110 protein-coding genes, 4 tRNA genes and 1 pseudogene (1 of these 115 only partly in view) are annotated in these 114,777 nt (G+C 65.3%); 75 read left to right on the top strand and 40 right to left on the bottom strand.

Annotated features, from left to right (window positions below):
- The coding region (locus tag CH306_RS13860) for an Hsp70 family protein (protein WP_143546918.1) at positions 1-1,075 on the bottom strand (1,075 nt) is incomplete at its 3' end.
- A gap of 159 nt (positions 1,076-1,234) precedes the next feature.
- Here CH306_RS13860 and CH306_RS13865 point away from each other — a divergent pair.
- Positions 1,235-4,480, top strand: coding sequence for a BTAD domain-containing putative transcriptional regulator (locus CH306_RS13865; protein ID WP_143544359.1), 3,246 nt, complete (start codon positions 1,235-1,237; stop codon positions 4,478-4,480).
- On the opposite strand, the gene CH306_RS13870 is transcribed toward CH306_RS13865, so the two are convergent.
- From CH306_RS13870 to CH306_RS13880, 3 genes are all read right to left on the bottom strand, one after another.
- Positions 4,477-5,310, bottom strand: a complete 834-nt coding sequence (locus CH306_RS13870) for an ABC transporter permease (protein ID WP_032393914.1) — start codon at positions 5,308-5,310, stop codon at positions 4,477-4,479. The genes CH306_RS13865 and CH306_RS13870 overlap by 4 nt on opposite strands.
- Complete coding sequence (locus tag CH306_RS13875) at positions 5,307-6,260, bottom strand: ATP-binding cassette domain-containing protein (RefSeq protein WP_235387000.1); 954 nt, start codon at positions 6,258-6,260, stop codon at positions 5,307-5,309. Before CH306_RS13875 ends, CH306_RS13870 begins: the two co-directional genes overlap by 4 nt.
- A gap of 68 nt (positions 6,261-6,328) precedes the next feature.
- Positions 6,329-7,108 carry a PIG-L family deacetylase gene (locus tag CH306_RS13880; protein WP_045198964.1) on the bottom strand — a complete coding sequence of 260 codons (780 nt, stop codon included), beginning with the start codon at positions 7,106-7,108 and terminating at the stop codon, positions 6,329-6,331.
- An 86-nt stretch (positions 7,109-7,194) separates the two neighbouring features.
- On the opposite strand from CH306_RS13880, the gene CH306_RS13885 reads away from it, so the two are divergent.
- Together CH306_RS13885 and CH306_RS13890 are read left to right on the top strand one after the other, a co-directional pair.
- Positions 7,195-8,847, top strand: a complete 1,653-nt coding sequence (locus CH306_RS13885; RefSeq protein WP_373453490.1) for an alpha/beta hydrolase — start codon at positions 7,195-7,197, stop codon at positions 8,845-8,847.
- Between the two features lie 145 nt (positions 8,848-8,992).
- Positions 8,993-9,367 carry a nuclear transport factor 2 family protein gene (locus tag CH306_RS13890; protein ID WP_045198965.1) on the top strand — a complete coding sequence of 125 codons (375 nt, stop codon included), beginning with the start codon at positions 8,993-8,995 and terminating at the stop codon, positions 9,365-9,367.
- Positions 9,368-9,544: 177 nt separating this feature from the next.
- Here CH306_RS13890 and menE read toward each other — a convergent pair whose 3' ends face one another.
- Positions 9,545-10,633, bottom strand: coding sequence for an o-succinylbenzoate--CoA ligase (gene menE, locus CH306_RS13895; RefSeq protein ID WP_045201009.1), 1,089 nt, complete (start codon positions 10,631-10,633; stop codon positions 9,545-9,547).
- Between the two features lie 147 nt (positions 10,634-10,780).
- On the opposite strand from menE, the gene CH306_RS13900 reads away from it, so the two are divergent.
- Both CH306_RS13900 and CH306_RS13905 read left to right on the top strand, forming a co-directional pair.
- Positions 10,781-12,130, top strand: coding sequence for a hypothetical protein (locus tag CH306_RS13900; protein ID WP_045201011.1), 1,350 nt, complete (start codon positions 10,781-10,783; stop codon positions 12,128-12,130).
- A 105-nt stretch (positions 12,131-12,235) separates the two neighbouring features.
- Positions 12,236-13,519 (top strand): sensor domain-containing phosphodiesterase, encoded by a 1,284-nt coding sequence (locus CH306_RS13905; protein ID WP_256981160.1) that lies wholly within the window; start codon positions 12,236-12,238, stop codon positions 13,517-13,519.
- On the opposite strand, the gene CH306_RS13910 is transcribed toward CH306_RS13905, so the two are convergent.
- From CH306_RS13910 to CH306_RS13920, 3 genes are read right to left on the bottom strand one after another with little or no spacing between them, the layout of a single operon-like run.
- Entirely contained in the window at positions 13,516-13,896 is a 381-nt protein-coding gene (locus CH306_RS13910) for a VOC family protein (protein WP_032393920.1), read from the bottom strand. The two genes, CH306_RS13905 and CH306_RS13910, sit on opposite strands and share 4 nt — an antisense overlap.
- A 48-nt stretch (positions 13,897-13,944) precedes the next feature.
- A complete protein-coding gene (locus tag CH306_RS13915; RefSeq protein ID WP_256981161.1) occupies positions 13,945-15,066 on the bottom strand; it encodes a GGDEF domain-containing protein in 1,122 nt (373 codons plus the stop codon).
- Between the two features lie 7 nt (positions 15,067-15,073).
- Entirely contained in the window at positions 15,074-15,967 is an 894-nt protein-coding gene (locus tag CH306_RS13920) for a 1,4-dihydroxy-2-naphthoyl-CoA synthase (RefSeq protein WP_032393921.1), read from the bottom strand.
- A 67-nt stretch (positions 15,968-16,034) separates the two neighbouring features.
- Between CH306_RS13920 and CH306_RS13925 the strand changes: the two genes are divergently transcribed.
- Genes CH306_RS13925 through CH306_RS13935 form a run of 3 tightly spaced genes read left to right on the top strand, consistent with a single transcriptional unit; the run spans position 16,035 to position 18,144 of the window.
- Positions 16,035-16,679, top strand: coding sequence for a PaaI family thioesterase (locus CH306_RS13925; protein WP_094646906.1), 645 nt, complete (start codon positions 16,035-16,037; stop codon positions 16,677-16,679).
- Positions 16,676-17,647 carry an o-succinylbenzoate synthase gene (locus tag CH306_RS13930; protein ID WP_094646907.1) on the top strand — a complete coding sequence of 324 codons (972 nt, stop codon included), beginning with the start codon at positions 16,676-16,678 and terminating at the stop codon, positions 17,645-17,647. Before CH306_RS13925 ends, CH306_RS13930 begins: the two co-directional genes overlap by 4 nt.
- A 53-nt stretch (positions 17,648-17,700) precedes the next feature.
- Positions 17,701-18,144: a DUF6918 family protein gene (locus CH306_RS13935; RefSeq protein WP_032393924.1), complete on the top strand. Its 444-nt coding sequence runs from the start codon at positions 17,701-17,703 to the stop codon at positions 18,142-18,144.
- Positions 18,145-18,228: 84 nt separating this feature from the next.
- Here the strand turns inward: CH306_RS13935 and CH306_RS13940 are convergent, their stop codons facing one another.
- The 4 genes from CH306_RS13940 to CH306_RS13955 are packed head-to-tail and all read right to left on the bottom strand — an operon-like array spanning position 18,229 to position 22,174.
- Complete coding sequence (locus CH306_RS13940; protein ID WP_032393925.1) at positions 18,229-19,626, bottom strand: DUF2252 domain-containing protein; 1,398 nt, start codon at positions 19,624-19,626, stop codon at positions 18,229-18,231.
- A 22-nt stretch (positions 19,627-19,648) separates the two neighbouring features.
- On the bottom strand, positions 19,649-20,479 hold the full coding sequence (locus CH306_RS13945) for a siderophore-interacting protein (RefSeq protein WP_094646908.1): 831 nt from the start codon (positions 20,477-20,479) through the stop codon (positions 19,649-19,651).
- 46 nt (positions 20,480-20,525) lie between these two features.
- The gene (locus CH306_RS13950) at positions 20,526-21,590 is read right to left on the bottom strand and encodes an AbrB family transcriptional regulator (RefSeq protein ID WP_094646909.1); all 1,065 of its coding nucleotides are present in this window, start codon (positions 21,588-21,590) and stop codon (positions 20,526-20,528) included.
- Entirely contained in the window at positions 21,587-22,174 is a 588-nt protein-coding gene (locus CH306_RS13955; RefSeq protein ID WP_032393928.1) for a flavin reductase family protein, read from the bottom strand. The genes CH306_RS13950 and CH306_RS13955 overlap by 4 nt, the downstream gene beginning before the upstream one ends.
- A 62-nt stretch (positions 22,175-22,236) precedes the next feature.
- Between CH306_RS13955 and menD the strand changes: the two genes are divergently transcribed.
- Positions 22,237-23,847 (top strand): 2-succinyl-5-enolpyruvyl-6-hydroxy-3-cyclohexene-1-carboxylic-acid synthase, encoded by a 1,611-nt coding sequence (gene menD, locus CH306_RS13960; RefSeq protein ID WP_094646910.1) that lies wholly within the window; start codon positions 22,237-22,239, stop codon positions 23,845-23,847.
- 14 nt (positions 23,848-23,861) lie between these two features.
- Here the strand turns inward: menD and CH306_RS13965 are convergent, their stop codons facing one another.
- Positions 23,862-24,365, bottom strand: coding sequence for a DUF2505 domain-containing protein (locus CH306_RS13965; RefSeq protein WP_094646911.1), 504 nt, complete (start codon positions 24,363-24,365; stop codon positions 23,862-23,864).
- A gap of 55 nt (positions 24,366-24,420) precedes the next feature.
- Between CH306_RS13965 and CH306_RS13970 the strand changes: the two genes are divergently transcribed.
- The 4 genes from CH306_RS13970 to CH306_RS13985 all read left to right on the top strand — a co-directional run bounded on the left by CH306_RS13970 (position 24,421) and on the right by CH306_RS13985 (position 27,225).
- Positions 24,421-24,861 (top strand): hypothetical protein, encoded by a 441-nt coding sequence (locus tag CH306_RS13970; protein WP_045201015.1) that lies wholly within the window; start codon positions 24,421-24,423, stop codon positions 24,859-24,861.
- Entirely contained in the window at positions 24,854-25,312 is a 459-nt protein-coding gene (locus tag CH306_RS13975; protein WP_094646912.1) for a glutaredoxin domain-containing protein, read from the top strand. Before CH306_RS13970 ends, CH306_RS13975 begins: the two co-directional genes overlap by 8 nt.
- A gap of 63 nt (positions 25,313-25,375) precedes the next feature.
- Positions 25,376-26,515 (top strand): glycosyltransferase family 4 protein, encoded by a 1,140-nt coding sequence (locus tag CH306_RS13980; RefSeq protein WP_179272897.1) that lies wholly within the window; start codon positions 25,376-25,378, stop codon positions 26,513-26,515.
- A gap of 14 nt (positions 26,516-26,529) precedes the next feature.
- Positions 26,530-27,225, top strand: coding sequence for a demethylmenaquinone methyltransferase (locus tag CH306_RS13985; RefSeq protein WP_082073920.1), 696 nt, complete (start codon positions 26,530-26,532; stop codon positions 27,223-27,225).
- Between the two features lie 6 nt (positions 27,226-27,231).
- Here the strand turns inward: CH306_RS13985 and CH306_RS13990 are convergent, their stop codons facing one another.
- Entirely contained in the window at positions 27,232-28,479 is a 1,248-nt protein-coding gene (locus CH306_RS13990; protein ID WP_094646913.1) for a geranylgeranyl reductase family protein, read from the bottom strand.
- 128 nt (positions 28,480-28,607) lie between these two features.
- On the opposite strand from CH306_RS13990, the gene CH306_RS13995 reads away from it, so the two are divergent.
- The 8 genes from CH306_RS13995 to htpX all read left to right on the top strand — a co-directional run bounded on the left by CH306_RS13995 (position 28,608) and on the right by htpX (position 35,675).
- A complete protein-coding gene (locus CH306_RS13995) occupies positions 28,608-29,294 on the top strand; it encodes an HAD family hydrolase (RefSeq protein WP_045198988.1) in 687 nt (228 codons plus the stop codon).
- Positions 29,291-30,304, top strand: a complete 1,014-nt coding sequence (gene phnD, locus CH306_RS14000) for a phosphate/phosphite/phosphonate ABC transporter substrate-binding protein (RefSeq protein WP_045198991.1) — start codon at positions 29,291-29,293, stop codon at positions 30,302-30,304. Before CH306_RS13995 ends, phnD begins: the two co-directional genes overlap by 4 nt.
- 4 nt (positions 30,305-30,308) lie before the next feature.
- Complete coding sequence (gene phnC / locus CH306_RS14005) at positions 30,309-31,097, top strand: phosphonate ABC transporter ATP-binding protein (RefSeq protein ID WP_045198993.1); 789 nt, start codon at positions 30,309-30,311, stop codon at positions 31,095-31,097.
- Positions 31,094-31,888: a phosphonate ABC transporter, permease protein PhnE gene (gene phnE, locus CH306_RS14010; RefSeq protein WP_045198995.1), complete on the top strand. Its 795-nt coding sequence runs from the start codon at positions 31,094-31,096 to the stop codon at positions 31,886-31,888. Before phnC ends, phnE (CH306_RS14010) begins: the two co-directional genes overlap by 4 nt.
- Positions 31,885-32,721, top strand: coding sequence for a phosphonate ABC transporter, permease protein PhnE (gene phnE, locus CH306_RS14015; protein ID WP_045198997.1), 837 nt, complete (start codon positions 31,885-31,887; stop codon positions 32,719-32,721). The genes phnE (CH306_RS14010) and phnE (CH306_RS14015) overlap by 4 nt, the downstream gene beginning before the upstream one ends.
- A 7-nt stretch (positions 32,722-32,728) precedes the next feature.
- Positions 32,729-33,586: a MurR/RpiR family transcriptional regulator gene (locus tag CH306_RS14020; RefSeq protein ID WP_045198998.1), complete on the top strand. Its 858-nt coding sequence runs from the start codon at positions 32,729-32,731 to the stop codon at positions 33,584-33,586.
- A gap of 126 nt (positions 33,587-33,712) precedes the next feature.
- On the top strand, positions 33,713-34,732 hold the full coding sequence (locus CH306_RS14025) for a polyprenyl synthetase family protein (RefSeq protein ID WP_032393941.1): 1,020 nt from the start codon (positions 33,713-33,715) through the stop codon (positions 34,730-34,732).
- A gap of 73 nt (positions 34,733-34,805) precedes the next feature.
- Positions 34,806-35,675 (top strand): zinc metalloprotease HtpX, encoded by an 870-nt coding sequence (htpX, locus tag CH306_RS14030; protein WP_045199000.1) that lies wholly within the window; start codon positions 34,806-34,808, stop codon positions 35,673-35,675.
- Between the two features lie 79 nt (positions 35,676-35,754).
- Here the strand turns inward: htpX and CH306_RS14035 are convergent, their stop codons facing one another.
- A complete protein-coding gene (locus tag CH306_RS14035) occupies positions 35,755-36,255 on the bottom strand; it encodes a YajQ family cyclic di-GMP-binding protein (protein ID WP_045199002.1) in 501 nt (166 codons plus the stop codon).
- 174 nt (positions 36,256-36,429) lie between these two features.
- Between CH306_RS14035 and CH306_RS14040 the strand changes: the two genes are divergently transcribed.
- From CH306_RS14040 to rplA, 11 genes are all read left to right on the top strand, one after another.
- Positions 36,430-36,512 (top strand) — tRNA-Tyr (locus tag CH306_RS14040).
- 149 nt (positions 36,513-36,661) lie between these two features.
- A tRNA-Thr gene (locus CH306_RS14045) sits at positions 36,662-36,734 on the top strand.
- 62 nt (positions 36,735-36,796) lie between these two features.
- Positions 36,797-36,869: transfer RNA gene (locus tag CH306_RS14050), tRNA-Met, on the top strand.
- A gap of 81 nt (positions 36,870-36,950) precedes the next feature.
- Positions 36,951-37,118, top strand: a complete 168-nt coding sequence (gene rpmG, locus CH306_RS14055; RefSeq protein ID WP_027498281.1) for a 50S ribosomal protein L33 — start codon at positions 36,951-36,953, stop codon at positions 37,116-37,118.
- Positions 37,119-37,258: 140 nt separating this feature from the next.
- On the top strand, positions 37,259-37,771 hold the full coding sequence (hadA, locus tag CH306_RS14060; RefSeq protein WP_045199004.1) for a (3R)-hydroxyacyl-ACP dehydratase subunit HadA: 513 nt from the start codon (positions 37,259-37,261) through the stop codon (positions 37,769-37,771).
- The gene (gene hadB / locus CH306_RS14065; RefSeq protein ID WP_032393945.1) at positions 37,758-38,183 is read left to right on the top strand and encodes a (3R)-hydroxyacyl-ACP dehydratase subunit HadB; all 426 of its coding nucleotides are present in this window, start codon (positions 37,758-37,760) and stop codon (positions 38,181-38,183) included. The genes hadA and hadB overlap by 14 nt, the downstream gene beginning before the upstream one ends.
- A 186-nt stretch (positions 38,184-38,369) precedes the next feature.
- Positions 38,370-38,442, top strand: a tRNA-Trp gene (locus CH306_RS14070).
- A 30-nt stretch (positions 38,443-38,472) separates the two neighbouring features.
- Positions 38,473-38,949, top strand: a complete 477-nt coding sequence (secE, locus tag CH306_RS14075; protein WP_045201020.1) for a preprotein translocase subunit SecE — start codon at positions 38,473-38,475, stop codon at positions 38,947-38,949.
- Between the two features lie 65 nt (positions 38,950-39,014).
- Complete coding sequence (gene nusG, locus CH306_RS14080; protein ID WP_045199006.1) at positions 39,015-39,839, top strand: transcription termination/antitermination protein NusG; 825 nt, start codon at positions 39,015-39,017, stop codon at positions 39,837-39,839.
- Between the two features lie 64 nt (positions 39,840-39,903).
- A complete protein-coding gene (gene rplK, locus CH306_RS14085) occupies positions 39,904-40,338 on the top strand; it encodes a 50S ribosomal protein L11 (RefSeq protein WP_008713829.1) in 435 nt (144 codons plus the stop codon).
- 81 nt (positions 40,339-40,419) lie between these two features.
- Positions 40,420-41,139 (top strand): 50S ribosomal protein L1, encoded by a 720-nt coding sequence (gene rplA, locus CH306_RS14090; RefSeq protein WP_027498276.1) that lies wholly within the window; start codon positions 40,420-40,422, stop codon positions 41,137-41,139.
- Positions 41,140-41,216: 77 nt separating this feature from the next.
- Here rplA and CH306_RS14095 read toward each other — a convergent pair whose 3' ends face one another.
- Positions 41,217-42,122, bottom strand: a complete 906-nt coding sequence (locus tag CH306_RS14095; protein ID WP_045199008.1) for an alpha/beta fold hydrolase — start codon at positions 42,120-42,122, stop codon at positions 41,217-41,219.
- A 10-nt stretch (positions 42,123-42,132) separates the two neighbouring features.
- Positions 42,133-44,079, bottom strand: coding sequence for a CocE/NonD family hydrolase (locus tag CH306_RS14100; protein WP_045199010.1), 1,947 nt, complete (start codon positions 44,077-44,079; stop codon positions 42,133-42,135).
- Between the two features lie 236 nt (positions 44,080-44,315).
- On the opposite strand from CH306_RS14100, the gene CH306_RS14105 reads away from it, so the two are divergent.
- Genes CH306_RS14105 through CH306_RS14125 form a run of 5 tightly spaced genes read left to right on the top strand, consistent with a single transcriptional unit; the run spans position 44,316 to position 49,885 of the window.
- Positions 44,316-45,554 carry an SDR family oxidoreductase gene (locus CH306_RS14105; protein WP_094646914.1) on the top strand — a complete coding sequence of 413 codons (1,239 nt, stop codon included), beginning with the start codon at positions 44,316-44,318 and terminating at the stop codon, positions 45,552-45,554.
- 1 nt (position 45,555) lies between these two features.
- Entirely contained in the window at positions 45,556-45,753 is a 198-nt protein-coding gene (locus CH306_RS14110) for a hypothetical protein (RefSeq protein WP_032393950.1), read from the top strand.
- Complete coding sequence (locus CH306_RS14115; protein ID WP_094646915.1) at positions 45,753-46,493, top strand: phosphatidylserine decarboxylase; 741 nt, start codon at positions 45,753-45,755, stop codon at positions 46,491-46,493. Before CH306_RS14110 ends, CH306_RS14115 begins: the two co-directional genes overlap by 1 nt.
- Positions 46,490-47,644 carry a hypothetical protein gene (locus CH306_RS14120; RefSeq protein ID WP_094646916.1) on the top strand — a complete coding sequence of 385 codons (1,155 nt, stop codon included), beginning with the start codon at positions 46,490-46,492 and terminating at the stop codon, positions 47,642-47,644. Before CH306_RS14115 ends, CH306_RS14120 begins: the two co-directional genes overlap by 4 nt.
- Positions 47,645-49,885, top strand: coding sequence for an MMPL family transporter (locus tag CH306_RS14125; protein ID WP_094646917.1), 2,241 nt, complete (start codon positions 47,645-47,647; stop codon positions 49,883-49,885).
- On the opposite strand, the gene CH306_RS14130 is transcribed toward CH306_RS14125, so the two are convergent.
- Together CH306_RS14130 and CH306_RS14135 are read right to left on the bottom strand one after the other, a co-directional pair.
- Positions 49,864-50,604, bottom strand: a complete 741-nt coding sequence (locus CH306_RS14130; RefSeq protein WP_094646918.1) for a hypothetical protein — start codon at positions 50,602-50,604, stop codon at positions 49,864-49,866. The genes CH306_RS14125 and CH306_RS14130 overlap by 22 nt on opposite strands.
- On the bottom strand, positions 50,601-51,134 hold the full coding sequence (locus tag CH306_RS14135; protein ID WP_256981162.1) for an RNA polymerase sigma factor: 534 nt from the start codon (positions 51,132-51,134) through the stop codon (positions 50,601-50,603). Before CH306_RS14135 ends, CH306_RS14130 begins: the two co-directional genes overlap by 4 nt.
- 144 nt (positions 51,135-51,278) lie before the next feature.
- Here CH306_RS14135 and CH306_RS14140 point away from each other — a divergent pair, with 144 nt between their 5' ends.
- The 18 genes from CH306_RS14140 to CH306_RS14225 all read left to right on the top strand — a co-directional run bounded on the left by CH306_RS14140 (position 51,279) and on the right by CH306_RS14225 (position 77,082).
- On the top strand, positions 51,279-52,028 hold the full coding sequence (locus CH306_RS14140) for a CHRD domain-containing protein (RefSeq protein ID WP_094646920.1): 750 nt from the start codon (positions 51,279-51,281) through the stop codon (positions 52,026-52,028).
- 95 nt (positions 52,029-52,123) lie between these two features.
- Positions 52,124-52,624 carry a class F sortase gene (locus CH306_RS14145; RefSeq protein ID WP_235387007.1) on the top strand — a complete coding sequence of 167 codons (501 nt, stop codon included), beginning with the start codon at positions 52,124-52,126 and terminating at the stop codon, positions 52,622-52,624.
- A 339-nt stretch (positions 52,625-52,963) separates the two neighbouring features.
- Positions 52,964-53,545 (top strand): 50S ribosomal protein L10, encoded by a 582-nt coding sequence (gene rplJ, locus CH306_RS14150; protein ID WP_032380459.1) that lies wholly within the window; start codon positions 52,964-52,966, stop codon positions 53,543-53,545.
- Positions 53,546-53,638: 93 nt separating this feature from the next.
- Entirely contained in the window at positions 53,639-54,028 is a 390-nt protein-coding gene (gene rplL / locus CH306_RS14155; RefSeq protein ID WP_032393957.1) for a 50S ribosomal protein L7/L12, read from the top strand.
- 446 nt (positions 54,029-54,474) lie between these two features.
- Positions 54,475-55,659 (top strand): ABC transporter ATP-binding protein, encoded by a 1,185-nt coding sequence (locus CH306_RS14160; RefSeq protein ID WP_176459366.1) that lies wholly within the window; start codon positions 54,475-54,477, stop codon positions 55,657-55,659.
- A gap of 5 nt (positions 55,660-55,664) precedes the next feature.
- Positions 55,665-56,459 (top strand): MlaE family ABC transporter permease, encoded by a 795-nt coding sequence (locus CH306_RS14165; protein ID WP_032393959.1) that lies wholly within the window; start codon positions 55,665-55,667, stop codon positions 56,457-56,459.
- A 5-nt stretch (positions 56,460-56,464) separates the two neighbouring features.
- A complete protein-coding gene (locus CH306_RS14170; protein WP_027498223.1) occupies positions 56,465-57,325 on the top strand; it encodes an MlaE family ABC transporter permease in 861 nt (286 codons plus the stop codon).
- Positions 57,322-58,677 carry an MCE family protein gene (locus CH306_RS14175; protein ID WP_032393960.1) on the top strand — a complete coding sequence of 452 codons (1,356 nt, stop codon included), beginning with the start codon at positions 57,322-57,324 and terminating at the stop codon, positions 58,675-58,677. The genes CH306_RS14170 and CH306_RS14175 overlap by 4 nt, the downstream gene beginning before the upstream one ends.
- Complete coding sequence (locus tag CH306_RS14180; RefSeq protein WP_032393961.1) at positions 58,674-59,741, top strand: MCE family protein; 1,068 nt, start codon at positions 58,674-58,676, stop codon at positions 59,739-59,741. The genes CH306_RS14175 and CH306_RS14180 overlap by 4 nt, the downstream gene beginning before the upstream one ends.
- Positions 59,738-60,736, top strand: a complete 999-nt coding sequence (locus tag CH306_RS14185; RefSeq protein ID WP_032393962.1) for an MCE family protein — start codon at positions 59,738-59,740, stop codon at positions 60,734-60,736. Before CH306_RS14180 ends, CH306_RS14185 begins: the two co-directional genes overlap by 4 nt.
- Entirely contained in the window at positions 60,736-62,019 is a 1,284-nt protein-coding gene (locus tag CH306_RS14190) for an MCE family protein (protein ID WP_032393963.1), read from the top strand. Before CH306_RS14185 ends, CH306_RS14190 begins: the two co-directional genes overlap by 1 nt.
- 29 nt (positions 62,020-62,048) lie before the next feature.
- Positions 62,049-63,317 carry an MCE family protein gene (locus CH306_RS14195; RefSeq protein ID WP_032393964.1) on the top strand — a complete coding sequence of 423 codons (1,269 nt, stop codon included), beginning with the start codon at positions 62,049-62,051 and terminating at the stop codon, positions 63,315-63,317.
- Positions 63,314-64,561 (top strand): MCE family protein, encoded by a 1,248-nt coding sequence (locus tag CH306_RS14200; RefSeq protein ID WP_032393965.1) that lies wholly within the window; start codon positions 63,314-63,316, stop codon positions 64,559-64,561. The genes CH306_RS14195 and CH306_RS14200 overlap by 4 nt, the downstream gene beginning before the upstream one ends.
- Positions 64,562-64,645: 84 nt before the next feature.
- Positions 64,646-65,323, top strand: coding sequence for a hypothetical protein (locus tag CH306_RS14205; protein WP_256978877.1), 678 nt, complete (start codon positions 64,646-64,648; stop codon positions 65,321-65,323).
- A 57-nt stretch (positions 65,324-65,380) separates the two neighbouring features.
- Positions 65,381-66,241 carry a hypothetical protein gene (locus CH306_RS14210; RefSeq protein WP_094646921.1) on the top strand — a complete coding sequence of 287 codons (861 nt, stop codon included), beginning with the start codon at positions 65,381-65,383 and terminating at the stop codon, positions 66,239-66,241.
- Positions 66,242-66,453: 212 nt separating this feature from the next.
- Entirely contained in the window at positions 66,454-69,030 is a 2,577-nt protein-coding gene (locus tag CH306_RS14215; protein WP_094647038.1) for an aminotransferase class III-fold pyridoxal phosphate-dependent enzyme, read from the top strand.
- A 491-nt stretch (positions 69,031-69,521) separates the two neighbouring features.
- Positions 69,522-73,028, top strand: a complete 3,507-nt coding sequence (gene rpoB / locus CH306_RS14220) for a DNA-directed RNA polymerase subunit beta (protein WP_032393968.1) — start codon at positions 69,522-69,524, stop codon at positions 73,026-73,028.
- Positions 73,029-73,125: 97 nt separating this feature from the next.
- A complete protein-coding gene (locus CH306_RS14225; RefSeq protein ID WP_094646922.1) occupies positions 73,126-77,082 on the top strand; it encodes a DNA-directed RNA polymerase subunit beta' in 3,957 nt (1,318 codons plus the stop codon).
- A 135-nt stretch (positions 77,083-77,217) separates the two neighbouring features.
- On the opposite strand, the gene CH306_RS14230 is transcribed toward CH306_RS14225, so the two are convergent.
- Both CH306_RS14230 and CH306_RS14235 read right to left on the bottom strand, forming a co-directional pair.
- Complete coding sequence (locus CH306_RS14230; RefSeq protein ID WP_045199036.1) at positions 77,218-78,042, bottom strand: alpha/beta fold hydrolase; 825 nt, start codon at positions 78,040-78,042, stop codon at positions 77,218-77,220.
- A gap of 22 nt (positions 78,043-78,064) precedes the next feature.
- Positions 78,065-79,093, bottom strand: a complete 1,029-nt coding sequence (locus CH306_RS14235; protein WP_082073923.1) for a GlxA family transcriptional regulator — start codon at positions 79,091-79,093, stop codon at positions 78,065-78,067.
- Between the two features lie 59 nt (positions 79,094-79,152).
- Here CH306_RS14235 and CH306_RS14240 point away from each other — a divergent pair, with 59 nt between their 5' ends.
- On the top strand, positions 79,153-79,542 hold the full coding sequence (locus CH306_RS14240; RefSeq protein ID WP_045199038.1) for a VOC family protein: 390 nt from the start codon (positions 79,153-79,155) through the stop codon (positions 79,540-79,542).
- 12 nt (positions 79,543-79,554) lie between these two features.
- Here the strand turns inward: CH306_RS14240 and CH306_RS14245 are convergent, their stop codons facing one another.
- Positions 79,555-79,752: a hypothetical protein gene (locus CH306_RS14245; protein WP_094629506.1), complete on the bottom strand. Its 198-nt coding sequence runs from the start codon at positions 79,750-79,752 to the stop codon at positions 79,555-79,557.
- Positions 79,753-80,004: 252 nt separating this feature from the next.
- Positions 80,005-80,427 (bottom strand): VOC family protein, encoded by a 423-nt coding sequence (locus tag CH306_RS14250; RefSeq protein WP_045199043.1) that lies wholly within the window; start codon positions 80,425-80,427, stop codon positions 80,005-80,007.
- Between the two features lie 121 nt (positions 80,428-80,548).
- On the opposite strand from CH306_RS14250, the gene CH306_RS14255 reads away from it, so the two are divergent.
- Complete coding sequence (locus tag CH306_RS14255; RefSeq protein ID WP_094646923.1) at positions 80,549-82,168, top strand: alkaline phosphatase D family protein; 1,620 nt, start codon at positions 80,549-80,551, stop codon at positions 82,166-82,168.
- Positions 82,169-82,174: 6 nt separating this feature from the next.
- On the opposite strand, the gene CH306_RS14260 is transcribed toward CH306_RS14255, so the two are convergent.
- A complete protein-coding gene (locus tag CH306_RS14260) occupies positions 82,175-82,516 on the bottom strand; it encodes a hypothetical protein (RefSeq protein WP_094646924.1) in 342 nt (113 codons plus the stop codon).
- Between the two features lie 47 nt (positions 82,517-82,563).
- Complete coding sequence (locus tag CH306_RS14265) at positions 82,564-84,204, bottom strand: GMC oxidoreductase (protein ID WP_094646925.1); 1,641 nt, start codon at positions 84,202-84,204, stop codon at positions 82,564-82,566.
- 132 nt (positions 84,205-84,336) lie between these two features.
- On the opposite strand from CH306_RS14265, the gene CH306_RS14270 reads away from it, so the two are divergent.
- Positions 84,337-85,275 (top strand): endonuclease/exonuclease/phosphatase family protein, encoded by a 939-nt coding sequence (locus CH306_RS14270; protein ID WP_094646926.1) that lies wholly within the window; start codon positions 84,337-84,339, stop codon positions 85,273-85,275.
- On the opposite strand, the pseudogene CH306_RS29765 reads toward CH306_RS14270, so the two are convergent.
- Positions 85,276-85,652: pseudogene (locus tag CH306_RS29765) on the bottom strand (VOC family protein).
- 93 nt (positions 85,653-85,745) lie between these two features.
- Between CH306_RS29765 and CH306_RS14280 the strand changes: the two are divergent.
- Entirely contained in the window at positions 85,746-86,708 is a 963-nt protein-coding gene (locus CH306_RS14280; protein ID WP_179272893.1) for an MsnO8 family LLM class oxidoreductase, read from the top strand.
- Here CH306_RS14280 and CH306_RS14285 read toward each other — a convergent pair.
- Positions 86,684-87,583 carry a LysR family transcriptional regulator gene (locus tag CH306_RS14285; RefSeq protein ID WP_032393977.1) on the bottom strand — a complete coding sequence of 300 codons (900 nt, stop codon included), beginning with the start codon at positions 87,581-87,583 and terminating at the stop codon, positions 86,684-86,686. The two genes, CH306_RS14280 and CH306_RS14285, sit on opposite strands and share 25 nt — an antisense overlap.
- 130 nt (positions 87,584-87,713) lie before the next feature.
- On the opposite strand from CH306_RS14285, the gene CH306_RS14290 reads away from it, so the two are divergent.
- Positions 87,714-89,036 carry an NAD(P)/FAD-dependent oxidoreductase gene (locus CH306_RS14290; protein ID WP_094629511.1) on the top strand — a complete coding sequence of 441 codons (1,323 nt, stop codon included), beginning with the start codon at positions 87,714-87,716 and terminating at the stop codon, positions 89,034-89,036.
- A 10-nt stretch (positions 89,037-89,046) separates the two neighbouring features.
- Here CH306_RS14290 and CH306_RS14295 read toward each other — a convergent pair whose 3' ends face one another.
- From CH306_RS14295 to CH306_RS14305, 3 genes are read right to left on the bottom strand one after another with little or no spacing between them, the layout of a single operon-like run.
- The gene (locus CH306_RS14295; RefSeq protein WP_094646929.1) at positions 89,047-89,697 is read right to left on the bottom strand and encodes a response regulator transcription factor; all 651 of its coding nucleotides are present in this window, start codon (positions 89,695-89,697) and stop codon (positions 89,047-89,049) included.
- The gene (locus tag CH306_RS14300) at positions 89,694-90,956 is read right to left on the bottom strand and encodes a sensor histidine kinase (RefSeq protein WP_179272892.1); all 1,263 of its coding nucleotides are present in this window, start codon (positions 90,954-90,956) and stop codon (positions 89,694-89,696) included. The genes CH306_RS14295 and CH306_RS14300 overlap by 4 nt, the downstream gene beginning before the upstream one ends.
- A 35-nt stretch (positions 90,957-90,991) precedes the next feature.
- On the bottom strand, positions 90,992-91,582 hold the full coding sequence (locus CH306_RS14305) for a hypothetical protein (RefSeq protein ID WP_256981163.1): 591 nt from the start codon (positions 91,580-91,582) through the stop codon (positions 90,992-90,994).
- 163 nt (positions 91,583-91,745) lie between these two features.
- On the opposite strand from CH306_RS14305, the gene CH306_RS14310 reads away from it, so the two are divergent.
- Complete coding sequence (locus CH306_RS14310) at positions 91,746-91,946, top strand: hypothetical protein (protein ID WP_032393980.1); 201 nt, start codon at positions 91,746-91,748, stop codon at positions 91,944-91,946.
- A gap of 17 nt (positions 91,947-91,963) precedes the next feature.
- Here CH306_RS14310 and CH306_RS14315 read toward each other — a convergent pair whose 3' ends face one another.
- From CH306_RS14315 to CH306_RS14325, 3 genes are read right to left on the bottom strand one after another with little or no spacing between them, the layout of a single operon-like run.
- Positions 91,964-92,488 (bottom strand): SixA phosphatase family protein, encoded by a 525-nt coding sequence (locus tag CH306_RS14315; RefSeq protein WP_032394193.1) that lies wholly within the window; start codon positions 92,486-92,488, stop codon positions 91,964-91,966.
- Positions 92,475-93,017 (bottom strand): GtrA family protein, encoded by a 543-nt coding sequence (locus tag CH306_RS14320; RefSeq protein ID WP_032393981.1) that lies wholly within the window; start codon positions 93,015-93,017, stop codon positions 92,475-92,477. Before CH306_RS14320 ends, CH306_RS14315 begins: the two co-directional genes overlap by 14 nt.
- A 60-nt stretch (positions 93,018-93,077) precedes the next feature.
- Positions 93,078-93,683, bottom strand: coding sequence for a TetR/AcrR family transcriptional regulator (locus tag CH306_RS14325; RefSeq protein ID WP_094646932.1), 606 nt, complete (start codon positions 93,681-93,683; stop codon positions 93,078-93,080).
- A 66-nt stretch (positions 93,684-93,749) separates the two neighbouring features.
- On the opposite strand from CH306_RS14325, the gene CH306_RS14330 reads away from it, so the two are divergent.
- The 3 genes from CH306_RS14330 (at position 93,750) to CH306_RS14340 (ending at position 95,769) form a co-directional block, all read left to right on the top strand.
- On the top strand, positions 93,750-94,406 hold the full coding sequence (locus CH306_RS14330; RefSeq protein WP_179272891.1) for a GAP family protein: 657 nt from the start codon (positions 93,750-93,752) through the stop codon (positions 94,404-94,406).
- Between the two features lie 35 nt (positions 94,407-94,441).
- Positions 94,442-94,708, top strand: coding sequence for a hypothetical protein (locus CH306_RS14335; RefSeq protein ID WP_045201033.1), 267 nt, complete (start codon positions 94,442-94,444; stop codon positions 94,706-94,708).
- 140 nt (positions 94,709-94,848) lie between these two features.
- The gene (locus CH306_RS14340; RefSeq protein ID WP_094647039.1) at positions 94,849-95,769 is read left to right on the top strand and encodes a CPBP family intramembrane glutamic endopeptidase; all 921 of its coding nucleotides are present in this window, start codon (positions 94,849-94,851) and stop codon (positions 95,767-95,769) included.
- Here the strand turns inward: CH306_RS14340 and CH306_RS14345 are convergent.
- Complete coding sequence (locus CH306_RS14345; protein ID WP_094646934.1) at positions 95,759-96,268, bottom strand: GNAT family N-acetyltransferase; 510 nt, start codon at positions 96,266-96,268, stop codon at positions 95,759-95,761. The genes CH306_RS14340 and CH306_RS14345 overlap by 11 nt on opposite strands.
- Before the next feature lie 75 nt (positions 96,269-96,343).
- Between CH306_RS14345 and CH306_RS14350 the strand changes: the two genes are divergently transcribed.
- From CH306_RS14350 to CH306_RS14380, 7 genes are all read left to right on the top strand, one after another.
- Positions 96,344-98,416 carry an HNH endonuclease signature motif containing protein gene (locus CH306_RS14350; RefSeq protein ID WP_143545393.1) on the top strand — a complete coding sequence of 691 codons (2,073 nt, stop codon included), beginning with the start codon at positions 96,344-96,346 and terminating at the stop codon, positions 98,414-98,416.
- A 151-nt stretch (positions 98,417-98,567) separates the two neighbouring features.
- Positions 98,568-99,119: a biotin transporter BioY gene (locus CH306_RS14355; protein ID WP_179272889.1), complete on the top strand. Its 552-nt coding sequence runs from the start codon at positions 98,568-98,570 to the stop codon at positions 99,117-99,119.
- A complete protein-coding gene (locus CH306_RS14360; RefSeq protein ID WP_094646936.1) occupies positions 99,116-100,237 on the top strand; it encodes an AMP-binding protein in 1,122 nt (373 codons plus the stop codon). The genes CH306_RS14355 and CH306_RS14360 overlap by 4 nt, the downstream gene beginning before the upstream one ends.
- On the top strand, positions 100,234-101,367 hold the full coding sequence (locus CH306_RS14365; protein ID WP_094646937.1) for a thiolase family protein: 1,134 nt from the start codon (positions 100,234-100,236) through the stop codon (positions 101,365-101,367). Before CH306_RS14360 ends, CH306_RS14365 begins: the two co-directional genes overlap by 4 nt.
- A 10-nt stretch (positions 101,368-101,377) precedes the next feature.
- Positions 101,378-102,058, top strand: a complete 681-nt coding sequence (locus CH306_RS14370) for an energy-coupling factor ABC transporter ATP-binding protein (protein WP_032393986.1) — start codon at positions 101,378-101,380, stop codon at positions 102,056-102,058.
- Positions 102,055-102,681: an energy-coupling factor transporter transmembrane component T family protein gene (locus CH306_RS14375; protein WP_094646938.1), complete on the top strand. Its 627-nt coding sequence runs from the start codon at positions 102,055-102,057 to the stop codon at positions 102,679-102,681. The genes CH306_RS14370 and CH306_RS14375 overlap by 4 nt, the downstream gene beginning before the upstream one ends.
- A complete protein-coding gene (locus CH306_RS14380) occupies positions 102,671-104,086 on the top strand; it encodes an AMP-binding protein (protein WP_256981164.1) in 1,416 nt (471 codons plus the stop codon). Before CH306_RS14375 ends, CH306_RS14380 begins: the two co-directional genes overlap by 11 nt.
- On the opposite strand, the gene CH306_RS14385 is transcribed toward CH306_RS14380, so the two are convergent.
- The 5 genes from CH306_RS14385 to aroQ all read right to left on the bottom strand — a co-directional run bounded on the left by CH306_RS14385 (position 104,025) and on the right by aroQ (position 108,396).
- Positions 104,025-104,816, bottom strand: coding sequence for an acyl-[acyl-carrier-protein] thioesterase (locus CH306_RS14385; protein ID WP_371828352.1), 792 nt, complete (start codon positions 104,814-104,816; stop codon positions 104,025-104,027). The two genes, CH306_RS14380 and CH306_RS14385, sit on opposite strands and share 62 nt — an antisense overlap.
- Positions 104,817-104,852: 36 nt before the next feature.
- Positions 104,853-106,391, bottom strand: coding sequence for a C40 family peptidase (locus tag CH306_RS14390; protein ID WP_094646939.1), 1,539 nt, complete (start codon positions 106,389-106,391; stop codon positions 104,853-104,855).
- A gap of 119 nt (positions 106,392-106,510) precedes the next feature.
- Entirely contained in the window at positions 106,511-107,083 is a 573-nt protein-coding gene (locus tag CH306_RS14395) for a vitamin K epoxide reductase family protein (RefSeq protein ID WP_094646940.1), read from the bottom strand.
- A 19-nt stretch (positions 107,084-107,102) separates the two neighbouring features.
- Complete coding sequence (locus CH306_RS14400) at positions 107,103-107,852, bottom strand: DsbA family protein (protein ID WP_235387009.1); 750 nt, start codon at positions 107,850-107,852, stop codon at positions 107,103-107,105.
- 64 nt (positions 107,853-107,916) lie between these two features.
- The gene (aroQ, locus tag CH306_RS14405; protein WP_045199075.1) at positions 107,917-108,396 is read right to left on the bottom strand and encodes a type II 3-dehydroquinate dehydratase; all 480 of its coding nucleotides are present in this window, start codon (positions 108,394-108,396) and stop codon (positions 107,917-107,919) included.
- 78 nt (positions 108,397-108,474) lie between these two features.
- On the opposite strand from aroQ, the gene CH306_RS14410 reads away from it, so the two are divergent.
- Together CH306_RS14410 and CH306_RS14415 are read left to right on the top strand one after the other, a co-directional pair.
- Positions 108,475-109,755 (top strand): MFS transporter, encoded by a 1,281-nt coding sequence (locus tag CH306_RS14410; RefSeq protein ID WP_094646941.1) that lies wholly within the window; start codon positions 108,475-108,477, stop codon positions 109,753-109,755.
- 91 nt (positions 109,756-109,846) lie between these two features.
- Positions 109,847-111,541: an MDR family MFS transporter gene (locus CH306_RS14415; protein ID WP_032393994.1), complete on the top strand. Its 1,695-nt coding sequence runs from the start codon at positions 109,847-109,849 to the stop codon at positions 111,539-111,541.
- A gap of 77 nt (positions 111,542-111,618) precedes the next feature.
- On the opposite strand, the gene CH306_RS14420 is transcribed toward CH306_RS14415, so the two are convergent.
- A complete protein-coding gene (locus CH306_RS14420) occupies positions 111,619-112,299 on the bottom strand; it encodes a TetR/AcrR family transcriptional regulator C-terminal domain-containing protein (RefSeq protein ID WP_032393995.1) in 681 nt (226 codons plus the stop codon).
- Between the two features lie 390 nt (positions 112,300-112,689).
- Here CH306_RS14420 and CH306_RS29085 point away from each other — a divergent pair, with 390 nt between their 5' ends.
- The gene (locus CH306_RS29085; RefSeq protein ID WP_256981165.1) at positions 112,690-114,111 is read left to right on the top strand and encodes an ice-binding family protein; all 1,422 of its coding nucleotides are present in this window, start codon (positions 112,690-112,692) and stop codon (positions 114,109-114,111) included.
- A 3-nt stretch (positions 114,112-114,114) separates the two neighbouring features.
- Positions 114,115-114,777: the 5' portion of a class F sortase gene (locus CH306_RS14430; RefSeq protein WP_256981166.1), read on the top strand. 15 nt of this gene lie beyond the right edge of the window; the window shows 663 of its 678 coding nt (coding positions 1-663); it begins with the start codon at positions 114,115-114,117; the stop codon falls past the right edge of the window.

Genomic DNA, 114,777 nt, shown 5'->3' on the forward strand with positions numbered 1-114,777 from the left:
GAGGTGGGATGTCGGGGGGCGGCGACGATGTGGGCGTCGTGGTCCTGGTGGCAGCGGGCGTCGTGGTCTGTGGAACCGATTCGCCGACGCTGGCGGGGGTGCTCAGTTGTTGATTCTCGTCGCTGGATCCGAGTGCGGTGAACAGTCCGATTGCGGCGATGACGCCCGCGATCGGCAGCGCGATCATGCCCAGTCGAGTCAGGGCGGGACGGTGCGAGACGACGGGCGGCACGTGGGTCGCGTCGACGTGGGTGGCGTGTACCGCGGCACCGCCGGCGATGACCAGTTCGGGCCGGTCCGGGACGACGACCGGCAGTTGCAGGAATCGTTCGAGGGTGGCCCGGACCAACGGGACGTTGGACGTGCCGCCGATGGCGATGACGGCGTCGGGATAGAACTCGGCCTCCAGGCCGAGCCTGCGCACCGTCTCGGCGGCCTGTTCGGTGGAGCGTGCGATGGACAACTCGAAGATGTGCCGTTCGAGGAGAATGTGCTCGCCATCGGGTGTGCTGGTGGTCAGGTGCGAGGACAGAGCTTCCTTGATTCCGCGGCAGAAGGCCGTCAGCGCGCTGTCCTCGTCGGGAGAGTGGGGCGGACGCACTATGCCGAGTCCGAGTATGTGTTCACGGACCACTGAGTCGAAGGAGGCACCGCTCATGGCGGTGGTCCGCGCCGAACCGTAGGAGCGGCCGGTTTCGACGTCAACGATGTCGACGTCGACTCCGGACTCGCCTGCGTCGAACAGCGCGATCGTTCTATGGTGGGAGGGAAGCCCTGGGCGCAGGTACTCCATTGCCGCGCCGGTTCTGTCGATGAGATGGACGTCGGAGACGTACTCCTCGGCCAGCGCGTCGGCGATCCCGGTACGTTCCGCGGGGGTGCGATAGGCGACGCCCAGGGATTGGGGCGCGTCCGGGCTGTCGACGATGCCGCGCACGACGCGGGCGACGTCCGCGGCGGTGGGGGAGAGCTGCCAGTCGTCGAACGGGGTGCCGTCGGTCCATGCGCCGTCTTCGGTGGTCCGAGCCGTGCGAATGCCGCACGTGCCGAGGGACACACCCACTGACGAACGCATCGCTTCTCCGGCCTCTCCATTTCGGTGACGGTGTCCAGGTCTGACGTACTCGCCCTCGTGACAGGCGACGTGGACACTGTACCGTCTCACGGTTTGGTTAGAGGCTCGAAACAATCCGAACGTCAGGTCGAAGGGGTCGCGTCATCGGCCTACGATCTGGTGGCAGTGCCCATCGATATCGCGCATCCTCGGACGAAGGACCTCACGACCGACCTCCCGGTGGTGGGGATCCTCGGCGTCGTCGCGACCCGAATCGACAGCGAACTGGTTCCGGTACCGGGTGTGCGGGCGCAGGCCCTGTTGGTGGCCTTGGCGCTGTCACCGGGGCGGATACGGTCGGCACAGGCCCTCATCGACGAGGTGTGGCCGGGCGAGCCTCCCCGTTCGCCGAAGAACGCTCTGCAGACGCAGATCTCTCGGCTGCGGTCGGTGTTGCCCGCAGGTGTTCTCGAGAGCTACCGCGGTGGCTATCGGTTGGCGCTGGGCAGCGACGACACCGACCTCGGACGCGCCCGCGTCCTCACGCGGGCCGCGGAGGGTCGACTCGCAGCTTCGCAGTGGCAGGACGCCCTCGACGGTGTGCTCGACGCCTCTGGCCTGTGGCGAGGGGAGCCGGCGGAACCGGTCCGGGCGCAGGCCGAACTGCTCGAGGTCACGCTGAGGTCCGTCCAGATCTCGGCGTTGCTCGGGTTGCGCCGTTTCGACGACGCCATTCCGTTCGCGCGGGCGCGAGTCGCCGCGGACCCGACCGACGAGCTCGCCACCGCCGACCTGATGCGTGCACTGCACGGCGCGGGCAGATCCAACGATGCCCTCTCGGTGTTCGCGGCACTGCGATCCGAACTCGCCGACCGTCTGGGAACGGACCCCTCGCCGGCCGTGACCGCGTTGAACACCGAGATTCTGGGGCACACCGCGCCGAAGATGCTGCAGACCATCGGTCTGCGCGCCGCACCGAACGCACTGATCGGACGAGGCGAGGACCTCGACGCGATCGAGGTACTGCTCGGCAGTTCTCGCGTCACCACTGTCCTCGGACCCGGCGGCGCGGGTAAGACGCGGATCGCACACGAACTCGGTCGCCGCGCCGGTGCCCACATGTCGGTGGCTTTCGTCGAACTGGCATCGCTGCGCAGCGAAGAGGACGTCGCGTCGGCGATCGGAGCGACCCTGGGGCTCACCGAGGCCGACATCAAGGTCGGTGGCCTCCCGGTCACCCGGGTCCATTCGATTCGGGAACGACTGGTCGACGTCTTCTCGTCGCGGCGGGGATTGCTGATTCTCGACAATTGCGAGCACGTGATCGACGAGGTCGCGGTGGTGGTCGACGCCCTGGTGGCGTCGTCCGACGCGGTGACGGTGCTGGCGACGTCACGTTCCCCGATGGGGATCACGGCCGAGTCGGTCTTCCCGCTACCGTCGTTGGGTGTCGTCGGCTCGAATTCGCCTGCGACGGAACTGTTCTGCGTCAGGGCCCGGGCGGTCCGGCCGTCGGCGCGCCTCGAACCCGACGCGGTGAACCGATTGTGCCGCACCTTGGACGGACTGCCGTTGGCGATCGAACTGGCTGCGGCGCGGGTCAAGTCGATGAGCGTCGAGGAGATCGACGCGAGGCTCGATCATCGCTTCACGCTTCTGAAATCGGCGGATCGAACCAGGCCGGAACGGCATCGGACGTTGCACGCCGTCATCGACTGGAGTTGGAATCTGCTCGACGCCTCCGAACAAGCGGCCTTGCGTCGATTGTGCCGGTTCCCGGCGGGATTCGATCTCGACGCGGCGAGGCAGGTGGCGCAATGGGCTGCGGTGGAGGATATTTCGGCTGCGCTCGACGGTCTGGTCGATCAGTCCATGCTCAGCGTGGTCGAATCGCCGACCGGAATTCGGTACCACATGCTCGAGACCGTCCGCGAGTACGGCGAGGAGCAGCTCGACGCCAGTGGCGAGGCCGAAACCGTCGCAGCTCGACTGCGGGAGTGGTCTGCGTCCGTCGCCGTTCGGGTGTCCGCGGGCTACTCGGGTGGGCGTCCGGCCGAGATGGTCGCCCTGATGGAGGCCGAACACGACAACCTGCTGTCGGTGATGAGACATTCTTTTGCGCAACAGTTTTCGGACCACGTGTGTACCTTGTTCTCGGTACTGGGCTACTTCTGGGCCATGCGTGGGGCGCATTCGGAGGTGCTCAACTGGGCAGACAGAGTGATGAGCAGCATGCGTGGCGGGATGGGCGGCACGCCCGACGACAATGCCGTGATGGCTCTGCTGGTGCTGGCAGCCCACTTCGCCTACGGCGGGAATCTACGTCGGGTAGCGCGCATTCGCACAGATCTCCGGCACTTGCTGAACAGTCGGTCAGCGGTGTCGCCGGGGTTGCGCTTCGACTCGGAGGTTGTGGTCCACCACGCCGGGGGTCGAGGCCTGGCCCGAAAACTGGCCCGTGCCGTCCGATCCGAGCACGACGACGTTCGCTGCAACGCGTACGTCGTTCGCTCGATGATGGCGCAGAACTCGGGTCGCCTGTACGAGTCGATCCGAGACGCGGAGCAGGCGCTCGCCATCGCGCGCCGTCGAGGCGATCTGTGGGCCGTCGGCTCGACGTCGCAGACGCTGGCGAGCTCGTACGGGCTCTCGGGTGACTACTCCCGGGCTGTGGAGTACTACCGAACCTCGGCCGACGTCATGTGGGAGCTGCACGCGTTCGAGGAGAGTATGCAGACGCGCGCTTTTCTGGCGATGGCGTTGATCGGAGCCGGTCGCGTGGACGAGGGACGCGAACTGATCGACGAGTTGGAGGCCGCGGCGCAGGGACAGGAGTTCACCCTCGATCCACCCTCGGGCGACGACGTCGGTGCCCGCTGGGATCACGCTCAGCAGCGGTCGAATTCAGCGTCGCTGACGGCGGTGCGGGCGGCGGCGGATCTCGAGGACGGTGCCGTCGAGCAGGGTCTCGGGGGTCTTCGTGCGGCGTTGGCGTTGGGCGGGTGGCCGTCCGAGGATCCGAGCGATCCGTTCATGACGATTCTGGTGTGTGCGGCTGTCGGTGCGCACGTTCTGCACGGGCGCGCCGAGGACATGGACGACGCGGTGGCTGCGTTGACACGCAAGCCGTGGAATATGTTGGTACCGGGCGGTTTCTACGACGTTCCGATGCTCGGCGCAGTGGCGTGTGCGGTGGGTTCGTTCGAGATTCACCGCGGAAACCGGGCCGTGGGGGTGGAGTTGCTGGCGGTGTCGAGCAGGGCGGTGGGTCGGCAGGACTTTCCGTCGATGCGGATCGATCGACATGTGCGTGCGGCCCGAGCGGTTGCCGGTGACCGTGCGGTCGATGCCGGGCTCGCTCGGGCCGCTGTATTCACCAGAAACGGTGCGCTGCGCGAGATTCTGCGGTTGCTTCCACTCGTCTAGGCCTTGCGCATGTACATGCGGACGGTCAGTGGGGCGAAGATCGCGACGATGACGGCACCGCCGACGAGGGAGTACACGACGTGAATTCCGAAGTGCCCGTTGTTCGCCAGCTCACGAACGGCCGTCACCAGGTGCGAGACGGGGTTGACGTCGGCGAAGGCGCGCAACCAGCTCGGCATGGTGCTGGTGTCGACGAAGGCGTTGGACAGGAACGTCAGTGGGAACAACACCAGCATCGAGATGCCCTGAACCGATGAGGCTTTGCTCATCAGGGTGCCCAGCAGTGCGAAGATCCAACTGATCGCCCATGCACAGAACATCACCAGCAGCACGGCTCCGAGGAGACCGAGTGCTCCGCCCGCCGGGTGGTAGCCCATCGCGAAGCCGGTGGCGAAGCAGACCACGGCGGCGATCAGGTAGCGGATGACATCGGCCATCAATGCTCCTGCGAGCGGGGAGATTCGAGCGATCGGGAGTGATCGGAAGCGGTCGAAGACGCCCTTGTCCATGTCTTCTCGCAGCTGGGTGCCGGTGACGACGGACCCGGTGATGACCGTCTGGACCAGGATTCCCGGCACGATCATCGGCAGGTACGAGGTGACGTCGCCCGCAACCGCACCGCCGAAGATGTAGCTGAACATCAGGGTGAAGATGACCGGCAGCAGCACCACGTCGGTGAGCTGTTCCGGATTGTGGCGGAGTTTGAGCAGCCCGCGGTATCCCATGGTGATCGACTGGGTGACGGTGCGGGCCAGACCGATGTGGCGCACGACCGGTCGGTCGGCGGGGTCGATGTATGTCGAAGACCGTCGGGTGAGTGTGGTGGTCATGCTGCGTCCTCGTCTGCGCTCTTGCCGGTGAGAGTCAGGAAGACCTCGTCCAGGCTGGGTTTGGTGACGGTGATCTCGCCGACCTCGATGCCGAAGTCGCGCAAGCGAATCAAGATGTCCGGGGTCATCGACGTGTCCGTCATCGGTGCGGTCAGTCGAGCGGACTCGGGGCTGACCGACACATCTGTGCCCAGTTGCGTCGCGACGAGCGCTCGGGCGTCGTCGATCCGGTGTCGGTCCGTGAGGGTCAGAGACAGTGCGGAGGTGCCTACCGACGACTTGAGCCCGTCGGCGGTGTTCTCGGCGATGACACGACCGTGGTCGATCACCGCGATTCGATCGCACAGTTGGTCGGCCTCGTCGAGGTACTGGGTGGTGAGCAGGACGGTCGAGCCCTCGGCGACGAGTCGACGGATGGTGTCCCACATCTGCGCTCGCGTGCGGGGGTCGAGGCCGGTGGTCGGCTCGTCGAGGAACAGCAGCGGCGGAGCCGAGATCAGGCTCGCGGCCAGATCGAGGCGTCGACGCATCCCACCGGAGAACATCTTCAACGGTCGGTGTGCCGCTTCGGTCAGCCCGAATTCCTCGAGGAGTTCGACGGCTTTGGCTTTGCTCTCGCGGCGGCCGAGTCCGAGCAGCCGGGAGAAGACGACGAGATTCTCGGTTGCGGTGAGGTCCTCGTCGACCGAGGCGTACTGGCCGGTGACACCGACGAGAGACCGGACGGCGGTGGCGTCGGCGACGACATCGTGGCCGAAGATGCGGGCCGAGCCGCCGTCGGGTCGCAGGAGGGTGGCGAGCATGCGGACCGTCGTGGTCTTGCCCGCGCCGTTGGGGCCGAGGACGCCGTAGACCGCCCCGGTGGGAACGGTCAGGCCGACGCCGTCGACGGCGCGTTGCTTACCGAATGTCTTGACGAGGTTCTGGGCCTCGATTGCTGGTGTGGTCATGGGGCCAACCATCGCCCCGGGCGCTTGCACGACGCGTACGTCGCGCTTGCGTCCGCTGTCCGGCCGGGTCAGAGCGGGAGCGAGGTCTCCGTGAGCCCGACGCCGCCGGTGCCGCGGAGCTTTCTGAACCATTCGGTGCCGAACGTGGTGGCGAGGTCTTCCGGAGACATCTGCAGAAACGGTCCGAAGTCGCCGATCTGTGTTTCGTGGGCTTCCATCGCTGCCCGTTTGGCGTCCATTGCGCCGGACACGTCGACCACCGTCGTGATCTCGGTTTCCGGCAGACCGAAGGTTTCCAGGTCCGGCGGTGACGCTTCCTCGCCCCAGTGCGGATTGGCCTCCATCAGTCTGCGCATGTGATCGCGGTTGGTGGTGGTCTCGTACACGAAGCGAGTCTCGGCGATCTCGGTGGCGCGCTTGCCGACGACGTGAACCTGGATGTGGTCCGGGTGACCGTAGCCACCGTTCGGGTCGTAGATGGTGACGACGTCGGCCTTCTCTTCGAGCAGCACCTCGGCCAATCGCTGGGCCGCGGTGTCGACATCGACGTTGCAGAACGCGTCGGGGTTCGCGTTCTCTGCAGTGCCTGCCATACCGGAATCGGCATAGTGCAGCCGCACGATGCGGGCGACACCGAGAGCGGCCGCCGAACGATCGAGCTCGATGCGCCTGCGCTCGGCCAACGTCTCGCCCTCGGCGAGGATGCCGTCGGGATATTCGCCGAGGGCACCGTCGGTGGCGGTGACCAGGACGACGCGATGGCCGGCGTCGGCGGCGAGGCGCATCACCCCGCCGGTCCCGAACACCTCGTCGTCGGGATGTGCATGGAAGCAAACCAGGACACTCATGTCCTGAATGCTTGCACGTCGAAGCAGGTGCAGCCCAGTCGGCCGAGAAATACGATCAGGACGTGACCACACGGCGGTTGGCCCGGATCGGCTCCTTCTGGCAGGACTCGCGAGCGGATCGGTACTGCCGCGCGCTCCATCCCGTCGGCCTGTTGTTCGCCGTGGTGTTCTTCGCGCTGTCGATGACGCCGTCCCTGTTGCCCCGCGTCTGGTACCTGCAGGCGGTGGCCACCGGTATCAGTGTCGCGATCGGTTACGGCGTCGGCTGCCTGATCGCGTGGGTGGTTCGAACCTGCGGGGTGTCGCCGGACTGGTCCGAGCAGTGGCGTCGACGCGGGTGGTGGGCGTTGGCTGTTGCCGCGGCGGTGGCCGTTCCGTTGTTTCTGATCCTGGGATCGTGGTGGCAGCAGATCGTTCGCAAGCTCGTCGGTGTGGAGGACCCCGGCAGGCCGCTGTACGTCGCGGTACTGGTCGTCTCCCTGGTGGTGGCCGTTGCTGTCTTGGCGTTGGGTCGTCTGCTGCGGCGGGCTTCTCAGGCCTTGACGCGGTGGGGCAAGCAATACGTGCCGAAGCCGGTCGCACGGATCGCCAGCGTGATCGTCGTGGCCCTGTTGGTGGTGTTCGCGGTCAACGGCGCACTCGTTCGCGGCATCGTTGCGGTCGCGGAGCAGTCGGCCTCGACTGCGGACCGCGGCAACCACGACGGCGTCGAGAAGCCCACCGCGGCCGAACTGTCGGGTTCGGACGACTCGAACGAGGAGTGGGAATCCCTGGGGCAGGAGGGGCGACGCTTCGTCGTGTCCGGGGTATCACCGGACGAGATCAGTGAGTTCACCGGAAGGCCTGCGGTGCAACCGATCCGTGCCTACGCGGGCGTGGAGTCCGCGGACACCGTCGAAGGCGTCGCCGATCGGGTGGTGGCCGAGCTCGAACGCACCGGCGCATTCTCCCGCGCTGTACTGGGCGTCGCGACGACGACCGGACGCGGGTGGGTGAACGAAAACGTCGCTCGCCCTCTGGAATACCTGTACGACGGCAACTCGGCTATCGCGTCGATGCAGTACTCGTTTCTGCCGAGCCCGATGGCATTTCTGGCCGATCGGCAGTCTCCGCAGGACGCCGGACGAGCCCTCTTCGAGGCGGTGTACGAGGTGTGGAGCGAACTCCCCGAGGATGCGCGACCCAAGCTGGTGTTGTTCGGTGAAAGCCTCGGTGCCTACGGCGGACAGGACGCGTTCAGCGGCGCACAGGACATGATCGCGCGCATCGACGGTGCCCTGTGGGTCGGCAACCCGAACTTCACCCCGCAATGGGCACGCATCACGGCCGGACGCGACGCCGGTTCTCGCGAGATACTGCCCGTCGTCGACGGCGGCGAACACGTGCGCTTCGCCAGTTCGTCCGGTGACCTCGACATCGACGGACCGTGGGAAGAGCCGCGAATCGTGTACTGGCAGCATGCATCCGACCCGATCGTGTGGTGGTCACCGGACCTGATCCTGAACCGGCCCGACTGGTTACGCGAACCCCGCGGCACCGACGTCGACCCAGGAGTGCAGTGGTTTCCGTTCGTGACCTTCTGGCAGTTGACGTTCGATCAGGTCTTCTCCACCGACGTCGACGACGGACACGGCCACAGTTACGGAGCCGACGCCGTGAACATGTGGGCCGACATCCTCGAGCCGCCCGGCTGGTCCGACGCCGATGTGACGCGGTTGTACGAGAAAATGGCGGGCTGAGGCGTCGGGTGTTCGGTTTACCGCCCACCTCTGCCGCAAACGCGCGCGCGTTTGCCGAACGCGCGCAGGTTCGCCACCTGTTCGGTCACTGTTTCGCGCGCACCTGGCAATTGCGCGCGCATTCGTGCGTGAGACAGTGCATCCCATGCCGCCTGCCTCCGCCGGTCGACCCAGCGCTGACAACGACGTGTCGACGGTTCTCGACCTCGAACGAGAGCTGCAGACTGCCGAATGTCGACGCGACCGCGAGCGGCTTGCCCGTCTGCTCGCCGACGACTTCACCGAGGTCGGAGCGTCGGGCACGGTGTGGGACAAGTCGTCGATACTCGACATGCTCGGTAGCGAAGGCTCCGTCGAGATCGAGATGATCGAACCCGTCGGACGGGTGATCGGTCCAGATTATGTTCTGCTGCAGTGGATTTCGCGAACGTCGAAGATGCACGCCCGTAGAACCTCGCTGTGGCGGCGTACGAACACCGGATGGGAACTGGTGCACCATCAAGGCACGCCGCTCGAATGACCACCCCGGCGCAAACGCGCGCGCGTTTGCCGAACGCGCGCAAGTTCGCCGCCTGTTCGCCCACTATTGCGCGCGCACCTGACAACTGCGCGCGCGTGTGCGGTCGACCCGACGCCCCAGCGGCCGATCGAAGACCACCGCGCACAATTACAGTGCTCGACGAGAGTGCGCCGCAACTCAGAGTTTCTGCAGCACGGTGCGCAGTTCGGCCCTGTTCAGTTTTCCCGGACCTCGTGTGGGTAGTGAGTCGAGTAGATACAACTCGCGTGGTGCGGCGGTGATGTCGAGCGAGGCAGCAACGTGGGTGCGTAGGTCCGCCAATGTCACCGGAGCAGAGGCGACGACTGCGACCACCACTTTCTGGCCCAGTCGCTCGTCGGGCAATCCCACGACGGCGCATTCTCGTATTGCGGGGTGTGTTGCCAGTGCAGCCTCGACGACCTGCGGCACGACGGTCAGCCCGCCGGTCGAGATCGCTTCGTCGAGTCGTCCGGAGATGCTCAGGACCCCGTCGACGATGGTTCCGGCGTCGTCGGTGCGGAACCATCCGGGTTCGGCGAACGCCGGATGATCGGGTAGCCCGCGGTAGCCCGAGGCCACGGTCTTTCCACCCAGCACGACCCTGCCGTCGTCGATGCGTACGACGGTGCTGTGCAGTGGAACTCCGTCGTACACACAGCCGCCTGCCGTTTCGCTCATTCCGTAGGTCCGCACCAATCGGATGCCCGCGTCCTGTGCCTTCTCTCGCAGCGGTGCCGGTGTCGCGGCCCCGCCGAGGAGGACTGCGTCCAGTGAGGCGAGGGCCGCGATCGCTTCGGGGATCTCGAATGCCTTCAGCAATTGTCCGGGGACCAGTGAGGTGTAGCGCAGGGGTCCCGACATCAGGCCAACCGCGTCGATCAGAGCGGAGGGATCGAAACCTCTCGACACGTCCATCACGACGGGCGAGGTTCCGGCGAGCACACTGCGAAGCAGCACCTGCATTCCGGCGATGTGGTGTGCGGGCAACGCCAGCAGCCACGACCCCGGTCCGCCGAGTCGTTCCTCGGTGGCCGTCGCCGAGGCCACCAGTGCAGAAGCGGACAACATGGCTCCCTTGGGGACACCCGTCGTTCCCGAGGTCGCGACGACCAGGGCGACGCCGTCGTCGATGGGAGTCCCCGGTGCCAGCGCGTCGTGCAGGCGCTCGGTCTCACGCGGATCGTCGGTGGGCACGGGAAGCAGGGCCGGGCCGTCGCCTGCGAGCATGCGGCTCAGCCGCGGCATGATCTCCGCCGCCGCAGGCCCCGACGGAATGGATACGCTCTCGAGCACGGACTCGAGGCTAGTCGCACGGCTCGATCGCGGACGGGAGCACCTACGGGGTCCGCGGTTGTCACCCGAGATCGAGTCGCTGTGGAACAGTGGAACATCGTGAAGGGATCGGGCATGGACGACGCGGTGTGGGCAGCTCTGTCGTACTTCGATTCCGTCGATCCCGCGCTCGCCGCCGACGCGCGTCTGGGCTGGGACGGTCTGGTGGATGTGTCTCCGCCTGCGGGCCCGACGCAACATTCCGTACAGACCTATCTGTGGGTGTATCTGCGTCACGCGGCCGAGGGGCCCGATCGCGCGGTCGACATCGCACATGCCCTCGGTGACCTGCTCGACCGGCTCGGACGCGTCGGATACGCGGAGATCGCCCGAAGCGCCGTCACCGAGGAGCTGGTGCGAGCACCCGACGACGCCGCGTGGTTGCAGCACTATCGCGCCGCCACCGAACAGTCGGGCATCGGTGCCGTCGATACCGAGCTCGTCACCTGGCAGGACGCCCCGACCGGTGTCGAGCGGGCCATCGTGGAAAAGATCGGTGAGACGCTGGAAGTGGCGACCATCGCCGGCGAGTTCGAGCCGTCGAAGCCCGGTGGGCGACCGCTCGGCACCAACGCTCTGGCCATGCGTCGACGCGGCGTCACCGATGCCGTGCTGACCTCCGATCGAGGCAAGGACGACTCCGAGGCAGTTCTGCTCGAACAGCTGCTCGACCACCGCATCGAGTTGTGGAGCAACTACAGCGCTCCGCGGGCCGAGCTGTATCTGGGGCTGCGCGAGGCTCTGCACGAGGCCGCCGAGCCGGTGTACGGGTGTGTGCGCAGGCTCGAGAGTTTCATCGGATGCATCGGGGACGGCGTCGCGTTGACCGACGCCGGGTACCTGCCGGACGAGGTGGTGGCCGGCATCGCGAACACGGTGTTTCCTCCGGCCGAACGTCCGTTGTATGTCGGCCGCGAACTCGACACGGAGAAGGTACTGATCGTCCGACGCCTCCTGATGAGGGTGCGTCTGCTGCGTCGGTCCGCCGGGCGGTTGGTACCGACGGCCCGAACTCGGCAGCTCAGCTCCGACGGGCTGTGGCGCGTGCTCACCGCAGGCATCGTCGGCACCGAATATCACCCGGACACGATTGCCGCGGAGGTCGTTCTGGCTCGCATGATCGTCGGTCACGATGTCGCCGACGTGGAAGCGACGGCAGACGACCTGTCGCGTCTGCTGCGGGCCGAGGGGTGGACGCATTCCGGCGAGGAGCCTGCTGCCGAGCATGCCGAGCCGCTCGCTCGGACCCTGGTCGCCGAGTTGAGCGCCCTGGGGGCGTTCGAGTTGCCGGAACCGGCTCACGCGTCGGGGCCGCAGCCGTCCGGCTCGGTCGCGACTGACGAAGGCAAGCGACTCGCCGCGGCGGTGCTGCGGCATCGGCTGCTCCATACGCGCTATCCGTCGTTGTGACCGCTCTCGGATGGCCTATCGGTCGAAACTGCAGATGTGGCCCGGTTAAGCTCACCTGGATCCGGTTCCAGAACGGGCCCGGCGGTTCGTTGCGAGGTGATGCCGGTGGACGGTGAGGTCGCGGACACCGCGCGCTCTCGGTCTCGCCGGCAGAGCGACTCGGCTCGTCGATACCTCGATGTCGAGGCGACGACGCCCGCTCTGCGGTCGACGGTCGAATTCGCCGCACGCAGCGTCGGATTCGCCATCGCGCAGCTCAACGTGCTCGACGAAGACACTCAGTACACGCTGGTCAACGTCGGCGGACCGCCGGTGTCGACGGTCGTACGAGCCGACACCCTCTGCGACGACGTGGTGCGCTCCGGCGAACCCGCCGTCGTGGCGCACGGTCGCGTCCATGCCACCACCCGGCAGCGCGCCATCCTCGACGACAACGGCATCGCGTCCTACGCGTCGGTTCCGCTGCGCGGGCGCGAGGGCCTGGTGATCGGCACCCTCTGCCTGCTCGATCGCACGACGCGCTCGCTCTCGGGTGAGCAGATGCGCGAACTCGAACAGTTCGCGTCGGTGCTGGAGGAACAACTCGACCTGCATCGCCGCGTCGGATCGGGCGTCAGCCGGCTCGGGAGCGACAACGACATCGCCGACTCCATCGCCGACGGCCACATCGTCCCCTGGTTCCAATCGATCGTGGATCTGCGGACCGAGAAGATCGTCGGCTTCGAGGCCTTGGCGCGTTGGCATCACCCCACTCGCGGGATGGTGGTGCCTGCGGACTTCGTGCCGTTCGCCGAAGCCAGTGAACTGATCATCGACGTCGACCTCAGTGTGCTCGCGCAGGCCGCGGTCGAAATGAAGAAGTGGCACGTCCATCGTCCGGACCTGCGGCTGACCGTCAACATCTCGGGACGCCACCTGGCCCATCCCGACGGGGTCAGTCAGTTGCAGCGCGCCATCGCGTCCTCCGGTGTGTCGCCGTCGTCGATCTCGCTCGAGCTCACCGAGACCACCGCCGTGACGCCGGGGCCGTTGCTGCGCAGGCACATCGACGACGTGCATCGGCTCGGCTTCAGGGTGCTGCTCGACGATTTCGGTTCGGGCTGGTCCTCACTCGAACGGCTGGTGACCCTTCAGCCCGACGGCATCAAGATCGACGGGCACCTGACGCGATTCGTCGACACCGTGGCCGGACGGGCGATGATCAGGTCGTTGGCCGGAGTGGCGAAGGATCTCGATCTGACGATGATCGTCGAGGGCATCGAGAGTCGCGAACAGGCCGACGCTGTGCTCGAACTCGGCTGCACTCTGGCTCAGGGGTATCTGTGGTCGAGGCCGCAGTCGGCAACGGCGGTGCTGCGCGCGATCGCCGACGACGCGTCGACGGGCTAGCGGTTGTCCTTTCGCAGCGGATGATCCTGCGGGATCTGCACCAGCACGATGGGAATCGCGTCCGGATCCTCGATCCACATCTCGATCAGGCCCCACGGCTCGGTGCGTGCCTCACGCACGATCTCGATCCCGGCGGCCGTCAATTCCTCTGTAGCAGAGGCGATATCGCGTACCTGCAACCACAGCGCGCCGGAGAACGAACCCGATTCGTCGCCGCGATGATGCGCAGCGATCTCGAGCAGACCCTGACCCGCGAAGAACACCGTTCCGCCGGGGTATTCGCGACACACTGCCAACGACAGACCGTCACGGTAGAACGCGAGTGTCCTCTCGTAGTCGACGGGTCGCAGAATTGTCCGAGAAGCGAGGATGTCCACCCCGCATGGATACCACGGTCACCCGAGGTGGTTCCGCAGGCTCCACTCTCACAGTTCGGTCGTCGCGATTCGGTTACCGCCGGCAGCCTTCGCCTCGTACATCATCGTATCCGCCATCCGCGTTGCCCGTGTCACGACGTCGATGTTCTGATCCCACACCGGTGAACCCGCGTGCACGATCGCAGCCCCCACGCTGACCGTCACCGCAATCGGATCCTCGGGATCGCGCAGTGCTCGGCGCACCCCGTGGACCAGCGCGTCGATGTGGAGGCGGGACGTCGAGACGACGGCGAGGTACTCCTCCCCGCCGGTACGCGCGACCACACCGTATTCGCCCAGATGTGCGAGTAGACGCTGGGCGACGCGCAGAATGACCGCGTCGCCTTCCTCGTGCCCGTACAGATCGTTCACCGATTTGAACCGGTCGATGTCGATCATCACTGCCGCCGAGCACCGATCCTTCTCTCGGCCGCGTGGCCACACATCGTCGATGGCAGCGTCGAGACCGCGACGATTGGCCAGGCCGGTCAACGGATCGAGCAACGAACGACGCGCATCGTCGGTCAGGATGGTGATCAACAGATGCGAGACGAGCGGAACTGCGGCGATCGTGAGCAGCACGACGTTCGTCCGGAAGATCAGTGATGCGATGTCCACCTCCCCGCGGGAGTACGTCGCTGCGGCGGCAACGAGGGTGCATGTCACCGCGAACACCAGGTGCGCCAGCAGCCAGCGGGGGCTGAGGCAGAACGTGCAGAACGTTCCGATCACGGCGAACAGCGTGCACGTCAGCAGGGCGTCCGTGAGCGGGTTGATCCACAGCGTCGACGCCGTCCCCAGATCGGCGAAGACCGCAAAGGCCACCACCCCGAGCCGGCCGGGAAACGGTCTGATGATCCAGGCCGCGCTGACGGCCACGACCATGACGATCAGAGCCGATTTCCAGGCGATGGCGAGCGGGCTGCGTGTGGTGTCCTCGGAGAACAACGACACCACCGCCAGCACACCGAAATTGAGCGTCAGGCATGCCAACACCCACCGGATGATTCTTCCGGCGGGCCGGGAGTTCTGGAAGTCCGCCATCCAGCGATAGTCGTAGGGCTGGGTGAACCAGGCTCGCAGAGCGCCCGCAGCACTGTGGTGGTTTCGGCGGTTCGACGTCGAAATCACCGGTAGGTCAGAAGTATCGGGGGAACGGCGACCAGTCGGGCTCGCGCTTGTCGAGGAACGCGTCGCGACCCTCCACGGCCTCGTCGGTCATGTAGGCCAGGCGGGTGGCTTCACCGGCGAACAGTTGCTGACCCACCAGGCCGTCGTCCTGCAGGTTGAAGGCGTACTTCAGCATTCGTTGTGCCTGAGGTGATTTCGCGTTGATCTTGGCAGCCCACTCGATCGCGGTGTTCTCGAGCTCGTCGTGATCGACCACCTTGTTCACTGCGCCCATCCGGTGCATCTCCTCGGCCGAGTACGTCTCGCCGAGAAAGAATATCTCGCGGGCGAACTTCTGACCGACCATCTTCGCCAGATACGCACTACCGTAACCACCGTCGAAGCTGCCGACGTCCGCATCGGTCTGCTTGAACCGGGCATGCTCGCGGCTCGCGAGAGTCAGATCGCACACCACGTGCAGGCTGTGCCCGCCTCCTGCCGCCCAGCCGTTGACCAGGCAGATGACCACCTTGGGCATGAAGCGAATGAGGCGCTGCACCTCGAGGATGTGCAGGCGTCCGGCGCGGGCCTTGTCGACGGTGTCGGCCGTCTCCCCGTCGGCGTACTGGTAACCACTGCGACCGCGAATGCGCTGATCGCCACCGGAGCAGAACGCCCAGCCGCCGTCCTTGCTGCTCGGACCGTTGCCGGTGAGCAGCACCGTTCCCACGTCGGAGCTCACCCGTGCATGCTCGAGGGCGCGGTAGAGCTCGTCGACGGTGTGCGGCCGGAAAGCGTTGCGAATGTCGGGCCGATCGAACGCAACTCGCACGGTCGCGTCGGACACGTGGCGGTGGTACGTGATGTCGGTCAGGTCTTCGAAGCCGGGAACGGGACGCCACAGTGCGGGAGTGAAGGTCACGGGCGCCAGCTTAACGGTGGCTGGGGTTGACTCCGTGCCGAACGGTCGGTGCAGCTAGCGTGCAGTCATGACCGACCCGATCGAGCTCGACCGAGATTCCGACCCCGAATACGACCACCACGGCGGCTTCCCGCGTTTCGTGCCGGCGAAGGTGGGCCCGGAGTACGGGCAGTTGCTCGAGGCGCTGCGCACGGTGCAGGATCTCGCGGTGTCCACCTCGTCGCCTGCCGACGTGACCGCGGCGGCAGCGGACAAGGCCAGGGAACTGATCGAGCTGTTGAGTCCGCACGTGGTGGCCGAGGGGCGACAGACCGCCGGACGAGTTCCTCGGCTGCCCGGTCGCGGTTCGCTGCTGTTGCTGCCGTGGATCATCGAGAAGATCGACGCCGAGGGCGTGCGCAGCAGAGGCATGTTCCGTCGTTTCCACCTCGGTGGTAACTCCGCCGCGCACGGCGGCACTTTGCCGCTGCTGTTCGACGACCTCTTCGGCCTGATCCAGCACGCCTACGGCAGGCCCATCAGCCGGACGGCGTACCTGCACATCAACTACCGCAAGGTGACGCCGCTGAACACCGAGCTGGTCGTCGAGGGCGCGGTGGATCGGGTCGAGGGGCGCAAGACGTTCATCAACGCTCGGCTCACCGATCTCGACGGCACCCTGTTGGCCGACTGCGAGGCGTTGATGGTGCAGTTGCTCCCGGGGCAGCAATGATCCCCCCGATCGACGACATTCTGGACGGCGCGCACGTGCTCTCGATGCCCATGCGGACCAAGTTCCGCGGCATCACCACCCGCGAGGTGATGCTCGTTCGTGGGCCGGCCGGGTGGGGTGAATTCTCACCGTTCCCCGAATACGACGACGTCGAGTCGGCACCCTGGTTGGCGTCGGCGATCGAGGCAGCGTGGGACGGCCCGCCGAGCCCACTGCGTCGACGCATCCCGGTGAATGCGACGGTCCCCGCCGTGGCGGCCTCGGAGGTGGCATCGGTGCTGAGCCGATCTCCCGGGGCCGAGACCGCCAAGGTGAAGGTGGCCGAGAAGGGGCAGACGCTCGCCGACGACGTCGCCCGGGTCCGCGCGGTGCGCGAGCTGGTCCCGCGGGTTCGCGTCGACGCCAACGGAGGCTGGACCGTCGACGAGGCGGTAGCGGCGCTGACGGCCCTGACCGCCGACGGTCCGCTCGAGTACGCCGAGCAGCCGTGCGCCACCGTTGCCGAACTCGTCGAACTTCGTCGCCGGGCTCCAGGAGTTCGCGTGGCAGCGGACGAGAGCATTCGCCGAGCCGAGGATCCGATGAAGGTCGTCCGGGCAGGCGGAGCCGACATCGCGGTGCTCAAGGTCGCCCCGCTCGGTGGGATGCGCGCGGTGCTCGAGCTGGCCGGCGAGCTGGGGGAGTACGGCGTTCCGGTGGTGGTGTCGAGTGCTCTGGATTCGGCGGTGGGAATCTCGGCCGGTCTGGCCGCTGCCGCGGCGTTGCCGCACCTCGAATTCGCCTGCGGTCTGGGAACGGGCGCACTGTTCGTTCGAGACGTCGCACCTGCGCCGGAGGTGGTCGACGGAACGTACCCCGTCGGCAGCCTCGAACCCGACGCCCAGGCGCTGATCGAGCTCGATGCCGATGCCGATCGCACGCAGTGGTGGATCGAGCGAGTTCGGCGTTGCCACGCCCTTCTGCGGTAGTGTTGCGGCCGGTCCGCGACGGGGCCGCTGACACATCTGGGAGGAAGTTCGAAGTGGTTGCTGCACTCAAGGATTCGCTGCTCGACGAGTCGAAGGCCGACGCTCTGCGCGTCGACGTTCTGGCTCTGATCGATGCCGAGGTCGCGGACAAGAAGGGCGCGAGTGGCCTCGCGGTCAAGGGGGGATACGGCGCAGTGAAGAAGGTCGGGCCGTCGTACATCGACAGCGCGGTCTCGGCTCTGTGGCCCGATTTCGTCGACAAGCTCGACCCGTTCTGGCAGTCGTACAACGCTGCCCCGCAGGGCACGTTCGGTGACTATCTCGTCGCCAACGGCGACGCCGCATCGGACGCGCTGCTCTCGGTCACCGATGCACGCATCGAGGAGACCGACAAGTCCGTCGTCAAGAAGTTCTACGGCAGCCTGCGTGGCTCGGCGAAGAAGAACGTCATCGAGGCACTGCCTCGCGTGGGTGACCTGGTCGCCAAGCACGCCTGAGCGGCTTCGCCGCATGTAAGCAGAAACTCGTAGCCTGCTACGAGGTGGGAGTGGAGCCTGCGGAACGACCCAAGGGCTCCACGCTCACATGCGCGTAGCGCTCAATCGCTCCCAGTCGGCTTCCGTCTGATCCGCGTACAGCTGCGCGAAGCGGCACAGCGCCACCTCGAGGGCATCGGAATCACCCGCGTATCCCGAGATCATCGACGCGCCGCTGGTGCGCGCGTGACCCTTCGCCAGCAGACGGCCCACCACCCGTGCGTAGTCGACCAGCGCGGGTGCATCGATCGACGACAGGTCGATCGTCCCCTTCATGTTGCGGAACTGCCGCACGTAGTACTGCCGTCCGGCGATGGTCGTCCAGCCCAGTAGCGGATCGCTGACGGTCTGCAGATCCTGCTGATACTCGACGACGCGTTGCCCCTGATGGTCGTGCCAGGCCGATTCGCCGTGCACGTACGGTGCCAGCACCGAGCGTCTGGCCTGCTTGAGCTGGAGAAACACCACGTCGTCCTCGCTGGTGCCCTCGAGCAGAGCCACATACGCCCGCAGGCCGACGCTGCCGACGCCCACCACGCGGTGCGCCACGTCGATCAACGTGTATCCACCGAGCACTCGACGCCAGTGTGGGGTGAGGGTGAGCAGATACTCGTCCAGTCCGACGGCGAGAAGCTCCTCGTCCTTCGCCGAGATGCGCGTGGTGATCGGCGGCTCCTCGACGATTCTGCGTTTGCCCTCGTGCTTCTCGGTGAAACGCGGCAGAACGCGGTCACTGGTGCGTCGACGCGCCTTCTTGGTGGCGCGTTTGATCTCCTTGCGCAGCGAGCCTTCGGTGGCGTCACGCTGCAGCTTCTCGGCGGTCAGACGCTGGAACGAACGCGACATCAGCGGCTCGTCGGCAAGTCTGGCCACCTCGATGCGGTACGCGGACACACAGGCGGTGACGGCGTCACGGCACTGATCCTCGGTGCGGCCGTTCTGCCGCCCGGCCACCCAGATGCTCGCGGCGAGGCGTCGTAGATCCCACTCCCAGGCTCCCGGGTGGGCCTCGTCGAAGTCGTTGAGGTCGATGACGAGGTCACGTTCCGGTGAGGCGTAGAAACCGAAGTTGCCGAGGTGGGCGTCGCCGCTGATGACCGGGTTGATGCCGGTCGACGGCAGCATCGCCACGTCTCGGGCCATGACGATGGCCGTGCCGCGCAGAAAGCCGTAGGGGGACTCCACCATCCGCTCGAGGCGCGTCGGTATCAGCCACTCGATGCGGCCCTGGTGCGAGTAGTCGATCTGCTTGACCGGGTCGGGTCGATCCGGTGGTGCCGCCCAGTCACCCAGGGAGGCGATCGGAACCTTCTCGCGTAGGCGTCGACCCAGTTCGTAGCGCTCGGCGCGGGGGAGAGGACGGGCTCGCAGCGAGGCGAACGACGCGCCGTCCACCTCGACCGAGTCGGTGACGACCGTGTGACCTTTTCCCAAGCCGGACATGTGAGATGACACTAATCCAGTGCTATCCGGCGGCTTTACCGAACTTCCAGTATCCGGTGAAGCAGATGCTGGATTTCGGTACTGCGCGGTCGTTCACCAGGTATCTGCGCAGGCCCGTCGCCAGGCCCTGCTCGCCGGCCACGTAGACGTACGGGGTGCCGCCGGGAAGTTCGGCCTGCTGCACCTCGGTCAGTGCGGCCTCGCCGGGTTTGGCATGCCGGTCGGGTCGGACGATCCAGTTCAGCTCGACGCCCGGCGGCACGTCCTGATGCTGGATGTCTGCCTCGGTGGGGACTTCGACGAACGCCACGGCCCGCAGGTCCGCAGGCGAGGATCGCAGTATGCCGAGAATTGCAGGAGCAGCACTTTCGTCGCCGACGAGCAACTGCCACGAGGGTTCGGTGTCCGGGTTGTAGATGCGCCCCTCGTCGAGAATCGCGACTCGGTCTCCGGGTACGGCCTGCGCAGCCCACGACGACGCCGGACCTGCCTCGCCGTGTTCGCCGCCGTGTGCGACGAAGTCGACGTCGAGCTCCGCACCCTCGCTGAATCGGCCCTGGCCTGCGGGCCGGAAGTCGCGGACGGTGTAGTTGCGAACCACCGGTCTGGTGTCCTTGGAGAAGGTCAGATACTGGGCATACCAGAGTTTGGAGGTCGTGCTGGGTATGCGGGGTTCGCTCTGCCCCGGTTGCGGCAGGAACAGTCGAAACCACTGGTCGTAGCCCATGTACCGGTAGTCCGCGAGCGACTCGCCCCCGAGGGTGATTCTGACGAAACCGGGACTGACCTTCTCGGCGGCGAGGACGTGCAGACGGTAGAACGCCGGGTGATCGGGTTTGACGTACTTGGCCATGCCGGTGAGATTAGTGGACCCTAACTCCGAATGGGGTCGCGTCGATTCACTCGGGTCGATCTCGTCGGTAGTGCTGGACGACCTTCGCTCCCATCGGCACCGCGAACAGCATCATGAACACTCGGATCACCTGCGCTGCCACGACGAACGTGACGTTCGCTCCGGTCGATGCCGCGATCGCCAGTACCGCGTACACCCCACCCGGGGTGGTCGCGAGGTAGCCCTCGTATCCGCTGGTGCCCGTCGACGAGGCCAACCACAGCCCCAGCAACGCGCACCCGACGGTGACGGCGATGATGAGCAGCAACGCGGACGGCAGCACCCGCGAGATGGACTTCAGGCTCGCGACGGTGAATCGCAGACCCGCTTGCCACCCGATCACGATGTACGCCGCCCACAGCAGCAACGTGGGAACCGATGCGTCGAACGAGAACCCGAGGACATCGGCGCACGTGGCGATGATCAGTGGGCCCAGCAGTGCGGGGGCAGGAAAGCGCAGCGCACGCGCGAGCAGTACGCCGATCGCGCCGCAGACCAGCACGAAAACCAGGTCCACGTACAGCGGAGCTCCGGAATCGGCGATCGCGGTCGAGTGCCCTGGCTGCGCCCGGAACACCAGCGTCGCCACCAGCGGCAGGGTGGTGGTGACGAGAACGACCCGCAGGTACTGCACCACCGCAACGACGCGTTCGTCGCCGCCGAGTTCCTGGGCGATGGCCACCAGGCCCGACGCGCCGCCCGCGACCAGTGCCAGCGCACCGGTCAGTGAATCGATGTCCTTGCGCAGTCCCAGCAGCGCGCCCGCGGCGATGGACAACAGGAGCGTTCCGACGCATGCCAGCAGCACCGGCAACCACGCATCGCCCAGTGAGCCGAGTGTGTCTCGTTGCACCAGCGTCCCGATCTCGACGCCCAGCACCGCCTGAGCCGCCATGCCGAGCCGTCGCGGCAGCGGAGCGCGCTCGGTGCCCGTGGTCGGTGCCCAACCTGCGAGAGCGAAGACCACCCCCACCAGCAACGCGACGAACAGGGCTGCCGATGGAACCCCGAGGGCGTCCGCACCGACCGTCAGTCCGACGGTGACGAGAACCAGCAGCGACCAGCGAATCAAGAAGGGCGCTCGATTTCGCGAACCTCGGGCGGCAAGCCCCACTCGGTACGGCCGAGGCGGCTCAGCGGGGCGATGGCGTCGAACTCGGGGAGGCCGTCCTCGGCCAGATATTCGGGACGGACTGACAGAGCGACGACGGTGCCCATGACGACGAAGCAGTTACCCACTTCGACGACGCGATGCAGCGTCGCCTCGATGGCGATCGGAGCGGCGGCCACGCGCGGTGGTGTCACGACGGTGCTGGGCTCGCTCTCGATCCCGACGGCTTCGAATTCGCTGACGCCGTGGTCGAAGCTCGCCGAACTGCTGTTGACCTGATCCACCAACGGTGCCGTCGCCAGGTTCACGACGAACTCGCCCGTGGCCTCGATGTTGCGAAGACTGTCCTTGCGGGTCACCGAGGTGAACTGCACGACGGGCGGTACCACCGAGGACACCGTGAAGAAGCTGTAGGGGGCGAGGTTCGCCACACCGTCGGCGGAGACGGTGGAGATCCACGCGATGGGCCTGGGTACCACCGAAGCGGTCAGGAGCTGGTAGAAGCGACCGGGAGCGACCTCGTCGGGCCGAAAGACTGTACGCACACCTCAATACTGTCAAAGCCCGGTTGCGGCGGCTGACCGACGCATCTGACACTCTGGAAACTGTGAATCCGTCCACCGCACAGGCCACCGCAGTCGTCGACGAATTGGCGCGCAGCGGGATCCGAGACGTCGTGCTCTGTCCCGGCTCGCGGAACGCTCCGTTGGCGTTCGCGTTGCAGGAGGCGGACGTCGCCGGTCGTCTGCGGTTGCACATGCGGATCGACGAGCGAACCGCCGGCTTTCTGGCCATCGGGCTGAGCCTGGGCAGCGGTCAGCCCGTCCCTGTGGTGATGACGTCGGGAACCGCGGTCGCCAATCTGGGGCCTGCTGTCCTCGAAGCGAACTACGCACGCATTCCGCTGATCGTCATCAGCGCCAACCGCCCGTACGAGATGCTCGGGACCGGCGCGAACCAGACCATCGAGCAGCTCGGCCTGTTCGGATCTCAGGTCCGCGCGACGATCAGTCTCGGGCTCGCCGAGGAAGGGCCCAAGCAGAACAGTCAGTGGCGCAGTGCGGTCTCACGGGTCATCGCCGCAGCGCGCGGCGCACGCTCCGGCAACGCGGGCCCGGTGCACTTCGACATTCCGCTGCGTGAGCCGTTGGTGCCTGCGGTCGGAGACCCGGGTGCCCGTCCGGAGGGTCGGCCCGACGGAATGCCGTGGACCTCGACCACCCAGGCGACACTGGACGTTCCCGTCGAACTGGATCTGACGATCGACACCGTGGTCGTCTCCGGTCACGGCGGTGCCGTGCGTCCGGAGCTCGCCGGGCTGCCGACCGTCGCCGAGCCGACGGCGCCCCTGCACGGAATCCCGTTGCATCCCTTGGCTCTCGCGCAGTTGAAGCCGCGCCAGGCAGTCATCACCGGGCGGCCGACGCTGCATCGCCAGGTCTCGGCTCTGTTGGCCGACCCTGCGGTCGACGTCATCGCGCTGACCACCGGACCGCGCTGGCCCGACGTCTCCGGCAACGTCCTGGCCACCGGCACTCGGGCAGTCACCACCGGCGCGCCCGACCCTGCCTGGATCACGCGCTGCGCCGCTCTGTCCGAGAAGGCCGAACTGGCTGTGCACGAACAACTTCGAGAGCATCCCAAGCCGACGGGGCTGCACGTGGCCGACGTGGTGATGTCCGCGCTGCAGCCCGGAGACCAGCTGGTGCTCGGAGCCTCCAACCCCGTGCGCGACGCGGCCCTGGTGGCGACCCCGACCCCGGACGTGAAGGTTCTCTCCAACCGCGGCGTGGCCGGCATCGACGGCACCGTCTCGACGGCCATCGGTGCCGCGATGGCCGGAAAGCGCCGCACCATAGCGCTTCTGGGTGATCTGACATTTCTGCACGACGCGGCGGGCCTGCTCATCGGCACCGGTGAACCGCGTCCCGACGACCTGACGATCGTGGTCGCCAACGACGACGGCGGCGGCATCTTCGAGCTCCTCGAACAGGGCGACCCGCAGTACGCGGGGGTGTTCGAGAGAGTGTTCGGCACACCCCACGGCATGGATCTCGGCGCGCTGTGCGGTGCCTACCGTGTGGAGCATCGACTGGTCGATTTGGCCGATCTGGCAACCGAACTCACCGGCCGTGCCACGGGAATCAGAGTGCTGGAAGTGACCACCGAGCGATCGGGACTGCGGGATCTACACACAGCGATCAGGGCGCGGCTGTAACGCGTGGTAGGTCGTCAGCCTTTTTGCGCCGCAACCCATTCGAGGGTTTCGCCGGTTTCCTGATCGATCATGTCCTTGATCATCTTGTTGATCAGGTCCTCGATCTTGCCGCCGACGAGTGGAATCTTCACCGTCGATTCGCCCTTGACGATCAACTTCGCACCGGTTCCGTCGGGTCGAAGGGACAGCGTGCCGTTCACCTTGGCCGGTAGACCGGTGGTGCCGCCGATGAGGGTTCCCTCGGCATGGTCGCCCTCGAGCGGACCCCAGTGATCGGTGCGGGAGACGATCAGCTTGCCCTTGATGACCTTCGTGACGAAGCCGGGGAGTTCGGAGGTGCCGACCTCTTCGGTGATGTCGACCGTCAGACCGCCGTCCTCGTGCTTGGTCATTTCGTACCCGTCCGTCTTCTTCGCCTTGGCGAAACGGGCTGCCCACTGGGCCTCGCTGGTGAGTGCTGAGTGCACGTCGGCGGGGGGATTGGACGATTCGACGGTGAACTCGAAGCTGCGCGACATGAGTGCAGACGCTACCCGAGCGGCGTCGCGTCGGCTGCGAAGTAACCTGATCGCTGTGACCGCTACCGACAGAGCCAGCCGAACGCTGTACCGGACCCGGCTGGTCGTGCTCGTGGTCGCCGGCGCGATTTCGGTCCTCGCCGTGCTTCTGGTGGTCGGAGCCTGGCGCAACGACGTCACCATCGATTCCGACAAGGGCACCGCCACCGCCGAGGTGCTGTCCGCGGGCAAGTTGCGCTCGGCCGTCAGCTTCATCACCCCCGACGGCGTGACACACAACCCGGCGCTCGGCGTGCTGTACCCCACCAACCTCATCGCCGGTCAACGCATCGAGGTCGAGTACTACAAGGCAGACCCGGACGTCGAACTGGTGCGCGTCGCCGGCCGCGACGCTACCGTCGCTATCGTTCCGGCCGGGTCGGTCATCGTCGTCACCTGGCTGATCGCCGGGCCGGTGCTGTTCTGGTTACGACGCAAGGAGGCCCGGAATGCGTAATGCCAAGCAGTGGATCATCGCTGCCCTCGCCGCGGTGGCCGGGTTCGCGCTGGTGAACTTCGGCAACACTGCGTCCTCGATCGTGGTCTTGGTGCTCGCCGTTGGGTTCGTTCTCGCCCTGACGACGCCGGTGCTGTACCCCCGGTCCCTGTCCGACGACGCCTCGCGCACTCTGGCGACTCGGAATTCGGTGCCGTTGGTCTACTGGCGTCCTGGATGCATCTTCTGCCTGCGGTTGCGGGTAGCGCTGCTGCTGCGCGGAAAGAAAGCCGTGTGGGTGAACATCCGCAAGGATCCGGCAGGAGTGGAGCCTGCGGAACGACCATTCAACGCTGCGGCCGCGCGGGTTCGGTCGGTCAACGACGGCAACGAGACGGTCCCGACCGTGTTCGTGGGCTCCGAACACCGCACCAACCCCGATCCGTCGTGGGTGCTCGCGCAATTCGTGTGACGTTGGCCCACACGTAACGTTGTCCATACCTGGCCGACTGCGGGGCCGCCCACACTGAGGACCGTGCGAGTAGCCATCGTTGCGGAATCGTTCTTGCCCAACATGAACGGCGTCACCCACTCGGTGATCCGTGTCCTCGAACACCTCGACAAGACGGGGCACGACGCCATCGTCATCGCCCCGGACAATCCGTCCGGCCCCAGAGCCGCGACGTGGCACGACGACGTTCCGGTGCACCGGGTGCCGTCGATCATGGTCCCCAAGGTCAGTTCGCTGCCCGTCGGAGTGCCGGGCCTCGGCATGGTCTCGGCGATGCGCGCCTTCGCCCCCGACGTCGTCCATCTCGCGTCACCGTTCCTGCTCGGAGCAGGCGGTCTCGCCGCCGCCAACCGACTGGATGTGCCTGCTGTTGCCGTCTACCAGACCGATGTCGCCGGTTTCGCCGCCAGTTACGGCCTCGGCCTGACGTCCAAGGCCGCGTGGCGCTGGACGAGGAGACTGCACCGCGGCGCGGCCCGCACCCTGGCACCGTCCACCTCCGCCGTCGACGCACTGGAGCTGCACGGAATTCCGCGCGTGCACCGATGGGCCAGGGGAGTGGACGCCGTCCGCTTCGCACCCTCGGCCACGTCGCAGACGCTCAGAACCCAGTGGGGAGCGAACGAGAAGCTGATCGTCGGATTCGTCGGCAGGCTCGCCCCGGAGAAGCACGTCGAGCGGCTCGCCGTACTGGCCACCGACCCGTCGATCCAGTTGGTGATCGTCGGCGGCGGACCCGACACAGCGGCGTTGCAGACCCTGATGCCCGGCGCGATCTTCACCGGTCAACTCGGCGGCGACGAACTCGCTCGGGCCTACGCCAGCTTCGACATCTTCGTCCACCCCGGCGAACACGAAACCTTCTGCCAGGCAGTCCAAGAGGCCCTCTCCAGCGGCGTCCCCGTCATCGGACCCGACGCCGGGGGCCCGCGCGACCTGGTCTCGCACTGCCGCAACGGATACCTGCTGCCGGTCGACAAGTTCACCGAGCTGCTGCCCAGTGCCGTAGGTGCCCTCGCCGAACCCACCACCCGCGCACGATTCGGCGACGCGGCCCGCAAATCCGTTCTGCACCGAACCTGGCCCGCCATCTGCGACGAACTGATCTCGCACTACTACGACGTGCAAGGCATCACAGCGCCGCAGGCAGTGAACGTTGCTTGAGTAGTCTGGACCCTGTGGCCCAGACATCACGCGCAACCCTGGCAAAAGAGCCCCACGAGGTGGCGTCGATGTTCGACGGCGTCGCCCGTCGATACGACATCACCAACACCGTTCTCTCGTTCGGGCAGGACCGCAGTTGGCGCAAGCTCACTCGGCGAGCGTTGGATCTGAAACCCGGCGAGCGTGTTCTCGATCTTGCTGCAGGCACCGGTGTCTCCACCGTCGAACTCGGTCGCAGCGGAGCCTGGTGCGTGGCCACCGATTTCTCCAAGGGCATGTTGCAGGCCGGATTGCAGCGAGGTGTTCCGATGGTCGCAGGCGACGCGATGGCACTGCCCTACGCCGACGCCAGCTTCGATGCCGCCACCATCTCGTTCGGCCTCCGCAACGTCTCGGACTTCGATGCCGGACTGCGCGAGATCGCCCGCGTCACCAAGCCCGGCGGCAGGCTCGTCGTCTCGGAATTCTCCACGCCGGTGTTCGGTCCGTTCCGCACCGTGTACATGGAGTACCTGATGAAGGCGTTGCCGAAAGTCGCACGCGCGGTGAGCAGTAACCCCGACGCGTACGTCTACCTCGCCGAGTCCATCCGCGCTTGGCCGACGCAGGAACAGTTGGCGCAGCGCATCGCCGACGCCGGCTGGACCGACGTGCAGTGGCGCAACCTCACCGGCGGAATCGTCGCGCTGCACAAGGCAACTCGACCGTAGCGCGGTTCACGAGAACGGCGGCCGGGAATCGACTTTCAACGATCCGCTTCCCGATGCCCGCCACGTGCGCGCTACGAGGTCGCTGTCGGCCTCGGTGATGAGGTTGCCCATGCAGCGGACGGCAACTTTCATCAGCGCCCGCGAGCGCATGCCCACCGGTCCTGCAGCCGGTAGGAATCTCGGCACGGTCAACAGTCCGGCGAGGCGTCGGGCGATGGAGAAGGCCTGCCCGTAGTGCTCGCGCAGCAGGCTCGGCCACGCGTCGGTGAGGTCGGGGTGATCGAGCAGGTCGACGACCATGCGGCCGCCTTCGAGTCCGTAGTCGATGCCCTCGCCGTTGAGTGGGTTCACGCAGGCTGCGGCGTCACCGATGATGGCCCAGTTGGTGCCTGCGATGCCCGAGACCGCTCCGCCCATCGGCAGCAGCGCCGACGCCACCGAGCGCAGTTCCCCGCCGAGGTCCCATTCGCCGCGACGCTGGTGGGTGTAGAGGTCGAGAAGCGGGCGCAGCGCTCCGGGTGCAGGCCGCTTGGCGGTGGCCAAGGTGCCGACGCCGATGTTGATGGTCCCGTCGTTCAGCGGGAAGACCCAGCCGTAACCGGGCTGCAGAGTGCCTGCGGCGTCACGTAATTCGAGGTGTGAGCTGATCCATTCGTCGTCGCTGCGGCCCGAGTCGATGTAGGCGCGAGCCGCGACGCCGAATGCGGTGTCGCGATGCCACTGTCGCCCGAGTTGCTTGCCCAGAGTGGAACGGACACCGTCGGCGACGATCAGTGTGCGACAGGAGATCTCGTGGGCTCCGGTTGCGGTCTGGAGTGTGACAGAACGGACCGAATTGCCGTCGCGGGTGACGGCGACAGCCTTGGCTCCCTCGGCCATGACGGCCCCGGATTCGACCGCGACGACGCGAATCCTGTCGTCCAATTCGGTTCTGGGGACGGCACTTCCGATGGTCGGCAGCGATCTGCTCGGCCACTCGAGTTGTAGTTCCTGGCCGAATCCGCTCAGTCGCAGTCCCCGGTTGCGCGCCTTGCCGCGCACCCACTCGCCCAGACCCAACTGATCGAGCTCGGCGACGGCACGTGGCGTCAACCCGTCACCGCACGTCTTGTCGCGGGGAAAGACTGCCGCGTCGGCCAGGGCGACGTCGCGGCCGGATCGCGCGGCCCATGCCGCAGCGGACGATCCTGCGGGGCCCGCGCCCACGACCAGAACGTCGGTCGCGGTGGGTGGGACGGGGTGGGGGGTGCTCACGAGTTCCAGTATCCCGACCGGAGCGACTCGGTGCCGTGAAGGGGCTCCGGTTAACGCCGTGTGAACGCTTGTTTCATAGATTCAGAATCTATGGACGGATCGTTCATGGCGGGTCTAGCGTCTCTCACGTGCACCAACCGATCCTCCTCCTCGACTTCGACGGCACCGTCTGCCTCGGTGACGACCCGGTCTGGGCCTACGCAGACGCGGTGGCCGAATCTCTCGACCGCATCTCCGCCGCAACTCTCCGTGCCGGGTTGACGGCTTTCCTGGACCGCGGCGCGGGGGAGTACCTCGACGGCTACTCCGCCGTCCAGCAGCTGTCGGTGGGAGTGGACGCTGCTGTTCTCGCCGCCGCATACGCGCAGTCCCGCGAGCGCCTCGCCGCAGGTGAGCTCGAGGTGTGGGCACCGGCCGGGCTCGCGGATTTTCTCGATCTCGTCCGCGCCGACGTGGTTGTGGCCACCAATGCCCCGCGGCGCGGCGTGATCGAAACCCTCGACCGGCTCGGTCTGACCGCGGCTGTCGATCATGTCGTCACCGATGCAGGCAAGCCCGAGAAGATGCCCGCGCTGGTGGACTCGCTACTGGGCGCGCGATCACCCCATCTGTTGGCCAGTGTCGGCGACATCTGGCGCAACGACCTCGACGCACCGCATCGGCGCGGTGCCGTCACCGCTTACATCGACCGCCACGGTCACCCCCGCCCTGAAGCGACGTTCTCCGCCTCGTCGTTTCCGGCGTTGTACGACGAACTTCTCGAATGGTCGACCGATCCAGCAGCATTCGCACTCACCCACGAAGGACAGTCATGAGAATCCGCACTCCCTTGCTCGCGGTGGTTGCCACCGGACTGCTCGCCGCCTCGCTCGCCGGATGCGGAGCCCGCGACGAGTCCACCACCGAATCCTCGGCTGCGTCGCCCTGTACCGGGTCCAGCTCGGCAGATGCAGCCGACCCGTCGGAGCTGACGCTGGCACTCGTCCCCTCGGGCGACGCCAACAAGCTCGTCGAAACCGTCAAGCCGCTGCAGGACGCGCTCACCGAGCGCCTCGGCATCCCGGTCCGCGGCGTCATCACACAGGACTACCAGGCGGCGGTGGAGGCCATCGGTGCCAACCAAGCCCAGATCGGCATGCTGCCGCCGCTGCAGATGGTGCAGGCCTGCAACAAGTACGGGGCCGAGCCGGCTCTGCAGACCGTGCGCAAGGGCAAGACCACCTACGCCGCGCAGTTCTACACCAACAACCCCGACAAGTACTGCGACGACGCTCCCGTCACCGGAGCCAACGGCCTGCTGTACTGCAACGGAACCGAAAGCGGCACGGGTCCGGCCGGATTGGACTCGCTGAGCAAGATGAACGGTGCCAAGACCGTCATGCTGCAGTCCGCGTCCTCGGCCGGATTCGTCTTCCCCTCCGCCGCATTGAAAGAGGCCGGTATCGACTCCACCACCGATCTGGACCTGACCCAGGTCACCTCGCACCCGGCGGCAGTGCTGTCGGTGAACAACGGCGACGACGAAGTGGGCGTGTCGTTCTGGGACGCCCGCGAGACCGTCGTCGCCGACACCCCCGATGTGGCGAAGAACCTGGTGGTGTTCGCACTGACCAACGAGATCCCCAACGACGGCGTCTCGATCAGCAGTTCGCTGAGCCCTGATCTGCAGCAGCGCATCTCGGACGCGATGGAGGACTACGCGTCCACCCCCGAGGGCGTCGAGGCCCTCACGGCGATCTACCAGATCACCGGTCTCGACAAGGCGGACCCTGCAGCGCTGCAGCAGGCGCAGACCGAGGCGGACACTATCGGCCTGGGGAACTGATCGAATGAGCGGCGACGGCATCGCATTCGACAACGTCTCGGTTACCTACGCGGGCGGCCACACCGCGCTCGACGGAGTGACTCTCGATATTCCGGCGGGTCAGATGGTTGCCGTCGTCGGCTTGTCCGGGGCAGGAAAGTCCACGTTGATCCGCACCATCAACGGCCTCGTGCCGGTCACCTCCGGCACCGTGACCGTCGGTGATCGCGCCGTGAACAATCTGAGCAGCAAAGGGTTACGCGATCTGCGCGGAGACGTCGGAATGATCTTCCAGGGCTTCAACCTCGCCAAGCGCACCAGCGTGCTGAACAACGTGATGATGGGCCGGCTGCACAGCTCGCCGATGTGGCGAACCCTGCTCGGTGCCTGGTCCGCGGAAGACACCGAACTGGGCATGCAGGCGCTCGAGCGAGTCGAGATAGTCGGCAAGGCCTACGCGAAGGCGTCGTCCCTCTCCGGCGGTCAGCAGCAACGGGTCGCCATCGCCCGGGCACTGGCACAACAACCGCGAGTGATCCTCGCGGACGAACCGGTGGCCTCGCTCGATCCGCCGACGTCGCACGTCGTCATGCGAGACCTGCAGCGCATCAACGCAGAACTCGGCATCACCGTGGTGGTCAACCTGCACTTCCTCGATCTCGCCCGCCGCTACGGCGACCGGCTGATCGGGTTGCGCGACGGCAAGGTGGTGTTCGACGGCCATGGCCGCGACGCCGACGAATCGGTGTTCGAGAGCATCTACGGCCGCTCGCTGACCGCCGAGGACGTGCTGGAAGCCAAGGCAGAGCTGTGAGCGCTTCTGTTTCCACTCGGCCGGTGAAGCCGCGTTCGGCATGGAAAACCGTTGTGACACTTGCCGTCATCGGACTGATCACCGTCTGGGCGGGCGTCGGTGTCGGTGCCGACCTGGGTGACATCATCGACAACTGGGGCAACGCCACCGGCAAGCTGATCCAGTTGATGCAGCCGGACTACTGGTTCTTCCCCGAGACCGTCGACGCCATCCTCGAGACCCTGCAGATGGCCGTCATCGCGACCGCCATCGGTGCCGCGATCTCCTTTCCGCTCAGCTTCGCGGCCTCACGCGTGACCAACCCGAATCGGCCGCTCCTGACGGTCGTGCGCGGAATCATGAATGTCGTTCGCGCCGTACCTGATCTGTTGTACGCAGCGGTGTTGGTCGCGGTGGTCGGGACGGGAGCGCTGTCGGGAATTCTGGCGCTGATCGTGTTCAACGTCGGCATCATCGTCAAGCTCGTCTCCGAGGCACTCGACTCCGTCGATCGCGGTCCGCAGGAAGCGGCCCTCGCTGCCGGAGGCACCTGGATTGCGGCCGATCGCAGTGCTGTTGCGCCGCAGATCTTTCCGGCGTTCGTCTCGCAGAGTCTCTACACGTTGGAGCTGAACGTCCGAGCCTCGGCGGTCATCGGACTCGTCGGCGCAGGTGGCCTCGGCATGCTCATCGACAACGTCCGCACCTTCTACAAGTATCACCAGCTCAGCCTCATCATCCTCGAGATTCTCGTCATCGTCCTGGCGCTGGAACTGATCTCGTCCTGGGCCCGTCGAAAGTTGGTCGGATGAGCGTCATCGACCGCACCACCCGTGCCACTCCGGCCCGGCCGCGCAAACCACGCAACCCCCTGCGCACCGCCGTGTGGGTAGGCATCCTCGCCGTGTTCGCACTGTCGTTGTACGGCATCGAGATTCGCTGGGACAGATTGCTCGACCTGCCACAGAACCTGGTGCGCTACGCCGGCCTGATGTTCGCGCCACCGGACGTGTCCGCACTCGGCAAGGCCGTCTCGGCCACCATCGAATCGGTGCAGATGGCCTGGTTCGGAACGGTGCTCGGCATCGTCGTGTCGTTTCCGCTGAGCTTCCTCGCAGCCGCGAACATCGGGCCGCTCTGGCTGCGATGGCCGCTGCGCATCGTGTTCGCCGTCATTCGTGCAGTCCCCGAGGTCGTCATTGCCATCCTCATTCTGTCCGTCACCGGGCTGACCGCGTTCACCGGCGCACTCGCGATCGCCATCGGCTCGGTCGGCACTCTCGGCAAGTGGGGCTACGAGGCCATCGAAGGCGCGGAGAAAGGTCCGATCGAAGCGGCCCGAGCGGCAGGCGGCTCGACGGCCCAGATCGTGCGGTGGGGACTGTGGACCGACGTCGCACCCGAGGTGTTCGCCTTCTGGCTCTATCGCTTCGAGATCAACGTCCGCGCATCGGCCATCCTCGGTCTGATCGGTGCAGGCGGCATCGGCAGCATGTTGGTGGACAACGTGCAGTACCGCCAGTGGGGCGCGGTCGGCATGCTGCTGATCGTCGTCGTGGTCATCACCGTGCTCATCGACCAGGTCTCCGGTCAGGTGCGTCGACGCATCATCGACGGGAGCTGGGGATGGCAGAGAAAAGTATGAGCAAGATATGAGCATGGATCTCGCGCCCGGTGGAGTCGTGCCGCACATCCGATCGATCATTCCGTCGTTGCTGCCGGCCGAGCGGGCCGTCGCCGAGGTGTTTCTCCGACGTCCCGCCGACATCGTCGAGATGTCCTCGCAGCAGGTCGCCGACGCGGCCGGGGCGTCACGGGCGTCGGTGGTGCGTACCTGTCAGAGTCTCGGCTTCGGTGGTTATCAGCAGCTGCGAGTCTTGCTCGCGCGCGATGCGGCCCGGGCGTTGCCCGCGCAGGAGCGGTCGGCGGACGGTCCGTTCGCGATCGTGACGGAGACCTTCGCCCATGTCGGAGATTCCATCGCGGCGATGACGGCACTGTTGACCACCGAGGATGTCACTCGCGCGGTGGCTGCGCTCGCCGGTGCCGAGTCCGTCGTGGTCATCGGCAACGGACTCTCGGCCGCGTTGGCCGCCGATACCGATGCCAGGATGCGTTCGGTCGGCCTGCGCTCGCACGCACCGACCGACTCGATCGCGCAGCAGGTCGCCGTCCGGCTTCTCACCGATCGCGATGTGGCCCTGATCATCAGCGGATCGGGTGCCACGAGTGCATCGACCAAGGCCGCTCAGGCCGCTCGGGATCGGGGAGCCACCGTGGTCTCGGTGACGTCCTTTGCTCGCTCGACCCTGGCGGCCGCGTCGGACATCGCACTGGTGGTGGGCATGCGCGACCTCAGCTTCCAGCGCGAACTCGCCGTCACCAGCCGGATTCCGCACGTGATCCTGCTCGAAGGTCTGATGGCCGCTCTGACGGACGCCTTGGGTGACAGAGCGTCGGCAGCGATGGCCGCGACGCTGGAAGTCATCTCCGGCAACCTCGGTGAGTGAAGCGTCACCTGTGGTCGGTGACACCGTCGCACCGGTGTGCACGCTAGGTTCACTACGGTAGAAGGCGAGCAGCGGCGCTGAAGTCGCTGCTGCCGGCATGTCGACGACAGGACAGGGACCAACATCGTGAGTACAGACGACGCTGCCGTAGCAACGGTCGTTGCCGGAGTCGACCTGGGTGACCCGGAGCTCGCGCGATCCGTCGCCGACGGCCTCGCACGCGTCGAAGAGCTGATGATCAGTGAGCTCTCCGATGGTGAGGAGTTTCTCACCGAGGCTGCGTTGCACCTGGCCAAGGCCGGCGGAAAACGATTCCGGCCCCTGTTCACCGTGCTCACCGGCCAGCTGGGACCGTCGCCGACCGATCCGGCGATCGTCACCGCGGCCACGGTTGTCGAACTGGTCCACCTGGCGACGCTCTATCACGACGACGTCATGGACGAGGCGTCGATGCGTCGAGGTGCCGAGAGCGCGAACTCACGCTGGGGTAACAGTGTGGCGATCCTCGCGGGCGACTACCTGTTCGCGCACGCGTCTCGTCTGGTGTCCACCCTTGGACCCGACGCCGTGCGCATCATCGCCGAGACCTTCGCAGAACTCGTCACCGGTCAGATGCGCGAGACCATCGGAGCCAAGAGCACCGACGATCCCGTCGCGCACTATCTGAAGGTCGTGTGGGAGAAGACCGGTTCGCTCATCGCATCGTGTGGACGCTTCGGCGGAACCTTCAGCGGCGGCGATGCCGAGCACGTGGGACGACTCGAGCGCCTGGGCGACGCGGTCGGTACCGCCTTCCAGATCTCCGACGACATCATCGACATCTCCTCGGCCACCGAGCAGTCCGGCAAGACTCCCGGCACCGACCTGCGGGAGGGCGTACACACTCTGCCGGTGCTCTTCGCGCTGCGCGAGGACGGTGCCGACGGCGATCGACTGCGCGAGATCCTCGCCGGTCCGGTCACCGAGGACGCTCTGGTCACCGAGGCTCTCGAGCTGCTGCAGCGGTCACCGGGAATGATCTCGGCCAAGAGGACACTCGGCGAATACGCCGCTCGGGCACACGCAGAACTCGCACTGCTGCCGCAGGGACCGGCCAACGATGCGCTCGGCCGGTTGGTGGATTACACCGTCGAACGCGTGGGCTGACGACCGGGAACTGCCGGTCGGGGTGTTTTCGTTGATCGGGTAGTAGCACCCGGTACGAGGAGGCACTTCGGACATGAACGGTTACGCGAACGGCGCAAAGACATTCGGCCTGCTGGTCGGGATGTCGGCGCTCATCGTCTTCATCGGCTCGCTGTTCGGTAACGCGACCATTCTGATCGGCTCGATCGTCCTGGCGGTTGGCGTCAACGGTTACGCGTACTTCAACAGCGCGAAGATGGCCCTGCGATCGATGCACGCGGTGCCGGTGAGCGAACTCGAGCAACCGGCGATGTATCGGATCGTGCGGGAGTTGGCGACGACGGCTCATCAGCCGATGCCTGCGCTGTACGTCAGCCCCACCAACAACCCCAACGCGTTCGCCACCGGACGCAATCCGCGCAACGCCGCGGTGTGCTGCACCGAGGGCATCCTGCGCATTCTCGACGAGCGTGAACTACGAGCGGTGCTCGGTCACGAGCTCTCGCACGTCTACAACCGCGACATTCTGATCTCGTCGGTTGCCGGGGCGATGGCTGCCGTCATTTCGGGCCTGGCCAACCTGGCCTTCTTCGCCAACGTATTCGGCGGACGCGGCAACGGAGGCGCGAACCCGATCGCGCTGCTGCTGGTGTCGATGCTGGGGCCCATTGCGGCCACCCTGGTACGGCTGGCGGTCTCTCGTTCGCGTGAGTATCAGGCAGATCAGTCGGGGGCCGAGCTGACCGGAGATCCGCTGGCGCTGGCCTCGGCGCTCCGCAAACTCGAGCGGGGCGTGCAGTTGGCACCGTTGCCGCCCGAGCCACGATTGGCAGCCGAGTCGCATCTGATGATCGCCAATCCGTTCCGCATCGGCGACAAGGCGGGTCGACTGTTCGCCACCCACCCGCCGATGGCCGACCGCATCGAGCGACTCGAGCGGATGGCAGGCCACCGGCCGTACTGACGGAGCCTGCGGGAACGACCCATGTGAGCAGAAATTCGTAGCCTGCTACGAATTTCCGCTCACGTGCGGCGAAGCCGCTCTAGCGGTAGTTGACGAACTGCAGTGCGATTCCGAAGTCCTCGTTCTTGAGCAGCTGCTGGATGGCTTGCAGGTCGTCGCGCTTCTTGCTGCTCACGCGCAGTTCGTCGCCCTGGATCTGGGCCTTGACGCCCTTGGGGCCGTCGTCGCGGATCTTCTTGGTGATCTTCTTGGCGTTCTCGGTGGTGATGCCCTGCACGAGCTTGCCGGTGACCTTGTAGACCTTGCCGGACGCGGCCGGATCGTTGGCTTCGAACGCCTTGAGGGAGACATCGCGTCGGATGAGCTTCTCCTTGAACACGTCGAGGGCGGCCTTGACCTTCTCCTCGGATTCGGAGGTGATCACGATGGTCTCGGACTCGCCGCTGCCGGACCATTCGATGCTGGTGTCCGATCCTCGGAAGTCGAAGCGGGTCGCCAGCTCCTTCGCGGCCTGTCCGAGAGCGTTGTCCACTTCCTGTCGGTCGACCTTGCTCACTACGTCGAAGGACGAATCAGCCACTTCTCACACTCTCCAGTCGAATCGAAATGTTGTTTGGCGGTGGTGTCGGTCCACATCCCGCAGGGACTTTATCGGCCCGCTACCGACCGTATCCACCCGGTTTGCGTTCCGGGGGGACGTTCGTTGTATTCTTCTCACCGCGCCGAAGAGCAGTACGGGCTTCGATCGCATCACGGCAGATTGCCCGAGCGGCCAATGGGAGCGGACTGTAAATCCGTCGGCTTATGCCTACGTAGGTTCGAATCCTACATCTGCCACACCTGGAACCCCGGCGAGGATTTTCCTCGCTGGGGTTTCCATGTGAAGAGGGACATGTTGGGCTCGCTGACCACGCAATTTGGTACTGGGCGCTCCGAATGTGTAACCTCTTGAAGGCTTCAGCGCACGGCAACATGCGTAGTTGCTCGCCCCCTTAGCTCAGTCGGTAGAGCGTTTCCATGGTAAGGAAAAGGTCAACGGTTCGATTCCGTTAGGGGGCTCGCTGGATTGGATGGCTCGACGTCGCGTTCCCCGCGTGGGATGGTGGACGGTGAGCACCTGAGGCGGTGTAGCTCAGTTGGTAGAGCAAACGACTCATAATCGTTGCGTCGCCGGTTCAAGTCCGGTCACCGCTACACAGTAGGCAAGCACGACCCGTAGCACTCATGAACAGTCCTGATTGACCCTGATCAGATTTACCCGAAAGTAGGCGTCCAGTGGCCTCCTCCACCGATGTGCGGCCCAAGATCACCTTGGCCTGCGAGGTTTGCAAGCACCGCAACTACATCACGAAGAAGAACCGTCGGAACGATCCCGACCGCATCGAGCTGAAGAAGTTCTGCTCCAACTGCGGCACGCATCGGGCTCACCGCGAATCTCGCTAGTTCCGCTCGGCTCGCTGGTCGCAGATCCGTTCACCAGTCGGCGCCCGGCGTTAGGACACACTTCTCCCCCTAACGGCTCTTGCGTCCAGGGTAGAAAAGGTTGTCTTTCCGTGTCACAAGCTCAGCACGACGTCCCGGCCATGGATGCGTCCGCTCACGCGGCGTCCATGGTCGGTTCTCATTTCCGCGTCGACGACTTCTACGAGGTCGGCCGCGAGAAGGTTCGTGAGTATGCGCGTGCCGTCCAGGATTTTCATCCCGCGCATCACGACGAGGACGCAGCGAAGGGCCTCGGCTACGACGGTCTCATCGCGCCCTTGACCTTCGTGTCGCTGCTCGGAATCATGTCGCAGACCCGGATGTTGCAAGAGGTCATCACGGGATACGACCCGAGTCAGATTCTGCAGACCGATCAGAGGCTGGAATTCCATCGCCCGCTCCAGGTGGGCGATCGAATCTTCTGCGACGTGTATCTCGAGTCGTTCCGGCAGATGAGCGGCAGCGACATCATGACCACCAAGAACATCATCACCGATCAGAACGGCGATCTCGTTCAGACGACCTGGACGACCATCGTGGCGCGTACCGGCGGTGAGATCGACGAGAACATCGCCCATGCGGTGAAGGAAGTGATCAGGCATGGCGCTTCGTAACTTCGACGACGTGTCGGTCGGCGACGAGCTTCCCGAGCGCGTCGTTTCGCTCACCCGCGGTGACCTGGTGAACTATGCGGGCGTGTCCGGCGATCCCAACCCGATCCACTGGAGCGACGAAGTCGTCGAATTGGCCGGATTGGACGACGTCATCGCTCACGGGATGTTGACGATGGGTCTCGGTGCCGGTTTCGTCACCTCGTGGCTCGGCGACCCGGGTGCGGTCACCGAGTACAACGTGCGCTTCACCAGTGCGGTGCTCGTCCCGGTCGATTCGCCTGCGTCGGTGGAGTTCACCGGCAAGATCAAGGCAACCGACGCCGAGACGCGAACCGCGACCGTCGCCATCGTCGCCAAGTCCGCCGGCAAGAAGATCTTCGGGCGAGCCACCGCAACGGTGCGCTTGGCCTGAGCACGGGTCGGTCCGGTCGAGCTCGTTCACGGCCGGGACGACGGGATTTATCTGTTCCGAAGGGTGTGCAGTACACTGAGATTTCTGGGGTAATTCGGCGCTCTGCGCTGCCCGCGTCCTCTTCCAGAGGTAGTGCGGCAGCGACCGGCCGAATGGACACCAGAGCGGCCGAGAAGTTTCGGCCGAAGGGGCGTAGCTCAATTGGTAGAGCAACGGTCTCCAAAACCGTAGGTTGCAGGTTCAAGTCCTGTCGCCCCTGCCCAAGGTGTCAGCAACTGAGAGGAACGACGTGAGCGAGGAGCGCGGTAAGCGCGACGGTCGATCGGAGGAGTTCGAGAACTCTTCGGCTTCAGACGACGTCGCACCTGGCTCCGAGGGCCGTCCTTCCGATGCTGACACCACTGCCGGTGAATCCGCTGCAGACGCCGTGGTGCCCACCGGCAAGCGATCGACCAGCAGGTCCCGCGGCAGCGCTGCGGGCGTGTCGATGTCCAAGGCTCCGGCCGCGACCACCACGCCGGCGAAGGTCAAGACCGGTAGGACGCGATCGGGCAACGTCAAAGCCGACAAGCGGCCGAACGTGTTTCTGCGTCTGTTGCAGTTCTTCCGTGAGGTCGTCGCCGAGCTTCGCAAGGTCATCTGGCCGAACAAGAAGCAGATGGTCACCTACACCACCGTCGTGCTCGTCTTCCTGACGTTCATGGTCGCGTACATCAGTGGCCTCGACGTGCTCTTCATCCAGGGCGTCGGCTGGCTGTTCGGCTGACCGATCGCAGCTGCGTGACCCATCGACGATCGAACCGAGCAGGAAACTAGAGAAAGGGTGCTGACGTGAGCACGCCGCACAACGACGCCACCGAAGTGGCCGCATTCGACGCCGATGTCGAGGCGACCAAGCAGGGCCTCGAAGCGGAGCAGGCCGCTCAGGACCGCGAGACCGACGAAGCAATCAAGGCCGATGTCGCCGCTGCCGCCGGTGAGGATGTCCCCGCCGAAGACGGCGAGACTGCCGACGCAGATGTGACAGCCGAGCCCGAGGATCCCGTTGCCGAGATGAAGGCGGCTCTGCGCCGCGCTCCCGGTGACTGGTACGTCATCCACTCGTATGCCGGATACGAGAACAAGGTCAAGGCGAACCTCGAGACCCGCGTGCAGAACCTCGACGTCGGTGACTACATCTTCCAGGTGGAAGTTCCCACCGAAGAGGTCACCGAGATCAAGAACGGTCAGCGCAAGCAGGTCAACCGCAAGGTTCTGCCCGGCTACATCCTCGTTCGCATGGAGCTCAACGACGAGTCCTGGGGAGCGGTCCGCAACACCCCGGGCGTCACCGGCTTCGTCGGTGCCACTTCGCGGCCGTCACCGTTGACCATCAACGAGGTCGTCAAGTTCTTGATGCCGCAGGAAGGTGCCAAGAAGGACGCGAAAGCGACCGCAGGCGCAACCGATCAGGGCGGCGACACCACGTCGAAGCCGGCCATCGAGGTCGACTTCGAGGTCGGCGAGTCGGTCACCGTCATGGACGGCCCGTTCGCCACCCTCCCCGCCAGCATCAGCGAGGTCAACGCCGAGCAGCAGAAGCTCAAGGTGCTGGTATCGATCTTCGGCCGTGAGACACCGGTCGAGCTCGGCTTCACGCAGGTCTCCAAGATCTAGTAGCCGAGCACACAGACTTGCAGTAGCAACCGCAAGAAACCCGAGCGAATACAAGGAAAAAGAAATGCCCCCGAAGAAGAAGAAGCTAGCCGGGATCATCAAGCTTCAGATCCAGGCCGGTGCCGCCAACCCGGCACCGCCCGTCGGCCCCGCGCTGGGCCAGCACGGCGTCAACATCATGGAGTTCTGCAAGGCGTACAACGCCGCGACCGAGTCGCAGCGCGGCAACGTCGTGCCGGTCGAGATCTCGGTCTACGAAGACCGCACGTTCGACTTCAAGCTGAAGACTCCCCCCGCTGCCAAGCTGCTGCTCAAGGCCGCAGGCGTGGCGAAGGGTTCCGGCGAGCCGCACAAGACCAAGGTCGCCAAGGTGACCATGGACCAGGTGCGCGAGATCGCCAAGACCAAGCAGGAAGACCTCAACGCCAACGACATCGATCAGGCCGCGAAGATCATCGCCGGCACTGCTCGCTCGATGGGCATCACCGTCGAAGGCTGATTCTCAGCCGTCAAGCAAGACACGTGGGAGAGCCGGCCAGGCTCGTCAACCACACTGAACTCGAACGAAGGACAGTAAGACATGGCAAAGCGCAGCAAGGCCTACCTCGAGCAGGCCGCAAAGATCGACCAGGACAACCTCTACTCGCCTCTCGAAGCCGCGAAGCTGGCCAAGGAGACCGCGTCGAGCAAGTTCGACCCCACCGTCGAGGTCGCAGTGCGTCTCGGCGTCGACCCTCGCAAGGCCGACCAGATGGTGCGCGGCACCGTCAACCTTCCCCACGGCACCGGCAAGACCGCTCGGGTTATTGTTTTCGCCGCTGGTGAGAAGGCTGCAGAGGCCGAGGCAGCAGGAGCCGACGTCGTCGGCGCAGAAGATCTGATCGAGCGCATCCAGGGCGGATTCCTGGACTTCGACGCCGCGATCGCCACCCCGGATCAGATGGCCAAGGTCGGCCGTATCGCCCGTGTCCTCGGACCGCGTGGCCTGATGCCGAACCCGAAGACGGGCACGGTCACCAACGATGTGACCAAGGCCGTCAACGACATCAAGGGCGGCAAGATCAACTTCCGCGTCGACAAGCAGGCCAACCTGCACTTCGTCATCGGCAAGGCCTCGTTCGACGAGACCAAGCTGGTGGAGAACTACGGCGCTGCGCTGGACGAGATCCTGCGTGCGAAGCCGTCGTCGGCCAAGGGTCGTTACGTCAAGAAGGTCACCGTCTCGACCACCACCGGACCCGGCGTCCAGGTCGATCCGAACCGCACGCGCAACCTCCTCGAGGACGACGCGAACGCGTAAATCAGTTCAGCATCATCACGAAGGCCGGCACCGATTCATCGGGTGCCGGCCTTCGTTGCGTGATGAGGTCCGTGGTGCTACGCAGCTCGCGCGAAATTGGCCAGGATGATCCCGGCGATGCGGTCCAGCAGTGCTGCGGGCAGGTCGTGGGCCATGCCGTCGATCAGCGTCAACTCGGCCCCGGGGACGGCACGGGCGATGGCCTTGCCTCCCGACGGTCGCACCAGTTTGTCCGCGGTGCCGTGGATGACCGTGGTGGGTGCGGTGATTTTCTTCGTGTACGGCCGCAGACTGCCGGTGCCGGTGATGGCGGCCATCTGCCGGACTACACCGGACGGGTTGTAGTTCCGCTCGTACATCACCTGTGCGATCTCGAGCTGCTCTTCCGGCGGAGTGCGGTAGCCGGGGGAGCCGATCGCGGCGAGCGTCTTCGCCGAGTGCGCGATGATCTCGTCCTTGGTGGCGTCCTTCCCGACGCCGCCGATGAGCGGCAGCAGCGCGCGTGGGTCGGGTGGCGGTAGAAACGGCTCGTTGGTGCTCGAGAAGAGGATGCCCACAGACTTCGTTCGGTCGGGATAACTTCCGGCGAACACCTGGGTGATCATTCCGCCCATGGAGGCACCGACGACGTGCGCCGAGTCGATGTCGAGATGGTCCAGCACGCCGACGGCGTCGGCCGCCATGTCCGTGATCGTGTACGGCACGTCCGAGGACATCCCGAACTCGTGCCGGATCAGCCGAAGGATCTGGGAACCTCGTACCTTCTGCCCGGTCATCTTGGTGGACAACCCGATATCGCGGTTGTCGATGCGGATCACCCGGTAGCCGGCGTCGACGAGACGGGTGCAGAAGTCCATGGGCCACAACGTCAATTGCGCGGACAGGCCCATGATGAGCAGCACTGCGGGATCGTCGGTCGACCCCATGTCCTCGTATGCGATCTCGACGGAGTTCGTCGGCGCGACACCTTGTTCGATTCTCATGGTCTCGTTCCTACCAGCCTGGCTCACCGAGTACCGGCACCACCAGGTAGCTCGGATCGTCCGGGTCGATGTCGATGTCCTGTCGGCGCAGACGCGTACGCACCAGATCCGGCAGAATCGGGATGAACCGCGGTGTGTCGGTGGCGAATACGCTCACGCGGAGGCGGTGGCCGGATGCGATGACGGCTTCGGTGGTGAGGATGTCGATGTCGAGTTCGATGGGTCTGCCGACGGGCACCGGGAGCAGCGCTGCCTCGGTGAGCGGATGGTACGGGCGGGTGTAATCGCCGTTCGGAGCGAACAGTGAGCGTTCGTCGTCGACGGCACGGCGTGAGGCGAGCAGGGCACCGTTGCTCAGCACGATCGACCGGCCGCTCGGGGAGACGTCGCAGACCATGACGGCCCACATCGCTTCCGGCGCATGGCAGACGACGCGCACATGCAGATTCATGGGGCCGGACAGCACGGTGTCCGACTCGGCAGGCGCGGTGGTGAAGGTGACTGCGCCGCCCTCGGCGAATCGATTGTCGTAGGTGAAGCCGCCGCCCAGGACTGCCGTCACACCGGCGAGAACCTGTGTGGTGTCCCGAGATACGACGGCTCGCAGCGAGGGGCGCACCGTCAGGACATCGGACTCGGCGCTCGGCAGGCCGGTGAGGCTGCCGTCGGCGACGGCGTGGGGCGCGGTGCCCGATGCCGCTGCCGACAGGTAGAGCCGGCGCGGTTGCGCCTGGGGAGCCGGAAAGCGCCCGTGCGCAGTCCAATTGCCGCCCTGCTGACGCAGGGTGACGGGGCCGTAGTTCTCGATTCCGTTGTCGACGTCGCGCAGCCACTTGTCGAACCAAGCGCGTTCGAGTACGTCCAGGCGAGGTGGAAAGCCCGGCTCGCCGAACCCGATTCCCGGGTTGCCGTGGTATCCGTCGCCGACGAGCAGCTGCTTGTATCCGCGTTCGAGAGGGAGGCGGTTGTAGATGTCGGGTGCGGACCCGCCGAAGATGTCGTGCCAGCAGCCGTACAGAAATGTCGGTGCCGCGATGTCTTCGATGACGGCATCGATGGTGTCGTAGTACTCGTTGTCGTAGATTCGCGGATCTCCTCCCGAGACAAAGCCTTTGGCCAGGTCGAGCAGATTCGTGGCCGGGGATCGAGCGCGATCGCGGAGCCAGGCGAGCGGGTCGATTCCGCCGATCGCAGGTGCCCATTTGAGCCCGTTGACGGCGGCGAGCCACAGCGGAATGAATGCCGAGGTGGCACCTCCGGTGGCGAAGATCTCGCGCACGATGTCCACCGACCCCTCGACCGCGAACACCGCGTCGAGGCCGGCAGGCTGCTTGGCTGCGGCCTGCAGGGCGTTGATGGCGGAGTACGAGATTCCGGCCATCCCGATCCTGCCGTTGCACCACTGCCTGCGTCGGGCCCATTCGATCACCTCGAGCGAGTCGAGCTGTTCCCGGCGGCCGAGCACGTCCCAGGTGCCCGAGGAACTTCCGGTGCCGCGGACGTCGACGATCATCTGCACGTACCCGCTGCGCACGAGATGACGGTTGACCGAGAGCAGGTCGGCCGCCCCGCCCGCTACCACCCGGGTGAGCTCGGTGATGCCGTCGAACCGGGTTCCGGTCAGGTCGAACGCGGACGAGAAGGCTCGGATCGCACGACCCAGAACCGGGGTCTCGAGGATGGTGTCGATGCCCTTGATCAGCAGCTTGTTGTAGGGCGTGAGGTTCAGGACGGTGGGAAACGCACCCTCCACCGCCCGTCCCGACGCGTCCGCGGGGCGAAAGACGTATGCGCGCAGCACAGTTCCGTCGCTCATCGGAATGCGGACGTTCGCCGCGACCGACACTCTCGGGTAGCGCGGCTCCTCGCGCACGATCGCCGCCCATGCAGCCGCAGCGTCCCCGCCGCTCGGATCGCGTACGGGTTGCAGGAGGGGGTGTGGCTCTACGGCAGTCATGAAGACCGATTAGACCTTCGAACGACCCATCTTGTCCTGCATAACGCGTTTCGGTCGTAACGCGTACCAATCAGAACGCCGACTTTCTGTGTCTTGTTGGGAATCCTCTCAACGGCAGTTGAGCGTCACTGTGGGCTATACCAGACTTTCTCGGTCATCCGGTTGTCCGGCTCCGTCATTGCTAACGTCTGCCCGTCCGAGTGATGTGGGACACCGACCGTTGCAGGGGAGCACGAATGCACGTAGAAGCACTGTTCGGAGACGGATCGTTGCGTCCGATCTGGCCGCACGCAGACGCTTTGATCACCAACGAATGCCCGGGGCTACGGTTCGCCGGGAAGTACGCCGACGTCGTTGCTCTGAGCAACGGCGATCCGACGGCGCTGCGACCGTTCGTCGACGAGGACACTCGCAGACGGGTGGCAGACATGGCAGCGCCGCGCACCGATACCGCACTCGTGTTCGGAGCCAACGGCTTTCTCGGTGCTCACCTGATCGGCCGCCTCACTCGTGATTCCGCCGTCGAGGTCGTCTACGCGATGGTTCGTTCCACCGAGGAAGAGACGGCTCTCGAGCGTCTGCAGCGCACGTTCGATCAGTACGAGATCGTGGTGGACGCCGGCAAGATCCGCATCGTCGAGGGCACGCCGACGAAGTTCCGGTTCGGTCTGGACAAGGCCGCCTACTACGACCTGGCTGCCGGAGTGGGGCAGATCTTCAACTGCGCCAGTTCGACCGACTACACCGAGAGCTACGCCGAGCTGCGCGACGACTGGTTCGTCAGCGTGCTGCGCATCCTCGAATTCAGCATCACCTCCACCCGTAAGCACCTGACGTACGTGGGAAGCATCGGTGCCCACCTGTACCAGAAGCCCGAGGACTTCCGTCGTCCCGATTCGTGGTGGTACTCCGGATACGCGCAGATGAAGTGGGTCAACGCAACGCTGCTGGGCTGGCTGTCGATGTCGGACACCTACTCCGTCACCCTGTGCGAAGCCCCCTACATCCTCGGCAGCACCGAACTCGGGCGTGATCCTGGCCGGGTCTACAGTTTCTGGCGGATCATCGAACTGGCGATCGCTGCCGGTGCCATCTGGGACGGCCCTGGCATGAACTACGTCCCCGTCGACGTGATGTGTGACGTGATGGCGAGCAACTCGCTGCGCGGTCATCCTCTGACGAGGCTGTTGCCGAGCAATCCCACCGGCTACGGTCACGATCTCTATGCCGAACTGTTGGGGCTCGATCTGGTGAGCTGGGACGAGTTCAAGGAGCGCGTCAGCGTACGCATCTCACCTCGGTTCGCCGAGACGATGCTGGCCGACAACATCGACAAGCTCATGCGCCTGGTGCACAAGCCCGAGGCCATTCTGCCGGTCGACCACGACATCTCGTGGTGCGATCACCGTCGCCTCTTCGAGCTCTACTTCGAGAAAGCACAGCTCAAGACGCTCACGCCCGCCGCCGTCAACTGACGTGTCGGAGGGATTCGAACCCACCTCGGTGCGCCTACGGGACGTACCCATCGGCCGTGAGGTGACCAACGGCGTTCTCTCGCTCGGGTTCTACGTGGTGTGCGGGCTGATCGGGCTGCTGCCCGCCTCGGTGCGGATCCGGGCGGCCGATGCCTTCGTGACCTGGTCGGAGAGCGTCGACGAACAGCGGCACAGCTGATGTCGTGGATTCGGTGGACACTCGGCCTCGCCGTGGTGCCGGCAGCTCCGTTCGGGCTGTTCGTGTACTGGCGAACGCGGTTCTTCTTCCGTGATCCGCCCCGCGAACCGCCCGCCGATCCGCGGGTGGTGGTCGCGCCGGCCGACGGGTTCGTCACGTACGTCAAACGCGTGGAGGCGGGCAGTACCGCGTTCGCCGTCAAGAAGGGGCGGACGATCGTTCTCGACGAGATCGCCGGAGTCAGCTCGACCGACAGCGGTTACCTGATCGGGATCTACATGTCCGAATACTCGGTGCACCGCAATCGAATTCCGATTGCGGGCACCGTCGGCATGCGTCGCCACCGGTCGGCTGCACCGTTCAACAAGTCGATGGCCAGGGTCGGCGCGAACCTGTTGACCCGACGCACTCCGTACGACGAGGGCTGCGACTACCTGCTCACCAACGAGCGGCTCACCATCTCGATCGAGCACGAGTCCGGTGCCGTGGTGACGGTGACGCAGATTGCCGATCTCTGGGTCGACCGCATCGTCGCGCACGTCGCCGTCGGTGACACCGTCGAACGCGGCGAGCAGTACGGGATGATCCGCTTCGGTTCTCAGTGCGATGTGTTCGTGCCGGACGCACTCGTCGACGAGATCACCGTCCGGCCAGGCAATTACGTGTTCGCCGGGGAGACGACGGTGGCCCGTTCACCGATCCTCGTCGACGGCAGTCAACAGAACGAAGAGGAACGATGATCACGATCGAAGAGGTCGACGGCAAAGCAGGCTGGCGCGAGTTCGAGGCCGTCTCCGACCTGGTCTACCAAGGCGATCCGCACCGCCTTCCCGACGAGTCGATAGACCTGCGTCGAGTGCTCATCGCACCGCCGTCCTCGGTCGCCGCCACTCGCATCACGAAAGCATTCCTGGCGCGCGAGAACGGAATCGCCGTCGGTCGCGTCGTGGCCATCCACGACCTGTCGTTCACCGAGTACACGGGGGAGTCGATCGGCTTCTTCGGCTTCTACGAGGCCGTCGACGATCACGACGTTGCGAGAGCATTGCTCGACGCTGCGGCGCAATGGCTTTCGGCTCGCGGGCTCGCGACCATCTCCGGACCCTTCGGGCCGTCGATGTTCTACAGCGCAGGCATCGTCGTCGACGAGACCCCGGCACTGCCGCTGGTGGGGATGCCGCACAATCCGCACTACTACGCCGCCCACTTCGAGAAGTGGGGTCTGATGGCGGTCAAGGACTTCTACAGCTACCTCTTCGACGACCCGTGCATCATCTACAACGACCCCAAATACGCGCGGCACATGCAGATCTTCGAGAAGATCAAGGCGCGATCCGAGGTGACGTTCCGGTCGATGAAGTACCGGACGCTGCGGCGCGACGCGCGCATCGTGCGGGACCTCTACAACAAGACGTTCGTGAACTTCTGGGGCTTTTCGCCGCTGTCCTACACCGAGCTGTTCGAGTTGCTCAAGATGATGCTTCCGGTCATCGACCGCAGGCTGACCCTGCTGGCCGAACTCGACGGCAAGCCCGTCGGCTTCCTGATGGGAATCCCGGACGTCAATCAGGCCGCCGCGAAGGCGGCGCACCTGAAGTCTCGCTGGGCGCGAGACCTGGTGACGCTGTGGCACGTCAAGCGTCCGGGTCGAACCGAGGTCATCGACGGCGTGCGGGTGGACATGCTGTTCGTCGATCCCGATTGCCCCGATCGAGCCGTGTCCTCCCTGCTGATCATGGAGATGTCGGTGCGCATGCGCGACCTCGGGTTCACTCGCGTCGAAGCGGCTCCCGTGCTCGATGACAGTCCGTGGATGAGGGGCTCGGTCCTGACCCGAACGAAGCTCGCTCCGCATCGCACCTACCGCATCTTCAGCCGGGAGTTGATGTAGATGACCGACACGATCTCGCGATTCGACCCGCAGGTGACGAGGGGAAACATCGGCGACCGGTGGGGTCGGCTCGTGGCGCGTCGGCGTTGGGTGGTGCTGGCGATCTGGACGCTGCTGGCGGTGGGATCGGCGGTTCTGTATCCGGCGCTGCAGAATTCGCTGGTCGGAGCCAACTTCTCGGTGCCGGGCACCGAATCGAGCCGGGCCGACGATCTGATCGAGCGTCACTTCGAGTCGTTCGGCTCGGAACAACTCGTCGTCACGTTCACCTCCGAATCGGTGAACACATCCGACCCGGCGTTCCGTGAGCGAGTGGGGGAGGTCGTGGGTCGGCTCCGGCAGTCCCCGGACGTGCTGCGGGTCGTCGACCCCTACGAGACCGCGGGCTTCGTCCCGACGATTTCGCAGGACGGCACGTCGGCGCTGGCGTTCGTCGGTATCGGCGGAGAGGCGAGCGATCGGATCGCGGTCGCAGAACGCGTGCAGGAGATGATCGACGCGGCATCCGGCGACGGCGTCGAGGTGGCGGTGACAGGGTATTCCCCGATGACGGTCGATCTCACCCGCGTCGAGTCCGAGGATGCCGTACGGGCCGAGAGCATCGGTCTTCCCATCGCTTTCGTGGTTTTGATCCTGGCGGTGGGGTCGGTGGTCGCAGGCATCGTGCCGTTGGTCTCCACCGGCATCGGCGTGCTGGCGGCATTCGGAATGTTCGCGCTGTTGTCCAACGTGATGACGTTCGACGTTCTCGTCACCACCGTCGCGGCGATGTTCGGTCTGGGTCTGGGAATCGACTACGCGCTGTTCATCGTCAGTCGATTCCGGGAGGAGATCGGGCGAGCCGGACCCTCGGACGATCCGGACCGGACGGAGCGCGCCGTCGGGGCGGCCATGGGTACCGCCGGGCACACCATCGTCATCTCCGGACTGGTCGTGTTGATCGCACTCGGAGCCCTGGCCATCGTCGATGTCCCCGCGGTACGCAGCATCTCGTTGGTCGTCGCACTCACCATCGCCACCGTGGTCGTGGTCGCCTGGACCCTGCTGCCGGCGATTCTCGCGGTACTGGGCACGCGCATCGGAGCGTGGTCGCTGCCGCGCAGATTCCAACCCCCGTCGGTCGACGAGCACGACGCCGCGGTGCCCACGTGGTGGTCGAGATGGGCGCAGCACGTCATCGAGCGCCCGTGGCGTTACACGGCCGCGTCGGCCGCGGTCCTCCTCGTCTGCCTGATTCCCATCGGTTCCATCTCGTACGGTGTCGACCTCGGCGCCGAAGCGCTGAGCGCCGAACCGTCGGGACGGGCCAACACGGTCCTGACCGAGAAGTTCGCGCCCGGGACCATCTCACCCATCACCATCGTGTTCACGGGTGAGAACGACAGTCCGTTGGAACCGCAGCAGATGGCCACCGTCAACGCCTTCGCCGACTCCGTGCGCGGGGACGATCGCGTCGCCTACGCTTTGGCGCAGCCGGAGGCCGGGCGGTCGCTGCTGATCGTGGTTCCGTCGGTGCCGATCGACTCGACTCAGGCCTCCGATCTCGTCGGATCCCTGCGTGAGCAGGCGGTCGCTGCAGGCGAGACGGACGGCACGAGCGTCTCCGTGGGTGGCACCACCGCACTGGTGGTCGACGCCTCCGACGAGATCTCGGGCAAGTTCGCCTGGGTAGTCGCCGCCGTTCTCGCCTTCTCGCTCGTGTACTTGGCAGTCGTCTTCCGCAGCGTGGTGATTCCGCTCAAGGCGGTCGCCATGAACCTGCTCGTCACCGGAGCAGCGTTGGGTGCGACCGTCGCCGTCTTCCAATGGGGTTGGGGGTCGGGCCTTCTCGGCTTCGAAAGCCCGGGCTACATCCAGGTGTATCTACCGGTGACGGTGTTCGCAGTGGTCTTCGGCCTGTCGATGGACTACGAGGTGTTTCTCATCGGCCGCATGCGTGAGGTGTTCGTGCGGGGAGCGAGCAACGACGTGGCCGTCGTCGACGGTATCGAGCACACCGCCAGACCGATCACGGCCGCCGCCGCGATCATGATCGCCGTGTTCGCCAGCTTCCTCACCGCCGACGTTCTCGAGCTCAAACAGTTCGGCTTCGCTCTCGCCATTGCAGTGCTGTTCGACGCGGTGCTGGTGCGGATGATGATGGTGCCCGCGATGATGAAGCTCTTCGGTGAGCGGAACTGGTGGCCCGGGTCGAACCGCAGGAGAGTCGACTCCGGGTGCTACGAGGCCGTCGGCAGCTGAGCGCTCGCGAGGATTTCGCCGCCGGCCGAGCGGATCTCGATGTCGGTCACATCCTGGCGCAGTACCGCGGCGTTCATGCGGCACTCGATGGTGATGTCACTACCGAGAAACGTGCCGGACGGGCGCTCGACACCCGACCGGTCGACGAGAACCACCTCGTACGGTCCACGATCGGAGATGCCCTCCATCTCCAGAACGGTCTCGGTGCCCCAGGTGTGGGCGACCAGACCTCCTTCTACGTCGACGCTCGGCGCACTCGTCGTGAACGCGATTTCCTCGTACGCGCCGAGGGTTCCGGGTGGACCGGTGATCGCGGTGGGTGGATCCGCGGGCTGGCGGTAGGCGTCCACCCCGAGCACGGCCCCACCGCCGACCACCACCCCCACGATCGCGGCCGCAGCGGCCAGACCTGCCGATCTGCGCTGCATTCCGAATCGCTGCATACCGAATCGCGGCGATCCGGATCGCTCTCGCGGGGAGCGGCCCGTCGCGACGAGGATTCGCTCGCGCAGGTCGGGTGGCGTCGCGGATTCGAGCCAGGGCTGGGTCGGTCCACGGCGGCCCAGGATGTCCGTCATCTCGCGCAATTGGGCGATCTCGGTGTCGACCGTGGGATCCGCCGCAGCGAGTTCGCGCAGTTCGGCGGCTTCGGCGTCGTCGAGATCGTCGCCGACGGCAGCGGCGATCAACTCGGCTCGGCGATCGGGTGATGCGCTCATGATTCCTCCTGTCCGTCGAGGTGGTCTCGTAGGGCCCGCAGTGCATAGAAGGTGCGGGTGCGCAGTGTTCGTACGGCAACTCCGGTCGATTCCGAGAGTTCGGCGTAGGTGCTGCCGCCGAGGTGCACTGCGACGACGACCTGCCGATGCTCGGGGGACAGCAGGGCGAGTGCGGCGATGATTCGGAGCCGCTCGTCGACGTCGGGACTGGTGTCACGCGTGACCCCACCCGACCCCCGATCGATGTCCTCGATCCGGTCCGACGCCGGCATCGGCATCCTCGTCAGCGACCGTTGAACGTCGACGATCACATTGCGTTCGATGGCGAACAACCACGTTCGCAGCGACCCGCGACTCGGCTCGAATCGGGATCGCGCTCGCCATGCCCGAAAGAAGGTCTCCTGAACGCAATCCTCGGCCAGAGTTCTGTCGCGCAGAGCGTTGACGGCGAACCCGAGCATGGCCGACGCGTGCTCGTCGTACGCGGCAGCGACGTCGAAGTCCAGTTCGATCACGCTCCCGATGCTCATGACAGTGGATACGTCGGTGGACCCTCGGACGTTCACGACGAGGGCGGAGAATATTTCTTTACCGAGCTTTGAACATTCTGGCATCGGCACTCGTACACCTTGCACGGGCTCGCTTGCCCGATACTCCCACGGAAGGCACACGAGATGACCAGACGCTCGATTCCACGCCCGGCCACGTCGATCCGATCCACCGCCACAGCGCTCGTCGGTGGTACCGCGGCCCTGATGCTGTTCGCCGCTGCCCCGGCCGGTGCCGATACGCCTGTCGCCGAACCGGATTCGTTCACCAGCGCGTTCACGGCCATGGCCACTCCCGACCAGGTGCTCAACGGTGAGGGCGTCGCCACTCCGGGGCAGCCCGGCGCGATGGGTACCTTCACGCTGCGCATCAACTCGGACCTCGACATCGTCTGCTACGACATTGCGCTCGATGGTGTCACCGGCGACTACATGAGCCCGGCCAAGACCGCCACGCACATTCACCAGGCTGCGGCGGGCGCAGCAGGACCTCCGCGTCTGGCATTCCCGAACCCGACGCCCATCGGCGACGGCCCACGCACCAGCAGCGGCTGCATGCAGGGACCGTTCACCACCGGGCTCACTCCGGCCGGTGCCACCGCCGACAGCGGTACCGGATTCACGCTCGATCGGATCGAAGCCGATCCCGCGGCCTTCGCCGCCGACACTCACACCGTCGATTTCTCGGCGGGAGCGGTGCGCGGCCAGCTCACCCAGATTCCGGTCGGGTCCGTTGCGACCGGAGGCGGTGGATCGTCGCTCGCGGCGGCCGATACGGCGTCGAGCTCGGTGCTGCCCGTCGTCGGTGCAGTGGCTCTGGGTGCGATGGTCGTCGCGGGCGTGACGTTCGCGGCTCGACGTGAGGTGCGGAGCTGAGATATTCGGTTCTGATCGCGGCGGCGGTGATGGTGGTGGTGGGTTGTTCCTCACCGTCACCGCAGCCGTCGCAGCCGTCACCACCGGCCGTCCCCGTGTCCTCGCAGCCGTTGTCGGGCACTGCCCCGACTGCGCCCGCAGTGGACTCGGTGACACCGGCCCCGACGCGGGTGAGCGCCGTGGACATCGGTCTCGACGAGCCGTTGATCGGCCTGGGGCTCACCGAGTCGGGGGAGATGCAGGTGCCCACCGACTACGACGACGTCGGGTGGTTCACCGGAGGTGGCCGACCCGGTGCGATCGGCAGTCCGACGGTGATAGCCGGGCACGTCGACTCGACGACCGGTCCTGCGGTGTTCGATCGCCTCTCGGAACTCGGAACCGGAGATGTCGTCGAGGTCGAGGACGAGGCGGGTGGCCGAACCACGTACCGAATCGATCGGATCGGTGACTACGGCAAAACCGAGTTCCCGACCGCACTGGTCTTCGGAGCGGTGCCTGCCGACGAGATTCGGCTCATCACCTGTTCGGGTGACTTCGATGCAGCGGTGGGCAGCTACGAGCGCAACCTGGTTCTCTACGGGGTGCGCATCTGACGGTGCGAACGCCGAACGTTTTGGAGTTGGCACCGAACGTGTTGTAGCCTGGTCGACGGTCCGGAACACGAATGCTCGCACTCGTGCCCTGATCGCCCAATCAAGTTCTACCCAAGACCGTTGGTCACCGCCTTCTCGAAGGATTCACTTCCGGGAGTTGCGCGGTTGAAGGTCCGAGATCGCTTCGGACGGCCCACGCAGGAGAACGAGGTAGGGAACCTGTATGCAGCCCTCGTGGCTGCCCGCTCGTTCACGCCCCGTGTGCTTCTTGCGCCGGGGCGTTCGTCGTTTTCCGGCCCTCTCGCGATCGACACAACTTCCCACGAGAGGAGGCGAAGTATGGCAAAGCCCGAAAAGGTCTCAGCAGTATCGGAGATCACCGAACAGTTCAAGGGTTCGACGGCTGCCGTCGTCACGGAATACCGTGGTCTTTCGGTGTCCGGTCTGACTCAGCTCCGGCGTGCGCTCGGCGAAGGTGCCACGTACTCCGTCGCCAAGAACACCCTGGTCAAGCGCGCAGCAGCCGAGGCCGGCATCACCGGCCTCGACGACTTGTTCGTCGGACCGACCGCCATTGCATTCATCAAGGGCGAGCCGGTCGACGCAGCGAAGGCCATCAAGGCCTTCGCCAAGGACAACAAGGCCTTGATCGTCAAGGGCGGCTACATGGACGGCGCAACGCTGTCCGTGGACGAGATCAACAAGATCGCAGACCTCGAGTCGCGCGAAATCCTGTTGGCCAAGCTTGCCGGCGCCATGAAGGGCAACTTGTCGAAGGCTGCAGGCCTGTTCAACGCTCCCGCATCGCAGTTCGCGCGTCTGGCGTTCGCGTTGCAGGAGAAGAAGGCTGCCGGCGCACCCGCCGCGGCCGAGGCACCTGCAGAAGCAGAAGCACCGGCGGAAGCTCCCGCCGAAAGCTGATCCGCTGGTATCGGCGAACAGCTCAGCTCCACACCATCACCGAACACCAGTCGCGGATCAGCGACCAGGTACTTACAGGAAGGACCCGCCACCATGGCGAAGCTCAGCACCGAAGAATTGCTCGACCAGTTCAAGGAGCTCACCCTCCTCGAGCTCAGCGAGTTCGTGAAGGCATTCGAGGAGACCTTCGAGGTCACCGCAGCCGCTCCCGTCGCCGTCGCCGCTGCCGGTGCACCGGCAGCCGGTGGCGCTGACGCTGCCGAGGAGCAGGACGAGTTCGACGTCGTCCTCGAGTCGGCCGGCGACAAGAAGATCCAGGTCATCAAGGTCGTCCGTGAGGTCGTCTCCGGCCTCGGCCTGAAGGAAGCCAAGGACCTCGTCGAGAGCGCTCCGAAGGCAATCCTGGAGAAGGTCGCCAAGGACGCAGCCGATGCTGCCAAGGAGAAGCTGGAAGCTGCCGGCGCGAAGATCTCCGTCAAGTAAGACCGCTTCGTTGCAGTCGTACTTCACGCTCTGAATTCGAGAGCGAGTCGAGGGGCCGTTCCCACTCAGGTGGGGGCGGCCCCTTTTCTGTGTTTCCGGTAGCTCCGACCGACTCGTCGTTGTGATCGGTCACGGACTCCGCCGGATCGCGTGACACCCGCTCTGCGCCGCTGTTTACTCGACCTCGCCGAAGTCCGAAGCGTTCCGAAGGGTTTCGGCCGTCATTTTTTGTGGTGTGTCACAGCTTCCTCACGCAGGGACTTGTCACAGTTCTGGCGAGTCGGCGTCCGTGTCGCGTGAGATGAGCCACACTGATGCAAGCTCTACAGCCTGACTCGGGGAAGTTCTTACTGGGCGGTAAGCTCCTGTGTCGGAGCGGACACGTGCATGGGTTACAGTGACGCAACCCACATCTGGGTCGATGTGTACGAATTGTGGAGGTCAGCGTGGGAGTCGAGGTTTCGGTCGAGGGATTGACCAAGTCTTTCGGGGTACAGAAGATCTGGCAGGACGTGACGTTGACCCTGCCGAAGGGTGAAGTCAGTGCTCTGCTCGGTCCGTCCGGTACCGGCAAGTCGGTCTTCCTGAAATCGCTGATCGGTCTCCTGCGTCCCGAGCAGGGCAAGATCTTCATCGACGGAACCGACATCCTGCAGTGCTCCTCGCGAGAGCTCTACGAGATCCGCAAGCTGTTCGGGGTGCTGTTCCAGGACGGCGCACTGTTCGGCTCGATGAACCTCTACGACAATGTCGCGTTCCCGTTGCGTGAGCACACCAAGAAGTCCGAGTCCGACATCCGCAAGATCGTGATGGAGAAGCTCGAACTGACCGGTCTGCTCGGTGCCGAGGACAAGCTGCCCGGTGAGATCTCCGGCGGTATGCGCAAGCGCGCCGGACTGGCCCGCGCCCTGGTGCTCGATCCCGAGATCATCCTGGTCGACGAGCCGGACTCGGGCCTCGATCCCGTTCGCACCACCTACATTTCGCAGACCCTGATCGACATCAACGCCGAGATCGATGCCACGATCCTGATCGTCTCGCATAACATCAACCTCGCCCGGACGGTGCCCGACAACATCGGTATGCTCTTCCGTCGCCAGCTGGTCATGTTCGGTCCGCGCGAGGTGCTGCTGACGAGCGACGAGCCGGTGGTCAAGCAGTTCCTCAACGGAACGATGATCGGCCCGATCGGTATGTCGGAGGAGAAGGACGAGGCGCAGATGGCGCAGGAGCAGGCCATGGTCGACGCCGGGCACCACGCCGGTGGCGTCGACGACGTCGAAGGCATCGTGCCGCAGATGAAGGCCACTCCCGGTACTCCGGTTCGTCAGGCCGTCGGGCGTAGGCAGGAACGGGTGCGCCAGATCATGCACACCCTGCCGCACAACGCGCAGGTCGCCATCCAGGAAAGCCTCGACACCACCGATCCGGGTCAGCAGCCGGTGTACGCAGGCCGGCAGGGCTACGACGAGCAGGGCTACGACCAGCAGGGGTACGACCAGCAGGGATATGGCCAGCAGGGCTACAACCAGCAGGGGTACAACCAGCAAGGCTACGACCAGCAGGGTTACGACCAGCAGGGCTACGACCAGCAGGGCTACCAGGCTCCGACTCAAGGTCGGGGTCAATAGCAGACATGGCGGGATCGAAGAAGTCCGCGTTCGCTCCGGCGAACGCCGCTCTGACACAAGCCGGCAATATCGTCGAACTGTTCGTCGAGGTCGTCCGAAACACCTTTCGTAGGCCGTTCCAGTTTCGAGAGTTCATCGAACAGGCCTGGTTCATCGCCAGCGTCACCATCTTGCCGACGGCGCTCGTCGCAATTCCGTTCGGCGCGGTCGTCTCGCTGCAGACCGGATCGCTGATCAAGCAACTCGGTGCCGAGTCGTTCACCGGTGCGGCCAGTGTGCTGGCGGTCATTCAGCAGGGCAGTCCGATCGTGACCGCGCTGCTGGTGGCCGGTGCCGCCGGCTCTGCAGTCACGGCCGACCTCGGCTCGCGCACCATTCGCGAGGAGATCGACGCCATGCGGGTGTTGGGCATCGACCCCGTGCATCGTCTCGTCGTTCCGCGAGTGCTCGCGATGATCCTCGTCGCACTGTTGCTCAACGGGCTGGTCTCGGTCGTCGGTATCGCAGGCGGATACTTCTTCAACGTGATCCTCCAGGGTGGTACCCCCGGTGCGTATCTGGCGTCATTCGGTGCGCTGGCGCAGCTCCCGGATCTCTATGTCGCAGAAGCCAAAGCGGCGATCTTCGGACTGATCGCGGGCATCATCGCCTCCTACAAGGGGCTCAATCCCAATCCCGGACCCAAGGGCGTCGGCGAGGCAGTGAACCAGACGGTTGTCATCACGTTCCTGCTGCTCTTCTTCGCCAACCTGATCCTGACCCTGGTGTATCTCCAGGTCGTCCCAGCAAAGGGAGCGTAACCGCGATGACGATCGCACGAGGTCGCGGTGACCGCACGCTGATGCGCGTCAAGCGCGTCGGCAATGCCCCACTGAACGTGCTCGACCGCGCCGGCGAGCAGATGTCGTTCTACCTTCGGGCCATCGGGTGGATTCCCAAGACCGCTGTGCACTACAAGAAGGAGGTGCTCCGCCTGCTGGCCGAGGTCACCTTCGGCAGTGGCGCGCTCGCGGTCATCGGCGGAACCATCGGCGTGATCGTGATGATGTCCGGCTTCACCGGCATCGTCGTCGGTCTGCAGGGTTACGCCGCACTCGAGCAGCTCGGTAGCTCCGTGCTCACCGGCTTCCTGTCCGCATACGTCAACACCCGTGAGATCGCGCCTATCGTCGCCGGACTCGCGCTGTCGGCCACTGTCGGCTGTGGCTTCACGGCCCAGCTCGGTGCCATGCGGATCTCGGAGGAGATCGATGCCCTCGAGGTGATGGCGGTTCCCAGCGTGCCGTTCCTGGTGACCACCCGCATGATCGCCGGCTTCGTGGCCGTCATCCCGCTCTACATCGTCGGACTGCTGGCGTCGTACGTCGCGTCCCGAGGGATCAGCACCATCTTCAACGGGCAGTCCACCGGGTCCTACGACCACTACTTCAACCTCTTCCTACCTCCGGAAGACGTGTTGTATTCGTTCCTGAAGGTGTTGATCTTCGCCTTCGTCCTGATCATGATCCACTGCTATTACGGCTACCACGCCTCCGGCGGACCTGCCGGTGTCGGCGTCGCAGTGGGCCGTGCCGTTCGTACCGCGATCGTCACGATCGCGGTGCTGGACTTCTTCTTGAGCCTCGCCATCTGGGGCACGACCACCACAGTGAGGGTTGCGGGATGATCGACTCGCCGTCGCGACTGAAGCGAGTACTGCTCGGTTTGGCGTTCTTCCTGGTGCTCATCCTGTTCCTGGGATGGAGCATCACGTCCTACAACAAGACGTTCAAGTCGGTGGTGAACGTCAGTCTCGAAACCGACTCCGTCGGCAATGCACTGCCGATGAACGCGGACGTCAAGGTCCGCGGAATGATCGTCGGTGAGGTGCGCTCGGCATCGACCGTCGACGGCGTGGTCACCTCGCAGCTCGCGATCGACCCGGACAAGGCTCCACTGATTCCGTCCAACGCCACGGCGCGGTTGCTTCCCAAGACGCTGTTCGGTGAGCGATACGTCTCGCTGATCGTGCCCGAGAACGACTCGGCGTCGCCGATCACCGACGGTACGGTCCTGCGTCAGGACACCAGCGGAAACGCCATCGAGGTCGGGCAGTTGCTCGACGGACTGCTCCCGCTGCTGCAGGCGATTCCGCCGCAGGATCTGGCCAACACCCTCGGGTCGTTGGCGCAGGGCCTCAGCGGACGCGGCGAGCAGCTCGGACAGACCATCGACAACCTGACCAACGTCGTCTCCGGTCTGAACACCGAGCTGCCCAACATCCAGCAGACGCTCGTCGGGCTTGCCGACTTCTCCCAGACGTACGCGGACGCTGCGCCCGAGTTGATCTCGGCACTGGACAACCTGCGGACGACGGGCAACACCGTGGTGGAGCGGCAGTCCAGCCTGGAAACGCTGTACGGTTCGCTGACCTCTGCGTCCTACACCACCGCGGACTTCCTCCAGACCAACTCCGAGAATCTGATCGGATTGGCCGCGAACTCTCGGGAAGCCCTCGAGCTGCTGGCCGAGTTCTCCCCGACGTTCGGCTGCACGTTCACCCAGTTCGCCGAAGGTGCCAGGCGCGGCAAGGTCGTGCTCGGCGAGGGCGACGAGTACCCAGGCATCAACGTGTCCGCATCGTTCGTCAACCCGAAGGGCCGTTACTTGCCGAACCAGGACGAGCCGCGCTTGTTCGACGATCGCGGAGCCACCTGCTTCGAGCCTGCTGCACCGGGTGAGTTCTTCCCGCAGTATCCGGGAGGTTCGATCAACGACGGTTCCTACCAGGTGCCGACCCGCAACCCGGGCCCGCAGGTGATCGAAGGACAGGGACCCCCGAAGTCGGCTCAGAGCTCCATCGTTCCCGCCGTTTCCGCGTCTGCGCAGCCGGCGAGTTACGAGGGCTCGGACTTCGAGCGTGACACTCTCGCCGTGATCTACGGACAAGCGAGTGGTGTTGCACCGGACAGTATTCCGTCGTGGGCGGCCGCTATCGGCGCACCGGCATTGAGGGGAGTGGAGGTGACCGTGCCATGAGAGGCCTTCTCGCGCCGATCATCAAGTTGATCGTGTTCGCCGTGATCACGATCCTTGCCACGGCCACCCTCGCCTTCACCATCGCCAATTCCAGCGGTGGCGGCGGCACCAAGTTCTCGGCGATCTTCACCGACGTCACTTCGCTCAACGAGGGCGACGAGATTCGTATCGCCGGCGTTCGCGTCGGCCAGGTCGACTCGATCGAGATCGCCAACGAGCGCGAAGCCAAAGTGGACTTCACCTTGAGCAGTCGGGATTGGCTGCCCGCCAGCTCGACGGCGACCATCCGGTTCAGGAACCTGGTCGGTCAGCGCTACATCGCCATCGAGCAGGGCTCGGGGGACCAGGGGCAGAAGATCACCGAAGGTGCGACCATTCCGTTGGAGCGGACCAAGCCTGCGGTGAATCTGACCACGCTGTTCGACGGTTTCCGGCCGCTGTTCACCACGCTCAGCTCCGACGACGTCAACAAGCTGTCGTACCAGATCATCCAGGTGTTCCAGGGGGAGTCGGGCACCATCAACGAGTTGGTGACCAACACGGCGACCCTGACGAACACCGTCGCCGACAAGGATCAGGTCATCGGCCAGGTCATCACCAATCTCAACAACGTGCTGGCGACGGTCAACCAGAACGACGGCCAGCTCGACAGCCTGATCGTCAACACCCAGCAGCTCGTCTCGGGTCTGTCGGCCGATCGTGATGTGGTCGGCTCGGCCGTCACCTCGCTCGCCGGTCTGACCAACGCGACCGCCGACCTGCTCGAGCCGACCAGGCCGTCGATCCAGGGATCGGTGACTGCGTTGAACACACTGTCCGAGACGATCAACCGCCGCAGCGACGACGTCGACGCTGTCCTCGGAAATCTGCCCGTCAAACTCGACAAGCTCATTCGCACGGCCCAGCAGGGATCCTGGTTCACGTTCTACCTCTGCGGCATCGACATCGTCGCCGGACCGGGTAACTCGCCGAACCTGAATCTGCCGACCGGGCTTCCGACCGTCAACCAGCCGCTGTACACGAACTCGGCAGAGCGTTGCAAAGCTGGGGGGATCAAACAATGACATCTCGTCGTAGTCCGGCCACCATCGGTGCACTGGGCATCGCCATCATCCTGCTCGCCACGATGTCGGTCTTCTTTCTCGACCGGCTCCCGATCATCGGTGCCGGCTCGGTCTACACCGCCGAGTTCAGCGAGGCAGCGGGTCTCAAGCCGTCGAACGAAGTACGCATCGCGGGCGTCAAGGTCGGCAAGGTGACCGACGTGCGTCTCGAAGGCGACCGAGTACTCGTGGACTTCACGGTGCAGGACGCCTGGGTCGGCAACGAGTCACGGGCCGCCATCGCGATCAAGACCCTGCTGGGACAGAAATACCTCGCGCTCGACCCGAGCGGGCCGGACACACTGAGCCCCAAGGACCCGATCCCGCTCGAGCGCACCACGTCCCCGTACGACGTCATCGACGCGTTCTCCGATGCGGCGTCGACCATCAACGACATCGACACCGATCAGCTCGCGACGAGTATGCGGACTCTGTCCGAGGCGTTTTCCGAGACGCCTCCGAACATCCGTGCCTCGCTCGACGGCGTCACCCGGTTGTCGCAGACCGTGGCCAGCCGCGACGAGGAGCTCAAGAAGCTGTTCGAGGCCACCGGTGAGACGTCGAAGGTGTTGGCCGACCGCAACGAGCAGTTCAACAAGCTGATCACCGATGCCGGTCCGCTTCTCGAAGAGCTCAACAACCGCCAGCAGGCGATCTCGCAGCTGCTCACCGGCACGCAGCGCGTGTCGCAGGAGCTGACCGGTCTCGTTCGCGACAACGAGGCGACCATCAACCCGATGCTGCAGCAGCTCAACGGCGTCATCGAGATCCTGCAGCGCAACAACGACAACCTCGACCGCGCGCTCGAGCTGTACGAACCGTTCATTCGGCTCTACACGAACGTCACCGGCAACGGTCGATGGCTCGACATCACGCTGGCCAACCTCACACCTCCCGGAGTTCCGTTGATACCTGGCTACCGCCAGCCCTCGCTCGACAAGTTGCCGGGGGAATGATGACAGACACGCAGGCAGCACCGAGAAACAAGAACAAGCTCGCGCTCATCGCCGTCGTCGTGATCGTGGCGCTGGTGTTGGCCGTCGCCGGCTGGTGGCTGTTCACCAGGGCCGGCACGACCAAGATCACCGCGTACTTCGACAAATCGGTCGGCATCTACTCCGGCTCCGAGGTGCGGGTGCTGGGCGTCAAGGTCGGCACGGTCGACTCCGTCACGCCGCTCGGTGACGACGTCGAGGTCGTGCTTCGTGTCGACCGCGGGATCGACATTCCGGCCGACGCCAAGGCCGTACAGGTCAGCCCGTCGCTCGTCGCCGATCGCTACGTCCAGCTCTCGCCCGTCTACACCGGCGGCGACACCATGGCCGACGGCACGACGATCGGTCGCGATCGCACCGCCACCCCCGTCGAGGTCGACGAGTTGTACAAGTCCATCAACGACCTCTCGACCGCCCTCGGTCCCGACGGTGCCAACAAGGACGGCGCGCTCACCGACCTGGTCAACACCGGCGCGGCGAACCTCGACGGCAACGGTGAAGCGTTGGGCGACAGCATCACTCAGCTCTCGGCTGCCGGCCGCACGCTGAGCGACTCGCGCACCGACGTCTTCGACACGATCAAGAACCTGCAGACGTTCGTCAGTGCCCTGGCCGTCAACGACCAGCAGGTACGCAACTTCAACACCCAGTTGGCCGACCTGACCGGTTTCCTGTCGGGCCAGCGCGAGGACCTGGGAGCTGCACTTCAACAGCTGTCGGTCTCGCTCGGCGACGTGGCGACGTTCGTCGCGGACAACCGGACCGAACTGACCGATGCCGCAAACGGTCTCGTGGTTCCGACTCAGACGCTCGCCGACAAACGTGAGCAGCTGGTGCAGACGCTCACATTGCTGCCGCTGGCGATCAGCAACCTGGTGAACGCCTACGACGCGGAGTCCGGCACGCTCGCCTCGCGCGCCAACCTCCAGAACGAGACGCAGGATCCGCTCGGCACCGTGTGCCGGCTCATCGATCTCGGCAAGCTCGTTCCCGGCGATCCGCGCTTCGAGGCCCTCGGTGCGCAGATCCAGCCGATTATCGATCAGTGCGCCAACATCACCACGATGATCCAGGCCCCGATCGCCGACCAGAACCGGATCGTGCTGCCGTTCGGTGTTCTCACCAACGACATCGAGCAGAACGTGTCCGTTCCCGGCACCGTTCCCGGCGTCGTCTCGCCGAGGCTCGGAAACAGCACGATGCCCGGACTGGAGCAGTCGTACATCGGAGGTGGGGGACAGTGAGAACCTCTGTGAAACGGAATCGAGCTCGTGTGAAGCGTTCCTTGGTCGTCGGAGCGGGCGTCTGTGTGGTCGCTCTGTCGGCCGGAGCCTGCTCGTCGGCAGGCATCTATGCCATCCCGCTTCCCGGCGGTGCCGATGTCGGTGACAACCCGTTCAACCTGACGGTGCAGTTCGACGACGTGCTCGACCTCGTCCCGCAGTCGACCGTCAAGGTCGACGGTGTGGCCGTCGGCCGGGTCGACTCCATCTCCGTGCCGAACGAGGGGTGGACGGCCGACGTCGAGGTCATCCTCAACTCAGACGTGGATCTGCCCGCCAACGCGATCGCATCGGTGCAGCAGACCAACCTGCTCGGTGAGAAGTTCGTGCAGCTCTCGGCACCTCCCGGTGACGAGTCGGCAGCGCGGCTGCAGGACGGCGACACCATTCCGCTCGATCGCACCCGTCATGCCACCGACATCGAGCAGGTACTCGGCGCGCTGTCGCTGCTGCTCAACGGTGGCGGCGTCGGGCAGCTATCGCCGATCATCAAGGAACTGAGCACGGCTTTCGACGGTCGCGAAGGTAGGACCAAAGAGCTTCTGCAGCAGGCGAACACGCTGATCGACGGCCTCAACCAGCAGCGGGACGACATCACCCGCGCCATCGATGGTCTCGACACTCTGAGCGGCCGCGTCAACACGCAGACCGACAAGATCGACGCAGTGCTGAAGGACTTGCCGATCGCCACCGAAGTTCTCGAGCAGCAGCGTCCGCAGCTGACCGAGATGCTCGGCGCGCTCGACCGACTCGGAGCCGTGGGCACCGACGTGATCGACCGTTCCAAGGACGATCTGATCGCAGACCTGCGGGCACTGCGCCCGACGCTGCAGGCCCTGGCCGATTCGGCGGACGACGTGGTCACCTCGCTCGCGGTCATCCCCACGCTGCCGTTCGCCGACGGCACCGAGAAGATCATCGAGGGCAACTCCGCCAACCTGTTCCTCTCACTGGACCTGTCGATCGGAACTGCGCTGCGCAACTTCGGCGTCGGTGAAGGCGATCCGGTCTACATCCAGCCCAAGTACGGCAACACGCTGCCGGTGGTCGACCCGTCGAATCCGTACTACAACGGAAACGGACCTCGGCCGGGTTGGCCGACGATCTCACTGCTGCCGTTGCCGCCGATCATCCCGTCACCGGTTCCCGGCCCGGGTGCACCTGCGAACGAGCAGGCCGCTGCAGCCGCTGCGCCCGCGCCTGCCGATCCGTTGGCACCGTTGAACGATCTGCTCGAGCGATTCGGAGTTGGACAGTGAGATCGAGACTGGTTCGTATTCAGTTGGTCCTATTCGTCGTCGTAGCGGTTCTGGGTCTGGTTTTCGTCGGTGCCAAGTACGTGCGTCTGGACAACATGCTCGGCTTCGGGCAGTACCAGGTCGATCTGAACCTGGCCGATTCCGGTGGCATCTTCTCCAACGCCGAGGTCACCTACCGAGGTGTCCCGGTGGGAACCGTCGGAGATCTGGAACTGACGCAGGACGGTGTCCGTGTCGCACTGATGCTCGACAACGGCGGGCCCGACATCCCGGCCGACACGAAGGCCGTCGTGGCCAACCGGTCTGCGATCGGTGAGCAGTACGTCGACCTCCAGCCCGAGACCGATCAGGGCCCGTTCCTGGTCGACGGTTCGCAGATCGCTCAGGCCGACACCACCACACCCGTGCCGGTGGAGGACGTCCTCGCCAACACGAACACGTTGGTTCGGTCGGTGCCGCTCGACACGTTGACTCGAGTGGTCAACGAGCTCGGCGTGGCATTCGACGGCAAGGGCACGGATCTCGCATCCCTCGTCGATTCGCTCGGGAACATCTCCGAGGCAGGCAACGAGGCGCTGCCGCAGACGCTTGCTCTGGTCCGTGACGCGGTGCCGGTGCTCGACACGCAGTCCGAGCAGTCGGATCTCATTCGTGAGTTCAGCACCAGTCTGGATCAGGTGACGGCTCAGTTGAAGTCCAGCGATCCCGACATCCGCCGCCTGATCGACACGGGTACCGCGGCAGGCGATCAGCTCGGTGGTCTCATCACCGATGCGGGTCCGGCGCTGACCACCGACATCAACAACCTTGCGCTGGTTGCCGCTCAGGCCGAACCGCGTTACGTCGCGCTTCGTCCGTTCCTGACGTTCCTGCCTGCCCTCGGTGCCGGTATCTCGACGATCGTCCCGAACGACGGCACGATCCATCAGGGTCTGTTGCTCGAGGTCAACAATCCGCCGCCGTGCACGGTCGGCTACGAGGGAAGCCAGGCGATCCTCGACGAGGAGAAGCGGAAGAACCCGAACTTCGATCCGACTCGGGAGAACTACCCGCTGAACCTCGACGCGAACTGCGCTACACCGCAGGGCAGCGTGACGGGTGTGCGTAGCGCGAACCGCATCGTGTTCGCCGATCCGGACGTGCCGCAGCCGTGGGACCTCAAGCCCAAGGTCGATCCGGAGAAGCTCAACCTCAACCCCATCGCCACCCAGTTGGCACCGCTGATCGGCGTGACGCCGAAGTAGTGGAATCGGTGAAACTGCTGCTCAGCACTATCGTCGGGCCGAGGGCGGTTCGGCCGGATATTACCGAGTAGTAGGGTGGAAAGTGTGAACTCGAGCACCGAAGCCCTGGAGTCCCCAGCGACTCCAGGGCGCAACAAGACCGCGAAAATCCTGTTTGCCGTCGTGACGGTGATCGCCGTGGCCGCCCTCGCAGCGGCAGTGTTCTTCGGGTACGGCTGGGGCAACGCGCTTCTGAGCCAGAAGCCCACCGCGGACACCAGGGACGCGGCGCTCACCGGAGCGCAGCAGGCGGCAGTCAACCTCAACACGGTCGACGCGGCGCAGATCGATCAGTCGTTCGACAACATGAAGTCGTCCATCACCGGCGACCTGATGCTCAACGACCTCGAGCAGACGCGGTCGGGTATCACCGATCAGGTTCGTCAGTCCGGTGCCAAGAGCGAGGCCGAGGTCCTGCACGGCACTCTGACGGAGCTGAGCACGGACGAGAACACCGCCACTGCTCTGGTGGTCATTGCGACGACCACCACCTGGCCCGATCGCGTCGAGCGAAGCAAGCTGACGATGCGTCTGGCCATGGAGGAGGTCGACGGGGTGTGGAAGACCAACAAGGTCGACCCCATCGGTTCACGGATCTCGCTCGACAACCCGAACACCAACCCCGTCGTCCCGACCGATCCGGGCGGCCCCGCCGACCCGAACGCGGCCGACCCCAGTGCGGAAGCGACGCCGGCTCCCCAACCGGACACCGGCGGCAACTGAGGTACCGGCAGTGGTGTCTTCCGTCTGTACCGAAGTGAGTTTCGAAGGAGTTCTGTAGTGCCTCCCCAGCGTCGCAAGATCGTTCCACCCACCACCACCAGCAAAGTGCGCCGCAAGGTGGCCGGCACCGGGAAGCCGACTGCTGGATCCACCGTCACGGGCTCGACCACCGAGGGATCCGCGGCCGACGACACGACGGCTGTCACGACTCCGCCGCCGAGCACGCCGATTCTCGACAAGCCCGCAACGGACAAGGCTGCAACGGACAAGCCTGTTCTCGACAAGCCTGCTTTCGACAAGGCCGCGACCGAGGAACCCGCACTCGACAAGCCTGCAGAAGGCGAATCTGCCGACGAATCCACCGCAGCCGAGTCGTCCACCGCCGCTGAGTCCTCCACTGTCGCTGGCTCGTCCACCGCGTCGGGGTCGGGTATCGGCTGGAAGCACGTGATCGTCGTTGCGGTCATTGCCGTCGTGCTCGGCGCGTTCGCTGCCGTTGCCGCGTTCAAGCCGTTCGCCACGATCGACAATGCGGCCTGGGTGGATTCCGCGGCGACGCAGGAAGTCACCTCGGCTGCGACCGATGCGTTGCAGACTCTGTACACGTACAAGGCCGCCACGATCGACGCCGATTTCGACGCGGCGCGTGCAGTGCTCAATCAGTCGATGCTCGACGAGTTCAACTCCACTGCCGAAACCACCAAATCTGCTGTGGTGCAGACGGATACCGGGACCGAAGCGATGGTCACCGACATCGGAGTCACGCGGTTGGAGGACGGCATGGCCGAGTTGATCGCCAACGTGAACATCAGTGCCACCCAGAACGGCGTTGCCTCGGGCAGTGCCGAGGGTCCGTTGACGGTGAACATGGAGAAGGTCGACGGCACCTGGAAGCTGTCGGCCATCGACGATCAGTAGGAGCTCGGCCAGCATTCGATCCGGCCCCGTTCGACGCAGAAGCCCTGCTCGGACGGGGCTTTTTCGTGGGCTTTTCCGCCATCTGTCACCGGCTTTCCATCGCGTTACCATCGCGATTGCGTCCTGGCTTGGGACGAGCCCTGGTTGTTCGGGACAACCAATCGAAGCTCGACAGCCAGGGGTGGATCCGATGAAAACGGAGCATGCTGGTCATGACTGACACAACTATCGAATATTCCGTGGTGGAATCCAGGTCCGGTCGATCGGGGTTTGCCGAGCACGTCAATCCCGAACTGTATCGGCTGTTGTCTGCGCTGAATCTGGATCGCGAGTACGTGCGCGGCGACGGGACGGTCCTGTTCGACGCGTCGGGTCGTCGCTATCTCGACTTCGCCGGGGCGTACGGTGCACTCCCGTTCGGGCACGGTCCCACTCCGATCTGGCAGGCGGTCAACGACGTTCGTTGCAGTGGAGAGGCGATTTTCGTACAGCCTTCGGTGTTGAGCGCGGCCGGTGAACTGGCGGATCGGTTGGGGCGCATCGCACCCGACGGATTGACGCGGACGACGTTCGTCAACAGTGGTACCGAGGCCACCGAGGTGGCGCTGAAGATCGCGCGAGCGCACACCGGTCGGCTGGGGGTACTGACGACCGGGAACGGTTTTCACGGCAAGACTCTCGGTGCTCTGTCTGCGACGGGAAACGTCAAGTACCAGAGCGGTTTCGGTGCTCCGGTCGAGGGCTTCGATCACATCGAGTTCGGTGATTCGGATGCGCTCGACGCGGCACTGGCGGCGGACCCCGGGCACTATGCGGTGTTTCTGGTGGAACCGATTCAGGGTGAGGGTGGCGTGGTGTGTCCGCCCGACGGTTACCTGCGCCGCGTGCGGGAGATCTGTGATCGGCACGGGGTGTTGATGGCCCTCGATGAGGTGCAGACCGGGCTCGGCCGGACCGGCAGGATGTTCGCGGCGGAGCACGAGGGCGTGGTGCCGGACATTCTGACCGTCGCCAAGGCGCTCGGTGGCGGCATCGTGCCGGTGGGTGCGGTGTTGTGTGCGCCGAGGCTGGTGAACGAGAGTTTCGCGCTGCGCCACACGTCCACGTTCGCGGGCAACGCATTGGCTGCGCGGGTGGGTATCGCGGTTCTCGACGAGTTGACCCGGGACGACTGCGCGGTGGTGGAGAACGCGGCCGTTCTCGGGCGGCAGTTGAAGCACGATCTGAGTGCGTTGGCAGAGAAGTACCCGTCGGTGGTCACCGAGGTGCGCGGACGCGGGTTGTTGCTCGGCCTGGAATTCACCGCGGACGTCAACATGGTCGGGCGGCAGTCGTTGCTGGGATCGATTGCCGATCAACACAATCTGGCCGTGGTGATCTGCTCGTACCTGCTCAACGTCGAGGGGATTCGAGTGGCTCCGACCCTGTTCGGTAACAGGGTGATTCGGATCGAACCGCCGCTGACGGTGTCGGCGGTGCAGTGCTCGCGGCTGGTCGCAGCACTGGATCGGGCGTTGGGGTACGCGGCAGCGGGGGACATGGACGGGTTGTTCGGGCATCTGCTCGGCCGCCCGACCGTCGCCACTCCGCCTGCTCTCGAGGCGTTGCGTCCAGGTCGAACGCCCGATATCGCGGTGCGGGCGACGGATCGGCGCTTCGCGTTCATCGCGCACCCTCTCGATCTGGGGTTCTTCGCGGCGTTCGATCCGGCACTCGAGGTGTTCGATCACGGCGAGCGGCAGGATCTGCTCGAGCGGTTCGCGGCGTCGACGTCCGAGCTCGAACCTGCGTCGTTCGTCATCGGCAGTGGCCGGGTCGTCGGAGGTGGGGAGGCGACGGCGCACGGCGATCTGGTCGGGCTGCCGTACACCTCCGAGCAGTTGCTGCGTCTGCCGACCGAGCGTGCGCTCGCTGTGGTGGGCGGGGCCGTCGAGCTGGCGATCTCGCGCGGTGCGACGGTCGTCGGGTTGGGCGGCTATTCGTCGGTGATCACCGGGAACGGGTTGGGCCTCGGCGCGACGACGCGTCCGATCACCACCGGCAACACGTTCACCGCTGCGGCGAGTCTGCGGGCGGTCCGGCGCGTGTGTCGTGAACGCGGTATCGATGTCGCGCGGGCTCGGGTGACGATTCTCGGTGCCGCCGGGGCGATCGGGCGAACCATCGGCAAGCAGTTGGCGGGCGAGGTCGGCGGCATCGTGTTGGTCGGCAGGAAGGGGGAGAGTTCGGTCATCGCGCCCAAGTTGTGGGCGGCTGCGCAGGAGATGGTGGCGAGTGCTCGGGTCGGTGCGGCTTCGGGGGATCTGGCCGGGGCCGCGCACGCGGTCGACGGCGATCTGGACGATCTGATCAGGTCGCGTCATGTCGAGTTCTTCACCGATCCCGTTGCTGCAGTGCGTGATTCGTTGATCGTCATCGCTGCCACGTCGGCACCGCATGCGCTGATCGATCCGACGGATCTGATGGAGGGTGCCATCGTCTGCGATGTGGCGCAGCCACCGAACATCGGCCGGGACGTGCGCAGTGAGCGGCCCGACGTGACGGTGTTCGACGGTGGCATCGTTCGGGTGCCGTCGGGTTCGGATTTCGGGTTGACCTACGGGTTGGCTCCGGGGTTGACGTACGCCTGCATGGCCGAGACGATGCTGATCGCGTTGTCGGGTGAGTTCGGTCTGCGCAGCATCGGGACCACCCTCGACGGCGACAGCGTGGAGCGGTTGGGTGAACTGGCAGATGTCCACGGGTTCACGCTCGCCGAGGCCACGCGGTGGCGCGAGGCCGACCGGTAGACGACAGGGGGCGGGGCGCGTCGGGGTCCCCGCCCCCGGCTGCGTCAATGGACCATTGCACACGTCTCGGCGGTGCAGTGGTCCATCGACGCGACCGGTTCGAGTGCGGTCTCACGGAAAACGGATCGGGCCGAACCTCTTGACGAAGGGGGCGGCACGGGTCAGTCTTGTCGTCAGGAGCACCCCCAGTGGTTTTCGAAGCGCAGTGGTTTCGGCATCGGGCGTCCGGCAGGCGACACGCTTTCGCCGAGTCAGCGCGTGAATGGACCCCGGGTGCTACTTTTGATGCCCCCGTTGCGCTGTGCGCACATTTGGGGTACCTTTGGACGTTGCGCTGGCTGCCTCCTGTCCACCTCTCGATCGCTGTTACCCGAAAGCACGTTTTCGGGCCGCTGTGATGGGGATTCGGTCTGGTTGCACCAGCCGAAATTCGCCCCACATATAGCAAACAGATACAGCGGCGGTCGCACTGCACGAGCGACCCGCGTGAGGTGCTGGAAGGACGCATCTTGGCAGTCTCTAGCCAGACCAAGGCAGTTGTCGGAACACCGGGAGCCCCGAGGAGGGTTTCGTTCGCGAACATTCGCGAGCCGTTGGAGGTACCCGGTCTCCTCGATGTACAGACGGATTCGTTCGAATGGCTGGTAGGTGCGCAGAGTTGGCGTGACCGTGCCGCCGCCCGGGGAGACAGCAGTGTCGCCGGTGGACTCGAGGACATCCTGACCGAGCTCTCTCCGATCGAGGATTTCTCGGGCTCGATGTCTCTGTCCTTCTCCGACCCACGATTCGACGAGGTCAAGGCCTCGACGGATGAGTGCAAGGACAAGGACATGACGTACGCGGCTCCGCTGTTCGTCACGGCCGAGTTCATCAACAACAACACCGGTGAGATCAAGAGCCAGACGGTCTTCATGGGTGATTTCCCGATGATGACCGACAAGGGCACCTTCATCATCAACGGCACCGAGCGTGTCGTGGTGTCGCAGCTGGTGCGTTCTCCGGGCGTCTACTTCGATCATTCGATCGACAAGACCACCGAGAAGGACCTGCACAGCGTCAAGGTGATCCCCGGCCGCGGCGCATGGCTCGAGTTCGACGTCGACAAGCGCGACACCGTCGGTGTCCGTATCGACCGCAAGCGTCGCCAGCCCGTCACGGTGCTGCTCAAGGCTCTCGGCTGGTCCACCGAGCAGATCACGGAGCGCTTCGGCTTCTCCGAGATCCTCATGGCCACCCTGGAGAAGGACAACACCGCCGGTACCGACGAGGCACTCCTCGACATCTACCGCAAGCTGCGTCCCGGCGAGCCGCCGACCAAGGAGTCGGCGCAGACCCTGCTGGAGAACCTGTTCTTCAAGGACAAGCGCTACGACCTCGCTCGCGTGGGTCGCTACAAGATCAACAAGAAGCTCGGCCTCAACTCGGGTCAGCCCATCGTGGCGTCGACCCTCACCGAGGAAGACATCGTCGCGACCATCGAGTACCTGGTGCGTCTGCACGCAGGTGAGACCTCGATGACCGCACCCGACGGCGTCGAGGTTCCGGTCGAGGTCGACGACATCGACCACTTCGGCAACCGTCGTCTGCGTACCGTCGGCGAGCTCATCCAGAACCAGATCCGCGTGGGCCTGTCCCGCATGGAGCGCGTCGTGCGCGAACGTATGACGACTCAGGACGTCGAGGCGATCACGCCGCAGACCCTGATCAACATCCGTCCCGTCGTCGCTGCGATCAAGGAGTTCTTCGGAACGTCCCAGCTCTCGCAGTTCATGGACCAGAACAACCCGCTGTCGGGCCTGACGCACAAGCGTCGTCTGTCGGCACTGGGGCCCGGTGGTCTCTCTCGTGAGCGCGCCGGCCTCGAGGTCCGCGACGTTCACCCGTCGCACTACGGCCGCATGTGCCCCATCGAGACCCCGGAAGGCCCGAACATCGGCCTGATCGGATCGCTCTCGGTGTACGCACGCGTCAACCCGTTCGGGTTCATCGAGACCCCGTACCGCAAGGTCGTCGACGGCAAGGTCACCGACGAGGTCGATTACCTGACCGCCGACGAGGAGGATCGCCACACGCTCGCGCAGGCGAACTCTCCGGTCGACGATTCGGGCCACTTCATCGAGGACAAGATTCTCGTCCGTCGTAAGGGTGGAGAGGTCGAGTTCGTCTCGTCCGACGACATCGACTACATGGACGTCTCACCGCGACAGATGGTTTCCGTCGCGACCGCGATGATTCCGTTCCTCGAGCACGACGATGCCAACCGTGCCCTGATGGGTGCCAACATGCAGCGTCAGGCCGTCCCGCTGGTTCGCAGCGAGTCGCCGATCGTCGGAACCGGCATGGAGCTGCGTGCAGCCGTCGATGCCGGTGACGTCGTCATCACCGAGAAGACCGGTGTCGTCGAAGAGGTCTCCGCCGACTACGTCACGGTCATGGCCGACGACGGATCGCGCAAGACCTACCGGATGCGCAAGTTCGCGCGCTCCAACCAGGGCACGTGCGCCAACCAGCGTCCGATCGTGGACGAGGGCCAGCGTGTCGAGTCCGGCCAGGTCCTCGCCGACGGCCCCTGCACCGAGAACGGTGAGATGGCACTCGGCAAGAATCTGCTGCTGGCGATCATGCCGTGGGAGGGCCACAACTACGAGGACGCGATCATCCTGTCGCAGCGCCTCGTGGAAGAGGACGTTCTCACCTCGATCCACATCGAGGAGCACGAGATCGATGCTCGCGACACCAAGCTCGGTGCCGAGGAGATCACTCGCGACATCCCGAACGTCTCCGACGAGGTCCTCGCAGACCTCGACGAGCGCGGCATCATCCGGATCGGTGCCGAGGTTCGTGACGGCGACGTGCTGGTCGGAAAGGTCACGCCGAAGGGCGAGACCGAGCTGACCCCCGAAGAGCGCCTGCTGCGCGCCATCTTCGGTGAGAAGGCTCGCGAAGTTCGCGACACCTCGCTCAAGGTTCCGCACGGCGAGAACGGAAAGGTCATCGGCATCCGCGTCTTCTCGCGCGACGACGACGACGATCTGCCTCCCGGCGTCAACGAGCTGGTCCGCGTCTACGTGGCTCAGAAGCGCAAGATCCAGGACGGCGACAAGCTCGCCGGCCGTCACGGCAACAAGGGCGTCATCGGCAAGATCCTCCCGCAGGAGGACATGCCGTTCCTGCCCGACGGCACCCCGATCGACATCATCCTCAACACCCACGGTGTTCCGCGTCGTATGAACATCGGTCAGGTCCTCGAGACCCACCTGGGTTGGATCGGCAAGACCGGTTGGAACGTTCAGATCGCCGCGGACGGCACGAAGCCCGATTGGGCCGAGCGTCTGCCCGAGGAGATGTTGGCGGCTCCGGCCGACAGCAACATCGCCACTCCGGTGTTCGACGGTGCCAAGGAGAATCAGCTCGCCGGCCTGCTGGAGAGCACGATCCCCAACCGCGACGGCGAGCAGATGGTCGGACCCGACGGAAAGGCCACGTTGTTCGACGGCCGCTCCGGCGAGCCGTTCCCGTACCCGGTGTCGGTGGGCTACATGTACATCATCAAGCTGCACCACTTGGTCGACGACAAGATCCACGCTCGTTCGACCGGGCCGTACTCGATGATCACGCAGCAGCCCCTCGGTGGTAAGGCACAGTTCGGTGGTCAGCGTTTCGGTGAGATGGAGTGCTGGGCCATGCAGGCCTACGGTGCCGCGTACACGCTGCAGGAGCTTCTCACCATCAAGTCGGACGACGTTGTCGGCCGCGTGAAGGTGTACGAGGCGATCGTCAAGGGCGAGAACATCCCGGAGCCCGGTATCCCCGAGTCCTTCAAGGTGCTCCTCAAGGAGCTCCAGTCGCTGTGCCTCAACGTGGAGGTGCTGTCCTCGGACGGCGCAGCCATCACGATGGCCGACGGTGACGACGAAGACCTCGAGCGTGCCGCAGCCAACCTGGGAATCAACCTCTCCCGCAACGAAGCAGCCACGGTCGACGACCTCGCTCAGTAGTTCTGTGATCCCCGTGCCTGCGTCACCGCAGGCACGGGGGTGATCACGCTTTTTCTGATTCGGTATCACAACACCCATAACGGGGAAAGGAAGTTACGTGCTCGACGTCAACTTCTTCGATGAACTTCGCATTGGCCTTGCCACTGCGGACGACATCCGTCAGTGGTCCTACGGCGAGGTCAAGAAGCCGGAGACCATCAACTACCGCACGCTCAAGCCCGAGAAGGACGGCCTCTTCTGCGAGAAGATCTTCGGCCCCACTCGGGACTGGGAGTGCTACTGCGGCAAGTACAAGCGCGTCCGCTTCAAGGGCATCATCTGTGAGCGCTGTGGCGTCGAGGTCACTCGCGCCAAGGTGCGTCGTGAGCGCATGGGCCACATCGAACTGGCGGCTCCCGTCACGCACATCTGGTACTTCAAGGGTGTGCCGTCGCGTCTGGGCTACCTGCTCGACCTGGCTCCGAAGGATCTCGAGAAGATCATCTACTTCGCTGCCTACGTCATCACGACGGTCGACGACGAGCTCCGTCACAACGAGCTCTCGACGCTCGAGGCCGAGATGGAGGTCGAGAAGAAGGCCGTCGCAGATCAGCGCGACGCCGATCTCGAGGCTCGTGCGCAGAAGCTCGAAGCCGACATCGCCGAGCTCGAAGCCGAGGGTGCCAAGTCCGACGTGCGCCGCAAGGTCAAGGACGGTGGCGAGCGTGAGATGCGTCAGCTCCGTGACCGCGCGCAGCGTGAGCTCGATCGTCTCGAAGAGATCTGGACCACGTTCACCAAGCTCGCTCCCAAGCAGCTCATCGTGGACGAGCTCATCTACCGCGAGCTCATCGACCGGTACGGCGAGTACTTCACCGGTGCCATGGGTGCCGAGTCGATCCAGAAGCTCATGCAGACCTTCGACATCGATGCCGAGGCGGAGTCTCTTCGCGAGACCATCCGCAGTGGCAAGGGTCAGAAGAAGCTGCGTGCGCTCAAGCGTCTGAAGGTCGTCGCTGCGTTCCAGGCCGGCCGCAACTCGCCGATGGGCATGGTTCTCGACGCTGTCCCGGTCATCCCGCCGGAGCTTCGTCCGATGGTGCAGCTCGACGGTGGACGTTTCGCGACGTCCGACCTCAACGACCTGTACCGCCGCGTCATCAACCGCAACAACCGCCTCAAGCGTCTGATCGATCTCGGTGCCCCCGAGATCATCGTCAACAACGAGAAGCGGATGCTGCAGGAGTCGGTCGACGCCCTGTTCGACAACGGCCGTCGTGGGCGTCCGGTCACCGGACCGGGTAACCGTCCGCTCAAGTCGCTGTCCGACTTGCTCAAGGGCAAGCAGGGTCGCTTCCGTCAGAACCTACTCGGCAAGCGCGTCGACTACTCGGGCCGTTCGGTCATCGTCGTCGGCCCGCAGCTCAAGCTGCACCAGTGTGGTCTGCCGAAGCTGATGGCTCTCGAGCTGTTCAAGCCGTTCGTGATGAAGCGCCTGGTGGATCTGAACCACGCGCAGAACATCAAGTCGGCCAAGCGCATGGTCGAGCGTCAGCGTCCGCAGGTGTGGGACGTTCTCGAAGAGGTCATCGCCGAGCACCCCGTGCTGCTGAACCGTGCACCCACCCTGCACCGGTTGGGCATTCAGGCGTTCGAGCCGCAGCTCGTCGAGGGCAAGGCCATCCAGCTGCACCCGCTCGTGTGTGAGGCGTTCAACGCCGACTTCGACGGTGACCAGATGGCTGTCCACCTCCCGCTGTCCGCCGAGGCTCAGGCCGAGGCACGCGTGTTGATGCTGTCCTCGAACAACATCCTCTCGCCGGCATCGGGCCGTCCGCTCGCCATGCCGCGTCTGGACATGGTGACGGGTCTATACCACCTGACGCGTCTCGACGCCGGTGCTGTCGGCGAGCGCGTCGACGCATCGACCGATCAGGCCGAGTTCGGGGCGTACTCCTCCCCGGCCGAGGCTCAGATGGCCGTCGACCGTGGAGCGCTCACGGTGCAGTCGCAGATTCGGGTTCGTCTCACCACACAGCGCCCGCCGCGTGACATCGAGAACGAGTTGTTCCCCGAGGGCTGGAACCGCGGCGACGCGTGGATTGCGGAGACCACTCTGGGACGCGTGCTGTTCAACGAGCTGCTTCCGGCGGACTACCCGTTCGTCAACGAGCAGATGCCGAAGAAGCGTCAGTCGACCATCATCAACGATCTCGCCGAGCGTTACCCGATGATCGTGGTCGCGCAGACCGTCGACAAGCTCAAGGACGCAGGCTTCTACTGGGCCACGCGTTCGGGTGTCACCATCTCGATCTCCGACGTCCTCGTGCCGCCGGAGAAGCCGCAGATCATGGAGACCTTCGAGGCTCAGGCCGATCAGATCGAGAAGAAGTACCAGCGTGGCGCACTCGACAAGGTCGAGCGCAACTCCGCACTGGTCAAGATCTGGCAGGACGCGACCGAGCAGGTCGGTAAGGCCATGGAGGCCCACTTCCCCGACGACAACCCGATCCCGATGATCGTGAAGTCCGGCGCAGCCGGAAACATGACTCAGGTTCGCTCGCTCGCCGGCATGAAGGGCTTGGTGACCAACCCGAAGGGTGAGTTCATCCCGCGTCCGATCAAGTCCTCCTTCAAGGAAGGCCTGACGGTTCTCGAGTACTTCATCAACACGCACGGTGCTCGTAAGGGTCTGGCCGACACGGCGCTTCGTACCGCCGACTCGGGCTACCTGACGCGTCGTCTGGTCGACGTCTCGCAGGATGTCATCGTTCGGGAAACCGACTGTGGCACCGAGCGCGGCATCGTCACGACGATCGCCGAGAAGACCGCCGACGGCAAGATGATCCGCGACGCTCACGTCGAGACCAGCACGTACGCCCGCACGTTGGCGAACGACGCTGTCGACGAGAACGGCACGGTCATCGTCGCTCGCGGACATGATCTCGGTGACCCGGCCATCGACGCGCTGCTCGCTGCGGGCATCACGTCGGTCAAGGTTCGCTCGGTGCTCACCTGCACCACGGGAACCGGCGTCTGCGCCACCTGCTACGGCCGCTCGATGGCCACCGGCAAGCTGGTCGACATCGGTGAGGCCGTCGGTATCGTTGCCGCGCAGTCCATCGGTGAGCCCGGAACCCAGCTGACCATGCGTACCTTCCACCAGGGTGGTGTCGCCGGAGATGACATCACCGGTGGTCTGCCTCGCGTGCAGGAGCTGTTCGAGGCACGTGTGCCGAAGGGCAAGGCTCCGATCGCGGACGTGTCGGGACGCATCCAGCTCGAGGACGGCGATCGTTTCTACAAGATCACCATCGTCCCGGACGACGGCGGCGAAGAGGTTGTCTACGACAAGCTCTCCAAGCGTCAGCGTCTGCGCGTCTTCAAGCACGACGACGGCACCGAGCGCCTGCTGGCGGACGGTGACCACGTCGAGGTCGGCCAGCAGCTCATGGAAGGTGCTGCCGATCCGCACGAGGTGCTGCGTGTGATGGGTCCCCGTCAGGTGCAGATCCACCTCGTCAACGAGGTCCAGGAGGTGTACCGGTCGCAGGGTGTGTCGATTCACGACAAGCACATCGAGACGATCGTGCGCCAGATGCTCCGTCGCGTGACGATCATCGACAGCGGCTCCACCGAGTTCCTGCCCGGTTCACTGACCGAGCGCAGCGAGTTCGAGTCGAGCAACCGTCGCGTCGTCTCCGAGGGTGGCGAGCCCGCAGCCGGACGTCCGGTCCTGATGGGTATCACCAAGGCATCGCTGGCCACCGACTCGTGGCTGTCGGCTGCGTCCTTCCAGGAGACCACTCGTGTGCTGACCGATGCGGCGATCAACTGCCGTAGCGACAAGCTCATAGGTCTCAAGGAGAACGTCATCATCGGTAAGCTCATCCCGGCTGGTACCGGCATCAACCGGTACCGGAACATCACGGTGCAGCCGACCGAGGAGGCGCGTGCCGCGGCATACGCGGTGCCGTCGTACGACGATCAGTACTACAGCCCGGATGGCTTCGGCCAGGGAACCGGCGCTGCAGTGCCGCTCGACGACTACGGTTTCTCCAACGAATACCGCTAGAGCGACTCCGTCGCATGTGAGCAGAACTTCGTAGCCCACTACGAATTTCCGCTCACGACGACAGAGCCTGCAGACAAAGCCCCGCATCGACTTCGGTCGATGCGGGGCTTTGTCGTCGGTTGTGACCGTGATGCGTCAGGACCGGAAGAACTCCAGCATGTCGGCGTTGATCGTCGCTGCTTCCGTCGTCGGCATGCCGTGCGGGAAGCCGGGGTAGGTCTTCAGCGTGCCGTTGGGCAGTAGCTTCGCCGAGAGCACACCCGCGTTCTCGTAGGGCACCACCTGGTCGTCCTCGCCGTGTAGCACCAGCGTCGGAATGTTCACCCCACGCAGGTCGTCGGTGAAGTCGGTCTGTGAGAAGGCGACCACGCCGTCGTAGTGGGCTTTCGCACCCCCGATCATTCCCTGACGCCACCAGTTGGCGATGACGCCTTCCGACGGGGTGGCCCCGGGCCGGTTGTAGCCGTAGAAGGGGCCCTCGGCGAAGGTGCGGAAGAAGTCGGCGCGGCGCGTGGCGACCTGAACCTGGACGTCGTCGAAGAACGACTTCTCGATACCGCCGGGGTGGTCGTCGGTCTTGACCATGATCGGCGGTACCGCACTGATCAGCACCGCCTTGGCTGCGCGTTCCTCTCCGTGGCGCGCCAGGTAGCGGACTACCTCGCCGCCGCCGGTGGAGTGGCCGACGTGGATCGCGTCGGTCAGATCGAGGGCTTCGACCACGGCGGCGAGGTCGTCGGCGTAGTGGTCCATGTCGTGCCCGTCACCGACCTGTTGGGACCGCCCGTGACCGCGTCGATCGTGGGCGACGACGCGATAGCCGTGCTCGAGGAAGAACATCATCTGGGCGTCCCAGTCGTCCGACGACAGTGGCCAGCCGTGGCTGAAGACGACAGGCTGACCCGACCCCCAGTCCTTGTAGAAGATCTCGACGTTGTCCGGTGTTGTGATGGTTGGCATGAAAGCAGTCTTGCCCGGACTGCTAGCTGCGCGGTACCACCGTGTGGGTCGAGAACCGCTCGTTTTGCGACATCGGCAGTTGGGGCGCGAACCGCTGCTGATAGCTGCGCGGGGAGGTCCCGATTCGGGCGACGAACGCTCGTCGCATCACTTCGCAGCTCGAATACCCGGCTCGACGGGAGGCCTCGCCGACGGTGTAACCGGTGTGCAGGGCCTCACGAGCCAACTCGAATCTTGTCGACGCGACGAATTCGGCCGGCGAGCTGCCGAGTTCGGACTGGAACAGGCGGGTGAGCTGACGGGTGCTGAGTGCCGCGAACCGAGCCAGCTCTGCCACGGTGTGGGGTAGCCGGGGGTTGTCCCGGATGTGGTCGGCCACTCGGCGGACTGTTCCGGTACGGGGGATCGGGCCCGACAGCGACGACGAGAACTGCGATTGTCCACCGCCTCGCTGCATGTACACCAGCAGTCCCTGCGCCGCAGCCCGCGCCACTTCGGGGCCGTGGTCGTCCTCGACGAGAGCCAGTGCGAGGTCGATGCCGGCCGCAACGCCCGCCGAGCTGTACAGGCGGCCGTCTCGGACGAAGATGGCGTCCGGATCGACCGTGAGGGCGGGGTAGAGGCGTTGCAGGTCGGACGTGAACTTCCAGTGCGTCGTCGCTCGCCGGCCGTCGAGTAGTCCGGCCGCGGCGAGTACGAACGCCCCTGTGCACACCGATGCCATCCGACGGGTCCGTGCAGCGAGATCGGCTGCGGCTCCGACGAGTTCGGCCGTGACCAGGCGAATCGGATCGAATTCACTACCGGCGATGATCACGGTGTCGAATCGTCCGGATTCCGCGACCGGACGAGTGGACACCGTCGTCCCGATCGAGGTGCTGACGTCTCCGCCGCCGGGTGAGAGGATCACCACCTCGTATTCGACGGCGGGCTGCTGATTCGATTCGACGAAGACCTCGGCGGGTCCGACGAAATCGAGCATCTTCACCCCGTCGAACACCAGGAAAGCGATCCGTCGTGAGCCGACGGATCGCGAGAGCGCATCGTCCATGTACAGAAGCTACCGCCGTGGGGCGCTTAGTTTTCGGCGTGGCTCGGGTCTGTATCGCTATGACCAACCAAGAACCCAGCACCATCGTGAACATCGGCGTGGCCATGTTCACCGTCGCAGATCAGGACGCAGCTCTCGACTTCTATTCGTGCGTGCTCGGCTTCGAGATTCGCGGCGATCTGCGGTTCGGCCCCGAAAACGAATACCGGTGGGTCGAGGTGGCTCCGCCCGGTTCGACGGCGCGGCTCGCCCTGAATCCGCCGATGGGAGGAACGCCCGGCGGCGGATCCATCGGTGTCGAGACAGCCGACGTCGCGGCCGAACACAAGCGTCTGAGTGCACTCGGCGGAGTCGATCTCGACGACTTCATGGAAGAAGTCGACGGTGTTCCGCCCATGTTCGCGCTGCGTGATCCCGACGGCAATTCGGTGTGGGTCGTGCAAGCCTGACGGTTCGACCGGCTATCTCCGGTCGATGAACGTGTACAGCTCGGCGATCGTGCCGTCCTTGATGACGGCGAAGTCCTGGCCGGTGACGACGGCTGGGGCGTCGGGTGGCGAGAGTGCCCAGGAGATGCGTGCGACGTCGCCGAGCACGGCGGGTTCGACTGTGACGGAGAAGGACAGGCCGGCAGCGTCGGTGAGGAGTGCGGTGATCACTCACCGAGCGGACGGTCTCGACCACCGACGGCCGCGCCACGGATGCCGTTCCGACCGAGGCGGGTCGGGCGGCGCTGGGCGCGTCGGCACCGGGTCACGTCGAGCTGGTGCATCGATTGTTCTTCGACGGGTTGGCAACCGAGGAGGTCGACGCTCTCGGATCGATTCTCACTCGTCTGCGCGACCACGTGCGAACCAACGGGACGCTGCCTCGGCCGCAGTGACACCTTCATCAGGTGGCTACGGGGCGAATCACTCGTGATGGCAGACGGCTTCGAGGTCGATGCCGTTGAGGTCGCGCACGAAGGATCCGTAGTACGTGGCGTGGTATTCCGGCTGCAGTCCCGGCGGCCGGAGCTCGACTGCTCCTGCCGAGACTGCTGCCGCGTGGAAGGCGTCGACGGTGGCGCGATCCGGGGCGCTGAACGCGAGATGGGTATGGGGTCCGATAGCCGATCCCGGTGCGTCGACGATCCAGAAGAAGGGCTTCACGTTCGCCCAGCCGAACGCGATCATGGCGAGCTGATTGGCCTCGGGGGTGTGCGGTACCCGCATGATTTCGCTGATCCCCAGCGGTGCGAGTGCAGCACCGTAGAACTCGGCGCTGGCGGCGAGATCGGTGACGCCGATGTTGAGGTGGTCGATTTGGGAGCCGGTGCGGTCGATGTTCGTCATGCGCTCAAGTGTGGCCGAGGTCGCGGACGACTTCGGTCCTGAATCGAATGACAACGTCGTGTTCACTTTCCCGTTCGACCGATGACGGGCACAGTTCGCTCGGGCGCGAGAGCCTCGAAGGATGGTGAGACGGGGTAACGAGATACGGTTCGGGCAGGACATCTCTCTGCGTGCCGGGGCCACGCGTCGACAGTTCCTGACATGGAGTGCGCTGGTGGGGGCGCTGGCGTTCACTCCCGAACTCGCGGGAACCACGGCGACGGCAGGTGCGCAGTCCGTGGTGACCCCGGACTACCCGTTCCGCCTCGGCGTGGCATCCGGCGACCCACTGCCCGATTCGGTGGTGCTGTGGACCAGACTCGCCACCGATCCCTTCGCGCCACGTGGTGGAATGACTCCCGGCGTGGTGCCGGTGCGGTGGCAGATCTCGGCGGACGAGCGATTCGCGAGCATCACCCGCGAAGGTATCGAGCTGGCCACCGAGTTCGACGGCTGGTCGATTCACGTCGACGTCCGAGGTCTCGAGCCAGCTCGCGAGTACTTCTATCGCTTCCTCGTCGGGCCGCATGCCAGCCCGGTGGGCCGCACCAAAACTGCACCGGCACTGGGTCAACCGTTGAGCAAGCTCGACTTCGCGTGGGCGTCGTGCCAGAAGTGGGAGGACGGCTACTTCGGCGCGTACCAGGACTTGGCCGCGTCGAATCTCGATGTGGTGTTCTTTCTGGGCGACTACATCTACGAGTACGCGATCAAGGACGAGGGTGCCAGGCAGGGCGAGCCGCGCACCGAATCCGCTGCCCGAGAAACCATGGGGCTCAGCGACTATCGCGACCGATATGCGCTGTACAAGGCGGACGAGAATCTTGCTGCGGCCCACGCGTCGGCACCGTTCGTCTTGACGTTCGACGATCACGAGGTGGACAACAACTGGGCCTCGCAGATCAGCCAGGACGACGACGATCCGCGAGAGTTCCTGTTGCGCAGAGCCGATGCGTTCAAGGCGTGGTGGGAGAACACTCCGGTTCGGGCGAATCTGAAGCCCGTCGGACCGGACATGACGGTCTATCGCCGGTTCTCGTTCGGAGATCTGGTGGACTTCTCGGTACTGGACACGCGGCAGTACCGCAGCGATCAGGCGCACGGCGACGGCGAGCATGCGCAGGACGCCGAGACGGCAGATCCGTCGCGCACGATCACCGGTGCAGCGCAGGAGAAGTGGATACTGGACGGTTTCGGATCACCGTCGAGGTGGAACTTCCTGGCGCACCAGACGGTCATCTCGGACCTGGCCCGTGGGCTCGGCAGCGATCGCAAGGTCGGGATGGACCCGTGGAGCGGATACGAGGCATCGCGGCACCGAATTCTGGACGGGGCCAGGGATCGCGGCACGAAGAACGTCGCGTCGATCGTCGGCGACATTCATCGCACGATCGTCTCCGAACTGCGCCGCGACTACCAGGATCAGGCGTCGCCGATCCAAGGTGTGGAGATCGCGACCACCTCGATCGCGTCGGGTAAGGACGGTGCCGATGTCGACTCGGCCGGTGCGGCCATCGCCGAAGGTTCTCCGCATGTCAAGTACGGAAATGCTCGGCGCGGCTATCTCCGTGGCACGCTGACGAACACCGAATGGCGTTCGGAGGTCAGGGTTCTCGATCGCGTCTCCACACCGGGGGCATCGGTACGAACCGCAGCGACGGTCACCGTCCCCGAAGGCCGCCCCGAGATTCAGCTGGGCTGACGCCGGTCATTGACGGATCGCGAACATCGGCATCGCCAGACCGAGCAGCATCACGGTGAACAGCAACCATGCGGCGCCCTGCCAGATCGGCCACGTGCCACCGGCACGGTAGGACCTGTATCCCAACGTCAGAGCTCCGATGCCGCCGAGGAAGCGCACTGCGGGCACCGACGCGGCCAACACGGGATTCGTGCGGTCGACGACCAGAAACAGCGCGGTCAGTGCCGCAGCCACCGCCACCACGACCGCACAGTATCCGGCCGCTCTGCGAAAGACGACGGGGTCGTTCCAGCGCTTTTCGACGTCGCGGTCGGCGATGGTGCGTTCGGTCGGATCGTTGGCGGGCATACCGGTGGGTTACCCGCTGAGCGCGGGTCTACCCACATGTCGGCCGGTCAGCGACCGTCGGCAATGATCTGTGCGACGTTGCGTTCGGCGAGTGCGGTGATGGTCAGCGACGGGTTCGCGGCTCCGGTGCTGCCCGGGATCAACGCACCGTCGACGACGTAGAGCCCGGGGTGACCCTTCACCCGGCCGTAGCCGTCGGTGACGTCGCCCAGTACCGCGCCGCCGAGGGGGTGGGCGGTGAAGGTGTCGTCGACGTCGCGGGTGAACGGTTCGGCCGCGACGATGGTTCCGCCGGCCTGGGCCATCCGATTCTGAACTGCGCGTAGGGCTTCGACGGTGTCCCGGCTGCCGCCCTTCGGCCAATTCAGCGTCAATCGGTCTGTGGCGGAATCGAATCCGAAGTTTCCGCGCAGTGGGTCGATGGTCATGCCGAGTGAGCCGATGAATCCGAGGTTCACGGGAACGCCTGGCACGTACCAGTTTTCGACGGTCAGTGGCAGTGAGGAGTCGTCGACGATGCGGGAGGCGCAGGGCGCACCTTGCGGTCCGGCGGACATCAGCCCCAGCGACCGTGTCATCGACGCGTCGCCGTTGGTGCCCCAGCCGGTGCCGACGAATTCGTTGAGGTTCGGCAGTGCGCCGGTGGTGCGGGCGCGCATCAGCAGTTCGGTGGTGCCGATGGATCCGGCTCCGAGGACGAGCGTGTCGCAGGTGACGGTGCGTGTCTCGACGATGTTGCCGAACGGGTCGAGGCGTTCGATCTCGACGCGGTAGCGGTCGCCGGATTCGGTGCCGATCGCTGCGACGCGGTGGCTGTGGCACACCGTCGCGCGGCCGGTGGCCTCGGCCTGGGGGATGTAGTTCTGCGTCAGGTCGTGCTTGGCGCCGTTGGAGTTGCCGAAGGTGCTCGCGCCGACGGTCGCGGACGGTCGCGAGCGTCCGGCGAGCTCGTCGCGGACGACGTTCCAGTTCCAGTTGCCGTCCACTGCCTGTGGGGTGAACCCGGCCCGCCGGGCGTGGTCGTCCCAGGTGCGCGAGTGCGAGAAGTTCGGGCTGTTGTAGACGTCCTCGGGCATCGGCGACGGCCGGAGCATCGAGCGCGCCTTCGGGTACCAGGTGGCCGCCATCTCGTCGTACTTCAGGCGTCCGCCGAAGGAGGCGTCGAAGAACTTCTTGTCGGGGGCGATGGTGACGCCGGTGTAGACGATCGAGCCACCGCCGACGGCAGCGCCGCGCCAGACCGAGAGGTTTTCGTACCGGGTGGTGTCGAGTACGCCGCCGAACAGGTCGACCGGTCCGACGGGCATTCCGGTGATGTTGGTGAACGAGGTCTGCTGCCACAGTCCGCGTCCGTCGGCGGTCATGTCGGCGGTGAAGATCTCGCGCCACGGGTCACGTGGCCAGCGCAGTCCACGTTCGAGGACGGTGACCTGGGTGCCGGCCTGTGCCATACGAAGGGCGGCAGCGCTGGCACCGAATCCGGAGCCGATGACGAGGACGGGAGAGTGGTCCGGTGGGCGCGGGGGATCGGCGAACAGCTCGGGGACCAGTGATCGGATTCGTTCGGCGCCGATGGGGAGTGCGCCTGCTGTGGAAGAACCCGGTGCCCCGGCGGAGCCCAGGACCGGAGCGGCGGCAGCGCCGAGCATTCCGGCAGCGGCCAAACGCAGCAGTTGCCTTCGATTCACGGAAAACTTCCCCCTAGTACGTGCGGACAGCGCTCTCGATTGTGTCGTGTTTGCTGTAAGAAAGCGAACACTTCGGTCGGATATAGGGACGGCTCCCAGCTCGGCCTCAGGTTTGCCTGTCACACTCCGCTCATGGTTTCGGCATCGGTGGCTCTGTTACTGCTCTTGGCAGCGGTGGTGGGCATCGCAGCGCACCTTGTCGACGCCCGTGGGCAGGCGATGCTCGTCTTCGGTGCTTTGGCACATGTCCTCATGCTCGCCGCGGTGCCGGGCACTGTTCTCGCGGCCGTGGCGTTCGGTTGGTGGGGGCTGGCGGCGGGCGTAGTTGTATCGGTGGGCGCCGCCGCCACACAGATTCCTCTGTACAGGCACCGCTCCCGGACGGCGGCGGAGTCGGAGCTGACGGTGTTGCATGCCAACATCTGGTTGGGTCAGGCCGATCCCGACGCGTTGGTCGCGCTGGTCGAGCGGCACCGACCCGACGTGCTCACTCTTGTCGAACTGACGCCGGAGGCCGACGCCCGCCTTCGCCCGGTGCTGTCCGGCTCGTTGCCGTACGCGCATGTCAGCGCTGCTCCCGGCGGCGAGGGCACCGGAATCTACAGTCGCTTCCCGCTCGTCGACGAGCAGCGTCACGACGGTTTCGTGACAGAACTGCTCTCCGCGCGGGTGGAGATGCCGGGCCGGCCGCTGGTGTTCGCAGTCCATCCGGTGCCGCCGTGGCCGCGGGAGCCGTCCGAATGGGTACGTGAGCTGGGGCTGTTGCGCCAGCTGCTGGCCAAGATCCCCGTCGACGACGGTCCGGTGGTGGTGGCGGGCGACTTCAACGCGACGCAGGACCATCGGCGGTACCGAGATCTACAGGACGGCCGGTTCGTCGATGCGGCGGTGGCCACCGGGGCGGGCATGCTCAGGACGTACCCGGCGCACACGTGGTATCCGCCGGTGATCGCCATCGACCACGTTCTGGTGGCAGATCTGGCCGTTGGATCGGTGGAAGCCGTGACGATTCCCGGCTCCGACCACCGCGGCATCCTGGCTCGGCTGGCCTTCGGTCCCGGTCAGCGCTGATCAGGACTGTGCGGGCAGTTGCTGCACCGACCACTTGTTGCCGTCGGGGTCGGCGAAGTACACGAACGTGCCCCAGCCTTCGTCCTTCGGCGGGTCGATGGTCAGGCCGGCTGAGGTGAGGTGCTCGTAGGCCTGCTGGACGTTGTCGACGACCATCAGGATTCCGGCGCGCCCTTGCCCGGCTCGGCGTCGGTGATGTTCTCGCCGATCGCGATGGAGCACGCCGAGCCCGGGGGAGTGAGCTGGACGTACCGGATGCCGTCCCAGGGGCGGGCATCGTGGTCGGCGTTGAAACCGATCGAGACGTAGAAGTCCTTGGCGCGGTCCACGTCGGTGACGGCCAGGGTGACGAGTTCGAGCTTCATGGTGAGGTTCATGAAGCAATAGTGACGACCATTGCGGACAACTTCGGTCCGCGTCGAACGAACAGTTCGAGAAATATGCCCGACGCCTCGTCGGTTGAGATATCCGTGTTCTTCTCATTGCTCGACAGGTCCCGCACGCGATCCGGTTTCGACGACGCCTCGGCTCTGCGTCATACCGTCGAACGAGCGGTACATGCGGAGAAGATCGGGCTGCATCGGTTCTGGGTGGCCGAGCATCACGGCGTTCCCGGGATCGCGTCGGGCGCGCCTGCGGTTCTCGCGGCGGCGGTGGCGTCGCGCACCTCGCGCATTCGCGTCGGATCCGGCGGGGTGATGCTGCCCAACCATCAGCCGCTGGTCGTGGCCGAGCAATTTCTGATGTTGGAGTCGCTGTTTCCCGGCCGGATCGACCTCGGTGTCGGTCGCTCCCTCGGTTTCACCGAGCCGGTTCGGGCAGCATTGCGCAGTGAGCGGACCGACACGTTCGAGGCCGACATCGCCGAATTGCGTTCCTATCTGGACGGTTCGGGTTCGGTGACGGCCCGGCCCGCTGTCCCGTCTCCGCCGGTGTTCGTACTCGCGACGGGAGCCGGTCTCGAGGTTGCCGCTCGCGCTGGGCTTCCGGTCGTCGTCGGCGGACCGATAGTGCATCAAGACGATCCATTGGCGCTCTACCGCAAGCATTTTCGTCCCTCGCCGTCGAATCCCTCACCGTACGTGATCGTTTCGTTGGACGTGACCATCGCAGCGGACACCGCCGATGCCCGCAGGCTCGCCGTCCCGGAGGCGTGGGCGATGGCCAGATCCAGACGTGAGGGTGAGTTCCCGGCTCTGCAACCGGCGTCGGGGATCGATGAATCACAGTGGACGCCGCAGACGCGGAACCGAATCGAGGCGTCGTTGGCGTCGAGCATCCTCGGCACGGCCGGGCAGGTCCGTCCGCGGCTGGAGGAGGTGGTCGAGCGCACCCGCGCGAACGAGATCATGGCGTCGACGTCGACGTACGATCGCGCCGAACTGTTCGACGCCGATGCCGCGTTCGCTCAGCTCGCAGGGGTGGCGGGTTGAACCGGTGCCGTCGCTGCCAGGGCGGCCACCAGGTCGCGTTGAATGTCGGTGATGGGCACGGTCGCGTCGACCACTGCCGATACCGGTAGTCGCAGCCTGCGGTCGGCCTCGGTGCGGAAGACCAGGCCGGTCTTGGGGGTGCTGTCGGCGGTGCTGGCGTACAGGATGGACCAGCATTGTGGGTTCTTGAGGAGTTCGGCGCTCGCGGTGTGATCGGACGCCACGGGCGGTCCGAAGCTCAGTGGCAGTCCGCTCCGTTTCATCTCACGCTCGATCACCCGGTGCAGCAGGATCTGCTCGCTCCGTTTGGGAAGTAGCAGGGGGTAGCCGGCGAGCTGACTCAGACTCGGGTTGCTCTCACCCGCCAGAGGATGCCCCTCGGGGAGGACGACGACGAGGTCTTCGGTCCACAGCTCGGTGACGTGCAGACCGGAGCGTTCGACGCTGCCGCGGATCAACGCCACCTGGCAGTCGCCGGACGTCACCGCTTCGATCTGTTCTGCGAATCGTTTCAGGACGAAGTCGATCTCGGCGTCGGGATGGCGCTCGCGTACCGCGACGATGGCGGAGATGGCGTTGGCTGCGAAGGTCATGTTTCCGGTCAGGCGCAGCTGATTACGTTTGCGCGTCGTCAGCGCCAGGGCGGCTTGCTCGAGCTCCACCATGTGCCGGGCGATGGACACCAATTGTGCTCCGACAACGGTCAATCGGACGGTACGAGAGGTTCGCTCGAACAGGGGCTCACCGATTTCTCGTTCCAGCTTGGAGATCTGCAGGCTGATCGCCGATTGCGAGACGTAGCAGCGTTCGGCAGCGCGGGAGAAGTTCAGTTCCTCCCCGACCGCGAGGAAGTATTTCAGCTGCCGCAGTTCCATGCGGCCATTCAATCATGAGTTCTGCTCATAGATGCTATTTCAACTTCCGCGTTGATAGAGCATCGCGGTCGGAGTTTCATGGAGGTAGTTCTTCGTAGAGGAAAAGACTCGAGCCGAAAAGGAAAGTGCTGTGCAAACGTACGACGTCGTCATCGTGGGATCGGGATTCGGAGCATTGGCCGCCGCCAAGTCTCTGGGCAAGGCCGGTGTGACGTTCTCGCTGATCTCCAGCACCACCGAACACCTCTTTCAGCCGCTGCTCTACCAGGCCGCAACCGGAATGCTCTCGACGGGCGAGATCGCCCCGCCGATCAGGCGCATTCTCGCGCAGTACGAGTCGGCCGACGTGCGTCTCGGACGCGTCGTCGATGTCGATCCCGAGGCGCACCAGGTCACCTACATCGGTGCCGGGCAGAGCCACACCATCGGCTTCGGTCGTCTCATCGTCGCCACGGGAGCCACGCAGGCGTACTTCGGTCGTGACGAGTTCAAGGACCGCACGTTCGCGCTCAAGACCGTCGACGACGCGATCGCTCTGCGTGAGCAGATTCTGAGCTGCTACGAATCCGCGCACCTGACAACCGATTCGGCTGCTCGTAAGGAGCTGTTGAGCTTCGTCGTCGTCGGTGCAGGCGCGACGGGTGTCGAGCTCGCAGGTCAGATCAGGGATCTCGCGCACCGCTACTTCGCCGGCTCGTTCCCGGACATCGATCCCGACGACGTCACGGTGACCCTCGTCGACGGTGTCAAGGAAGTGCTGCCGGCGTTCGGCGGCAAGCTCAGCGCGTACGCCCGTACGAAGCTCGAGAAGTCGGGCGTCGACGTCGTCACCGGTGCCATGGTCACCGATATCGCCGACGACGTGGTGACGGTGCAGGACGTGGACACCAAGACGTCGAGGACGTTCGCCGCCAAGACGGTCATCTGGTCGGCGGGCGTGCAGGCCAGTGACCTGGCGGCCACCGTTGCCGAGCGGACCGGGTGTGAGACCGACCGTGCCGGACGGCTTCTCGTGCACGACGACCTGACGGTCGGTTCGGCGAAGGACATCTACGCGATCGGCGACGTGACGTCGCTGAACAAGTTGCCCGGTCAGTCGCCGGTGGCGATGCAGCAGGGCAGGCACGTTGCGAAGATGATCATCGGAAAGGTCGACGCGGGAACGCCGTTCGAGTACACCGACAAGGGCAGCATGTCGATCGTCGGCCGCTTCAGCGCGGTGGCGCGGCTGTTCGGCAAGGTCGACATGTCGGGACCGATCGCGTGGATCATGTGGCTCGCGGTGCACCTGATGTACCTGGTCGGCTTCCGGAACCGCTACGTTGCGGTGGTGTCGTGGATGACCTCGTACATCGGTGACAAGCGACCGCACTTCCAGTACACCGACCATTCCGCTTCGCTGGAGGAGCACACCAGCGACACTGCCGACGAAGACGAGCGCAGAGCGGCCTAGTTGTGGAGACTTAGGTCGCGATGCCGTTGCGGTAGGCCCAGATCACCACGTGCACTCGGGTATTGACCTCGAGTTTGCGGCAGATGTTGCCGATGTGGGTCTTGACGGTGCTCTGTTCGACCTGCAGTGAACGGGCGATCTCGTTGTTGCCCAGTCCCTCCGCAAGTAGTCGAACCACTTCCATTTCGCGCAGACTCAGGTCGTGTTGCGGTGCAACGGGAGTGGTTCGAATCGGCCTGCCCCGGCGAGCGAACTCTGTCATCAAGCGCGGGGTCAGTCGTGGAGAGAGGACCGCTCCGCCGTCGGCGACGGTGACCACCGCGTCGGCGAGTTCGTCGGGGTCGGCGTCCTTGAGCAGGAAGCCGGACGCTCCGCTGTCGAGAGCTGCGAACACGTACTCGTCGAGGTCGAACGTGGTGACGACGATGACGCGAACGCTGTCGAACTGTGCGAGTATCTCGCGCGTTGCAGTCAGTCCGTCGCCGTTCGGCATCCTGATGTCCATCAGTACGACGTCCGGTCGCAGTGCCGACACCTGCTGCACGGCATGCCTTCCCGAGCTCGCGTGCCCGACGACCTCGATGTCGGGATGGCCGGCGAGGAACAGCTCGAATCCCTGCCGAACGACGGGCTGATCGTCCGCGATGAGTACGGTGATCATGCCGGCATCTCCTGTGGTCGAGAGATCTTTCCGCCGACAGGTAGTCGAGCACGCACGGTCCACGTCGCTCGGTCGTCGGACGATCCTGCATCGAGGGTGCCGCCGAGTAGTGCGGTGCGCTCACGCATTCCGGGGATGCCGAACCCCTGACCCGAGGACTCGCGCAGCTCGGAGCTGTCCGGCGTGAGCGTGTTGGTGACGGTCACCTCGATGGCCGAGTTTAGGTTGGATACCTCGACGTAGACATCGCAGTTCGGCGCATGGCGTCGGGCGTTGGACAGCGATTCCTGAACGACGCGATAGCACGTCAACTGCACCGCGCTGTCGGTGTCGTCGCTGTCTGCGAGGATGCTCGTGTCGATGCGCCCGAACGACATTCGTGACTGCTCGATCAGTTCGGGAAGGTCGGCGATCATCGGCTGCGGAGCGCTGTTGTTCGTCTCGCTTGGGCGCAGTATGCCGACGATCTGGCGTAGGCTGTCGAGGGTCCGTTGGCCGTGATCGATTGCGCCGGTGAGTAGTTCGCGTGCCTGCTCGGGGTTGCTCGTGATGAGTGTCTTGGTTGCCTTGGCTTGGATGAGCATGCCGGTCAGGTGGTGGGCTGCGACGTCGTGTAATTCGCGTGCCATGGCTCTTCGTTCGTTGTCCAGGGCTGCGTTCAGCTGTTGCCGGTGTTCGAGTTCGGCTCGGCCCAAGGCGGCCTCACTCTCGAGTTCCTGCGCGCGGTTTCGTGCGATGTACTTGCCCAGTGCGATGAGCACCGTGTAGTTGATGGCGAGGTTCGCGATCTGCTCGGCGACCACGCCGATCGTGCCACCGGGGCCGGCCGCGGCATCCGGGTAGGACAGGCGGGTGTCGACGCTGACTGCGATTTCGAGAATCAGCCCGACGGCGATGGGAGCGAACAGGCGTGGCCCGGTCACCCGAATTGCCAAGGCGACGATGGCGAACCAGTACAGCGGGGTGAACCCGAGAGTCCGGTCCGGCAGGACGAGTATGAGCGCGACGCTGATCGCCACCACCGACAGGTATGCCGTGACGGGAAAGGATCGGCGCACGCACGTCACCGCGGTCATCGCCAGCAGGGCAACGACACTCACCGCGATCAGTGGTGGGCTGCTGACCAGTTCGTCCCGGGTGTCACCGACGGTGCCGGTGGAGAGTTGGAATCCGGCGTAGAAGAGAGTGGCCAGGAGCATTTCGATCGGCAGTACCACGGGATTGCGCGGCCGCCACGCGGGTCTGAACCTGCGCAGCATCCTGGAACCAGCCGGCACCCGAGCACCACCCAGCATCAGAGTCGACTCCGTTCTCCTGCCGCATCTTTCGAGCTCGAGCTCTTCGTACCTGCAGTTTTGGAACCCAGCACCCACAGCGGTCCGGTGACGAACCAGAAGAACGTGATGACGCCCAGTGGCTGGATCACGGTCTTCAGCGCTGCTGCCTGCTCCGAGTCTGCCACGGTGTAGGCCAATGCGTAGGTGATCACCAGCGCGATGGCGGCGGCGCACAGCCATTTCGCGAATCCCCGAATCTCGTTGCGGTAGGCCTGCGGGCCGGTCTTCGGGGGCTTGACCGGTGCGGGTCCACCGGCGAATCGGTGCGCGAACCGCGCATCGAGCCACGCCACGGTGGAGTGTGCAAATACGACCGTCCAGCCGAGGTAGATCCCCGCGAGGCGGTGGGCGAATTCGACCTCCCCGCCGCGGTGTAGGTCGAGTGCCACCGCGGCGACGAGGACGACATCGAGGACCGGGAGCAGAGCCAGGGTGAGGGTGCTGGCGCGCCGCATCCGTGCCACGTAGCGCAGGCACAGTCCGCCGATCACCAGAACCCAGAAGCCGACCTCACAGATCGCGATGGTGAGCAGAATCGGATTGTTCATGGACCCGATCTCACCTCAGCGGACGCCGCTGCGATACCCCCGCGGAGGCGTCGTACCTGGTGGTTCGGCCGAAGGTACGACGCGGCTCTCCACCGAAAGTCGTAGCCGAACGCGCTACTGTGGAATTACGCATACAGGACACGCAGGCGACAGGGAGTCCGTCATGGCAGGCAAGAAGATCGACAGAGTGCACGCACAGTCCGCGTTGGAGACGGTGCGCGAGAACCCCGGCATCGCATTGATCGCCGCCGTGCCAGTACTGGCGGTAGCGGGACTGGTCTGGTGGCTGCTCGGGTTCCCCGCGTTCCTGCTGCTTCTCATCGCAGCAGGCGGAGTTCGGTACCTCTACGCCGGGCGTCGCTGACTACCGACAGACACTGATCACTGATCGGCGCGCGGGATGCAGAACTCTGTGATGGTTGCCGAGCCTGCGGCCAGCTCTGCCCAGGACGCCTCGGTGGTCAGCACTGCGATGGCCGAGGTGGGAAAGCGGTGTCGCACCTCGCGGGCCAGGTCGGTGTCGTCGTCGGCCGCCAGTTCGAGTGCGGTCCAAGGGATTCCGGGTTCGTGCCCGACGACCAGCAAGGTCGATACCGTCACGTCGTCGAAGTAGGTGTCGGCCAACCGGATTTCGTCGATGATCTCGTCGGCGGATCCGCCGTAGATGTCTCGCTCGAAGCGGGTGGGTAAGTCGCCGAGACCGGTAGCAGCCAGGGTCTCGCGGGTGCGCAGAGCCGTCGAGCACAGCACTGCGTCGACTGTGCCGACGTGCTCGCCGATCCAGGCTCCCGCGAGCGCCGCCTCGCGTTGGCCGCGGGCGGCCAGGGGGCGTTCGTGATCCGGTACTCCGTCGGGGTAGCCGGATTTGCCGTGCCTCATCAGCACGAGGGTCCTAGTGGTCGCCATGCCGTCCACCGTAAACGGTCAGGGCGGCGGGATCGGGAAGAACGTCCACCTGCTCCGGGAAGACGAACTTGCGCATCGCCCACCATCGGAAAGCGGTTGCCAGCAACGTGCCGATGATGGATCCGCTGACGAAGTCGGCGATGTTCTCGGTGAGGAAGGACACGTTCGGCGAACGCAGATCCAGCATGTAACTCGACACCCACAGCGGTAGCTGGTTGATTGCCAGGCCGGTTCCGGCGACGGCGAAGAACAGCGCTGCCTCGTGGTGGCGACGTCGTCCGCCGCGTGCTGTGAACGACCATTCCCGGTTGAGGATGTACGACACGATCGTCGCGATCAGCACGGCCAGAACGTTCGCTGTCACCGGCTTGTCCTGCAGGATCGTCCACTTCAGGCCGAAGAACAGTACGACGGTGACGACGAAGGTGATCGCTCCGACGATGAGGAACTTGAGGGCCTCGGCGTGCTTGACGAGGGGCTCGAGCCAGCGCTGGGGAACGTGGTCGGTGAGGCGGTCGGACACATGCATCCCATCGACGTTACCTCGAGTAACGGATCGGGCCGGATTCGTCGCGGCTGCGAAGAGGGCCTAGAGCCGCGTCTTCAGGTGGTCCCGCAGCATTCGACGGACCTCTTCGGTCGCGAGTTGCTCGGGATATGTCACTGCCTGCAACGTCAGTCCGTCGACGAAGGCGTGCAGTTCGGCAGCCGCGCGTTCGTCCGTGGCGGTGTCGAAGGTGAAGGCGGGGGAGTTCGGTCGATCGAGGTCGTGCAGGTGTGCCCACGCGAGTCGGCACAGATACCGGCTGCCGAACCACCCGGCCGTCTTGAGGGTGGAGAGTCGTTCGTCGACTCTGGCGCGCACGATCGCTTCGAGCCACACCGACGCCTCGGCGCGGCGGTCCTCGTCGAGTGGCAGCATCTCCTCGAGGACGCGGATAGCTCGCGCCAGGCCGTCGCCCTCGGTGGAGTGGGCCTCCAGCCGCGTTACGACGCGTTGCGTCATGGCCTCGGCCGCGAACAGGACGAGTTCTCCTTGGTCGGAGAAGTAGTACCGCAGTGATCCGGGGGACACGCCGGCTTCGGCGGCGACGCTGCGTACCGTCGCCCCGTCCATTCCTGCTCGTTCGATGACGCGCCATACGGCGGCGACGATCTCCGCCCGGCGCGCATCGTGGTCGACGATCTTCGGCATCGCTCTGTTCTAGCACGAAGAAATCTTTTTCATACAGCTGTGCCAAAATCCTGTTACGGTACAGCTGTGTCAATTCAGCTGATCGGGCTTGCGCTGGTGGACAGCATCGGCGTCGGGACCCTTGCGGTTCCGCTCTGGATGATGCTGCGGCCGTCATTTCGAGTTCGAGTGGTACTGGTGCACCTCGGCGTGCTGGGGCTGCTGTATCTCGGGGTCGGGCTCATGCTGCTGACGCTGCTCGAAGACGTGACCCTTACGTCCATGGCCCATGCCGTGCCCGGAAATGCGTGGGTGCGGATGACAGTGGGTGTGGTCGTTCTGGTTGCGGGCCTCGTCTGCGATCGGGGACGTCGACGCCCGAGCGGTACGTGGTGGATGCGGGCACCGGCGAGCGCTCGAGGGGTGGCCCTCCTCGCTGTTGCAGTGGGCACGGTCGAGGTGGCGACGATGCTGCCTTACGTCGCCGCGATCGACGCGGTGGCCGCGTCCGGCCGGGGACGGGCGTTCTCGGTCTCGATTCTCGCGGTCTACGTACTCATCACCCTGCTGCCTGCTCTGCTTCTGCTAACCGTCAAAGTGGCTGCATCGCAACAGTTTCCGTCGCTTCAGCGGCGTCTGATGCACCGCGTCCAACGCTGGAGTCAGGACATGGTGGGAACGGTGGTGCTCGTCGTGGGTGCGCTGCTGGTCGCAGATGCGGCCATCGAGATGAACCTGGTGTGACGTCGGCCCCGGTCGACTCGAGGAAAGGATGGGTCATGAGGGCAGGAAAATTTCGGGTAACCGATGCGCGCAGCATCGTCATGATGGTCGTCGGGGCAGTCTTGGCGCTGTTCTTCTGGGACCTGCGGGTGTTCTGGTTCCAGGGCGGACCACTCGGTTGTGTCCTGATGGTCCTCGCTGTGGTGGACGTATGGGACTCGCGGCGCGCCACCGGCAGGCGAGCAATTGTCGGGGAATTGCGCGACGACATTTTCGGACGCGAGGATTCGACCGACACACCGGACCGCGATGGTCGACGGTGACTCACATCCCCGCGACGGTACTGAATTTTCGGTCCCCCCGTGATAAACAGGTCCGGGGGTCGACAGCTGTTCGATAACAGGCGATGCGGTGCTGAGTGGATGGTGGTGACCTGGTGGCGAGCAGTCTTGATGCGAATGCCATGGCTCACTCGCGCCGGCGAGGCCTGACTGCAACCGGTACTACGGTGATGATTCTGTGCCTGGTGGCCGGTTGGGGCGTCGTCTACTTCATCGGCCTGGTGGGTGCGCTGTGGCGTTTCCGCGAGCCGAATGCACCTGCGCCCGTACTCACGTTGTCGGATCAATGGATGGACCTTGCGGTCGGTCTGGTGCAGGTGGCGGTAGGGGCGGCGGCAATCGCTGCGGTGTATTTCGTTCGTCGTCGCACGTTGCCCGCGGTGTGGCCGATGCGTCGCGGCACTGCGCTCGAGGCCGCGCTCACCTGGTGCGCGGCGATCGGTGCCGCGTCTGCTGCGCTGCTCGTCTTGTCTCGCATGGACATCGTCCGATTCAGCTTCTCGGTTCCGGCCTCGGTCGAATCCGATTGGCTCGCTGTGGTTTCTGCGCTCGCAGTGGGTCTACGCGAAGAGCCGATTCTGGTGGCGCTACCGGTGTTGCTGCTCGTGGGCCGGCTCCCGATCTGGGCGATCATGGCGTTGTCGGCGACGATGCGAGGCCTCCTCTACATGTACTTCGGTGGCGGCGGATTTCTGTGGGCATTGTGCTGGGGTGCCGCGGCGGTCTGGGTGTTCTACCGCTACCGGCGGCTGTGGGTGTTGATCGCCGTCCACGGACTGGTGATGAACATCCAGGTGTTCGATCGAGTGATTCCATCCGAGAATTCGGCGACCGTTCTGCAGTGGATCAACATTCTGATCCTGTTCGCGGCACTGCTGTGGTGGCTCACCCCGCGTGCGCTGGAGGCGTTCCTGCCGAACACGGTGGCCGTTCGGTACGGCGATGCGACCGTCGAGACGACTCCGGTGGTGGCCGAGGTGGTCCTGAACCCCGAGAAACTCGACCCCGACGAGTCCAGACGAGAGCCGCCGGTCAAGCCCTGACCATGCGGGCTTCGAGGCACTCCCAGATCGGGTCGAATTTCTCGGTGCCGTCCAGCTCGAATCGATGTTTGCGGTAGAACGCCACCGCACGATCGTTGGCCGCTGCCACCCATAGGTATGTCGATGCCTCCCGGTCGACGACGGTGTCCATGAGTTCTGTTGCGACTCCGGTGCCGTGGTGCTCGGGCACGACGTTCAGTGACCACAGTTCGGTCGGTGCCGGCGGATCGTCGTCGCGTGGTGGTCCGCCGGTGGCGAAACCGACGATGCGTGAACTACTGGTGTCGACGGCGCAGCGGGTCCGCACACCGCGGCTCGACTGCTCGTCGCGGCGGGCGATGATCTGCTCCCATCGTTCGATGCGGTCGCGAGGGCGGATTGCATCGAGCTTGGCTCTGTTCATCATTCCCGCGTACGTCGCTTTCCAGATCGCCACGTGCGCTGCACCGAGCTGTTCTTCGTCGCCTGGGCGGATGTCGCGAATCGTGTAGCCGGCCACGGTTGTAGTTGTACCGCTACGGCTCGTGTTGTTCGTCGGATTTTCTTGTCGGACCCCTCTCGTACTATCGAATGCATGTTCGATAATGGTGGGTGGGGGGTGGCGCAGACGCCGCCGGTCGACGACTGCATCGCGGGCTTTCTCGACGTCATTGCACTCAACCGTGTCAACGAGAACCTTGCTAGGGCGGCGACCGTGCTCGCGTACTGCGACGTGCTCGAGATGCGCCTCGAAGCAGCCGAAGCCGACGGCGGAGATCCGGGCGAGACCGTCCGCGGTGCCCTGTGCGATCTCGCCGTGACGATGACCGGAACGCGTCGCGATGCGTCCGTTGTGCACGATGTCGCGGAGCGTCTGCATCGAATGCCGTTGACCGCCTTACGATTCGTGACCGGCAGCTTCGACTGGTCGACGGTGGTCACGATCACCTCGGTGCTGCACCGCGCCGGTGACGAGGCCATTGCAGCGATCGAGTACGAGGTCTGTGCGGCGGGTGGCCGAATGCGTCCGCAGGCGTTGCGCAACCGGATCTGGCGGCTGTGGATGAAAGCCGATCCGGTGGGAGCCGCAGCTGCCCGAGAGACCGCGAAGTCCGAGGAGGTCGGTGTGCGGATCGACCGCACCGGTCCGGGCGGCATCGCATCGCTCATTGCGAAGATCACCGATCTCGAAGCAGCCGAAGCGGACGCACTCATCGTCGAGATCGTCGGGACGGTCTGCAAGCGCGACCCACGATCGACGGGCACGCTGCGGGCCGCGGGTCTGATGGCGTTGCTGCACGGCGAGCATTCACTGGTGTGTCAGTGCGATCGCGGCGACGACTGCCCGGTGGCCGGCGCTGCCGACGATATCCCTCCTCGACGCGGGCATCTCCTCCAGATCGTGGTGGCGGTGGAGACGCTGCTGGGGCTGTCCTCGGAGCCCGCAACCCTCGCCGACGGCACACCTATCGACCCCGAAGTGGTGCGCCTCGTTGCCGCCGACGCGAAATGGCAGGCGCTGCTCACCGAGCTGGTCGAGATGCTGAAACCCGAACAGAGAAATTCGGGCGACGACGGATCGAACGATGACGGCCGGGACAGCGGTGGCCCCGATGACGGCGGTCCAGACGATGATGGCCCCGATGACGGTGGTCCAGACGATGGTGGCCCGGACGGTGGTGGCAGCACGTGCAGCCCCGACGTTGGTGGCCCTCTCGCCGGTGGTGGCAGCACGTGCAGCCCCGACGGACCGGCCCCGGAACGCCCCGACGGGCGTTCGCACTCCGGCCCCGGCCGTGCCGGCGTCCGCAGCGGCGATGTGTCTGGTTCGGTGTCGGGTCCGTTCGGGCCGTTCTCGACGGCTCCGCCGCTTTCGCGTCGGGTCGTCGGCATGGGCCGGGTGCGTGGTGCCGCCGAGCTTCCGTCCGCGCGTCTCGTGGATGCCCACTGTTGCCCACCCGTGAATCCGATACTGGGGGAGGAGTCTGTCCGTGACGGGCTCGTCGCACGGTGGCTTGCGTGGATTGCCGATCAGCCCGAGCGTGCTCGCGGCATCTTTCCCGACGGTCATGGCGGCGAATCGGCTCCGTCGCAGTCGGCGGTGACGTATCGGCCCGGTGCCCGCGTCGTCGCGTTCGTTAGGGCTGCGTATCGCACCTGTACGTTTCCGAATTGCGACGTGCCGTCGGCTCGGTGCCAGATCGATCATCTGGTTCCGTTCGATCACGACGATCCCGAGCGCGGCGGCTGGACGATCGTGACCAATCTTCAGCCGGTGTGCGTCTTCCATCATCAGGCGAAGACCTCGGGGGCGTGGTCGGCGGTGATGCTCGCCGGAGGCGCGATTCTGTGGTCGAACTCTGTCGGTCTACGTGCGGTCTCGTTGCCGGACTTCTCGATCGCCTCGCCTCTCCGACGCCACCGACGCCACCGCCGCCACCGCAAAAGTACATCGGCCGGGACGTCGCTGTCCCCGGCCGAACCCACCCGTTGGGAGCTCGAGTACAGCGGGTGTGCACCGCCGACACTCGAGGACTTTCGTTGTGCAGCAACGGAAAACGAGAGGCGGAAGCTCGCAGAGAAGAGGCGGGCCTACCTCGAACACTGTCGTGTCGTCCATGCGCGTGTTCGGTACGACCGCACCCGATACGACCCTCCGCCCTTCTGAACAACACCGCGCCGGTGTGGCACAGGCCGCTGGCCTGCTACCTTGAACGCCGTTCAAGTCTCTGGGGCAGGTCACCGCCCCACTCCTCGAGGAGCCACCCGTGTCAGATGTAGACCGCAGTACTCGCCGACCGAGACGTAAGGTCGGGCGAATGAACGTCTCGGCCCGCGACATGGCGCAGATCGCAGTGTTCGCCGCACTCATCGCCGCGCTCGGCCTGCCGGGATCCATCACGGTCGGATTCTCGGGTGTGCCCATCACCCTGCAGACCCTCGGCATCATCCTGTCCGGTGCCATCCTCGGACCCCGCAAGGGCACGGCCGCGGTCCTGGTGTTCCTCGCCCTGACGATGATCGGTCTGCCGCTGCTGGCCGGCGGGCGTACCGGCCTCGCAGCGGTGGCCGGGCCCACCGTCGGGTACCTCGTCGGCTGGATCCCGGCTGCATTCCTGATCGGCCTGCTCACTGCGCGAATCCTGCCCAAGTACTCGATCGTGCTCGGCCTGCTGATCAACGCGGTCGGCGGAATCCTGGTCGTCTACGCATTCGGCATCATCGGGCTCGTTCTGCGCACCGACGTCGGACTCTGGGCCGCCGTCACGTCCAACGGACCGTTCCTGCCCGGTGACATCGCCAAGGTCGTCGTCGCGACCGTCGTCGCCAAGAGCGTCCACCGTGCGTACCCGGGCCTGATCAAGGCGTGACCCTCGAGCTGGGAGGTCGAGGCAACGGCACCGCGATCGTCCGGGCGGGTCGCGTGCTCACGTACACGGACCTCGACGCAGCCGTCGAGCAGTGGCCTCACCTCCCGGTGCACGATGCATCGACGCTCGATCTGCCCGAGGTGTTGATCTGTGTGTTCGCGGCGGCCAGGCAGGGCAGCGCGGTGCGGGTCGAGGATCCGGCCATCAGGCCGGAACGTGCCGACGAGCAGAGTCCCGACGCGTTCCTGCTGGTGGCGACGTCGGGCTCCACCGGTCGCCCGAAACCGCTCGCTCGCACCGTCGCGTCGTGGGTAAACAGCTTCCCCGAATTCACCGCCATCTCCGGTATCCGACAGTCCGACACCGTGCTGATCACCGGACCGCTGCACGCCACGATGCACCTGTTCGCAGCGGTGCACGCACTGTGGCTGGGGGCGTGTATCACCGATGATCCTGCGCAGGCCACTGCCGTTCATGCGGTGCCTGCGGTACTCCGTGACGTCCTCCGCCGGATGCCTCGCGCGAGGGTTGCCGTCGCTGCCGGCGCCGGCCTCGACGATGCTGCCGCGCAGACGATCTCGGCGCAGGACATCAGGCTGGTCGAGTACTACGGCTCGGCGGAGCTGTCGCTGGTGGCGGCACGAGTCGTGGGCGAGCACTCGTCACTGAGGCTGCTCCGTGACGTCGAAGCACGCACCGAGGACGGGTATCTGTTCGTTCGATCGCCGTACGCTGCACTGGGTGCGCGCGATTGGTTCGGCGTCGGTGATCTGGCCGAACTGAACGGGTCCGAACTCCTCGTCCACGGCCGCGGGGATGCAGCGATCAACGTGGGCGGAACCACCGTGATCGCCGAGGACGTGGAGAACATCCTGACCGCACTCGACGGCGTCCGAGCTGCGGCAGCGATCGGTACACCGCACGCGGTTCTCGGCGAAACAGTCTCTGCCATAGTCGAACTCGACGGAACCCGCGACCTCGACCTCGTCCGCGCCGACGCCCGCGCCATCATGGCCAAGGAAGCACTGCCGCGACGGTGGACGGTGGTGCAGCAGTTGCCCCGCACCTCGAGCGGCAAGATCGCGCGAGGGGCATTGCAGGGAACGGCCCTGCAATGATGATCCCTGCTGTGCATGCGCCCGTCATCGTTGCGGCGAAACGCACGGCAATCGGTATCGCCGGGCATGGATTCGCCGATGTCACCGCCCCCGAGTTGGCCGCTCCTGTGCTGAAAGCTGTTGCGGCAGAGATTGTCTCACTCGACATCCCGATCGACGACGTGATGCTCGGCAACTGCCTCGGTCCCGGCGGCGACGTCGCACGTGTCTCGGCGCTGCTCGCGGGTCTCGGTCTCGACGTTCCAGGTGTCACCGTCGATCGGCAGTGCGGATCCGGACTCGACGCCGTCGTGCAGGCCGCGTCGCGCATCCGCAGCGGCGACGAGACACTGATTCTGGCTGGTGGCGTCGAATCTGCCAGCACCAGCCCGTGGCGATTCTGGCCAGCGGTCGACGGTGAAGCACCCGTCCGCTACACGCGAGCGCCGTTCGCGCCACCCGGCTTCGCGGACCCGGACATGGGCGTGGCGGCGGACGACCTCGCGCGAATCCGCGGTATCGGACGCGAACGCCAAGATGCCTACGCGGCACAGTCTTTCGCGCGCGCGGCGGTCTGCGACTTCTCGGCCGAGATCGTCACCGTGAACGACGTCGCAACCGACGAGCGTATCCGCCCCAACATGACCGCTCAGCGGCTCGGGAGGCTGCGCCCCACCTTCACCTCCGACGGCACCGTCACCGCGGGCAACTCCTGCGGAATATCCGACGGCGCAGCGATTCTGGCCGTCACCACGGCCGAGCGCGCAGCCGGGATGCCGGCGTTGCGCATCCTCGGTAGCGCGGTCGCAGGGTCCGACCCGGCTCTTCCGGGACTGGGTCCGGTGCCGGCGATCGAGAAACTGCTCGCCCGCACCGGGGTGCGCATCGCCGATATCGACACCGTCGAGATCACCGAGGCGTTCGCGTCGGTCGTGCTCGCGGTCTCGGACGAATTGGGCCTCGACGAGGGTCTTATCTGTCCGGAGGGTGGGGCCATCGCCATGGGGCACCCGTGGGGAGCATCGGGCGCAATTCTACTGGTACGGTTGGCATCTCGAATGCTGCAACCCGGAGGACCGGCATTGGGCCTGGCGGCCTGCGCCATCGGCGGCGGGCAAGGGATAGCGATGCTGGTGGAGCGGGCAACATGAGCGAGGTTGTATGAGTACGGTCAGGTTCGAGAACATTTCGCACTCGTTCGGGGAGCGGCAGGTGCTCTGCGGCATCGACCTCGAGTTCGACGAGCGGCGCATCGGCATCATCGGATCCAACGGCTCGGGCAAGTCGACGCTCGCCCGGATGATCAACGGTCTGATCAAGCCCGATACCGGCCGCGTCACGGTCGACGGCGTCGATGCCGCGAAGAAGGGTGCGCAGGTCCGCAAGAAGGTCGGCTTCGTGTTCACCGATCCCGATTCGCAGATCGTGATGCCCACGGTCGCAGAGGATCTCGCGTTCTCGTTACGCAGGTCCGGCCTGAGCAAGGCCGAGGTAGCCGAGCGGGTGGACGAAATTCTGGTCCGGTTCCGTCTGGATCGGCACCGCGACCATCCGGCGCACCTGCTCTCGGGTGGACAGAAGCAGCTGCTCGCCATCGGCGCGGTCCTCATCCGACGGCCGGAGGTGGTCGTTGCGGACGAACCGACAACCCTGCTCGATCTGCGCAATGGTCGCGTCGTCGCGCAGGCTCTGGATTCGATGGATCAGCAAGTGATCGTCGTGACCCACCAACTGGCACTGTTGGACAGCTTCGAGCGCGTCATCGTCATCGACGACGGGCGTGTCGCATTCGACGGGGCTCCCGCCGCGGCCGTTCCGGCCTACCGAGAGCTGATCGGATGATCGGTCTCTATCGGCCCGGGACCTCGCTGCTGCACCGGATGAGCCCGGGATCGAAGTTGCTGGCACTGATCGTCGCGATCCTGGCGACGGTGATCTTCGCGCGCACTCCGCTCGAAGTAGGTGTGGTGGCGCTGCTGGTCGCGGTGTTGTTCGCAGTGGCTCGCATTCCGGCGAAAGTGGCACTGGCGCAACTACGTCCGGTGCTGTGGATGCTGTTGATCATCGGTGTGTTCCAGGTGATCATCACTACCTGGCAGCGCGCTGTGGTGGTGTGTGGGGTGCTGGTGATCTCCGTTGCTCTGGCGGCTCTGGTCACCCTCACCACCCGGGTGACCGACATGCTCGATACCGTCACCGGGGCGCTCGGTCCCGTCCGACGCTTCGGCGTCGATCCGGATCGCATCGGACTGCTCCTGGCTCTCGCCATTCGGTGCATCCCGCTGCTCGCGTCCATCGTGCAGGAGGTGTCGCAGGCGCGTAAGGCACGCGGACTGCAGTGGTCGATGACGGCGCTGGCAACACCGGTCCTGGTGCGTGCTCTCCGTACCGCCGACGCCATGGGAGACGCGCTCGTCGCGCGCGGTGTCGATGACGATGACGTGAGAAGAGACGATGACGAGTGAGTTGCTCGCCGCCCGGATAGCGCGGCATGCCGACAGTCCCGAGGCGGCGGTCGTCGATGCGACCGGGGGGATCTCCTATCGTGAATTCTGGGGTGCGGTGGAATGCACCGCGGGCTCGTTGGCGGGCACGAGTCGCATCGCGGTGTTGCCGACGTCGGATATCGGGTCCTTGGTGGTCGTCGTCGCGGCGATGCGTGCCGGGGTGAGTGTCGTTCTGCTGCATCGACATCTGTTGGCTCATGAATTCGCCGACGCCATGGCGGTGTGCCGGCCCTCGCTGATTGTCGCGCATCCGCGTCGGCACGGGCGGTTGCATGGTTGGGGTGCAGGCAACGTGGTCGCACCGGGCGATCTTGCACTCGGGCCCACCGAAATCATCGCCACGCCCACACCGAAATCGGAGTTGCTCGTGGGCGTCACCTCCGGAACCACCGGTCCGCCCAAGTTGTTCGTGCGCAATCAGGCGTCGTGGGCGGCGACGCTGGATCGCTCCGATGCCCTGTTCGATCTCGGTCCGGGGGATCGGGTGTCCGCGCCCGGCACTCTCGATCACACGCACTTCCTCTACGGTGCGTTGCACGGACTGACCCGGGGTGCGACGGTCGACCTGCGGGAGCCGACAGCGGCGCTCGAAGATGCTGCGACTCATCTGTATTCGGTCCCGACCATTGCCTGGGACATCGCTCGTTCTGGAGTGCGATCGGCAAGTGTCCGTGAGGTGCTCTCGTCTGCGGCGCGGTGGGCGGAATCGGGTAGGGCAGCGCTGGCGGCGGTACTGCCCAACGCAGGGCTGACACACTTCTACGGGGCGTCCGAGCTGAGTTTCGTGTCCTACGACCGAAGTGAACGCGATGGCGTAGAAATCAGTGGGCAGGTGTTCGACGGGGTCGAGATCGAGATCAGGGGCGAGCTGCTGTACGTCCGCAGCGACATGCTGTTCGACGGCTATCTGAGCCGAGTGGGAGACCACACGACCCTGACGAACGGTCCGGACAGAAACGGGTGGATGACGGTCGGCGATCGCGGCAGAGTCGAGGACGGTCGCCTGACCTTGCGCGGCCGCGGCAGCGAGACGATCGTCCGGGCCGGTCTCACGGTGGAGTTGACTCCGATCGAGGCAGCACTGCTCGCAGTTCCCGGTGTGCTCGAGGCCGGGGTGGTCGGGTTGCCCCACGACCGAACCGGCGAGGAACCTGCGGCCGGAGTCGTTGTGGCGCAGAACGATCCGATATCGGTGGCTCGGATTCGCCGGCACCTACGTACCGTACTGCCGGGTCCCAGCCTGCCGGTGGTGCTCGCCGTCGTGGACAGCTGCCGCGTACGCCGCGCGGCAAGCTCGATCGTCAGGCTCTGGCGGCAACCTTGGCCACGGTGCGCACCGTCGGCTCGCCCGACGCTCCTGTGACGACGAACCAGACGGTGAGCGCCCCTCCGTCGTAGCGGTGGCGCAGAGTGACACGCTCGTTCGCCAACACCGGGCTCAGGTATTCGATGACGGCTCGGTGCGGCGCGGCAGCCAGCTCGGGCACGTCCACCAGCAACTCCTCGATCGCATGCCAGTAGACAGCGTTGTTGAGGTGGTTGAACGGATCGATATCGGTTGCGCGCAAGGGGAATTCGAGGTCGGTCGGCGATTCGGCCTGCACTGGCTCGGTCAACCACGCCTTCCATCGCAACCGGTGCTGATCGGTGGTGCGTCCCAGCATTTCCAGTGCGCCGTCACTGATGCGGGTCGGCATTCCGGTGTCCTTGCTGATGTTGATCCAGAAGCCCTCGGTCTCGATGCGCCCACCCTTCGGTGTCGTCAGTGCCACCCGCATGTTGGACCATCGCGTCGACATCGAGGAACACCAGCGCCGCATATGGACGCGGTCCGGGAAGTGGATCGGCTCGAAGACGTCGATGACGGTGCGTCGCACGATCCACATCGGATCGGTCTTGCCCAACGGTGTGGCATCGAGGTTGTCGGTGCCGATGTCCTGCAGGTAGCGGGCAACGCCGTCGAACCGCAGTCGGTTGTTCGGATCGATGTCGCCGGTCCGCACCGGCCAGCTGGCCTCGAAACCCTCACCGGGCGGCGGCTCCGGTGCAAGTTCGTCGTCGAAGCCTGCCGGTTCCACGCGTGCATTGGTCACGATGGCACTGTACGCGGACAGGCCGAATGTGCACTGTCAGACGATGTGCCGGGCCCGCATGCCGTCGAACACCGGTGCCACACGCACCACGTCTCCGGTGGTGGGAGCGTGCACCATCTGCCCGTTGCCCATGTAGATCGCCACGTGACCCGGCCCGGCCGGGCCGAAGTTTCCGAACAGCAGGTCGCCCGGTTGCGCGAGCTCCATCGGGACCTCGGTGCCCACGTTCCACTGGGTTTCCGAGGTGCGGGGCAGTGTCACTTTCCCGCCCGAGGCCTTGTACAGGGCATACGACGTCAGGCCTGAGCAGTCGAATCCACCGCCGGACGGTCCGTTGATGTTTCCGCCGCCCCATACGTACGGCAGTCCCAGGTAGTCCATCGCCAACTGCACCGATCGGCCGCCGATTCCGGTGAGGTCGAGTCCGGCGAAGGGCGTCAGGATCGCGGCGAACTGCGCTTCGGTCGCTCGGATGCGAGAGACGTACGGCTTGGTCTGCGTCTCGTAATCGAATGTGCCCGAGGGCATGCCGCCCGATCGCAATACAGCCCCTGCGCCTGCGTTGTATCCGGCCAGGGTCAGATCCAAGGTGTCACCGGACACCTTGCCCTCCCGCTTCCACCCGTCGACCTGTCCGTAGATATCGCACAGCAGTGTGCCCGACGCCATCACCGAATCGCCGATGCTGTTGACGTCGGCGACGCCGTTGCCGTCGTAGTCCTTGCCGTACGTGGCCCATGTGCCGGGCATGAACTGCCCCGGTCCCTGCGCGCCGGTGCTCGAGACCGGAGCGGTTGGGCCGTGTCGAAAGCCGTTCTCGGCGGCATACAGTGCCGCGATGGTCGTCGCCTTGACGCCGCCGCAGATGTTGCCTGCCTTCTGCAGCCACGGCACGAAGGCCGTGATGGCTCCCACTGCACCCAAACCGATCGGGCCCACGTTGATGCCGGTGAACGTGGCGGGTTGACCGGGGAACAGCGCACGCCGAATGGCCTCGGCCGACGCCATGAACGCGGTCTGGGTGGCGATGTCGGCGGCGGTGTACGTCCGGCCGGCGAATTGAACGGCACCCGCCCCGAGGGCGGCTGCGGTGGTGGACACCGCATTCGACGAGAACACACTGAACGGCAGTGGCGCAGAGGGGGAACCGGCAGTCGACGTGGTCGACAGTGCGGCGGGCAGGGCGGCAGCAGTCGTCGGGTCGGTCGGTACCGCAGAACCCTCGGCTGTATCCGTGCCTGCTGCTTCTGCGCTTGCCGCCTCCGCGTCGGCTGCTTCGATGTCTTCCACCGTCGGCAGATCGGGGAGCATCGGTTCGGCGGCGGTGTGTATGCCCTCGGCGGCGTCGGAGAGGGTGCGGTCGGCGATGTCGGCGGCAGGTTCGGGCAGGGTCCCCAGGAGTTCGGTCCACTGATCACTCATCGTGTTCGCCTGATCCTCGGCATCGGCGGCAATCGCGGCCGCCTGATCCTTCACCGCCTGATCGGGAATCGGAGCCGGGGCGTCGGTTCCGGCGACAACTCCGGCGGCGGACACGATGACGGCAACGATGACTGCGAATGGATCGCCTGCCATGTATCGACTCCTGCTACTCGAACGACCTTCCCCGAGCCAGTGGCTGTGATCAGGCTCACTCGGGTGCTGCTCCCATCATGCACGGTGCAGACGTTCGACTCATGAGTTTTGCGAAACTGTCAGAACAGGGATGCCCAGTAGTCCGAGAAGCGGATTCCGATGAGCGCGACGACGATTGCGTACCACACCGCGAGCAGCGTCCACCGCCATTCGAGGAAGAGGCGGCCGACGGTGCCGCCGTTGTTCGGTCCGGAGCCGATCAGTCGGCTCAGAACCAGCACGAACAACGGCATCGTCACCGCCCAGACCACCATGCAGTACGGGCACAGGGCGTTGATCTCGTACAGGCTCTCGAAGATCAGCCAGTGCACGAACACTTCACCGAGCAGCAGGCCGCCGCTCATGCCGAGCCAGAACCAATGCGGCAGTTCGACGCGGCCGAGCCACAGCACCCCGGCGACGAGCGCGACGGAGAACGCGACGATACCGAGGATGGGGTTCGGAAAACCGAACAGCGCAGCCTGTTTCGTCACCATCACCGACCCGCACGAGAGCACCGGATTCAGGCTGCACGACGGGACGTACGACGCGTCCTCGAGCAGTTTGAATCGCTCGATCGTCAGCGTCAGCGCGGCGAGCAAGCCGAGAGCGCTGAACAGGGTGAAGACAGCGGCACCAGCGCGGGTTCTCATGTCGGTCGTCGGATGCTGCTCAGCTACCGGCGGCGGCGGTGAGAATGTTCTCCGGCGTCGGGTTGGCGATGTCGGTGCCGTTGACCCGCACGTTCGGTGTTCCGTTGATGCCTTCGCCGAGGACCGACTGTGTCTGGGTGGTGACCCAATCGGTGTAGCTGCCGTCGGTGATGCACGACGCGACGGCGGGGGAGTCGGCACCTGCAGCGGCGGCGATCGCGACGAGTTCGTCGTCGGTCAGTCCGGTACCGCCCTCGGACGGCTGCTGCTCGAACATGGCGGTGTGCCAGTTCATCCAGTTGTCGCGGTCGTTCTCGGCGACGCAGATCGACGCACTGGCCGCGCGGGTCGAGTACATGGTTCCGTTCGAGAACCGGTCGAGAATGGAGATGGGACGGTAGTCGACGGCGACATTGCCTGCGTCGGCCAGCTGCTGCAACGTCGATCCGCTGACGGACTCGAAGTTCTTGCACGCCGGGCACTGGAAGTCCTCGACGACGCTGATGACGGTGGTGGCGTCGGGATTGCCGAAGCGGATGGCACCGTCGTCCGTCAGCGACGTGGGGGTGAGCTGGGCACCGGTCGACCCGCTGGAGCCGGCGGCAGATGCATCCCCCGACGTCGAATCTCGGTTGACGATGAAGAGAGCGATCGCTGCCACGAGCGCGATCAGAACGACTGCGACGACCACCTGAACGAGAGTCCGACGATTCTTGTCGCCGTTCTGCATGGCCTTGATGTCTTTGGAGACGTTCTTGCTCGTGTTCACGGCGACCAGTTTAGGCAGTCGATCCTGAGTGCCGGATGAGAGCCGGCGTCAGCCCAGAGATGAGTCAGACCAGGGATGCGAGTCGTTGGATGGCGAACCGATATCCGTCGATCCCGAGCCCGGCAATGACGCCGCTGGCGATGGGGGAGACGAAGGAGTGATGCCGAAATTCCTCGCGGGCATGCACGTTGGAAATGTGCACCTCGATGATCGGCACCTCCGGGATCACGAGCGCGTCGCGCAGCGCCACGGACGTATGCGTCAACCCGCCCGGATTGATGACGATGCCCGACGCCACCCCGCGGGCCTCGTGGATCCAGTCGATGATCTGACCCTCGTGGTTGGACTGCTCGGCTCGGACGGTGAGACCGTGCTCGGCACCGGTCTTCTCGCACAGGGTGACGACGTCGGCGAGGGTGGCGTGGCCGTACACCTCGGGCTGCCTGGTTCCGAGCATGTTCAGATTCGGACCGTTGAGCACCAACACCTGCTTGGCCACGACGTCACTCCTTTTCCTGCTTCGGGTACTACCGAGTCCGATCATTTCACAGCGGGTTGACACAATCGTCCGGTGAAGGCAGTGACCGGGTGAAGGCAGTGACCGCGTGAGGACAGTGACCGCGTGAGAACAGTGTGGGTGGTGTGGGGCATCGGTGTCTTCGCCTACATCGTCGGGGTGCTGCATCGGACGTCCTTCGGCGTCGCGGGCCTGAGTGCGGCCGATCGGTTCTCGGTGTCGCCGTCCCTGCTGTCGTCGTTCGTGGTGCTGCAGGTGGTCGTGTACGCGGGGATGCAGATCCCGGCCGGGGTACTGCTGGATCGCATCGGTTCGCGGAAGATGATCGCCGCGGGCGCGCTGATCATGGCGACGGCTCAGATCACGCTGGCGCTCACCGAATCGCTCCCCGTCGCCGTGGCCGCGCGAGCGTTCGTCGGCGTGGGCGATGCGCTCACCTTCATCTCGGTGCTGCGATTGGTGCCGCGCTGGTTCACGCCCCGGCGAGTACCGATCGTCTCGCAGCTGACGGGTCTGCTGGGCCAGCTCGGCCAGGTGCTCTCGGCGGTCCCGTTCCTGATTCTGTTGAACGGACCCGGCTGGACGTTCGCGTTCGGCAGCGCAGCGGCGCTCGGGCTGCTTGCCTTAGTGCTGGTTCTCGCGCTCGTCCGAGATCGGCCCGACGACGGAGCTGCTCCCGTGTTCGAGCCGACGACGTTGCGACAGACCCTCGCCTCCATCGCCGAGGTGTGGCGACGGCCCGGCACGCGGCTCGGCTTCTTCTCGCACATGGGCACCCAGTTCTCGATCACGGTCTTCGCGTTGCTGTGGGGTGTGCCGTATCTGACGTCGGCGCAGGGCCTGTCGGCGTCGACGGCCGGAGCGTTGCTGACGGTATCGGTGGCGGCCGCGGTGGTGTCGGGCATCGTGGTCGGGCTCCTCACCGGGCGTTACCCGATGCGGCGGTCGTGGCTGGTGCTGGCGATCATGATCAGCAACGCCGCGATGTGGGCCATCGTGCTGTCGCTTCCCGGGCCTGCGCCACTGTGGTTGCTGGTGCTGCTCGTGGTGGTGATCTCCGTGGGTGGTCCCGGTTCGGTGATCGGTTTCGACCTCGCCCGCACGTTCAATCCGAGCGCCAACCTGGGGACGGCTCAGGGGATGGTGAACATCGGCGGCTTCCTGGCGTCACTGTTGGTGATCGCGGGGATCGGATGGATTCTCGACGCGATGGGTGGCTACACGTTCGACAGCTTCCGGATCGCATTGCTCGTGCAGTTCCCGGTGTGGATCATCGCGATCACCGGAGTTCTGCTCACGCGCCGCAAGACCAGACGAGTTCTCGCGGCCGAGGGAATTCATCCGCACACGATGCGTGAGGTGCGGGACCGGATCCGGCGCAAATAACTCTTTGCACTGACGGCATTCTGCGCGCATGCTGGTGTCCCAATATCGTTGTAGGACACAAGCAAATGCTACGTAAAGGTGCGTCAAAGAGATGGTAACCGAGCCTGAAGTGACCCCCGCGTCCGGCGAGTATTCGCATCGCGAGATCATGACGATTCTGTCGGGCCTGATGATGGGTATGTTCCTCGCGGCGCTCGATCAGACCATCGTCTCGACGTCCGTCCGCACCATCGCCGACGACCTCAACGGGTTCTCGGTGCTGGCCTGGGTCACCACGGCCTACCTCATCACCTCGACGGTCTCGACCCCTTTGTACGGCAAACTCTCCGACCTCTACGGGCGCAAGCCGTTCTTCATGACGGCCATCTCGATCTTCGTCGTCGGATCGATGCTGTGCGGCATCGCGACGTCGATGTACGAGCTCGCCGCCTTCCGCGCCATCCAGGGCCTCGGTGCAGGCGGTCTGATGTCGATGGCGCTGGCGATCATCGGCGATATCGTGCCTCCGCGCGAACGCGCCAAGTACCAGGGTTACTTCCTGGCCGTGTTCGGCACGTCCAGCGTGCTCGGACCGGTCATCGGTGGCCTGCTCGCCGGGCAGTCGTCGATTCTCGGAATCACCGGCTGGCGTTGGGTTTTCTACATCAACGTCCCCCTCGGCATCATCGCGCTCGTGGTGGTGTGGCGAGTGCTCAATTTGCCGGTGTACCGCCGCGAGGCGCGCGTCGACTGGTGGGGCGCAGTGCTTCTCAGCGTCGGCCTGGTCCCGCTGCTCATCATCGCCGAACAGGGTCGCGTGTGGGGATGGAGCTCGCCGCGGGCCCTGCTGTGTTTCGGAATAGGCATCGTCGGCGTCATCGCGTTCGTGCTCGCCGAGATCAAGATGGGCGACGACGCCCTGATTCCCATGCGATTCTTCCGAAACCCGTTGTTCTCGTTGTGTATTGCCGTCAGTGTGATCGCCGGTGCGGCCATGTTCGGTGGCATCTCGCTGCTGCCTCAGTATCTGCAGGTGGTCAAGGGATCGTCGCCGACGCTGGCCGGCTACCAGACCCTGCCCCTCGTCGGTGCCCTGATGGTCGCGTCGATCGTCTCGGGTCGGATGATCTCGAAGACGGGACGCTACAAGATCTTTCCGATCGTCGGTACGGCACTGATGGCGCTCGCGATGTTCGTCTTCCACTACGTGCACGCCGATACCCCGCTCTGGCAGACGATGGTCGTCATGGGCGTGTTCGGCCTCGGGCTCGGTTCGATGATGCAGCCGCTGACCCTGGCCATCCAGAATGCGATGCCTCCCAAGGACATGGGTGTATCCACCTCTGCCGCAACGTTCTTCCGGCAGATCGGTGCGACGGTCGGCGTTGCCGTCTTCCTGTCGATGCTGTTCACCCAGCTCACCCCGAAGACGGGAGACGCGTTGATCGCCGCCAGTTCGACCCCGGCATTCCAGCAGGCAGTACAGAGCGCCGCCACGAGTTCCGATCCGCTCGAATCGGGTTTCGCTCGAGCCATCGCCTCGGGTGACGCCTCCGTCGCAGGCAGTGCACTGCAGGACAGCTCGTTCATTCAGAAGCTCGAACCGGCTCTGGCCGAGCCGTTCCGCATCGGGTTCTCCGACGCCATGGATTACGTGTTCCTGGCCGTGTCGATCCTGATGGTCCTCGGATTCGTACTGGTGCTCTTCCTCAAGGAGGTTCCGCTGCGCACGATGTCCGGCCTGGCCGCTGCGCAGCAGGAACGAGACGAAGAACGAGCGAACGAGGCAGGCACCGGACTGCTCTGATGGCGTGAAGGCCGATGCCGTGATCCTGGGACAAGGTACGGCTCGGTCCGGTGCGGGCCCCGGGAGCGTCGATCCGCTCAGGTCGAAGGTGCGGTGATGCCTCGGAACAGCACGTCGAGACCCAACTCGAGTTCGAGGGCACCGTCGTACTCGGTGATCAGAGGTGGCAGCGTCGACAGCAGGGGAAATGTGTCGATGGGGAGTCGGCGCAGAGCGAGGCTGAGGCGGTCGCCGGTCTCGTCCGGGTTGGCGGTCGTTTCCTGGGTCTCGCTCAGTAGATGGCCGCGTAGGAAGGAGATCATCAGCCGATAGCTCGTCAGGGCCTCGGGCAGCGTGAATCCCGCGGTGGTCAGCAGAATCAGAATGTTCTCGAGTGAGGCCAGTGACCGGGGCGTGCCCAACCCCAGTGGGGTCGCCTGAGGGCAGGTGGTCAGCAGCACCGCCGCGTGTGGGTGTTGGAGGGCGAGCTCACGGTAGTGCCGCGCAAAAATTCTGAGCTGACGCTGCCAATCGGGGTCTGCGCCGTCGACGCAGACGAGTGTGCCCAGTACCGAATCTGCGATGGCGTCTAGCAACGCCTGTTTGGTGGGCAGGTATCGGTAGACGGTCATCGGATCGCGATCGATCGATGCCGCGAGGCTCCGGATCGTCAAGCTGTCGAGGCCGGTTCGATCGACGATGCTCAGGGCGGCGGATACCACGTACTCGCGGTCGATCTTGATATTGGAGTGTGGGCCCGGGCGGTTCGTCGTGGACATCGGTAGGCAACCTCTCGAAAGCAGTGAACCGACCGGTAAGTAGGGGGCAAACAAACTTGTTGTTCGACAACACTTTTCGCTTGACTCATTATCCTACACATGGTGTGCTGTAGCTCTACACCGTAGAGATACGGGGAAACTCTTAGTTGCGGAGTGGGCACGAGCCTCCGCTGATCGCATAGTTGTGTCACCTTGCCGAACTCCGTCGGCCGGTGACGTCATCGAATACGGAACCGCGATACCTCCACGCACTCGGATCGGTCCGGGGCGGCCGTTGAGCGTCGCGACATCAATTGCTGCGCAATCGAACTCGTCGGGGGATCGATTGCGCGGTTCACGAAGTCCGGCAACAAGTCCGCTTCGCCCAACCAGCAGAACGGTATGCAATCCATGCCCGCTTCACAGCACACGTGCACGTCGACCCCCATCAAGCGCAGGGGAAGAACCCTCGTTCCGCTTGCCGGTTCGGTCGCTTTGGCCACCAGCGCACTCATGCTGATCAACGTCCCCGCAGCCGAGGCTCAACCCACCACCGTCGAACTCGGCACCGCGGAGAGTTACGCCGTTCTGGCCGGCTCCAAGATCACGAACACCGGCCCGTCGAGGATCGGCGGCAACGTCGGAGTGAGCCCAGGCGTCGGTGTCGAACCGTTCATCACCGGATTCCCACCGGGAGAGCTCACCAGTGGAGTTATCGACGACCGCAATTCGGTTGCAGCGCAGGCGAAAGCGGATCTGAGTACCGGATACGACGACGCGGCCGGTCGACCGGGAGCAACCTCGACCGGAGTCGAACTCGGCGGACAGACATTGTTGGCCGGGTTGTACGGTTCTGGCACGTTCGGCCTGACCGGAACCCTCACACTCGACGCGCAGGGCAACTCCAACGCCGTGTTCATCTTCCAGGCGGCATCGACGCTGATCACGGCATCCGACAGCAGTGTCTCGCTGATCAACGGGGCCAACCCGTGCAACGTGTTCTGGCAGGTCGGAAGCTCGGCCACACTCGGCACCGGTACCGATTTCGTGGGCACGATCATGGCACGGGCGTCGATCACGGCGACCACGAATGCCGATGTGCAGGGACGGCTACTGGCTCTGGACGGAGCTGTCACCCTCGACTCGAACACGATCACCAACCCGGGTTGCGGAACCACCGAGCCGCCCGTGACCACCACACCTCCGATAACGACCACGCCTCCGGTGACCACCACGCCTCCGGTGACCACGACATCTCCGGAGACCACCACGCCTCCGGTGACCACGACATCTCCGGAGACCACCACGCCGCCCGTGACCACGACATCTCCGGTGACCACCACGCCGCCCGTGACCACGACATCTCCGGGTGACGGTGGCGGTACGCCGGGTGACGGTGGCGGTACGCCGCCGATCGTCATCGAGGTGCCCCCGATTCCGGGTGTGCCGCCGGTGATCACCATCCCGCCGATCCCGGGTGTCCCGAACGTGCCGAACGTGCCGAATCAGCCCAACGTGCCGAATCAGCCGAACGTGCCGAATCAGCCGAACGTGCCGAATCAGCCGAACGTGCCGAATCAGCCGAACGTGCCGAACGTGCCGAACCAGCCCAACACGCCTGATCAGCCGATCACACCGGGTGGCCCGGATCAGCCGGGCACGTACAACCCCGGTGGCCAGATCACACAGATCCCGAACGGTGGTGTCGACACCGGTGACGGCAGTACCGTGAACCGTTCGACTGCAACGTCGTTCGCTCCGATGTGGACATTGCTGGCGGTACTCGCGGTCGGTGCTTTCTCTGCCTTCGCTCTGACTCGTCGTCGGAACTGATCGGTGAGACTTACCGTCGAGGTATCGGTACCTCCGGTCGAATCCGCCCGCACCGCGACCCGTCATCGGGTCGTGGTGCGGGCGGTGGCAGCGGCGTTCCTGGTGCTGCTGTCGCTGGTTGCCGGCTGCGCAACGCCCTCGGATGCCGGCCCCGCGCAGAACGAGTCGATGCCCTCGGCTTCTGCTCCCGCCGTCGTCACGCCGTCGGGTGAGGTCGGCGCCGGATCGTCGTCGGCGCCCGGGTCCCCGCCTGCGCGCCTCGAGATCGGTGCGATCGGCGTCGACTCCGATGTGATGGGTCTGGGTCTGCGTCCGGACGGCTCGATGGAGGTACCCGCGGGCGGTTTCCCCGCCGGTTGGTACACCGGGTCGCCGGTTCCGGGGCAACTGGGACCGTCGATCGTTGCGGGGCATGTGGATTGGGGCGGTAGCCCCGGTGTCTTCTACCGGCTGCGCGATCTCGAACTGGGCGACGATGTCACCGTTGTCAGCCAGGACGGCAGCACGGTCCGGTTCGTCGTCAGCGCGGTGGAGCAGTATCCGAAGGATGCGTTTCCCACCGACAAGGTCTACGGAGACATCGACCACCCAGGCTTGCGCTTGATCACCTGTGGCGGCCAATTCGACTCGGATATCTCCAGTTACGACGACAACATCGTCGTGTAC

This window comes from Rhodococcus sp. 15-725-2-2b, from assembly GCF_002259075.1.
Classification (GTDB): domain Bacteria; phylum Actinomycetota; class Actinomycetes; order Mycobacteriales; family Mycobacteriaceae; genus Rhodococcoides.

Bases quoted from the DNA above. Each gene is read 5' to 3' on its own strand.
- CH306_RS13870 (WP_032393914.1), bottom strand. From the start codon at position 5,310: ATGACCACCACACTCACCCGACGGTCTTCGACATACATCGACCCCGCC.
- CH306_RS13875 (WP_235387000.1), bottom strand. From the start codon at position 6,260: ATGACCACACCAGCAATCGAGGCCCAGAACCTCGTCAAGACATTCGGT.
- CH306_RS13880 (WP_045198964.1), bottom strand. From the start codon at position 7,108: ATGAGTGTCCTGGTTTGCTTCCATGCACATCCCGACGACGAGGTGTTC.
- CH306_RS13890 (WP_045198965.1), top strand. From the start codon at position 8,993: ATGCCGCCTGCCTCCGCCGGTCGACCCAGCGCTGACAACGACGTGTCG.
- menE (WP_045201009.1), bottom strand. From the start codon at position 10,633: ATGCCGCGGCTGAGCCGCATGCTCGCAGGCGACGGCCCGGCCCTGCTT.
- CH306_RS13925 (WP_094646906.1), top strand. From the start codon at position 16,035: ATGACCGACCCGATCGAGCTCGACCGAGATTCCGACCCCGAATACGAC.
- CH306_RS13930 (WP_094646907.1), top strand. From the start codon at position 16,676: ATGATCCCCCCGATCGACGACATTCTGGACGGCGCGCACGTGCTCTCG.
- CH306_RS13940 (WP_032393925.1), bottom strand. From the start codon at position 19,626: ATGTCCGGCTTGGGAAAAGGTCACACGGTCGTCACCGACTCGGTCGAG.
- CH306_RS13945 (WP_094646908.1), bottom strand. From the start codon at position 20,479: ATGGCCAAGTACGTCAAACCCGATCACCCGGCGTTCTACCGTCTGCAC.
- CH306_RS13965 (WP_094646911.1), bottom strand. From the start codon at position 24,365: ATGTCGCGCAGCTTCGAGTTCACCGTCGAATCGTCCAATCCCCCCGCC.
- CH306_RS13975 (WP_094646912.1), top strand. From the start codon at position 24,854: ATGCGTAATGCCAAGCAGTGGATCATCGCTGCCCTCGCCGCGGTGGCC.
- phnD (WP_045198991.1), top strand. From the start codon at position 29,291: ATGAGAATCCGCACTCCCTTGCTCGCGGTGGTTGCCACCGGACTGCTC.
- phnC (WP_045198993.1), top strand. From the start codon at position 30,309: ATGAGCGGCGACGGCATCGCATTCGACAACGTCTCGGTTACCTACGCG.
- phnE (WP_045198997.1), top strand. From the start codon at position 31,885: ATGAGCGTCATCGACCGCACCACCCGTGCCACTCCGGCCCGGCCGCGC.
- CH306_RS14020 (WP_045198998.1), top strand. From the start codon at position 32,729: ATGAGCATGGATCTCGCGCCCGGTGGAGTCGTGCCGCACATCCGATCG.
- htpX (WP_045199000.1), top strand. From the start codon at position 34,806: ATGAACGGTTACGCGAACGGCGCAAAGACATTCGGCCTGCTGGTCGGG.
- hadA (WP_045199004.1), top strand. From the start codon at position 37,259: ATGGATGCGTCCGCTCACGCGGCGTCCATGGTCGGTTCTCATTTCCGC.
- hadB (WP_032393945.1), top strand. From the start codon at position 37,758: ATGGCGCTTCGTAACTTCGACGACGTGTCGGTCGGCGACGAGCTTCCC.
- rplK (WP_008713829.1), top strand. From the start codon at position 39,904: ATGCCCCCGAAGAAGAAGAAGCTAGCCGGGATCATCAAGCTTCAGATC.
- rplA (WP_027498276.1), top strand. From the start codon at position 40,420: ATGGCAAAGCGCAGCAAGGCCTACCTCGAGCAGGCCGCAAAGATCGAC.
- CH306_RS14095 (WP_045199008.1), bottom strand. From the start codon at position 42,122: ATGAGAATCGAACAAGGTGTCGCGCCGACGAACTCCGTCGAGATCGCA.
- CH306_RS14100 (WP_045199010.1), bottom strand. From the start codon at position 44,079: ATGACTGCCGTAGAGCCACACCCCCTCCTGCAACCCGTACGCGATCCG.
- CH306_RS14105 (WP_094646914.1), top strand. From the start codon at position 44,316: ATGCACGTAGAAGCACTGTTCGGAGACGGATCGTTGCGTCCGATCTGG.
- CH306_RS14115 (WP_094646915.1), top strand. From the start codon at position 45,753: ATGTCGTGGATTCGGTGGACACTCGGCCTCGCCGTGGTGCCGGCAGCT.
- CH306_RS14120 (WP_094646916.1), top strand. From the start codon at position 46,490: ATGATCACGATCGAAGAGGTCGACGGCAAAGCAGGCTGGCGCGAGTTC.
- CH306_RS14125 (WP_094646917.1), top strand. From the start codon at position 47,645: ATGACCGACACGATCTCGCGATTCGACCCGCAGGTGACGAGGGGAAAC.
- CH306_RS14130 (WP_094646918.1), bottom strand. From the start codon at position 50,604: ATGAGCGCATCACCCGATCGCCGAGCCGAGTTGATCGCCGCTGCCGTC.
- CH306_RS14135 (WP_256981162.1), bottom strand. From the start codon at position 51,134: ATGAGCATCGGGAGCGTGATCGAACTGGACTTCGACGTCGCTGCCGCG.
- CH306_RS14140 (WP_094646920.1), top strand. From the start codon at position 51,279: ATGACCAGACGCTCGATTCCACGCCCGGCCACGTCGATCCGATCCACC.
- rplJ (WP_032380459.1), top strand. From the start codon at position 52,964: ATGGCAAAGCCCGAAAAGGTCTCAGCAGTATCGGAGATCACCGAACAG.
- rplL (WP_032393957.1), top strand. From the start codon at position 53,639: ATGGCGAAGCTCAGCACCGAAGAATTGCTCGACCAGTTCAAGGAGCTC.
- CH306_RS14165 (WP_032393959.1), top strand. From the start codon at position 55,665: ATGGCGGGATCGAAGAAGTCCGCGTTCGCTCCGGCGAACGCCGCTCTG.
- CH306_RS14170 (WP_027498223.1), top strand. From the start codon at position 56,465: ATGACGATCGCACGAGGTCGCGGTGACCGCACGCTGATGCGCGTCAAG.
- CH306_RS14175 (WP_032393960.1), top strand. From the start codon at position 57,322: ATGATCGACTCGCCGTCGCGACTGAAGCGAGTACTGCTCGGTTTGGCG.
- CH306_RS14180 (WP_032393961.1), top strand. From the start codon at position 58,674: ATGAGAGGCCTTCTCGCGCCGATCATCAAGTTGATCGTGTTCGCCGTG.
- CH306_RS14185 (WP_032393962.1), top strand. From the start codon at position 59,738: ATGACATCTCGTCGTAGTCCGGCCACCATCGGTGCACTGGGCATCGCC.
- CH306_RS14190 (WP_032393963.1), top strand. From the start codon at position 60,736: ATGACAGACACGCAGGCAGCACCGAGAAACAAGAACAAGCTCGCGCTC.
- CH306_RS14215 (WP_094647038.1), top strand. From the start codon at position 66,454: ATGACTGACACAACTATCGAATATTCCGTGGTGGAATCCAGGTCCGGT.
- CH306_RS14230 (WP_045199036.1), bottom strand. From the start codon at position 78,042: ATGCCAACCATCACAACACCGGACAACGTCGAGATCTTCTACAAGGAC.
- CH306_RS14235 (WP_082073923.1), bottom strand. From the start codon at position 79,093: ATGGACGATGCGCTCTCGCGATCCGTCGGCTCACGACGGATCGCTTTC.
- CH306_RS14240 (WP_045199038.1), top strand. From the start codon at position 79,153: ATGACCAACCAAGAACCCAGCACCATCGTGAACATCGGCGTGGCCATG.
- CH306_RS14250 (WP_045199043.1), bottom strand. From the start codon at position 80,427: ATGACGAACATCGACCGCACCGGCTCCCAAATCGACCACCTCAACATC.
- CH306_RS14255 (WP_094646923.1), top strand. From the start codon at position 80,549: ATGGTGAGACGGGGTAACGAGATACGGTTCGGGCAGGACATCTCTCTG.
- CH306_RS14260 (WP_094646924.1), bottom strand. From the start codon at position 82,516: ATGCCCGCCAACGATCCGACCGAACGCACCATCGCCGACCGCGACGTC.
- CH306_RS14270 (WP_094646926.1), top strand. From the start codon at position 84,337: ATGGTTTCGGCATCGGTGGCTCTGTTACTGCTCTTGGCAGCGGTGGTG.
- CH306_RS14285 (WP_032393977.1), bottom strand. From the start codon at position 87,583: ATGGAACTGCGGCAGCTGAAATACTTCCTCGCGGTCGGGGAGGAACTG.
- CH306_RS14295 (WP_094646929.1), bottom strand. From the start codon at position 89,697: ATGATCACCGTACTCATCGCGGACGATCAGCCCGTCGTTCGGCAGGGA.
- CH306_RS14300 (WP_179272892.1), bottom strand. From the start codon at position 90,956: ATGCTGCGCAGGTTCAGACCCGCGTGGCGGCCGCGCAATCCCGTGGTA.
- CH306_RS14305 (WP_256981163.1), bottom strand. From the start codon at position 91,582: ATGAACAATCCGATTCTGCTCACCATCGCGATCTGTGAGGTCGGCTTC.
- CH306_RS14310 (WP_032393980.1), top strand. From the start codon at position 91,746: ATGGCAGGCAAGAAGATCGACAGAGTGCACGCACAGTCCGCGTTGGAG.
- CH306_RS14315 (WP_032394193.1), bottom strand. From the start codon at position 92,488: ATGGCGACCACTAGGACCCTCGTGCTGATGAGGCACGGCAAATCCGGC.
- CH306_RS14320 (WP_032393981.1), bottom strand. From the start codon at position 93,017: ATGCATGTGTCCGACCGCCTCACCGACCACGTTCCCCAGCGCTGGCTC.
- CH306_RS14325 (WP_094646932.1), bottom strand. From the start codon at position 93,683: ATGCCGAAGATCGTCGACCACGATGCGCGCCGGGCGGAGATCGTCGCC.
- CH306_RS14335 (WP_045201033.1), top strand. From the start codon at position 94,442: ATGAGGGCAGGAAAATTTCGGGTAACCGATGCGCGCAGCATCGTCATG.
- CH306_RS14340 (WP_094647039.1), top strand. From the start codon at position 94,849: ATGGCTCACTCGCGCCGGCGAGGCCTGACTGCAACCGGTACTACGGTG.
- CH306_RS14350 (WP_143545393.1), top strand. From the start codon at position 96,344: ATGTTCGATAATGGTGGGTGGGGGGTGGCGCAGACGCCGCCGGTCGAC.
- CH306_RS14355 (WP_179272889.1), top strand. From the start codon at position 98,568: ATGAACGTCTCGGCCCGCGACATGGCGCAGATCGCAGTGTTCGCCGCA.
- CH306_RS14365 (WP_094646937.1), top strand. From the start codon at position 100,234: ATGATGATCCCTGCTGTGCATGCGCCCGTCATCGTTGCGGCGAAACGC.
- CH306_RS14370 (WP_032393986.1), top strand. From the start codon at position 101,378: ATGAGTACGGTCAGGTTCGAGAACATTTCGCACTCGTTCGGGGAGCGG.
- CH306_RS14375 (WP_094646938.1), top strand. From the start codon at position 102,055: ATGATCGGTCTCTATCGGCCCGGGACCTCGCTGCTGCACCGGATGAGC.
- CH306_RS14380 (WP_256981164.1), top strand. From the start codon at position 102,671: ATGACGAGTGAGTTGCTCGCCGCCCGGATAGCGCGGCATGCCGACAGT.
- CH306_RS14390 (WP_094646939.1), bottom strand. From the start codon at position 106,391: ATGGCAGGCGATCCATTCGCAGTCATCGTTGCCGTCATCGTGTCCGCC.
- CH306_RS14395 (WP_094646940.1), bottom strand. From the start codon at position 107,083: ATGAGAACCCGCGCTGGTGCCGCTGTCTTCACCCTGTTCAGCGCTCTC.
- aroQ (WP_045199075.1), bottom strand. From the start codon at position 108,396: ATGATCGGACTCGGTAGTACCCGAAGCAGGAAAAGGAGTGACGTCGTG.
- CH306_RS14415 (WP_032393994.1), top strand. From the start codon at position 109,847: ATGGTAACCGAGCCTGAAGTGACCCCCGCGTCCGGCGAGTATTCGCAT.
- CH306_RS14420 (WP_032393995.1), bottom strand. From the start codon at position 112,299: ATGTCCACGACGAACCGCCCGGGCCCACACTCCAATATCAAGATCGAC.
- CH306_RS29085 (WP_256981165.1), top strand. From the start codon at position 112,690: ATGCCCGCTTCACAGCACACGTGCACGTCGACCCCCATCAAGCGCAGG.